The sequence below is a fragment of the Nostoc sp. DSM 114161 genome (genome assembly GCF_052692665.1).
On the sequence record NZ_CP195141.1, the window covers coordinates 8,373,195 to 8,488,537 of the forward strand.

100 protein-coding genes, 1 tRNA gene and 1 riboswitch (2 of these 102 cut by a window edge) are annotated in these 115,343 nt (G+C 41.8%); of the genes, 51 read left to right on the forward strand and 50 right to left on the reverse strand.

Going from position 1 to position 115,343, the window contains the following annotated elements; all coding sequences use genetic code 11:
* The 3 genes from NSTC745_RS35035 to NSTC745_RS35045 form a co-directional block, all read left to right on the forward strand.
* Positions 1-545: the 3' portion of an ABC transporter ATP-binding protein gene (locus tag NSTC745_RS35035; RefSeq protein ID WP_445638758.1), read on the forward strand. It extends 292 nt beyond the left edge of the window; 545 of the gene's 837 nt are visible here — the last part of the coding sequence; its start codon lies off the left edge, out of view; it ends in the stop codon at positions 543-545.
* A gap of 37 nt (positions 546-582) precedes the next feature.
* Positions 583-821, forward strand: a riboswitch (cyclic di-AMP (ydaO/yuaA leader).
* Positions 822-1,022: 201 nt separating this feature from the next.
* On the forward strand, positions 1,023-1,643 hold the full coding sequence (locus tag NSTC745_RS35040) for a universal stress protein (RefSeq protein WP_445638759.1): 621 nt from the start codon (positions 1,023-1,025) through the stop codon (positions 1,641-1,643).
* A gap of 112 nt (positions 1,644-1,755) precedes the next feature.
* Positions 1,756-3,093: an ArsB/NhaD family transporter gene (locus NSTC745_RS35045; RefSeq protein WP_445635138.1), complete on the forward strand. Its 1,338-nt coding sequence runs from the start codon at positions 1,756-1,758 to the stop codon at positions 3,091-3,093.
* A gap of 44 nt (positions 3,094-3,137) precedes the next feature.
* Here the strand turns inward: NSTC745_RS35045 and NSTC745_RS35050 are convergent, their stop codons facing one another.
* Together NSTC745_RS35050 and NSTC745_RS35055 are read right to left on the reverse strand one after the other, a co-directional pair.
* Positions 3,138-3,350: a chlorophyll a/b-binding protein gene (locus NSTC745_RS35050; protein WP_445635139.1), complete on the reverse strand. Its 213-nt coding sequence runs from the start codon at positions 3,348-3,350 to the stop codon at positions 3,138-3,140.
* A gap of 40 nt (positions 3,351-3,390) precedes the next feature.
* A complete protein-coding gene (locus NSTC745_RS35055) occupies positions 3,391-3,603 on the reverse strand; it encodes a chlorophyll a/b-binding protein (RefSeq protein ID WP_445635140.1) in 213 nt (70 codons plus the stop codon).
* A gap of 711 nt (positions 3,604-4,314) precedes the next feature.
* Here NSTC745_RS35055 and NSTC745_RS35060 point away from each other — a divergent pair.
* Together NSTC745_RS35060 and NSTC745_RS35065 are read left to right on the forward strand one after the other, a co-directional pair.
* Positions 4,315-7,419, forward strand: a complete 3,105-nt coding sequence (locus tag NSTC745_RS35060; RefSeq protein WP_445635141.1) for an MFS transporter — start codon at positions 4,315-4,317, stop codon at positions 7,417-7,419.
* 460 nt (positions 7,420-7,879) lie between these two features.
* A complete protein-coding gene (locus NSTC745_RS35065) occupies positions 7,880-8,170 on the forward strand; it encodes a hypothetical protein (protein WP_445635142.1) in 291 nt (96 codons plus the stop codon).
* A 208-nt stretch (positions 8,171-8,378) separates the two neighbouring features.
* Here the strand turns inward: NSTC745_RS35065 and NSTC745_RS35070 are convergent, their stop codons facing one another.
* Both NSTC745_RS35070 and NSTC745_RS35075 read right to left on the reverse strand, forming a co-directional pair.
* A complete protein-coding gene (locus tag NSTC745_RS35070; protein WP_445638760.1) occupies positions 8,379-9,212 on the reverse strand; it encodes a dienelactone hydrolase family protein in 834 nt (277 codons plus the stop codon).
* Between the two features lie 158 nt (positions 9,213-9,370).
* Positions 9,371-9,892: a DUF29 family protein gene (locus tag NSTC745_RS35075; protein ID WP_445635143.1), complete on the reverse strand. Its 522-nt coding sequence runs from the start codon at positions 9,890-9,892 to the stop codon at positions 9,371-9,373.
* A gap of 1,117 nt (positions 9,893-11,009) precedes the next feature.
* On the opposite strand from NSTC745_RS35075, the gene kdpA reads away from it, so the two are divergent.
* The 4 genes from kdpA (at position 11,010) to NSTC745_RS35095 (ending at position 17,282) form a co-directional block, all read left to right on the forward strand.
* The gene (kdpA, locus tag NSTC745_RS35080; RefSeq protein WP_445635144.1) at positions 11,010-12,695 is read left to right on the forward strand and encodes a potassium-transporting ATPase subunit KdpA; all 1,686 of its coding nucleotides are present in this window, start codon (positions 11,010-11,012) and stop codon (positions 12,693-12,695) included.
* Between the two features lie 127 nt (positions 12,696-12,822).
* Positions 12,823-14,928, forward strand: coding sequence for a potassium-transporting ATPase subunit KdpB (gene kdpB / locus NSTC745_RS35085; RefSeq protein ID WP_445635145.1), 2,106 nt, complete (start codon positions 12,823-12,825; stop codon positions 14,926-14,928).
* Positions 14,929-15,398: 470 nt separating this feature from the next.
* On the forward strand, positions 15,399-16,001 hold the full coding sequence (gene kdpC / locus NSTC745_RS35090; protein ID WP_445635146.1) for a K(+)-transporting ATPase subunit C: 603 nt from the start codon (positions 15,399-15,401) through the stop codon (positions 15,999-16,001).
* 132 nt (positions 16,002-16,133) lie between these two features.
* Entirely contained in the window at positions 16,134-17,282 is a 1,149-nt protein-coding gene (locus NSTC745_RS35095) for a universal stress protein (RefSeq protein WP_445635147.1), read from the forward strand.
* Between the two features lie 54 nt (positions 17,283-17,336).
* Here the strand turns inward: NSTC745_RS35095 and NSTC745_RS35100 are convergent, their stop codons facing one another.
* A complete protein-coding gene (locus tag NSTC745_RS35100; protein ID WP_445635148.1) occupies positions 17,337-18,485 on the reverse strand; it encodes a DegT/DnrJ/EryC1/StrS family aminotransferase in 1,149 nt (382 codons plus the stop codon).
* Positions 18,486-18,919: 434 nt separating this feature from the next.
* On the opposite strand from NSTC745_RS35100, the gene NSTC745_RS35105 reads away from it, so the two are divergent.
* A complete protein-coding gene (locus tag NSTC745_RS35105) occupies positions 18,920-19,696 on the forward strand; it encodes an ABC transporter permease (RefSeq protein ID WP_445635149.1) in 777 nt (258 codons plus the stop codon).
* 97 nt (positions 19,697-19,793) lie between these two features.
* Here NSTC745_RS35105 and NSTC745_RS35110 read toward each other — a convergent pair whose 3' ends face one another.
* Positions 19,794-20,081 carry a type II toxin-antitoxin system PemK/MazF family toxin gene (locus NSTC745_RS35110; RefSeq protein ID WP_445638761.1) on the reverse strand — a complete coding sequence of 96 codons (288 nt, stop codon included), beginning with the start codon at positions 20,079-20,081 and terminating at the stop codon, positions 19,794-19,796.
* Positions 20,082-20,326: 245 nt separating this feature from the next.
* On the reverse strand, positions 20,327-22,144 hold the full coding sequence (locus NSTC745_RS35115) for a hypothetical protein (protein ID WP_445635150.1): 1,818 nt from the start codon (positions 22,142-22,144) through the stop codon (positions 20,327-20,329).
* Between the two features lie 618 nt (positions 22,145-22,762).
* Between NSTC745_RS35115 and NSTC745_RS35120 the strand changes: the two genes are divergently transcribed.
* The 4 genes from NSTC745_RS35120 (at position 22,763) to NSTC745_RS35135 (ending at position 25,799) form a co-directional block, all read left to right on the forward strand.
* A complete protein-coding gene (locus tag NSTC745_RS35120) occupies positions 22,763-23,986 on the forward strand; it encodes an ATP-grasp domain-containing protein (protein WP_445635151.1) in 1,224 nt (407 codons plus the stop codon).
* A gap of 100 nt (positions 23,987-24,086) precedes the next feature.
* Entirely contained in the window at positions 24,087-24,968 is an 882-nt protein-coding gene (locus NSTC745_RS35125) for a succinate--CoA ligase subunit alpha (RefSeq protein WP_445635152.1), read from the forward strand.
* Between the two features lie 204 nt (positions 24,969-25,172).
* A complete protein-coding gene (locus NSTC745_RS35130; protein ID WP_445635153.1) occupies positions 25,173-25,547 on the forward strand; it encodes a hypothetical protein in 375 nt (124 codons plus the stop codon).
* Between the two features lie 27 nt (positions 25,548-25,574).
* A complete protein-coding gene (locus NSTC745_RS35135) occupies positions 25,575-25,799 on the forward strand; it encodes a hypothetical protein (RefSeq protein WP_445635154.1) in 225 nt (74 codons plus the stop codon).
* Positions 25,800-25,844: 45 nt separating this feature from the next.
* Here NSTC745_RS35135 and ada read toward each other — a convergent pair whose 3' ends face one another.
* The 3 genes from ada to NSTC745_RS35150 all read right to left on the reverse strand — a co-directional run bounded on the left by ada (position 25,845) and on the right by NSTC745_RS35150 (position 30,332).
* Positions 25,845-26,945 (reverse strand): bifunctional DNA-binding transcriptional regulator/O6-methylguanine-DNA methyltransferase Ada, encoded by a 1,101-nt coding sequence (gene ada / locus NSTC745_RS35140; protein ID WP_445635155.1) that lies wholly within the window; start codon positions 26,943-26,945, stop codon positions 25,845-25,847.
* A gap of 116 nt (positions 26,946-27,061) precedes the next feature.
* Positions 27,062-28,906: a tetratricopeptide repeat protein gene (locus NSTC745_RS35145; RefSeq protein ID WP_445635156.1), complete on the reverse strand. Its 1,845-nt coding sequence runs from the start codon at positions 28,904-28,906 to the stop codon at positions 27,062-27,064.
* A gap of 136 nt (positions 28,907-29,042) precedes the next feature.
* The gene (locus NSTC745_RS35150) at positions 29,043-30,332 is read right to left on the reverse strand and encodes an adenylate/guanylate cyclase domain-containing protein (protein WP_445635157.1); all 1,290 of its coding nucleotides are present in this window, start codon (positions 30,330-30,332) and stop codon (positions 29,043-29,045) included.
* A 145-nt stretch (positions 30,333-30,477) separates the two neighbouring features.
* Between NSTC745_RS35150 and NSTC745_RS35155 the strand changes: the two genes are divergently transcribed.
* From NSTC745_RS35155 to NSTC745_RS35170, 4 genes are read left to right on the forward strand one after another with little or no spacing between them, the layout of a single operon-like run.
* Positions 30,478-32,079 carry a DEAD/DEAH box helicase gene (locus NSTC745_RS35155; RefSeq protein WP_445638762.1) on the forward strand — a complete coding sequence of 534 codons (1,602 nt, stop codon included), beginning with the start codon at positions 30,478-30,480 and terminating at the stop codon, positions 32,077-32,079.
* Positions 32,009-33,223: a DUF790 family protein gene (locus tag NSTC745_RS35160; RefSeq protein ID WP_445635158.1), complete on the forward strand. Its 1,215-nt coding sequence runs from the start codon at positions 32,009-32,011 to the stop codon at positions 33,221-33,223. The genes NSTC745_RS35155 and NSTC745_RS35160 overlap by 71 nt, the downstream gene beginning before the upstream one ends.
* 15 nt (positions 33,224-33,238) lie before the next feature.
* Positions 33,239-33,475: a hypothetical protein gene (locus NSTC745_RS35165; RefSeq protein WP_445635159.1), complete on the forward strand. Its 237-nt coding sequence runs from the start codon at positions 33,239-33,241 to the stop codon at positions 33,473-33,475.
* A complete protein-coding gene (locus NSTC745_RS35170; protein WP_445635160.1) occupies positions 33,462-33,911 on the forward strand; it encodes a type II toxin-antitoxin system VapC family toxin in 450 nt (149 codons plus the stop codon). Before NSTC745_RS35165 ends, NSTC745_RS35170 begins: the two co-directional genes overlap by 14 nt.
* A 25-nt stretch (positions 33,912-33,936) precedes the next feature.
* On the opposite strand, the gene NSTC745_RS35175 is transcribed toward NSTC745_RS35170, so the two are convergent.
* The 4 genes from NSTC745_RS35175 to NSTC745_RS35190 all read right to left on the reverse strand — a co-directional run bounded on the left by NSTC745_RS35175 (position 33,937) and on the right by NSTC745_RS35190 (position 35,466).
* Entirely contained in the window at positions 33,937-34,632 is a 696-nt protein-coding gene (locus tag NSTC745_RS35175; RefSeq protein WP_445635161.1) for a PD-(D/E)XK nuclease family protein, read from the reverse strand.
* A gap of 59 nt (positions 34,633-34,691) precedes the next feature.
* Positions 34,692-34,964, reverse strand: a complete 273-nt coding sequence (locus NSTC745_RS35180; RefSeq protein WP_445635162.1) for a type II toxin-antitoxin system RelE family toxin — start codon at positions 34,962-34,964, stop codon at positions 34,692-34,694.
* Entirely contained in the window at positions 34,961-35,188 is a 228-nt protein-coding gene (locus tag NSTC745_RS35185; protein WP_445635163.1) for a hypothetical protein, read from the reverse strand. Before NSTC745_RS35185 ends, NSTC745_RS35180 begins: the two co-directional genes overlap by 4 nt.
* 104 nt (positions 35,189-35,292) lie before the next feature.
* Entirely contained in the window at positions 35,293-35,466 is a 174-nt protein-coding gene (locus NSTC745_RS35190; protein ID WP_445635164.1) for a hypothetical protein, read from the reverse strand.
* Between the two features lie 169 nt (positions 35,467-35,635).
* Between NSTC745_RS35190 and NSTC745_RS35195 the strand changes: the two genes are divergently transcribed.
* Positions 35,636-38,407: a tetratricopeptide repeat protein gene (locus tag NSTC745_RS35195; protein WP_445635165.1), complete on the forward strand. Its 2,772-nt coding sequence runs from the start codon at positions 35,636-35,638 to the stop codon at positions 38,405-38,407.
* Between the two features lie 389 nt (positions 38,408-38,796).
* Here the strand turns inward: NSTC745_RS35195 and NSTC745_RS35200 are convergent, their stop codons facing one another.
* From NSTC745_RS35200 to NSTC745_RS35210, 3 genes are all read right to left on the reverse strand, one after another.
* Positions 38,797-39,027: a hypothetical protein gene (locus NSTC745_RS35200; RefSeq protein ID WP_445635166.1), complete on the reverse strand. Its 231-nt coding sequence runs from the start codon at positions 39,025-39,027 to the stop codon at positions 38,797-38,799.
* A complete protein-coding gene (locus NSTC745_RS35205; protein WP_445635167.1) occupies positions 39,005-39,277 on the reverse strand; it encodes a type II toxin-antitoxin system HicB family antitoxin in 273 nt (90 codons plus the stop codon). The genes NSTC745_RS35200 and NSTC745_RS35205 overlap by 23 nt, the downstream gene beginning before the upstream one ends.
* Positions 39,278-39,463: 186 nt before the next feature.
* Positions 39,464-39,856 carry a hypothetical protein gene (locus tag NSTC745_RS35210; protein WP_445635168.1) on the reverse strand — a complete coding sequence of 131 codons (393 nt, stop codon included), beginning with the start codon at positions 39,854-39,856 and terminating at the stop codon, positions 39,464-39,466.
* On the opposite strand from NSTC745_RS35210, the gene NSTC745_RS35215 reads away from it, so the two are divergent.
* The gene (locus tag NSTC745_RS35215; RefSeq protein WP_445635169.1) at positions 39,837-40,091 is read left to right on the forward strand and encodes a hypothetical protein; all 255 of its coding nucleotides are present in this window, start codon (positions 39,837-39,839) and stop codon (positions 40,089-40,091) included. The two genes, NSTC745_RS35210 and NSTC745_RS35215, sit on opposite strands and share 20 nt — an antisense overlap.
* Positions 40,079-40,525 carry a type II toxin-antitoxin system VapC family toxin gene (locus NSTC745_RS35220; protein WP_445635170.1) on the forward strand — a complete coding sequence of 149 codons (447 nt, stop codon included), beginning with the start codon at positions 40,079-40,081 and terminating at the stop codon, positions 40,523-40,525. The genes NSTC745_RS35215 and NSTC745_RS35220 overlap by 13 nt, the downstream gene beginning before the upstream one ends.
* Positions 40,526-40,657: 132 nt before the next feature.
* Here NSTC745_RS35220 and fabG read toward each other — a convergent pair whose 3' ends face one another.
* From fabG to NSTC745_RS35235, 3 genes are all read right to left on the reverse strand, one after another.
* Positions 40,658-41,404 carry a 3-oxoacyl-[acyl-carrier-protein] reductase gene (fabG, locus tag NSTC745_RS35225; RefSeq protein WP_445635171.1) on the reverse strand — a complete coding sequence of 249 codons (747 nt, stop codon included), beginning with the start codon at positions 41,402-41,404 and terminating at the stop codon, positions 40,658-40,660.
* A gap of 136 nt (positions 41,405-41,540) precedes the next feature.
* Positions 41,541-41,708, reverse strand: a complete 168-nt coding sequence (locus NSTC745_RS35230; RefSeq protein WP_445638763.1) for a DUF5615 family PIN-like protein — start codon at positions 41,706-41,708, stop codon at positions 41,541-41,543.
* Positions 41,709-41,885: 177 nt separating this feature from the next.
* The gene (locus NSTC745_RS35235) at positions 41,886-42,110 is read right to left on the reverse strand and encodes a DUF433 domain-containing protein (protein ID WP_445638764.1); all 225 of its coding nucleotides are present in this window, start codon (positions 42,108-42,110) and stop codon (positions 41,886-41,888) included.
* Between the two features lie 491 nt (positions 42,111-42,601).
* Between NSTC745_RS35235 and trxA the strand changes: the two genes are divergently transcribed.
* The 3 genes from trxA to NSTC745_RS35250 are packed head-to-tail and all read left to right on the forward strand — an operon-like array spanning position 42,602 to position 43,945.
* Complete coding sequence (gene trxA, locus NSTC745_RS35240; protein WP_445635172.1) at positions 42,602-42,919, forward strand: thioredoxin; 318 nt, start codon at positions 42,602-42,604, stop codon at positions 42,917-42,919.
* A 17-nt stretch (positions 42,920-42,936) separates the two neighbouring features.
* Entirely contained in the window at positions 42,937-43,203 is a 267-nt protein-coding gene (locus NSTC745_RS35245) for a hypothetical protein (protein WP_445635173.1), read from the forward strand.
* Between the two features lie 19 nt (positions 43,204-43,222).
* Complete coding sequence (locus NSTC745_RS35250; protein WP_445635174.1) at positions 43,223-43,945, forward strand: class I SAM-dependent methyltransferase; 723 nt, start codon at positions 43,223-43,225, stop codon at positions 43,943-43,945.
* Between the two features lie 62 nt (positions 43,946-44,007).
* Here NSTC745_RS35250 and NSTC745_RS35255 read toward each other — a convergent pair whose 3' ends face one another.
* The 3 genes from NSTC745_RS35255 to NSTC745_RS35265 all read right to left on the reverse strand — a co-directional run bounded on the left by NSTC745_RS35255 (position 44,008) and on the right by NSTC745_RS35265 (position 46,419).
* Positions 44,008-44,436, reverse strand: a complete 429-nt coding sequence (locus NSTC745_RS35255) for a YidH family protein (protein WP_099066014.1) — start codon at positions 44,434-44,436, stop codon at positions 44,008-44,010.
* A gap of 575 nt (positions 44,437-45,011) precedes the next feature.
* Positions 45,012-45,668, reverse strand: coding sequence for a hypothetical protein (locus NSTC745_RS35260; RefSeq protein ID WP_445635175.1), 657 nt, complete (start codon positions 45,666-45,668; stop codon positions 45,012-45,014).
* Positions 45,669-45,714: 46 nt separating this feature from the next.
* Positions 45,715-46,419, reverse strand: a complete 705-nt coding sequence (locus tag NSTC745_RS35265; protein ID WP_445635176.1) for a cadmium resistance transporter — start codon at positions 46,417-46,419, stop codon at positions 45,715-45,717.
* Between the two features lie 313 nt (positions 46,420-46,732).
* On the opposite strand from NSTC745_RS35265, the gene NSTC745_RS35270 reads away from it, so the two are divergent.
* From NSTC745_RS35270 to NSTC745_RS35280, 3 genes are all read left to right on the forward strand, one after another.
* Entirely contained in the window at positions 46,733-47,740 is a 1,008-nt protein-coding gene (locus tag NSTC745_RS35270; protein ID WP_445635177.1) for a LysR substrate-binding domain-containing protein, read from the forward strand.
* 334 nt (positions 47,741-48,074) lie between these two features.
* On the forward strand, positions 48,075-49,385 hold the full coding sequence (locus NSTC745_RS35275; RefSeq protein ID WP_445635178.1) for an efflux RND transporter periplasmic adaptor subunit: 1,311 nt from the start codon (positions 48,075-48,077) through the stop codon (positions 49,383-49,385).
* Between the two features lie 352 nt (positions 49,386-49,737).
* Positions 49,738-50,472 carry a rubrerythrin family protein gene (locus NSTC745_RS35280; protein WP_445635179.1) on the forward strand — a complete coding sequence of 245 codons (735 nt, stop codon included), beginning with the start codon at positions 49,738-49,740 and terminating at the stop codon, positions 50,470-50,472.
* Positions 50,473-50,864: 392 nt separating this feature from the next.
* On the opposite strand, the gene NSTC745_RS35285 is transcribed toward NSTC745_RS35280, so the two are convergent.
* Positions 50,865-53,141, reverse strand: a complete 2,277-nt coding sequence (locus NSTC745_RS35285) for a DUF7948 domain-containing protein (RefSeq protein WP_445635180.1) — start codon at positions 53,139-53,141, stop codon at positions 50,865-50,867.
* A gap of 555 nt (positions 53,142-53,696) precedes the next feature.
* A complete protein-coding gene (locus tag NSTC745_RS35290) occupies positions 53,697-54,272 on the reverse strand; it encodes a TMEM175 family protein (RefSeq protein ID WP_445635181.1) in 576 nt (191 codons plus the stop codon).
* Between the two features lie 385 nt (positions 54,273-54,657).
* Here NSTC745_RS35290 and NSTC745_RS35295 point away from each other — a divergent pair, with 385 nt between their 5' ends.
* Positions 54,658-56,286 carry a CocE/NonD family hydrolase gene (locus NSTC745_RS35295; RefSeq protein ID WP_445638765.1) on the forward strand — a complete coding sequence of 543 codons (1,629 nt, stop codon included), beginning with the start codon at positions 54,658-54,660 and terminating at the stop codon, positions 56,284-56,286.
* Positions 56,287-56,326: 40 nt separating this feature from the next.
* Here NSTC745_RS35295 and NSTC745_RS35300 read toward each other — a convergent pair whose 3' ends face one another.
* Complete coding sequence (locus NSTC745_RS35300) at positions 56,327-57,220, reverse strand: ATP adenylyltransferase family protein (protein WP_445635182.1); 894 nt, start codon at positions 57,218-57,220, stop codon at positions 56,327-56,329.
* A 360-nt stretch (positions 57,221-57,580) separates the two neighbouring features.
* Between NSTC745_RS35300 and NSTC745_RS35305 the strand changes: the two genes are divergently transcribed.
* Positions 57,581-58,843, forward strand: coding sequence for an HhoA/HhoB/HtrA family serine endopeptidase (locus NSTC745_RS35305; protein WP_445635183.1), 1,263 nt, complete (start codon positions 57,581-57,583; stop codon positions 58,841-58,843).
* Between the two features lie 629 nt (positions 58,844-59,472).
* Entirely contained in the window at positions 59,473-59,727 is a 255-nt protein-coding gene (locus NSTC745_RS35310; RefSeq protein WP_445635184.1) for a hypothetical protein, read from the forward strand.
* Positions 59,728-59,837: 110 nt separating this feature from the next.
* Here NSTC745_RS35310 and aroF read toward each other — a convergent pair whose 3' ends face one another.
* From aroF to rpsO, 3 genes are all read right to left on the reverse strand, one after another.
* The gene (gene aroF / locus NSTC745_RS35315) at positions 59,838-60,896 is read right to left on the reverse strand and encodes a 3-deoxy-7-phosphoheptulonate synthase (protein WP_445635185.1); all 1,059 of its coding nucleotides are present in this window, start codon (positions 60,894-60,896) and stop codon (positions 59,838-59,840) included.
* A gap of 400 nt (positions 60,897-61,296) precedes the next feature.
* Positions 61,297-61,767: a PAM68 family protein gene (locus NSTC745_RS35320; protein ID WP_445635186.1), complete on the reverse strand. Its 471-nt coding sequence runs from the start codon at positions 61,765-61,767 to the stop codon at positions 61,297-61,299.
* Positions 61,768-61,779: 12 nt separating this feature from the next.
* Entirely contained in the window at positions 61,780-62,049 is a 270-nt protein-coding gene (gene rpsO, locus NSTC745_RS35325) for a 30S ribosomal protein S15 (protein ID WP_096537345.1), read from the reverse strand.
* A gap of 542 nt (positions 62,050-62,591) precedes the next feature.
* On the opposite strand from rpsO, the gene NSTC745_RS35330 reads away from it, so the two are divergent.
* From NSTC745_RS35330 to NSTC745_RS35350, 5 genes are all read left to right on the forward strand, one after another.
* Positions 62,592-64,010, forward strand: coding sequence for an AAA-like domain-containing protein (locus NSTC745_RS35330; RefSeq protein WP_445635187.1), 1,419 nt, complete (start codon positions 62,592-62,594; stop codon positions 64,008-64,010).
* 411 nt (positions 64,011-64,421) lie between these two features.
* Positions 64,422-68,069, forward strand: a complete 3,648-nt coding sequence (locus NSTC745_RS35335) for a WD40 domain-containing protein (protein ID WP_445635188.1) — start codon at positions 64,422-64,424, stop codon at positions 68,067-68,069.
* A gap of 169 nt (positions 68,070-68,238) precedes the next feature.
* The gene (locus NSTC745_RS35340) at positions 68,239-68,613 is read left to right on the forward strand and encodes a hypothetical protein (RefSeq protein WP_445635189.1); all 375 of its coding nucleotides are present in this window, start codon (positions 68,239-68,241) and stop codon (positions 68,611-68,613) included.
* 852 nt (positions 68,614-69,465) lie between these two features.
* On the forward strand, positions 69,466-71,577 hold the full coding sequence (gene argZ, locus NSTC745_RS35345) for a bifunctional arginine dihydrolase/ornithine cyclodeaminase (RefSeq protein WP_445635190.1): 2,112 nt from the start codon (positions 69,466-69,468) through the stop codon (positions 71,575-71,577).
* 114 nt (positions 71,578-71,691) lie between these two features.
* A complete protein-coding gene (locus NSTC745_RS35350; RefSeq protein WP_445635191.1) occupies positions 71,692-72,321 on the forward strand; it encodes a hypothetical protein in 630 nt (209 codons plus the stop codon).
* A gap of 99 nt (positions 72,322-72,420) precedes the next feature.
* On the opposite strand, the gene NSTC745_RS35355 is transcribed toward NSTC745_RS35350, so the two are convergent.
* Positions 72,421-72,876, reverse strand: coding sequence for a cupin domain-containing protein (locus NSTC745_RS35355; RefSeq protein ID WP_096537340.1), 456 nt, complete (start codon positions 72,874-72,876; stop codon positions 72,421-72,423).
* A 237-nt stretch (positions 72,877-73,113) separates the two neighbouring features.
* The gene (locus tag NSTC745_RS35360) at positions 73,114-73,887 is read right to left on the reverse strand and encodes a cysteine hydrolase family protein (RefSeq protein ID WP_445635192.1); all 774 of its coding nucleotides are present in this window, start codon (positions 73,885-73,887) and stop codon (positions 73,114-73,116) included.
* A gap of 81 nt (positions 73,888-73,968) precedes the next feature.
* On the opposite strand from NSTC745_RS35360, the gene NSTC745_RS35365 reads away from it, so the two are divergent.
* Positions 73,969-75,369, forward strand: a complete 1,401-nt coding sequence (locus NSTC745_RS35365; RefSeq protein ID WP_445635193.1) for an amidohydrolase — start codon at positions 73,969-73,971, stop codon at positions 75,367-75,369.
* A gap of 202 nt (positions 75,370-75,571) precedes the next feature.
* Entirely contained in the window at positions 75,572-76,567 is a 996-nt protein-coding gene (gene ygfZ, locus NSTC745_RS35370) for a CAF17-like 4Fe-4S cluster assembly/insertion protein YgfZ (RefSeq protein WP_445635194.1), read from the forward strand.
* A gap of 104 nt (positions 76,568-76,671) precedes the next feature.
* Here ygfZ and NSTC745_RS35375 read toward each other — a convergent pair whose 3' ends face one another.
* The 3 genes from NSTC745_RS35375 to NSTC745_RS35385 all read right to left on the reverse strand — a co-directional run bounded on the left by NSTC745_RS35375 (position 76,672) and on the right by NSTC745_RS35385 (position 79,241).
* On the reverse strand, positions 76,672-77,625 hold the full coding sequence (locus NSTC745_RS35375) for a DUF5331 domain-containing protein (protein WP_445635195.1): 954 nt from the start codon (positions 77,623-77,625) through the stop codon (positions 76,672-76,674).
* Between the two features lie 199 nt (positions 77,626-77,824).
* Positions 77,825-78,151 carry a (2Fe-2S) ferredoxin domain-containing protein gene (locus NSTC745_RS35380; protein ID WP_445638766.1) on the reverse strand — a complete coding sequence of 109 codons (327 nt, stop codon included), beginning with the start codon at positions 78,149-78,151 and terminating at the stop codon, positions 77,825-77,827.
* A 115-nt stretch (positions 78,152-78,266) separates the two neighbouring features.
* Positions 78,267-79,241 carry a cysteine synthase A gene (locus tag NSTC745_RS35385; protein ID WP_445635196.1) on the reverse strand — a complete coding sequence of 325 codons (975 nt, stop codon included), beginning with the start codon at positions 79,239-79,241 and terminating at the stop codon, positions 78,267-78,269.
* Between the two features lie 167 nt (positions 79,242-79,408).
* Between NSTC745_RS35385 and NSTC745_RS35390 the strand changes: the two genes are divergently transcribed.
* Positions 79,409-80,248 (forward strand): hypothetical protein, encoded by an 840-nt coding sequence (locus NSTC745_RS35390; protein WP_445635197.1) that lies wholly within the window; start codon positions 79,409-79,411, stop codon positions 80,246-80,248.
* 21 nt (positions 80,249-80,269) lie between these two features.
* Complete coding sequence (locus NSTC745_RS35395; protein ID WP_445635198.1) at positions 80,270-80,452, forward strand: hypothetical protein; 183 nt, start codon at positions 80,270-80,272, stop codon at positions 80,450-80,452.
* A gap of 101 nt (positions 80,453-80,553) precedes the next feature.
* Here the strand turns inward: NSTC745_RS35395 and NSTC745_RS35400 are convergent, their stop codons facing one another.
* Positions 80,554-80,724 carry a hypothetical protein gene (locus NSTC745_RS35400; RefSeq protein ID WP_445635199.1) on the reverse strand — a complete coding sequence of 57 codons (171 nt, stop codon included), beginning with the start codon at positions 80,722-80,724 and terminating at the stop codon, positions 80,554-80,556.
* A 606-nt stretch (positions 80,725-81,330) separates the two neighbouring features.
* Here NSTC745_RS35400 and NSTC745_RS35405 point away from each other — a divergent pair.
* From NSTC745_RS35405 to NSTC745_RS35425, 5 genes are all read left to right on the forward strand, one after another.
* Positions 81,331-81,729: a hypothetical protein gene (locus tag NSTC745_RS35405; RefSeq protein WP_445635200.1), complete on the forward strand. Its 399-nt coding sequence runs from the start codon at positions 81,331-81,333 to the stop codon at positions 81,727-81,729.
* Positions 81,730-82,034: 305 nt separating this feature from the next.
* Positions 82,035-82,361, forward strand: a complete 327-nt coding sequence (locus NSTC745_RS35410) for a DUF3040 domain-containing protein (RefSeq protein ID WP_445635201.1) — start codon at positions 82,035-82,037, stop codon at positions 82,359-82,361.
* A 16-nt stretch (positions 82,362-82,377) separates the two neighbouring features.
* A complete protein-coding gene (locus NSTC745_RS35415; RefSeq protein ID WP_445635202.1) occupies positions 82,378-84,459 on the forward strand; it encodes a dynamin family protein in 2,082 nt (693 codons plus the stop codon).
* Between the two features lie 255 nt (positions 84,460-84,714).
* Positions 84,715-87,018 (forward strand): dynamin family protein, encoded by a 2,304-nt coding sequence (locus NSTC745_RS35420; RefSeq protein WP_445635203.1) that lies wholly within the window; start codon positions 84,715-84,717, stop codon positions 87,016-87,018.
* A 259-nt stretch (positions 87,019-87,277) separates the two neighbouring features.
* Positions 87,278-87,952, forward strand: a complete 675-nt coding sequence (locus NSTC745_RS35425; RefSeq protein WP_445635204.1) for a DUF305 domain-containing protein — start codon at positions 87,278-87,280, stop codon at positions 87,950-87,952.
* A 95-nt stretch (positions 87,953-88,047) separates the two neighbouring features.
* On the opposite strand, the gene NSTC745_RS35430 is transcribed toward NSTC745_RS35425, so the two are convergent.
* Positions 88,048-91,047 carry a UPF0182 family protein gene (locus NSTC745_RS35430; RefSeq protein WP_445635205.1) on the reverse strand — a complete coding sequence of 1,000 codons (3,000 nt, stop codon included), beginning with the start codon at positions 91,045-91,047 and terminating at the stop codon, positions 88,048-88,050.
* A gap of 181 nt (positions 91,048-91,228) precedes the next feature.
* Here NSTC745_RS35430 and NSTC745_RS35435 point away from each other — a divergent pair, with 181 nt between their 5' ends.
* Positions 91,229-91,561, forward strand: a complete 333-nt coding sequence (locus tag NSTC745_RS35435) for a hypothetical protein (RefSeq protein WP_445635206.1) — start codon at positions 91,229-91,231, stop codon at positions 91,559-91,561.
* Positions 91,562-91,718: 157 nt separating this feature from the next.
* On the opposite strand, the gene NSTC745_RS35440 is transcribed toward NSTC745_RS35435, so the two are convergent.
* Both NSTC745_RS35440 and NSTC745_RS35445 read right to left on the reverse strand, forming a co-directional pair.
* Positions 91,719-92,351: a pentapeptide repeat-containing protein gene (locus tag NSTC745_RS35440; RefSeq protein WP_445635207.1), complete on the reverse strand. Its 633-nt coding sequence runs from the start codon at positions 92,349-92,351 to the stop codon at positions 91,719-91,721.
* Between the two features lie 274 nt (positions 92,352-92,625).
* The gene (locus NSTC745_RS35445; RefSeq protein WP_445635208.1) at positions 92,626-93,300 is read right to left on the reverse strand and encodes a cadmium resistance transporter; all 675 of its coding nucleotides are present in this window, start codon (positions 93,298-93,300) and stop codon (positions 92,626-92,628) included.
* Between the two features lie 726 nt (positions 93,301-94,026).
* Between NSTC745_RS35445 and NSTC745_RS35450 the strand changes: the two genes are divergently transcribed.
* Positions 94,027-94,467, forward strand: coding sequence for a Crp/Fnr family transcriptional regulator (locus NSTC745_RS35450; protein WP_096537316.1), 441 nt, complete (start codon positions 94,027-94,029; stop codon positions 94,465-94,467).
* Positions 94,468-95,103: 636 nt separating this feature from the next.
* On the opposite strand, the gene NSTC745_RS35455 is transcribed toward NSTC745_RS35450, so the two are convergent.
* From NSTC745_RS35455 to fbp, 5 genes are all read right to left on the reverse strand, one after another.
* Positions 95,104-96,579: a cobyrinate a,c-diamide synthase gene (locus NSTC745_RS35455; protein ID WP_445635209.1), complete on the reverse strand. Its 1,476-nt coding sequence runs from the start codon at positions 96,577-96,579 to the stop codon at positions 95,104-95,106.
* An 83-nt stretch (positions 96,580-96,662) separates the two neighbouring features.
* Positions 96,663-98,027 (reverse strand): glucose-6-phosphate dehydrogenase assembly protein OpcA, encoded by a 1,365-nt coding sequence (gene opcA, locus NSTC745_RS35460; RefSeq protein ID WP_445635210.1) that lies wholly within the window; start codon positions 98,025-98,027, stop codon positions 96,663-96,665.
* Positions 98,028-98,193: 166 nt separating this feature from the next.
* On the reverse strand, positions 98,194-99,723 hold the full coding sequence (gene zwf, locus NSTC745_RS35465; RefSeq protein WP_445635211.1) for a glucose-6-phosphate dehydrogenase: 1,530 nt from the start codon (positions 99,721-99,723) through the stop codon (positions 98,194-98,196).
* Positions 99,724-99,848: 125 nt separating this feature from the next.
* A complete protein-coding gene (gene tal / locus NSTC745_RS35470) occupies positions 99,849-100,994 on the reverse strand; it encodes a transaldolase (protein WP_445635212.1) in 1,146 nt (381 codons plus the stop codon).
* A gap of 290 nt (positions 100,995-101,284) precedes the next feature.
* Complete coding sequence (gene fbp, locus NSTC745_RS35475) at positions 101,285-102,334, reverse strand: class 1 fructose-bisphosphatase (protein ID WP_445635213.1); 1,050 nt, start codon at positions 102,332-102,334, stop codon at positions 101,285-101,287.
* Positions 102,335-102,605: 271 nt separating this feature from the next.
* On the opposite strand from fbp, the gene NSTC745_RS35480 reads away from it, so the two are divergent.
* Positions 102,606-102,677: transfer RNA gene (locus NSTC745_RS35480), tRNA-Val, on the forward strand.
* Between the two features lie 209 nt (positions 102,678-102,886).
* Here NSTC745_RS35480 and NSTC745_RS35485 read toward each other — a convergent pair.
* Entirely contained in the window at positions 102,887-103,777 is an 891-nt protein-coding gene (locus NSTC745_RS35485) for a sugar phosphate nucleotidyltransferase (RefSeq protein ID WP_445638767.1), read from the reverse strand.
* Between the two features lie 89 nt (positions 103,778-103,866).
* On the reverse strand, positions 103,867-105,036 hold the full coding sequence (gene hemW / locus NSTC745_RS35490) for a radical SAM family heme chaperone HemW (RefSeq protein WP_445635214.1): 1,170 nt from the start codon (positions 105,034-105,036) through the stop codon (positions 103,867-103,869).
* A gap of 251 nt (positions 105,037-105,287) precedes the next feature.
* Here hemW and NSTC745_RS35495 point away from each other — a divergent pair, with 251 nt between their 5' ends.
* Positions 105,288-106,364, forward strand: a complete 1,077-nt coding sequence (locus NSTC745_RS35495) for a PIN/TRAM domain-containing protein (RefSeq protein WP_096537325.1) — start codon at positions 105,288-105,290, stop codon at positions 106,362-106,364.
* A 317-nt stretch (positions 106,365-106,681) separates the two neighbouring features.
* A complete protein-coding gene (locus tag NSTC745_RS35500; protein ID WP_445635215.1) occupies positions 106,682-107,164 on the forward strand; it encodes a hypothetical protein in 483 nt (160 codons plus the stop codon).
* Between the two features lie 68 nt (positions 107,165-107,232).
* On the opposite strand, the gene NSTC745_RS35505 is transcribed toward NSTC745_RS35500, so the two are convergent.
* Positions 107,233-109,521, reverse strand: a complete 2,289-nt coding sequence (locus NSTC745_RS35505; RefSeq protein WP_445635216.1) for a hypothetical protein — start codon at positions 109,519-109,521, stop codon at positions 107,233-107,235.
* Positions 109,522-109,709: 188 nt separating this feature from the next.
* Here NSTC745_RS35505 and NSTC745_RS35510 point away from each other — a divergent pair, with 188 nt between their 5' ends.
* Positions 109,710-109,874: a hypothetical protein gene (locus tag NSTC745_RS35510; protein ID WP_445635217.1), complete on the forward strand. Its 165-nt coding sequence runs from the start codon at positions 109,710-109,712 to the stop codon at positions 109,872-109,874.
* A gap of 453 nt (positions 109,875-110,327) precedes the next feature.
* Here the strand turns inward: NSTC745_RS35510 and NSTC745_RS35515 are convergent, their stop codons facing one another.
* Positions 110,328-110,789, reverse strand: coding sequence for a GNAT family N-acetyltransferase (locus tag NSTC745_RS35515; protein ID WP_445635218.1), 462 nt, complete (start codon positions 110,787-110,789; stop codon positions 110,328-110,330).
* Positions 110,779-111,165 carry an SMU1112c/YaeR family gloxylase I-like metalloprotein gene (gene gloA2 / locus NSTC745_RS35520; RefSeq protein ID WP_445635219.1) on the reverse strand — a complete coding sequence of 129 codons (387 nt, stop codon included), beginning with the start codon at positions 111,163-111,165 and terminating at the stop codon, positions 110,779-110,781. The genes NSTC745_RS35515 and gloA2 overlap by 11 nt, the downstream gene beginning before the upstream one ends.
* 182 nt (positions 111,166-111,347) lie before the next feature.
* Between gloA2 and NSTC745_RS35525 the strand changes: the two genes are divergently transcribed.
* A complete protein-coding gene (locus tag NSTC745_RS35525; protein WP_445635220.1) occupies positions 111,348-111,578 on the forward strand; it encodes a hypothetical protein in 231 nt (76 codons plus the stop codon).
* Positions 111,579-111,580: 2 nt separating this feature from the next.
* On the opposite strand, the gene NSTC745_RS35530 is transcribed toward NSTC745_RS35525, so the two are convergent.
* Positions 111,581-114,829: a PAS domain-containing protein gene (locus NSTC745_RS35530; protein ID WP_445635221.1), complete on the reverse strand. Its 3,249-nt coding sequence runs from the start codon at positions 114,827-114,829 to the stop codon at positions 111,581-111,583.
* Between the two features lie 224 nt (positions 114,830-115,053).
* Positions 115,054-115,343 carry the 3' end of a NupC/NupG family nucleoside CNT transporter gene (locus NSTC745_RS35535; RefSeq protein WP_445635222.1) on the reverse strand. It continues 919 nt past the right edge of the window, so only the last 290 of its 1,209 coding nucleotides appear in the window; the start codon falls outside the window, past its right edge; it ends in the stop codon at positions 115,054-115,056.

Here is a 115,343-nt window from a genome sequence, read left to right on the forward strand (position 1 = left end):
TGGTGTTTCAAAATTACGCATTGTTACCTTGGTTAACAGTGCGAGAAAATATCCGTTTAGCTGTGGATGAAGTGTTAAAAAATGCTAATAGATCTGAAAAAATTAGCATTGTAAACGAACACTTGTCAATGGTAAACTTAACGGCGGCGGCTGATAAGTATCCTGACGAACTTTCTGGAGGTATGAAACAACGCGTAGGTATTGCTAGAGCTTTAGCAATTCGTCCTAAAATGTTATTAATGGATGAACCTTTTGGGGCGCTAGATGCCCTCACTCGTGGTAAATTGCAGCGGCAAGTATTGGATATTTGGGAAAGTCATCGGCAAGCAGTGATGATGATTACCCACGATGTAGACGAAGCAATTTATATGTCCGATCGCATCGTATTAATGACCAACGGCCCAGCAGCTAATATCGGTGAGATATTAGAAGTTCCTTTTGAACATCCACGCGATCGCGCTGCCATGCGTAACTCAAAAGAATACTTTGAACTGCGTAACCATGCCCTCAATTTCCTAGATCGATATTTCACGCAACACGAGTAAAGTAGATTATCATTCTTTTAGCGGGTAGCCTAATTCAAATTCACGAAAGCTAGATTTGAAGCGGAGGAACCATATTATGGGGCTAATCTCATACAAACTGAGGAGTTAAGAGTCAAGAGTTAATAATTATTAATATTAACTAAGTACTCAACGAGAAGTTTGAGCGGCGGTTTCCCCCGTTGGCATCAAAACTTCGGTGACTCAACACTCTTACGAGAGAGACACCTTCCAGTCTTAGCCCGTCAGCTAACTCCGTAGGCAATGGAAGGAACCCCCAACACTTTGGCTGTAATACAGTTGTTATTGGGGTTTCCTCTACCGATTGTAAATTTTAGTCATTAGTCATTAGTCATTAGTCCTTGGTGATTTGCAAAGGACAAAGGACAAAGAACAAATGACAAAATCTAAAATTGGTCGCCCTGCTTCTCATTGCTAGTTTATTTAATTTGGAGAAGTAAAGCTGTGAAAATTAAGCCAATGTTAGCACGTCTGCAAAGTGCCATAGGTCGAGATGACTTAATTGAACAAATGGTATTGTTGCCAGAACCAAAAAATCTATTGTCTCAACAATCTTCGGCAGCAAATTCCGTTAACTTAATTGTTGCCTATGATGCTTCTCCGAACAGTCATACGGCATTGGATCTTGCCTTTTGGATTGCCCATCAAACACGTCTAGCTACCAATACAGAAGTTACAGTCCAAGCTGTTTATGTGTTAGAAGACAATGAAAGTAGCCACTATCCAAACATTTTGAATTTTCCCATACAGCAGCCTTCATTAGAATGTCAGATTAGTGAAATATCAAAATCCCCCACACTTGTCTTAACTCAACCAAAATTGCAGACAGCCATAACTCCCTTGCAAGAAGCGGATAGAATTCTTTGGCAAGCACGAAGTTTGGCTGAAGAATGGCAAGGTTGTTTCAAATCTCATTTGCGGTTTGGTTCCATTTCTACAGAACTTAAAAAAGTTGTGGAATTAGAAGCAGCCGATATCTTGTTTGTTGGTTGTAACTCTGTCAACCATCCTATGATTGAAGCACTAGGTTCTGATTTTCCCTGTGCGGTTTTAGGCATTCCTAGCTGTATTGATGAATAATCGCTATTCAGAATTTCAATAAGTATATCAAATTGTAATCTTAGATAAGTCACCTATAATTAGGTGGCTTTTTTCGCTAATACTCAATCAATTAAACTGTGGGAGTTCAGCTGTGGAAAACTGGCAAGCCATCCTCAGTGTGGTTACATTTATCGGCGTCATCATTTTAGTGATGACAGAATGGGTACACCTCACCATTGCTGCATTATTAGGAGCATTGTTATTAGTTTTTAGCAACGTTATGACTTTAGAACAAGCTGTTAGTTACATCGGCAATAGTCATGGAACACTTGGTTTATTCTTTGGAGTGATGGTGTTAGTACGGGCTTTTGAGCCTACCAAAATATTTGAATATTTAGCTACTCAAATAGTCCTTCTTGCCAAAGGACAAGGCAAGCGTCTATTACTCGGTATAGTGGCTATTGTCACACCCATTTGTGCTGTTTTACCGAATGCCACAACAGTCATGTTGTTAGCACCTTTAATTCCACCAATGGCAAAAGAAATTGGAATAAATTTCGTACCCTTATTAATTTTAATGGTATTTGTAGCTAATAGTGCCGGACTGCTGACTTTAGTTGGCGACCCCGCTACATTTATTGTTGGGGATGCAGTGAATATTACTTTTACTGATTACTTATTAAAGTTAAGTTTAGGAGGAGTAATTGCTGTTGTCACAGTAATTGCAATCCTACCATTTTTATTTCGTAAAATTTGGAATACCCGACTAGATAATCTCGAAGAATTGCCACATCCCCAAATTAATCATCCACGAGCTTTAAGTGTGGGTGCAATTATTGTCTTTTTTGTGCTGCTATTTTTTGTGATTGGAGAATCTCTCCCAGTTCCCATCTCTCCCGCTGCCGTGGCTTTGTTAGGAGCAGCTTTAGCTTTGCTATTATCTCATCATAGCAAAATTGATTCGGTTAATAATATTTTGCGCGATATAGATTGGAGTACATTAATATTTTTTATGAGTATTTTTGTGCTAATAGGAGGGCTGGAAAAAACAGGTGTAATTGATGGTTTATCAGGAGTATTAGCCGCTATTTTAGGGAAAAATATTATTCTAGGTTCGCTAGTTCTGTTATTTTTTGTAGGCATATTATCTAGCGTAGTGCCCAATATCCCTTTAGTGGTGGGGATGGTGCCCTTACTCAAACAGTATATTGTCACTGTTGGTTTAGCACCCGCAGAAGTTCTAGCGCAGGATTTTCAAGGACAGTTTCCCCCAGAAGTTTTACCACTGTTTTATGCAATGATGTTTGGTGCAACTTTAGGAGGTAATGGCACATTAGTGGGAGCATCATCTAATATCGTGGCTGCCGGCATCTCTGAGCAGCATGGACAGCGAATATCGTTTAAAACTTTTTTGCACTACGGTATTCCAGTGATGCTACTACAGTTAGTAACTTCGGCTTTTTATGTGTTATTTCGCTTTTTGCTGTAAAACAAGTAGAGACGTTGCATTGCAACGTCTCTACTAATCATTTGTTAATATCTGATGATGTGCAATACGTCGCGCACAAAACTATAGCCGGCTAAATCCCAAAGTAAATAGAAAACAAAGCCAATCATCGCTAGGCGACCATTCCAAATTTCTGCTTGGGGAGTCCAGCCAAACAAAAAGGCATTGCGGTCTACGCCGTTGTATTCTGGTGCGACTGCTGGTAAATCAGTAGATGGACGAGTTTCTTTATTAACCATTTTTCCCTCCAATGTTTAGTATTTTTTAGGCATTTAACGTTTAGTAGCCAATTATCCGCAGTATGTCGCGCAGGACGCTAAAACCAGCTAAATCCCAAAGTAAATAGGCAAGAAAACCAATCATTGCAAAACGACCATTCCAGATTTCAGCTTGGGGAGTCCAGCCAAATAGAAATTCATTGCGATCGCGGCCGTTGTAAGCTTGAGCTACTGGTGGTAAATCAGTAGACGGACGAGTTTCAGGAGTTTGCATTGCTTTTTCCTCTTAAATTCAACTGCTTTTTAAGTCTTTTATGTGCATTTTAGGTTGCACATCCATTAGTGAGCCAGCGCGGTTTTGGTCTTGGAGGTTTCCCCACGAGCAACTGGCAAACCCGAAGGCTCATTTGTTATTTGCAACAAAGAAACCACAACTGACAATTCCGTTTATCCAGTTCCAATTATTGGCGAATTTTTACAATAGTTAGTTGCCATTTGTTTGCCCTCAATTATTCATTTGTTAACTTTAATGTAGCTATTGATATTTAAATTGCTTTCTGTCTGTGGGCACAAACTACAAGCACTTCTCATGACCGATGCTCGCTCGTGTATTTTTCTAAACAAATCAACCTTGAGAGAGTGATAAAAATAGGTATTTCACCAAATGCTTGGGATTTGTCAGAAAACTACAATTTTATTCAAAATAAATGCGATAAAAACAATTGAAAATTTAGAAAATAACGCTATATATATTAGTAGCAAGTATCAATTTGATTAATATTTACGCCAAGAGATAATAAAATTTATATCTTTCGCTGGATAGTGTTTTCAATCTTTGGAGAGATGCTTTAAACACCTAAATTCCACGATTCTGATCTTAAGAGTTAGGTATTGCCATAGGTAGACTAGATAAATACTAAGAGTTACTTCTCACGAAATTCTTAATCCGCCCAAAAAAAATTAAACACTAAGACAAGGAAATACAATGTTTGAAAGTACGGAAATCATGCTGGGACTCTACAAGCCACTATTGTGGTTAGCACAGGTTCCAGTAGATCCCTCAGTTATCACGCCTTCGGGGCCCCGCTTTTTTGTGGCTTTAATCTCAGGCGTGATTTTAGCTTTTGCTTTTCAATTAGTGCTTACTAATCTCTCTGTTGCAGCCGGTATTTCCTACCTGGGGCGTCCATCCGACTCAGATTCAGATGGTGGTGAAGTCGGAAGTTTGGGCGGCACTATTCGCAAAGTCGGCACAGCAGTAGGACTTTGGACATTAGTTACTGTAACCATCGCTTTATTAATTGCCACTTTCCTGGCTGTGAAGTTGAGCCTTGTGATTTTAGACCCAAGGTTAGGAGCAATTCTCGGTCTGGTGATTTGGGGTGCTTACTTTTTGCTGCTGGTTTGGGTAAGTTCCACCACCGTGGGTTCGTTAATTGGCTCGGTTGTGAATACGGCAACCTCAGGTTTTCAGGCGATTATGGGGACAGCTACCGCCGCATTGGGAGCAAAAGCTGTTAATAACCAAGTTGTAGCCACAGCTGAAGCCGCTGCTGCTGCTGTGCGTCGGGAACTAGGAAGCGCCATCGACCCAGTAAGTATTCGAGAAAATATTGAAGATTACTTAGATAAGCTGCGTCCGCCAGAGTTAGATTTATCGAAGATTCGCAGCGATTTTGAAAATTTACTCAACGACCCGCAAATAAAAGCGATCGCTGGTAGTCCAGACATCCGCAACATCGATCGCCAAAAGTTTATCGATTTAGTCAGCAGTCGTACCGACCTTTCCAAAAAAGATGCTAGCCGCATCGCTGATACTTTGTATAAAGTTTGGCAACAAGTAGTTAGCCAGCAAGCACCCAACCAAGACCGTTTGGGTGAATTGATTGATTATCTCAAATCACTGCCACCCGGACAAACCAAGACAGATGAACTCAATAGCAAGCTGGATCGGTTAGTGGCAGAAATGCGCGGTTCCAAGGAAGCCGACCAAAAAGCTGCACCCGGCCCAATTCAAAGCACACTCCAACAAGGACTATCTGCTTTAACCGGCATAGTGTTAGGACGCACTGATTTATCCGATTTGGATGTGGAAAAAATCCTGCGTAGTCTGACCACTGCCAAAGACAAAGTTACCCAACAAGCAGATAAGCTAGGTTTGCCCACACCAACACCATCCCAACCCTATAGTCCAATTCGGGCTGATGTGGAAAACTACCTGTCCAACACCTATGCTTGGCAACTCAGCCAAGAAAGAATTGCTCAAGAATTTGCCGATGTCATTTATGACCCAGCTGGCGATCCTGGGACAATCCGCAGAGAACTAGAACGGCTATCCCGCAACGATTTCGTCAATATTTTGCAACAGCGGGGATTGCTTACCCAAACCCAAATTCAGCGCATTGCAGACCGATTAGAAATTGTTCGCAAAGAAGTACTGATCCGAGTCACAGGTGAAGAAGAAAGAGAAATCGTACAAGACTTGCAACGCCGAGTTGAAAGTTATCTGCTGGTTACTGCCAAAACAGAGTTAACACCCGAAGGTATTGAGCGCGATTTCAAACCGTTATTGCAAGACCCAGAAGCAGATTATGAAACTCTGGTGTTGCGACTGGCGCACATTCAACGTGACGAAATGCGACAGATATTGCTGGAACGTAGTGATGTGCAGCTGTATGAAGTCGATAGCATTTTGGACGAATTGGAAAAACAACGCGATCGCGCTTTAATTGAATCCAAGAGTCTGGCCGAACAAGCACAATATCAAGCAGAAACTCTGTGGTTGAATGTCGAATCATATCTGCGTAACACTGGCAAAGCAGAACTCAATCCTGATGCCATCCGCGCCGACCTCAAAACCGTACTCGAAGATCCCCAAGCTGGAATTTCTGCCATTCGGGCGCGATTGTCTCGCTTTGACCGCGATACTTTAGTACAGCTATTGAGTCAGCGGGAAGATTTGACCGAAGAGCAAGTTAATCAAATCATTAACGCCGTGGAAGAGTCGTGGCATAGTATCCGCCACGCACCCCAAGCTTTAGCACACAGAGCAAAAGAACAATACGAATCAGTTACCAGCACCATTGCAGATTACCTGCGGAATACTGGCAAACAAGAATTAAATCCAGAAGGTATTCAAAGGGATTTGAATAGATTGTTTGAAAATCCCCAAGATGGAGCCATAGCACTACGCCGCCGATTGTCCCAAGTAGACAGGGATACATTGGTGAAATTGCTCAGTCAACGTGAAGACCTGAGCGAACAGCAAGTCAATGAAATCATTGATTCCGTACAAAATTCGATTCGCAACATTGTACGTGCGCCTCGTCGTTTAGCTACCAGAACACAGCAAAGAGTAGATACATTCAAAGCTTATCTGGAAGAATATCTCCGGCAAACTGGCAAAGAAGAACTCAACCCAGAAGGTATCAAACGCGACTTGCAACTACTGTTGCACGATCCGCGAGTGGGTGTAGAAAGTTTGAGCGATCGCCTATCTCATTTTGACCGTTCTACCATCATCGCCCTGCTGAAAATTCGTGAAGATATCAGCGATGAAGAAGCAGCGCGGATTGCCGATAACATTGTTTCCGTCAGAGATCAATTTGTCGAACAAGTACGGAGCATCCAACGAGGCATTCAAGATGCAATTGACGGAGTATTTGCCCGCATCCGCAACTACCTTAATTCCCTAGATCGCCCAGAATTGAATTATGATAGTATCAAGCGCGATGTCCGTATCTTTTTTGAAGATCCCCAAGCTGGGTTTGATGCACTGCGCGATCGCCTGTCCTCCTTTGACCGCGATACCCTAGTAGCAATCCTGAGTTCTCGTGAGGACATTTCCCAGGAAGACGCCAACCGGATCGTTGATCAAATCGAACGGGCACGCAACACAGTATTGCAACGTGCAGAACGCATACAGCGCGAAGCCCAACGCCGCCTCGAAGAAGTCAAACATCAAGCACAGCGGCAGGCAGAAGAAACCCGCAAAGCCGCAGCTACAGCAGCTTGGTGGTTGTTTGCCACAGCAGTCGTATCCGCCATTTTCTCAGCACTCGGAGGAGCGATCGCTGTAGTTCTTCTCTAAGTTTACAAGTTGTCTCCGCTAAATTTTCAACCTCCCGGTAAGGGAGGTTTTTCTATTTGTATGATATTGGGAGAGGCAATACCGTTTCACTTTAAGGTTGATACATTTAGGCAAGCAGGGAAGCTTCAGGTGCTCTTGAGCAGAGGGGAAAGAATTTGTATCAGGATTTTAGTGAAATGGTACAAGAGGGAATAGGCAAGAGGCCTGCCTCCTGCCCTCTAAATGATAAGTCTTCACCCGAACACGATATGATTTGAGCGTTTTACGGTTTATGTCCTAAGTTATGCTTCAACTGCTGTATTCTTTGTTTTTGCAACTGCAATCTCAGCAATTAGATAGGTGTTTGAGATTTATTAAATGTTTTAATTTGATTAAAGAATTAGCAACAAAATCTCGGTCTAGTACCAACAGACCATCCGGTAAAAGTTAGTAATCTTTCGCGAAGTAGCAATTGAAAATAATGCAAAATACAGGAAATAAAGAAAATACATTAGTTGATAAAATTTTCCGCGACAGCAATGGCAACATTGTTATAGCTCAGCCGCCAAACCCACCACTTATTCTTTGGGCGGCAGCTAGTTTACTATCTCTGGTTTTGACAACTGGCAAAATCAATACAGTCTTAGATGTAGTGGCAAATGGCGCGTTGTTTACTTGGGCGTGGCTGGAATTATTTGATGGCGTTAATTATTTTCGCAGAGGGCTAGGTCTTGCAGTATTTATTGTAATTATCGCGTCAAAAATTCTGTAGTAAGAGCAGGGAACAGGCAACAAACAAAGAAAGTTATCTAAAACCCTTGTAGAGACGTAGCATTGCTACGTCTCTACATTATTTTTTACTCCTATGTCTATTTATAATTACCGCATCTGTGCAAAAATCCCAAATCTTTCCCCTACTTCCTGCGCCCTGCTAAGACCTGCCCTCTAAATGATAAGTCTTTAACAGGGCATCACATAACTTATTGCACGCCATGTTCCTTAAACCACGCTAACAGTCGCTGCCAACCGTCCTTAGCTTCTGTTTCGCGGTAGGAAGGACGATAATCAGCAAAAAAGGCGTGGGGTGCATCGGGGTAGACAATGATTTCAGATTTGCTGCTGCTTGACTTGAGGCGCTCCCGCATTTGCTCTACTGTATCTAGAGGAATACCAGTATCCTGACCGCCGTAAAGTCCCAGAACGGGTACTGCCAGTTTTGAGGCAATATCAACGGGATACTTGGGTTGAAGTTGATTAGCATCACCGACGAGTCGCCCGTACCATGCTACACCTGCTTTCACTTTGGGATTATGCGCTGCGTATAGCCAGGTGATGCGGCCGCCCCAACAAAAGCCTGTAATGGCTAATTTATTAGCATTACCCTTAGCTGATTTCACTGCCCAGTCTAATGTTGCATCAAGGTCGGATAACACTTGGGCATCTGGTACTTTGGCAATAATTGGGCGAATTTCATCGATACTGCTTAATTTTGAGACATCGCCTTGACGGACAAACAATTCCGGAGCGATCGCCAAATACCCTAACTTAGCAAAGCGGCGAGTGATATCCTGAATATGCTCGTGTACGCCAAAGATTTCTGAGAGTACCAGAACAATTGGGAAATTATCACCAGTGGTGGGTAATGCTCTATAGGCAGGAATTTCACCATCTTTAACAGGAATTTTCACCGCACCAGCTACCAAACCCTTGGTATCAGTGGTGATGACTCCGGCAGAAATCGGTTGCACTGCCAAAGCAAAACCCGTCGCCAAGGTGGCTGTGGCGATAAATTTGCGGCGAGTTATTTCTTTCATCATCTCTACCTTGAATTGGCGAAAACTTCTTTGTTTGTTATCCGTACAGTACTATAAAATAAATGTTACATTTTCGCAATCAGCATACCGGAATATTGACTATATTTGTTACTTCAGTATTTTTCCTAGCTTCCACTTTAAAATAAAGAGCGATCGCCTTATTGTTCTCGATTTATCCAATTGCTTCCCCCAGCTAACTGGCTCAAATAATCATCCATAATTACTGGTAATTCCTTTGGCGAATAAGTATATGTTAAAGCCAAGAAACTCACTGCTGTAGATATAATCTGGTTTTTATCTAGCATCGCTGATAATTGAGAGCGAGTCAATTTACCATTCATCGCTTCTTCACTTGCATCTGCGATCGCATCTTCCATAACTTCCTCTTCTATCAAATTTTCCCATTCATTTAAATTGATATAATAAGATGTTTTATTTTCTTTGAGATTTACTTCTCTAATTTCGCGGATTGTATTCCGAATAGAAGCTGCCCAAGAATTTGTTAATCTCTGCTCTAATTGATTCTTCATTAAATGAATCAGTAGAATTCTGACAAACGATTTGATTTGCCGCAGAACTGCCTTTTTACTCATTCCCTCTAATTCATCTACAATTGCCAAGGCATCTGCGTAGCGTCCTTCTAAAATACAAGTTCTGAGGTCTATTAATTCTTGTGTCATTTTGATTAACCTCAAAAATTCATCATGGTAATTTCAATATAACAATGGCTTATAGCAATTTGATTTGCAGAACCGATCTGGTAGGAGCAAACAATGGGCAATAAATAATAAGGAATATCTGCAATAACTCAAGCAAGCGATATCTTCTCTGGGAGACGTTACGCGAACGATGAGCTACGCCTACGCACTTGCAAATAACTGGCTTGTGGTGGCTAACATCAGAATATTAAGGCAAATGCTTATGCTATCGCCTGCAATACTTAAATAAAACTTATGAAATGTAGTATGACAAATACGTAAAAAAGTAATTATAGTAATTTAAATTAAGTAGAAGGACTAAATTAAACCTAACTTGAGGTTGCCGGATTTCGACTTCGCAGAAGTTGAGCGTAGTCGAAACTCAACCCTCATTTTCTCAAGGTTCGAGCATTGAGCGCAGCGATGCCCTGAGCTTGCCGAAGGGTCGAAATGCGTCTTCTAAATAATTGTGTCCGCTTACTTACTATTAAACCAAAGAAGCACAGCCTTGTGTTGCTGTTTCCTCCCTCTAGAGTGTGATTATTATTTTTGATAAGAGGTTAATCTATTTTCTAGAAACCCCTTATATTTTTGAAAGTAGCAAATATTAAAAATCTATTGTATAAACTAATGATACTTACTAGCAGGGCAGATAAATAAGAGTAAAATTTAAATATTCTTAACATAAACTTTAACAGGTATTTGGAAAATAGTAATTGCTTAACGAGTTAAGACAGTCCTTAATCCAGTACTTATTACTGAGAATTATTTGGGTGATATCTATCCAGTAATCCTATTTAATTTTTGCGAAGGTAACTTGCAACTTGAAAAGACTTCTTGACTCTTGGCTCTTACCTGCTTATACCGTTTCACTTTGATGATTATACAAATACGTTGGTAGGGGCACGGCAATGTTCCCTACGCGAAATCTATATGTATCAGGCTTTTAGTGAAATTGTATTAGACAAATAACTTCAAAAATCAAAGGGTACTGCTATAAAATATCGCCAAGTTACAGGCGATGGGAGACATCAACCGTTAATCTGTTATTTTTAGGGATTAGCTTCCAGCACTTAAATTTATATAGAGCATAAAATACATGGGACAAGGATTTTTACAAATCGGCTTAACGCTGTGTATCGTTGTAGCAATTACTCCAGTCTTTGGAAGATACATGGCGCGTGTTTTCTTGGGAGAAAAAACACTGCTTGATTTCTTAATGAACCCGATAGAGCGAAGTATGTACGTACTAGCGGGCGTTCGTAGAAAAGATGATATGACAGCTTGGCAATATATCCGGGCTGTAATATGCACTAATCTGATTATGGGGATTTCAGTGTATTTACTGTTATATTTTCAAAAATTCTTACCCTGGAATCCTAATGGTTTTGGCAGGCCTAATTGGGATGTGTTGCTGCACACAACTATTTCCTTTTTAACAAATACCGACCAGCAACACTATGCTGGTGAGACAACCTTAAGTTATTTTAGTCAGGTATCAGCTTTAGGCTTTTTGATGTTCACCTCCGCAGCCACCGGCTTAGCGGTGGGAATTGCTTTTATTCGGGGGTTGACGGGTAGAAGACTAGGTAACTTTTACGTAGATCTCACCCGTGCCATTACACGAATATTACTACCAATATCAATTGTTGGCGCGATCGCTTTGGTTTTAGTAGGTGTACCGCAAACATTAGCTAAGACTATCGATGTGACAACCTTAGAAGGTGGAACCCAGTACATTGCCAGAGGACCGGTAGCATCCTTTGAAGCGATCAAAATGTTGGGCGAAAATGGCGGCGGCTTTTTTGGCGCTAATTCTGCCCATCCCTTTGAAAATCCCAATGGCGCTTCTAATTTAATCGAAGCGATCGCCATGATTGCCATACCAGCAGCCTTGATTTACACTTATGGCGTGTTTGCCAACAACATCAAACAAGCGTGGCTGCTTTTCTGGATGGTGTTTGGGGTTTTTGTAGTTCTGGTTGGGGTCACAGCCGTGGGAGAACTACAAGGTAATCCCCTGGTAAACAGAACCGTTGGATTAGAACAGCCTTCTTTAGAGGGTAAAGAAGTCCGATTTGGTTGGGCACAAACGGCATTGTGGGCAGTTATGACCACCGCTACCATGTGTGGTGCTGTGAACGGGATGCACGATTCTCTAATGCCACAGGGAATATTTTCGACTCTCTTCAACTTATTTATCCAAATTATCTGGGGCGGTCAAGGAACTGGAACAGCTTACTTATTGATTTACTTAATTCTCACCGTTTTTCTAACTGGGTTAATGGTGGGACGCACCCCAGAATTTTTAGGACGCAAAATTGAAAAACGAGAAATCGTCCTTGCCAGCGTAGTGCTGTTAATTCACCCAATTGTAGTTTTAATTCCCAGCGCCATCGCCTTAGCTTATCCCATTTCCCTATCTGGAATTAGCAATCCTGGCTATCACGGCATTTCCCAAGTAGTTTATGAATTTGCCTCAGCTGGGGCAAATAATGGTTCTGGCTTGGAAGGATTGAAAGATAATAGCCTCTGGTGGAACTTAAGTACTTTATTTAGCTTGATAGTAGGACGCTACATTCCCATGTTTGCCATCCTCCTCTTAGCTGACGGCATGTCTCGCAAACAAGAAGTCCCCGAAACTCCCGGCACCCTGAGAACTGATTCTTTAGTATTTATTGGGATCGCTGGTGGAGTAACCCTGATTTTGGGAGTCTTGACTTTCTTTCCAGTTCTAGCTTTAGGCCCCATAGCCGAAGGTTTGCAGCTAGCCTCTGGCAGCTAGATAAATTATGAGTGATGAGTGATGAGTGATGAATTATGAGTTGTCAATTAATAACTCCTAACTTTTAACTTCTAACTCCTCACTCCTAACTCCTAACTCCTAACTTTTAACTCTCATTCCTAATTTTATGAATAAAGCGGCAACTACCTCCAAAGCTAGACGCCCCAGTTCTCGTCCTGGCGATCGCCGCCAAGCACGTAAAAAAGCTAGAATAAATACTAAGTGGTTGTACTTAAGGGCCGTTCGAGATGCTTTTATCAAGCTCAACCCTAAGTATGCAATCAAAAATCCGGTGATGTTTTTGGTTTGGGTGGGGACGATCGTTACTATATTGGTAACCATCGATCCCAACTTATTTGGCCCAACCAACCAAAAGAACCCGCAAGTGTTTAACGGCTTGTTATCAGGGGTTTTATTCTTTACAGTTTGGTTTGCTAATTTTGCAGAAGCCGTAGCTGAAGGGCGAGGAAAAGCGCAAGCTGATGCCTTGCGGTCTACAAAATCAGAGACCATTGCTAAAAAACTCGCTGCCGATGGCACAGTGAGTGAAGTTTCATCCACCAGCCTCAAACAAGGCGATAATATCTACGTAGTCGCTGGCGATATTATACCTGCCGATGGTGAGGTAATCATGGGTGTGGCCTCTGTGGACGAATCGGCAATTACTGGGGAATCTGCACCTGTATTAAAAGAATCCGGTTCTGATGTTGCCAGTTCCGTCACCGGTGGGACGCGAATTATTTCCGATGAATTAATTATCCGCATCACATCTGACCCAGGTAAAGGTTTTATCGACCGGATGATTGCCTTGGTGGAAGGGGCAGAACGCAGCAAAACACCAAATGAAATTGCCTTAACGGTGTTGTTAGCAGTTCTCAGCCTCATATTTTTGTTTGTTGTGGCGACTTTGCCCGCACTTGCCTACTATGTCAATAGTCCAGTTAGCGTGCCAATTTTGATTGCCCTATTAGTAGCATTGATACCCACCACCATCGGAGGATTACTGAGTACCATCGGCATTGCTGGTATGGATCGAGTCGCCCAATTTAACGTCATTGCCACCTCAGGACGAGCCGTAGAAGCCTCTGGAGACGTCAACACTCTTGTTCTCGATAAGACCGGTACAATTACCCTTGGCAACCGCTTGGCAGAAGAATTTATTCCGATCAACGATCATACAATGGCGGAAATTGCCAGCGTTGCCTGGGCAGCTAGCGTATTTGATGATACCCCAGAAGGTAAATCCATTGTGCGGCTGGCAGAAAGGTTAGGCGCAAGATTTGATTTTGATGCCAGTCAAGCTGAAGGTGTGGATTTTTCTGCCAAAACCCGCATGAGTGGAACCAACTTACCCGGCGGACACGAAGCCAGGAAGGGAGCGGTGGGAGCCATTAAAGGATTTGTTCGTTCCCGCAACGGACGCGATACTCCAGAATTAGATGCAGCCTACGAACGAGTTTCATTGTTAGGAGGTACGCCCCTAGCAGTTAGCCTAGATAACGAAATCTACGGAGTTATTTATCTTAAAGATATTGTAAAACCTGGTATCCGCGATCGCTTTCTTGCACTGCGACGTATGGGAGTGCGTACCGTGATGCTAACAGGGGATAACAGAATTACAGCTTCCGTCATTGCCAAAGAAGCTGGGGTGGATGACTTCATCGCCGAAGCCACACCAGAAGACAAAATCAGCGTCATTCAACAAGAACAAGCAGCAGGCAAACTAGTCGCCATGACAGGGGACGGAACTAACGATGCTCCTGCATTAGCTCAAGCTAACGTCGGGGTGGCGATGAATACAGGAACCCAAGCGGCAAAAGAAGCCGCCAATATGGTAGATCTGGACTCCGATCCCACAAAATTAATCGACATTGTAAGTATTGGCAAACAATTGCTGATTACTCGCGGCGCATTGACTACATTTTCCATCGCCAATGATATTGCTAAATACTTTGCGATTATTCCAGTAATCTTTGTCGCTGCTAACTTGCAAAGTCTGAATATTATGAATTTGACCAGCCCTAATTCTGCTGTATTATCAGCACTGATTTATAATGCTTTGATTATTCCGGCTTTGATTCCCTTAGCATTGAAGGGCGTGCGATTTAGACCCCTAACAGCTAATCAGTTATTACAACGTAATATATTGATTTATGGTTTAGGTGGAGTAATTGCGCCGTTTATCGCTATTAAGTTGATAGATATGCTGATTACAGCTGTAGGCTTAGCTTAACAACAGCAAAAGTAGAGATGGCGCAAAATTAGCGCCTCTTACCTTGGTAGGATAATTGATATTTTTGCCAGTTTTATTTTTACTTTTAGCTGTTGAGAGGGTAAACAAAAGGAATACGAATAAATATAGTATAGTTACTCAAAACTGAGAAATAACCTTGAGATTGGCAGTTCAATGACTCATACAAAAGCACTGCTTGGGCGATATCCTTTGTTTGGGAAGACACTTCCAAACAAAGAAATATTAGACTGTTCGCAGTCAACAGTTAACGCTCGTCATCAATCAGCAACTTCAAGCAGTTGTTTTTATTTCTGGGAGTTCCCTAACATCTACCACTCGCTATTTTTAGCTTGCTGTGGTTGAATGTGGTAGTTCTCCAATGATTCATGCTGTTGACAGCATCCTGTTTGGCAAAAAAATTAAAAATTAAAAATTAAAAATTAATTTTAGGAGCAAGTAGAAAATTTATTATGGCTATTATTCGAGAAACAATCAGAGCAATTTTCATAACTCTAATGCTTTGGTTGTTAACTGCGATCGTTTATCCTCTTCTAATCCTTGTAGTGGGTCAAGTTTTCTTACCCTACCAGGCTAACGGGAGCATCGTGCTGAATTTAAATAATCAACCAATTGGCTCAGCTTTAATTGGTCAAACTTTCACATCTGAAGGATATTTCCATTCTCGTCCTAGTACTGTTAGATATAGCCAAGGTAGAAAAGCAAGGCCAACTGGCATATCTGGAGCTAGCAATCTTGCTCCTAGCAATCCAGAGCTACTCAATCGGATTGTAGAGCAGTCAAATCAATTACGAGACGAAAATCTTGAAGCGATCGCTGATATTATCTACACCTCTGGTTCGGGTTTAGATCCCCATATTTCCTTCAAAGCAGCACGCCAGCAATTAGAGCGAGTAGCTCGCGCCCGTGGAGTCGAACAAGACGAAATTTTGCGTCTAATTAATAAATATACTGATGGCAGATTTTTATGGATTTTTGGCGAACCTGGCGTCAACGTCCTCCGATTAAATTATGCTCTCGACCTACAAGATATTAATCGTCAGCAAAATCAGTAAATCGGCCAAACAGGGCATGGGGCAAGCAGGGAGTGTGGGAGGTGTGGGAGGATGGGGAAGAAATCTTTCCCCCCACACTTCTCTATCCCCTCATCTCCCCATCCCCCCATCCCCCCATCCCCTAAAACTCACATGCCAGATAACACTGAGTCTCCTGGAAAGGTGCCTTTAAATTCTGCAAGTTACTCGCTTTATCCGCCACGGCGCGGTAAGCATAAAATCTTTATTGGTATGGCTCCTGGGGTAGGTAAAACCTACAGGATGTTGGAAGAGGGACACGCACTCAAACAAGAAGGAATTGATGTCGTTGTGGGACTTTTGGAAACCCACGGACGTAAGGAAACAGCAGAAAAGGCACAAGGGCTGGAGATTGTGCCGCGCAAGCAATATCCTCGCGGTGGGTTGACTCTAACGGATATGGATACAGATGCTATTTTAAAGCGATCGCCCCAATTAGTTTTAATCGATGAACTTGCCCATACCAATGTCCCTGGTTCCCCACGAGAAAAGCGCTACGAAGATGTAGAAGTAGTCTTGGCGGCAGGTATCGATGTCTACTCAACGATGAATGTCCAACATCTAGAAAGTCTCAATGACTTAGTAGCCAGAATTACCGGAGTGGTGGTGCGCGAACGCGTTCCCGACAGGATTCTAGATGAAGCAGATGAAGTATTAGTAGTGGATGTTACGCCGGAAACGCTACAAGAAAGATTATTAGAAGGCAAGATTTACGCACCGCAAAAAATCCAACAGTCCCTCGATAACTTTTTCCAACGTCGTAACCTAATTGCTTTACGCGAGTTGGCTTTGCGAGAAGTCGCAGACAACGTAGAAGAAAACGCGATCGCCATTACCCCAAACGGACAATTTTGTAACATTCACGAACGAGTTTTGGTATGTATATCTACTTACCCTAACTCTGTGCAACTGTTACGGCGTGGTGCAAGAATCGCTAACTACATGAATGCACCGCTGTATACTTTGTTTGTTGCCGATCCAGAACGTTTCCTTACTAAAGAGGAAAGTTTACACATTGATACTTGTGAAAAAATGTGTAAAGAATTTGAAGGGACTTTTATTCGAGTAACTAGTAATAACGTAGCTAATGCGATCGCCGAAACCGCAGAAAAATATCGAATCACCCAAATTGTAATTGGAGAAAGTCAGCGATCGCGCTGGCAAATACTCCTGAAAGGTTCTTTAACGCAAAAATTGGTGCGCTTGCTCAAAAACATTGATTTACACATCATTGCTAGCGAAAAAATGGTTTCGCCTAAATAGCCTTTTTAGGATGTTAAGTGTTGACTGTTAACTGTTAACAGTCAACACTTTAGCTTAATTCAATAAATCTTTTAGCGCATAAATCACCTGGTCTTGCTGTTGTTGTGTCAGTTCTGGAAACATAGGCAAAGATATGACTTCATGGCAGGCTTGCTCTGCTACTGGGAAATCTCCAATTTGATAGCCGAGATTTTGATAAACTGGCTGCAAGTGTAAAGGATAGGGGTAATAAACCATTGAACTAACGCCTTGGTCTTGCAATTGAGTACGCACCCAATCTCGATATTTGGCGCTGGCACCGTTTCGTCCTTGGCCTGAGATGCGAATTGTGTATTGGTTCCATACGCCAATACCCCCTGGTAATTCTTGAGGCGGGACGATGGCGGGAATTTGACTCAGAAATTGATAGTAATAATTGGCAATTTCTCGCCGCCTTTCATTCCAAATATCCAAATAACGCAGCTTAATTTGCAAAATAGCCGCTTGTAGAGCATCCAAGCGGCTATTTACACCTATTTCCTCGTGCAGATATCGAATTTTACTTCCATGATCTCGTAGGACTCGCAGTTTTGCGGCGATCGCTGGATCGTTAGTCGTTATCGCTCCGCCATCACCGCAACCACCAAGATTCTTGGTAGGATAAAAACTAAAGCAACCAATATGTCCAATGCTTCCGACTTTTTGCTCGCCCCACATTGCGCCTGTAGATTGAGCGCAATCTTCAATTACTGACAAGTTGTGAGAAAGAGCGATCGCCATCAATGATGTCATATCCACTGGTTGCCCAAATAGGTGAACCGGGATAATCGCTTTGGTTTTTGGTGTAATCGCCGCTGCTATTTGCTCTACATCTAAGTTAAACGTAGTCGCATCAATATCAACAAAAACAGGTTTTGCACCCACGGCGCTAATCACTTCAGCAGTAGCGATAAAAGTGAAAGGTGTTGCGATCACCTCATCGCCTGCACCAATTCCCAAGGCTCGTAGAGCTAAATAGAGCGCATCAGTACCAGAATTACAAGCTACACATTGGCTAACACCATGATAGGCGGCAAACTGTTGCTCGAAGCCTTCGACTAAGGGCCCACCTATATAACGACCAGAAGCCAGAACTTCTAAGACGGCTGCACTTACTTCTGCTTCGATGCCGGTGTATTGTTGCTTGATGTCAAAAGCAGGGACGGGATTTACGCTTTGGATCATGAGTTTTTATTTTATCGGAAGATACAAAGGATGCGCTTCGAGAGTCAGTTTTTGCTGATTGAATTGTTAATCAAAAAGCTGTTAAAAGACTATCGCCCAAATTAGGCATCTATTAGGGTTTTCGCTTAAATTGTGGTGTAGTCAACTACTGCACTTTGAATTTACAGATAGTAGTGTTAAGCTGTTGAGCTTTTAAATTGCACAGTTACTCATGCTTTTGACTGCTTACAGTTAACTGTCAACAGTCAACGCGAAAAGATGTGCTGCGTTAAATGCCCTCGGCAGCTGACTAAGTGTTTGCCATGTTAAAGTTGTACCATTTTGAATTTTGAATTGATGAAAGTGATATATATCAACCAAGAGCCAACACATCGAATCAAAGTTCCACGTGTGGGTGCTGCTTTGAAAAGAAAATACCAGGAGAAAGAAAACCCATGCAGGAGCCGATTGAACTGGATTTCGTGGATTTAGGCATTGCCTTAGGATTAATAGCGATCGCCATTGGTGTATCTACGTGGGAAAAATTAGGGCTTGAGTTAAACTTAGCCCTTGCTACTGGAAGAACCATCTTACAACTACTTGTATTGGGATACATTTTAGATTTCATCTTTGCTTTGGACAATGGTTGGGCAGTTTTGGCAATATTAGCAATTATGCTGACGATTACGGCGATTGTCGCACGAAATCGCATCAGCCAAAAGATACCTTATGTATTGCCTTTAGTATGGGGTGCAATTTTCATCAGTACTGCTCTGACAGTGCTTTACAGTAACTTCTTAATTCTTCAACCAAACAGATGGTATGAACCACAGTACGTAATTCCCTTAGCAGGAATAGTCATAGGTAATGCTATGAACGCAGCAGCGATCGCTGGCGAACGACTTGTCAGCACCATTAATTCCAGCCATTTAGAAATAGAAACCCACTTGAGCTTAGGCGCAACTCCAGAGCAAGCAGTCACACAGTACCGCAAAAACGCCATCAGAGCAGCACTGATCCCAACTCTCAATCAAATGGTACTTATAGGTATGGTGGCAATACCAGGAATTACCACCGGACAGTTACTAGCTGGTGTCAAACCCTTGGATGCTGTATCCTACGAAATTTTAATTACCTTCATGGTTGCTTTTGCTAACTTAATGACAACAGTATTATTAACTAGAGGATTGTGTCGTCAGTTTTTTAATTCCGCAGCGCAATTAATCGGGTGAAGCAGTAAGCGATAGGAGGAAACAGGCAATAAGCAAAGAAAGTCTCTTAGCCTCCAGGCTTTACGAGCGCGCTGTGTCCTCAAATATGCTTCAACTGCTATACATCCAAAAGTATTTCATCATCTTGCCCTGGTAAATCGAGGGCAATTAATAGCGATCTGTTGAGTTGGGCGATCGCTTCTTGAGAAAGTATTCCCCGTAAACGTAATAAGCGTGATTTTGAAAGTACGCGAATCCGATCTGTGATAGCGCTCGAATCAGAGGTCAACCCACCGTCAGGCGGCTGGATCGGTACTTGTGTGGGATAGATACGCTTGTTAGATCGATAGGTTGTACAGGGAACTGCTAGTTTCGTCCACAGAGAAAACCTCGCTTCATCCTGCATCTGCGACTTAAGATTTACTTTGTAAGAGTTATTGCAAATATTCATATACCAATAGACAAGACTGTTAGGACATCAACAAATGATAAAACTTAGATAAAAAAACTTTTCACCCAGTCGCCAGTCCCCAGTCCCTTGCTTAATTATTGCTTCTGCAACAGATTTGTCCATTGAGAATGTGCAACAAATACAACAGCAGATTCGGAAATATCTGTAGATTTACTCTAAATTTTTAACTCCTAACTTTTTTACCCTCCCAGTGTCCGCGTATAAATCACCTGATCTTGAGAATCATAAAGATAAAGGGATAAGTTGGCATTGTCACTAATTACAGCCAAAGCTTCCTGTAAGATTTGCAAGTGATTGGTAAGCTCGACAGCAGTATTTGAATTCTCAGAATCAGGATTCGCCGAAGTATTTTGCCTTAATTGGTCATACTCACGGGTTAAGCGGACAATAATTCCTGCATTGTCCATACTAAAGGTGCAAATCCGAATTCCATTAACACAGGTTTTTTCTAAGTCAATGCGGGTTTGTTGCAAATCGCTGACAACTTGTAGTTTTTCTTGTGCTTGTTTGAGGGCTGTTGAGTAGGGTTCGATTAAGGACTGAGCCTGAGTGTAATACAAGCTATCTTGGGAAACTTTTTTAGCAGTTTCCAAAGCCTGCTCCCAGTATGTCGCAGCTGCTTGCCATTGATTTTGTTGTTGATAGACTTTGGCTTGGTTGGCGGTGCTAACAGCTTGTTGGTAAGTTCTGGCAGCTAATTGTTCTTTAGTAGCGCGATCGCGTGCTGTTACTAACTTAGGTTTATACTCTAACAACAAGTTTTGGGCTTCTTCATATGCAGGACTAGTCTGGGGAATTACCCTCAAAGCATTAATCACTACCTGCCAGTTAGACTGGACTTTTTGCCAATCCTTCAAGGATTTAGCAGTAGCTTGGCGGCTTTCGGCTGTATTAGCTACATCTTTTGCTGCTGCTAGTTTTTTGAGCCATTTTTCTTCAGTTTGTATCTGCTGATTGACAGCGTGCAAACTAATGCGATAACTGAATAATTTTGCTTGTATCAGTGGATAAAGTTCGCTATTGGGAGTTATGGCCTCTAGTGGTGCGATCGCCTGTCGCCATAAATGTTGTCTAGCTTGTATTTCTTCTAAACTACGTGCGGGAGCTTTAATTTTTTCTGCCGCCAAAGATGCAGTCTGCAAAGCCTTAATTACCTGGCTGATTTTTTCTGACCGCCCAGACAAACTGGCTTTGAGTTCTTCTGACATCTGGTAACGGGGCGACCAACTAGGAATTACACTCAAGGCTGTGCTAGCCGTCGTCAGTCGCTGCTGCACTGCGATTAATTCTTTTTCCGACTTGGCCCGACGTATCAATTTGGGAGATTCTATTTTTAATTGCTCGGCAACTTGTATTTCTTTACACTCAGACATCACACAAGGGCGAGTCAGTAAATAACCACCAACGCCTAAAACCACAATTCCCACCAAGGCTACACCAATGAAAATGGGTTTGACTTGCCGTGTTGGCTTAGAAACCGGCATCGGCGCATCTGCAAATGGGTCAAATACTTCCTCATCTTCAGTTTCATCCAATGATGGAAGATAAGTCAGAGCCGATGAGGACGTGGGGAAAGAACTCTCCATATCCCCGTGCCTTTGTGTCTCCGTGTCCGTGCGTCCGTGCGTCCCCACCTCCTCTTCCCTGATTCCCCCAGATGCCCAGATCCCCAGATCGCCGTCATTCGATTCCGTCCTGTGCTTGAGAGCGAGAAAACGTTTGGCATAAGGAAGTTGTTCGCCAAAAACTCTCAGGAAACATTGGACTCGCTGCTCTCTGTAGGGTGCTAAAGACTGAAGTGCGTCTTCAATGACTGCAAAGATGACCTGAGCATCAACTGTTACACCTGATGGGTGTTGGCTTAAAATCATTAGCTCGTCTTTATTGACGGCACACTTAACTTGAAAGACTCCAGCCAATGGGACTTCTACAAGCAATTGTTCCTGCAAAGTTTTGGCTAAAAGCTGTAAATCTTCTTGCTGTACTGCTACTTTCATAGAGCTTTCGTACTGAAATTTTATATTGTTTTGATTATCTTCAAGGAGATCAAATGAACTGTTTGGGTTTTTTGAATAAAGACGCACAGTTTAACCAACCACAGGCTGAAAATCTAATCGAACAACTTTCTAACACAAATTCCAACTTTTAACCAAAATTTCAAATACTAGTAATTGTTCGTATGGCTACATTTTCAAGTTGGTAGATACCAAGTTAGATAATCTATCCCCAGGTATATATTTTCGATAAAAAATGGGAATAATAATATTTTTGTGTATTTTCACTGCATGATTTTGTGGCAATTAAATTCACAACAGCTTCTCTCTGACAAGATTATAGTTGCAGAGTAATTGTGACAAAATTATCCGCAGGTTAAGGAAATGTTGCGATGTTAGAGGTTTTTGACAGGATGCTAGTTATCTTCTATGCTGGGAAGTCTACTGAGGAGATTAATGAAGTCTTGTGGCTAGAATAATTAATTTGCCTCATTTGCTGAATTCGATAAAATTGATACGTGAAAATAAGTTTTTATAGCTGCCAATATGTAATAAAGCTGCTGCTAAATATTTAGACAGCAATAATCAAAAGCTTGGAAAGTGTCAAGACAAGGTGTATCAATGGATTTATTAGAGTACCAAGTTAAAGAATGGTTTGGGAAGATCGGCATTCCTGTATTGCCTTCGCAACGAATTGACCATCCTACAGATTTGAAACGTTTAAAAATTGGCTTTCCAATTGTACTGAAATCTCAAGTACATGGGGCAGAACGGGCAAAAGCAGGTGGAGTTAGGTTTGCCGAAACAACAATCGATGCGATCGCTGCTGCCCAAAATATCTTTACTTTACCGATATGGGGCGAGTTGCCGGAGGTTGTGCTGGCAGAATCCCAATACGACGCCAACCAAGAATTTTATCTGGCAGTGGTTTTAGACACCGCTGTTTGCCGACCCGTACTTTTAGGTTGCAAAGAAGCAAACATCGATTGGGAATCCGCTGGCGAAAAAATGCACTATGTCGTCGTCGAACAAGAATTCTCGCCATTTTATGCCAGACGACTGGCTTTGAAAATGGGTTTGCAAGGAACGCTAATGCAATCGGTAAGCAGCGTTCTCCAGAAGATGTACCAGTTATTTGTGCAAAAAGACCTGGATTTAGTCGAAATTAATCCCTTAGCTGTCAATCCTGATGGCGAAGTTATGGCTCTTAATGGTAAAGTCAGGGTCAATGAACGATCCATCAAGCGTCATCCAGATCTTGTGGAAATGGCAGCAAAAATCATCAGCCGTCATCCCAGTACTGAAATTAACGGTATTTTGGGCGACTGGGATGGCGTGCAAATGCACGGAAAAATCGGTATTTTAGGTAATGGTACTGGTTCAGTAATGGCAACTTTGGATTTAGTTGCTAATGCTGGCGGTAACCCAGGTGTTTGTTTGAATCTACGCCATGCTTTTCTTACAGATACTACGCCAACTACATTTAGCGATCGCCTAGAAACAGGTTTGAAAATTTTGGCTGCTGATACAAGCATCGAAGTTATACTAATTAACTTCCTGGGTAGCATTCCTCAGCCTGAGGAACTAGCTGGAATTATCGCCAAATTTGTACAGCAAGACAAAAACGAACTCAAATTAAATATAGTACGCTCTAACGGTAGTAAAATTGGGCGAGATAATCTTCCCACCTTAGTTGTCCGCCTTGCTGGTTCTGAGTTGAATGCGGCTAAAAGTTATTTAGCAACACTGAAAACTCACAGCAGCGCTCTTGTTGTGGTAGAAAATTTAGATGAAGCAGTGGAAGTTGCAGTTCGTCTTGCCAAACCAACTACTAAGAAGAAATAGTCATTTGAATTTTGAATACTTCGACTGCGCTCAGTACAAGTTTTGAATTTTGAATTCCCCGAAGGGGTTAACTGGCTTGCCAAGCTTACGGTAATTTATTATGAACTTAACGCCAGAAAGTAAAGTCTTAATTCAAGGCTTTTGTGAATTTATATCAGGCACTCATGTTGCTCAAATGAAAGCCTATGGGACGAATTTGATAGCTGGTGTCAATCCTGGATGCGGCGGACAGGAACTGCACGAACTACCAGTATTTGACTTAGTGGAAGAGGTAGTAGAAAAATTTGGCGCAATTGACACGACAATTATCTGTGTAAGTCCTTATGATGTTTTGGATGCGGCATTGGAAGCGATCGCATCTCAGATTCGCCAAATTATTATTATTACGGCTGGAGTGCCACCTTTGGATATGGTGCAATTACTCCGCAAAGCCGAAGCCTGCGAAACTTTGGTTGTCGGGCCAAATAGTCCGGGGATCGTTGTGCCAGGAAAAATTCTCTTAGGAACTCAACCAAGCGAATTTTATACACCGGGGCCAGTGGGAATTGTCAGTCGTAGTAGTACCCTTACCTACGAAGTCGCCTACGAATTAACAAAAGCTGGTTTGGGACAGTCCATTAGTGTCAGCATTGGTAGTGATGCGATCGTTGGTTCATCGTTTTTGCAATGGTTACAAATTCTCGACGAAGATGAAACTACAGAAGCGATCGTTTTGGTCGGTCAACCCGGTGGTGGTAGCGAAGAAGCAGCAGCGCGGTACATTGCTGAAGCCATTGATAAACCAGTAATTGCCTACATTGCGGGAAGACAAGCACCACCAGGAAAAAGTTGGCGTCAAACCGGGACTTTAGCAACAGTTATCGGACGCGACCCCAATTTTGGTACAGCCCAAAGTAAATTAGCTGCTTTCAAAGAAGTAGATGTTCCTGTAGCTGAACGCCCTTCTCAAATTCCAGAATTGGTGAAAAAAGGGATTAAGTAATTAGACCAGATGTGAATTAGATTTCCTACCATGAGGCGAAAATGCGTGCAATACTACTTGCTTTGTGCATTTTGAACTCAGAATTTTTTTTGGGGAAAAGGTTCAAGGGGAAGGGTTAAAAGTTTTTTCTTTCCCTTTTCCCTTTCCCCTTTTCCCCTTAACCAACAACTATTGAGTCGGCGTGTATATTTCAGGAATATATTTATGGTTCAGGTTATTCAGACCAAAGATGTCAGTTTCAATCAACTGATTGAGCAATTTAATTTGCAACGTGCTGATGATGAAAACTTCTTTCGTGAGTGGCAGGATAATTTGCCAGAACTCAATGAGTTAGAAAAAGAAAATCTCGAAGAAATCAAAGCCGAGTATCAGCATCTATCTCGATATCCCATTTTAGAACCTGTAGTCAAAATGGTGATACTTTCTCCACTATTGCGTCTGGCTGGTTTTTATCAACCACCTTTTTACATTGCTTCTGAGGAAGAAGTGGAAATTTCTTCTGAAGATGAAGGCACAATTATCCGAGGACGCATTGATATATTGGTGTTTAATCCACTATTCTGGGTGCTTGTGATTTAGGCCAGGCGATCGCAGTATTCTTTAGAGGTGGGAATTCCCCAAGCATTAGCTTATATGTTTGCTAATCCTAAAACTGATAAACCAGTATTTGGTTTTGTCACTAACGATCGAGAATTTCAATTTATTAAATTGAGCAAACAAAGTATACCTAAATATGCATTATCCTACACACTATCACTGAATCGTGGAGATGATTTACATACTGTCGTGAAAGTGTTAAAACAACTAGCTTATTTAATTCGTAATTCGTAATGCGAGCATCCTAATGGATGCCTAAGTCTTCAACCAAATCTGATATTACTGTCCTGGCTGCTGCGTTGCTATCCGTGTCTCCCGTTCGAGAAGAGTGCGTTTGCGTTCGACGCCCCAGCGATAGCCCGACAATGTGCCATCATGACGCACAACACGATGGCAAGGAATCACCACTGCTAAGGGGTTTGCACCGCAGGCTTGGGCAACTGCGCGAACCGATTTCGGCAAACCGATGTACTTGGCAATGTCAGTATAACTAGCTGTCGAACCGAGGGGAATCTTCTGTAACGCTTGCCACACGCGCTGCTGGAAGGCAGTGCCGCGGATATCAACAGGCAAGTCCAGCCCCAATGCTGGCGCTTCGACAAAGCCCACTACTTTCGAGACGAACTGCTCGAACTCGGCGTCCCCGCCGATGAAATTGGCCTGTGGAAATCGGTCTTGCAAGTCGCGTATTAGTGCGTCTGGTTCGTCACCCAGAAAAATGGCGCAAATCCCGCGATCGCTTTTGGCAACGAGGATCGATCCCAAAGAACATTCTCCGACAGCGAAGTGTATGTCTGTATCAGCGCCACCAGCGCGATAGTTTGAAGGTGTCATACCCAATACCCGATCTGATGTTTCGTAGAACCGTCCGTTGGAGTTGTATCCGGCGTTGTAAATTGCCTCCGTTACCGTACCGCTTTTGTTGAGGGTATTTCGCAAGCGGTTCTGGCGATGAGCCGCAGCGTATTCTTTCGGTGTCAATCCAGTAATCATTTTGAAGACACGGTGGAAATGATACGTACTCAATCCCACATGCTTTGATAGTTGTTCCAGACTCGGCACTTGCACAGATTTCTCAATGAGTCGGCAAGCGATCGCAATTTTCGCGATATGCTGTTCGTTCGCCGAAGCCCGATTGGGCTTGCACCGCTTACACGGGCGAAATCCAGCTTTCTCGGCATCTTCCCAGGTCGCATGGAAGCGCACATTTTCCGGTCGCGCCAGACGCGCGGCACACGATGGACGGCAGTATACGCCGGTAGTCTTAACCGAGTAGTAGAATTTGCCATCCGCCTCAGGATTGCGGGCGACAACAGCTGCCCAACGGGCATCGTTTTCCGTTGTGGCTGCCAGCTGTGCATTTTTGGCTGAGATGTTCATATGCGTTCGTTTTAACGATTCGCGTTGAGAATACTAATTTAACAGCGGTTATTATTCCCAGCACTCCGCTTCTTGCTTTCAAATTCGTGTGGGTTTGAAAAGACTATATACTTTCATTACATATCTTGCTGATATTCTTCTAATAGTTGCGGGATGTAATCATAGCCATCTACACCAATAAGTGCAATGATTTTAGGACGATGTTGCTGTAAGAGTTTTTGGAAAGCTTCTGCCCCTATTTGTCCTTGTAAAATTGCTAGTAAACCTGCTGGTTGACGCCATTCACGAGAAGCAATTTGGTTCAAAAGATACATTCCTAAACTGCCTGTGTAAATGGTTTTTTCAGTATTTTGTAAATGATAATAAGCTTCAGCTAAATAAGCTAAATTGCGTCCTTGTAGATAAAAATCACCGGAAAATTGCGCTATTTTAAAAGCATCTTCGAGATATTTAATTGCGGTTTGATGTTGTCCAATTACTAAATAAGCAATTCCTAAGCTGCTGACACATAAGGCTTTACTGGGAATATCGCCTAATTTTTCTGACAACTTTAAACCTTGTTCCAAATAGTTAATTGCGGATTCATAGGTTTCTGGTTCTATGTTTTCCAGTTGTTGAGCCTGCATGACTTCGCTGTAGCCTAAATTAACCAATGCGTTTGCTTCTCCTGTACGATCGCCTGCTTGCCGACTCAATATTAATCCTCGTTGGCTGTAGTTAATTGCTTCAGCATAATTTTGCTGTTGTACGTAGGTACGGCTGAGGTGGTTGAGATTGGCAATTTCACAAGGGCGATCGCCTGCATTCCTAGCTATCTCCAACGCCTGCTGATGAAAATTAAGGGAGCGATCGTATTGTCCTAAAGCACGCTGAGAATAACCTAAAAGTGTCAAAATCCGAGCTTTTTCTTGGGTTCCCTCCACAGTTCGCAACGGCTCATCCAAATAGTCCAGAGTATTTCGCAGATAACTGCCAGAAAACGAGGCAAAAATCCCGCCGTAAAGGGGAAAATATGAGCGTTGGGCAAAGGTTCGCAAAATCTGGAGCATAATTTGAGAACAAGCATCGCTATATCCTGCACCAATGCTCTGAAAACCAATTGCTAACTGACTCCAAATGACTGCGAAGGTCAAAAAAGTCGAAATGGACAACTTTGGCCCTGCCTTAACGTCGTAAGCTTGTTGGTCAAACCAGTTAATTAAGCCCCGTTGCAAATATTGTAAAACCAACGCCATTTCCACCCAATCTTTGAGGGTGATACCCCGTTGCTGTTCGGCAAATTCAATTGCAGATTCTTCCATCGCTAGGGTGCGAAACAGTCTTTGGGGTAACTCGCTATTAACTTGCTTAGCCCAACTCGCCCAAGGGCCGCGTTCGCCTGGTACGCCGCCAAATCCCAGAGATTCTCTTTGCTCGTACATCCAACTGAGCAAATTTTCTTGTAGGCGTTGCCAAGAAGCTAAACCACGGGTAATACCTTCAGAAAATTGTTGTAAATCAGTATCTACCTGGGCAAATTGCTGTAATGATTTTGCTAACTGCTGCAATTGTGGCAAATTTAGCGGATACTTCTGATTTGGGTCAGTAACACGGACAAATGCTGCCAGACGCTCATTAGGAGAAGCAGTAGTAATTTGGGTAACTGCAAAAGCGATCGCTTCTGTAGCTTTGTTTTGCTCTTGCCAGCGTTGCCATTGAGTTTGAATGGTTTTAATGGCTCTCAAACTGCGAGTAGCTTTAGCTTTTTTAAGTTCGTCTTTTTCGCTATCAACTTGGCTTTGGAGAACATTCAGGCGATCGCTCAAAACTAGCTCAAACACCTCCCCTGTACCGGAAGTTATGTTTTTAAGCAGCATTTGATACACTTGTTCCACAGAGCTAATTTTGCCCTTGAGGGTGGTTTCGATAATTTCATCGATTAAGGCAAGATAGCGATCGCGCAATGGCAGAGAGTCTGACACTTTGGCTACTAGAGTACGTCAATTCTCATTCTAGTCCTGGGAGTGGGGAGTGGTGAGTGTGGAGAGCCGAAGAGCAAAGAGTCAGAGGGCAGGGGACGCAAAGAAAAACTAACAACAAATGACCAATGACCAATGACTAATGACTAATTAATAAATAAGTCATCATTTCACCTTTACCTTTAACCTTAATTAAACCTCGTTCTTCTAATAGATATTTATCTTTTAGAAGTTGATAACTTGCTTCGCAAACTTGGATACTACCTGGGATACCATGTGATTCCATGCGGCTGGCTGTATTAACTGTATCTCCCCAAAGGTCGTAGGCAAACTTTTTCAGACCAATCACTCCTGCTACTACTGGCCCTGTGCTGATGCCAATGCGAATGCGAAAAGATTGGTTATTTTCTTCATTAAACTGAGCTACAGCATCTTGCATATCTAACGCCATATTAGCTATGGCGATCGCATGATTATTAGACTGATTTGGCAACCCAGCAACGGCCATATATGCATCGCCAATGGTCTTAATTTTTTCCACTCCATGACGCTCTGCCAATTCATCGAATAAACAAAATATTCTATTTAATAAATCAACTAATTCCGCCGGAGATGTACGAGATGAAAGTTCTGTAAAACCAACAATATCAGCAAATAACACCGTCACTTCCATAAAACTATCAGCAATAGTTGTTGGCTGTTGTTTTAATTGTTCGGCAATCATTTCTGGCAAAATATTCAGTAGCAGACGTTCTGATTTTTGCTGGGCTACCTCCATCGCTTTACGGGCGTCAAATTCATTTTTTTGTAAACGTTCGTATAAATAAACAGAAAAAACACAAATTATGCAAGTCCAAAATAAATATATCCCGTGTTCGACATAATAAGCTAAGGGATTTTCTAGAGTAGGTTTGTATAATAAATATAAAACTAAATAGCAGAAAATTGTTCCAATTTGTGATATTAAATGCATCCACCATTGTACAGGCACAAGTGTGGCTTGCGTTAAAAACATTAAATTCCAGAGATTGTTTGTTGGTTCAAGATGATTAAATAGCAACGCTATATCAATTTGAACAACACAAGTTACAGACCAGCATAAGCTCAAAAAAATTAAATCTGGATGGCGTTGTCCTATGGATGTTTTACATAAAATAGAACATATCAAAATAAATATTTCTACTATAAAACCAATCTTAAAAGCGTATATTTTGCCTTCTGATTGTGAATTTACCCAAAGGAAAAAAGCGATTAAAGTCAAACCAGCAATCAGCATAATCTGAGCCTGCAATTGTAGTCGCTTGAGCAGGAAGCGCTGTCGCTGTTGTTTGTAGGATTTGTCAAAGCTATGGCTTATTTGCCAATGGGGCATCCCTTGACTCATAAGCGCATCTAGTTGAGTTTTGTCAGAGTTATTTCGATGAATCATGCTCTTTTTACGTTATTAGTAATCAAAGGAGTGGGGAGTTAAGAGTTAGGAGTAGAGACGCGATTAATCGCGTCTGTACAAGAGTTAGGAGTTTTATGTGCCCAATGCCCCATGCCCAACGCCCAATGCTCAATGCCCAAGAATTATGGCTCGTACCCCAACATTAACTTTCGATCGCGGCACATTAATTTTGCATCCACCACCACGCGGCAAAGCTTGGATGGACTACGCTACATGGGACGATCGAGTTGAAAAATTCCGCATTCCGGCGATTAGATACCGATCGCTCGTGGAAGCACTACAAGCGGAAGATGTGAACTTTATCGATGAAGCAAAGGAGTTTTATCCTCTAGATTTGGTTTCTAGTTTGGAAATGGAACCATACCCTCACCAGAGTGAAGCTTTAGCAGCTTGGAAACTAGCGGGTAGGCAGGGGGTGGTTGTGCTTCCTACGGCGGCGGGAAAGACTTATTTAGCACAAATGGCTATGCAGTCAACCCCCCGCACGACGCTGATTGTAGTCCCGACTTTGGATTTAATGCATCAGTGGTACGCACATTTAGTTGCGGCTTTCCCGGATGCTGAGGTGGGATTGCTGGGGGGTGGTTCGCGGGATAAAACACCTATTTTGGTGGCAACTTATGATAGTGCGGCAATTCACGCCGAAGCGATTGGAAATCAATATGCGTTGATTGTTTTCGATGAATGCCATCACTTACCAACAGATTTTAATCGGGTGATTGCTGAATATGCGATCGCACCCTATCGCTTGGGACTTTCCGCAACACCAGAACGTACTGATGGCAAACACGCTGATTTAAATATTCTTATTGGTCAACAAGTCTATCGCAAACGCGCTGAAGATTTGGCGGGGAAGGCGTTAGCAGAACATGAAATTGTGCAAATTAAGGTCAAGTTATCGCAGCAAGAACGGGAAAGATACAATCAATTAATTCAAACTCGCAACGACTTTTTAAAGCAATCTCGCATTTCTTTGGGGAGTCTTCAAGGTTGGCAAATGTTCGTGCAAATGAGTGCTAGATCCCAAGCTGGGCGGAGGGCGATGTTAGCGCACCGCGAAGCCAAAGATATTGCTTTGGGTACTGATGGAAAGTTGCGAATTTTAGCTAATTTATTAGCAGAACATTATCCGGCAAGAGTTTTAATTTTTACTGCCGATAATAGTACGGTTTATCGCATTTCTCAGGAGTTATTAATTCCAGCAATTACTCATCAAACTCCGGTGAAAGAACGCCATGAAATATTAACAAAATTTCGTGAGGGTACATATAATACTTTGGTGGCTTCTCATGTGTTAAATGAAGGAGTTGATGTACCTGCGGCTTCTGTGGCAATTATTTTATCGGGAACTGGTTCGGCGAGGGAGTATATTCAGCGTTTGGGGAGGGTTTTAAGAAAGGGAAATATTGAGAATAAGCAGGCAATTTTGTATGAGGTGGTGGCTGAGGATACGAGTGAAGAGGGGACTTCGGCGAGGCGACGCGGAGAGAGGACAAGGGGACAAGGAGACAAGGAGACAAGGGAACAAGGGGAGAAGAAGGGGAATTTGCAGGTTGTGTATGGGAGTGGGAAGGGAAAGAGTTTGAAGGCGGCGGAACAGTTAGAAATTAATTATTCAATTCAAAATCCAAAATCTAAAATTCAGAATTCAGCAGATGTTACCGACAGAGTTATTGATGCATCGCCAAAACGGGGAGGAGATTATTCCGAAGAGACTGAAGATTGATAATAAAACTTCGGAGTTGGCGATTGAGTTGATTAATTATTTTCAATCAGCGGTGGGAAAAACTCAGGGTGTGCTTGAGCGACAACTGACTGATTTTGAAGGAGATTCGACAGATTATCGAGTCAAGCGGGGATTAGCTTATATTCTCAAAAGTAGTTTTTGTACTTTTGAGGTGGTTAGTCCTTTAGAACCACAAATGTTAAGAGAAAGGGTGTTTTCTCTGGCTGCAAAGTCTGTTTCTAGTCGGGAATCTACACAAGTTACTTTGGGTAAAGTTGCTGATGAGTTAACTCAAGAACTGGAACGGGAAGTTTTACCGGAACAGGTTCGCAATGGATTATATGCTGATTTATCTGAGAATAAAATTTTGACTGTTTTTGATGCACCAACAGCACCAGATTTATTAAATCGATATAACTTATCTCAGGTGCAGGGAGTTTTTTATAAAGCGAGTCAGTTGGTGTTAAATGCTCATCGCAATGTACCGGGAGAATATAAGCTGTTGTTTCGCTATTTAAAGTTGTTTCAATTGATGGCTTATATTGAAGGTGATGCCGACCACGGATTTACAATTACTATTGACGGGCCGACAAGTTTATTTAATCCTAGTACGCGATATGGGTTGGCGATCGCTAAACTCATCCCCGCTTTACTTCATGTTACAAAATGGAGTCTTTCTTCGATTCTCCAAACTCGTGATGCCTATACAAATACTTGGAAAACTGGACGTTTTACTCTGAATTCAGAATGTGGTTTGGTATCTCATTATCCACCAGGAAAGCCCTACGATAGTATGCTAGAAGCATCCTTCGCTGATAAATGGGATGCTTTGAAAAGTGGCTGGGCTTTAGAGAGAGAAGTTGATTTAATACCAATTCCTGGTAGTGTCATGATTCCTGATTTTCGCCTAGTGCATCCTGATGGACGTAGTTTTTTATTAGAAATAGTTGGTTATTGGCGTCCAGAATACTTACAAAAGAAATTTTCTCAGGTGCGACGTGCTGGACGAGATGATTTGATTTTGGCAATTTCCGAGCGACTTAATTTAGAAAAGGCGGGAGTAAAATTAAATGATGTCCCCGCCAGAATCGTTTGGTTTAAAGATAAATTATTGCCAAAAGCAGTGTTAGCTGTGATGGATTGAAGAAGGAGAAATAGTATGAAAAGTATAGAAACAATTGCTACAGTTACTAAAGATGGTAAGATTACAGCGCAGCTACCATTCGATATTCCAGAGGGTGACCATCAGGTGGTAATAGTAATTGATGAAAAGCCTTTGGCTGAAGAAGAACAGCACAAACAAAAGAAAGCGCCTCTCAAATTTTCCGCCTATCCTGTAGGATTAGTCTCGGAAAGTTTAACCTTCCGCAGAGAAGACCTTTATGCAAACGACTAATAACTCTGTTTTCATCGATACAAATATTTTAGTTTATGCAAATTTAGCCTTGTCACCATTTCATGTACAAGCTACAGAACGACTTCAAGCATTTGCAGAACAAGGTATTGATTTATGGATTAGTCGCCAAACTTTGAGAGAATATTTAGCAGCAATGACAAGACGAGGCGACTTAACTGGAAACATTCCTATTGCATCTTTAGTGGCAGATGTACGGTATTTTGCTAGTTATTTTCGCTTGGTTGAAGATAATTTACTCGTGACAGAAAGGTTACTAACACTTATGGAGGAAATTCCTATTGGTGGTAGGCAAGTTCATGATGCAAATATTGTCGCTACGATGTTAGTTTATGGCATTCCTCAGTTACTTACTCACAACACAGGCGATTTTGGTAGGTTTTCGGGGTTAATTACTGTGTTGCCATTACAAAATTAAACTGCTTGGTATTTTGCAATCTCACTCACGAACTCCAAATACTTCTGCGTTCCCAATATTGGGCGACTCTTTTTTCCCACTGTTCCCAATAATTTTGAATCGTTGCTGGTTCAAACCAAAATACCTCGGCTGGCATCTCTGGAATTGCGACTACCAACAAAGCATGATTTAGCTGAATGCCATAATCTCGATAATAGTTGTTAATTGCTCCAATGTATGCTGTAAGTTGCAGTGGATGTTCGTATAAATGCTCGATTGAACCTTTAGGTTTATCTGCTGTTTTCCACTCGCAAATACAGGGAATGCCTTGATAACTGGCAATACAATCTACTTTGCCAGAATAGCTCAAATCGTAATGAAAAACCGAGCCTTCCACAAGTCTTATTGTGTCGATTTCTTCTAAAACTGGCTTAATACTTTCCCAATAAGGGCGGCTGGCTTCGGGACAAACAGGATTTTGTCCAAGGAGGTAGCGCTCAATTTGTTTGTGTGTTTGAGTTCCGCGACGGCTGGCGTTTGTAGAGATGCGGGTGGCTTCTTCTGTTCCAACACGCGCTTTCCAATTTAATAATCTGTCTCTATCTTCTTGGGGTTTGGTGACATTAAGTATTGTGGTGACGCTAGGGAAGCGGTTTCCCTTGGCATCTACATAATATTGTTTGCCATTTTCTCTTAGGGATTTGCTATTAATTCGAGGTAGGAGTTGGGTATTAAATTGCATTTGTAATTGGTAATGGGCTACGCCCCGCTACGCTAAGCTAATTCGTAATTAAGATGGTTTTATTTCGGGAAATAACGATAAATATCTTTCCGGTGTAGCACTCGCTGAAATATGACTGTTTCTCCATCAAAAATAAATCCTATACGATAATCACCGACACGGATGCGATAAGCATTTTCATAACCCTGAAGTTTTTTGAGGTTAGTAATTTCTTCAAAGGTTAATAGTTGTGGTATTTCTTCAAAAGCAAGGGTTCTAATAGTCTCATAGTAAGGTGTACTTTTCAGAGCCTTCATATCTTTGATAAAGCTGGGTATATATTGGGTAATCACTCTTGTTCTAGTTGTGCTAATGCTTCATCTATATTTAGAGGTATTTCATGTTCTACTGCCTTCATTGCTAAAATAAGTCCTTCATCTTCAATAGCTTCTAACAACCGTAGATAATCATCAAAACCTATGACTACTTTGCGGATATTACCTTCCATATCAGTAATCAGTTCTTGAGCAAAAGGGTATTTATCAGTTTGCATTTGGCTTGTGATTTTAGTAGTCATACTATGACTTTAGCGTTATTAGCTGCCCAGATCCTCGATTTATTCAAGAAGTCGGGGATCTAAATCCAGCTTAAGTAAGTGACATTGCACTCTACATATTACTTTTACTTCAAATCATCCCCTTGCGTCTCCTCTGGTTCCAGCAATTCCCAAATGAGAAAAGTAATTTCAATGAAAATACCCGAACCTGGGATTAAACAGTCTGCAATTAAGGGAATTACAAATAGTAAAACTGTCACCAGCTTTTTAATATTGATAGATTTCGTTGCCTTTTGCATTTGTTTCACCTCGAACACTGAAGCAACGGTAGATTTGGGGTAGTCAGTGAAAGCAAATACAGTTGTTTGTTGGCTGTAATGGGTGAATACCCGGAGATTTGAGTTTGGGGATGCTAGATTAAGTTTGGGGATTCCCGAAACTTTGTCTAAATTTGAGCAAAAGTAACCGATGGCGCGTGTTAGCTATGGTGATGATGTTAAAGCGCGGGTAAGGCAGCTATTAGAAAGGTTGTTGGCTTATGCCAATGATGAGATAGAAAACCCTGAGCGTTTTAAAATTGACTTTAGCTGGCAAACACCAAAACAACTAGTTGTGAGGACACAGCTAAGAATTTTGGCGGAACTTGGTGGTTTAGAGAAAGAACAAGTTCGAGAAGCGCTGAAAGCACTTGCTGAGTTTTTGCGTGTTTTGGAAGATTTGCGCGAACATAAACGAGGTTCGGAAGATTGGCATTTTAAGCTGACGCTTTGGTGCGATAAACGGGACAAAGACGGGAACTTAAAGAAATTTGATGAAGAATGGCAACGTCTTAGGCAAGCAAAACCAGGTGTGCAGCGTGCTGAAGCAAGAAAAGCTAAACCCAAGCCGACGTTTTACGAAAATATTCCCTTGAGTGGCGTGGTGGAGTTTGTTGGACGTGAAAAAGACCTCCAAAATCTCCACCAGCTTTTGCAGGAAAACGAACAAGTGGCCATAGCTGCTGTTGCGGGGATGGGTGGAGTTGGTAAAACTGAACTTGCCCTACAATATGCCAGGAATCACCGCGAAACTTACAAGGGTGGAATTTGCTGGTTGCTGGCAAAAGTTGGTGATGTGGGCATTCAAGTTGTGCGGTTTGCCAGAAGTGTGCTTGATTTAAACATACCAGAAGGTTTGGATGTCTTTGCCCAAGTGCAATACTGCTGGCGGCATTGGCGTGAGGGCGATGTGCTGCTAGTGTTAGACGATGTTGGGGAATATCAGCAGGTTAAGCCTTATTTACCCTCGTCATCTTCCCGGTTTAAAGTGTTGATTACCACGCGCCAATCCTTGGGAGCATCTATTAAGCAATTATCCCTGGATGTATTGCAACCACAAGCGGCACTGGAGTTATTAAAGTCATTTTTGAAAGAAACACCACAGCGAATTGAGCAAGAATTAGCTGTTGCAAATCAGTTGTGTGAGTGGTTGGGATATTTGCCTTTGGGTTTGGAATTAATGGGGCGATATCTCAAACGCAAACCAGACGTTTCTTTAACAGAAATGTTGCGACGGTTGGAGAAAAAGCGACTTGAGCAACCCGCCTTGGATAAACCAGAAGGCGACATGACTGCACAACGGGGTGTGTTAGCAGCCTTTGAGTTGAGTTGGCAAGAATTAAATGATGATGATAAGCAGTTGGGGTGTTTATTGAGTTTATTTGCACCCGCGCCTATAGCTTGGGATTTGGTGGAACAGTGTTTACCAGAGGAAGATGAGGAAGAGTTAGAGGAAATTCGGGATGAGAAGTTATTGAATTTGCATTTACTCCAGCGTAAAGACGAGGGAGTTTACCAATTGCATCCACTGTTGCGGGAGTTTTTCCAATATCAGCTTACAGGTTTAGAACTGGCGGAGGAATTAAAGCAAAGTTTTTGCAAAGTAATGGTAGCAGTTGCTAAAGATATTCCTGACTTGCCCACCCTTCAGCAAATCAATGATGTTACCCCCGCTATTCCTCATATAGCTGAAGTAGCGAATCATCTCATTCAATACCTCAGCGATGATGATTTATTTTGGCCTTTTATCGGCAACGCTAGATTTTATGATGGTCAAGGTTTATATAACCAAGCTTTACCCTGGTATGAAAAATGTATAGAAGTCACTAAAAAGCGCTTGGGAGAAGAACATCCAGATGTCGCCACTAGCCTCAACAACCTTGCAGAACTCTACCGTTCCCAAGGTAGATACAGCGAAGCCGAACCTCTTTACATCCAAGCTTTGACACTTAGGCGCAAGCTGCTGGGAGAAGAACATCTAGATGTTGCAGAAATCCTCAACAACCTAGCGGTACTCTACCGTTTGCAAGGCAGATACAGCGAAGCCGAACCCCTTTACCAACAAGCTTTGGCACTCAGGCGTCAGCGACTTGGAGAAGAACATCCAGATGTCGCCACTAGCCTCAATAACCTAGCGGTACTCTATAGTTTCCAAAGCAGATACAGCGAAGCCGAACTCCTTTACATCCAAACTTTGGCACTCAGGCGTAAGCTGCTAGGAAATGAACATCCAGATGTCGCACAAAGCCTCCACAACCTAGCGGGACTCTACAACTTACAAAGCAGATACAGCGAAGCCGAACCCTTTGCTATCCAAGCTTTGGCACTTTACCGCAAGCTGCTAGGATATGAACATCCATTTGTTGCACAAAGCCTCAACAACCTAGCGTTAATCTACAGCTTCCAAAGCAAATACAGCGAAGCCAAACCCCTTTTGATCGAAGCTTTGGCACTCACGCGCAAGCTGCTGGGAGATGAACATCCAGATGTCGCACAAACCCTCAACAACCTCGCATTACTCTACAACTACCAAGGCAGATACAGCGAAGCCGAACCCCTTTACATCCAAGCTTTGGCACTTAGGCGCAAGCTGCTGGGAAATGAACATCCAGATGTCGCCACTAACCTCAATAACCTAGCGTATCTCTACCGTGACCAAAACAGATACAGCGAAGCAGAAACCCTTTTCATCGAAGCTTTGGCACTCAGGCGCAAGCTGCTGGGAGATGAACATCCAGATGTCGCACACAGCCTCAAGAACCTAGCGGCACTCTACTGTAATCAAGACAGATACAGCGAAGCCGAAGTGTTGTATATGCAAGCTTTAGATATTTTTGAGCAACGGTTAGGCGCAAATCATCCCAATACTGTTAGTTGTCGTCAAAGTTTAGAAGATTTGCGCGATCGCCTCTCTTCACAATAGCAAAATTCATGTTCCCAACCTCATCAATCAAGCTTTAATCTCCAAGTTTCGCGTTCCAAACAAGAATCTTCCTGTTTTAAGTGAGAATGTTCTTGTTCTGAGTTGGAATGATGGTGTTCTGAGGGCGTAGGCGTAGCCCGCCCTTATACCATTTCACAAAAAATTTGATGCAAATGTAGGTTGGGTTGAGGAACGAAACCCAACACTTCAAAGCCTTGTATATGTTGGGTTTCACTGCGTACCCCTACGGGGAAGCAAGCTAGAACCCAACCTACGCATCTATCTCATTATTTTCGGGAATTGGTATTAGACATCGCTCGACTTAAATTGTAGAATGATGAGCATAGAAGCTCCATCGGCGAGTCAAGAAACATCATTGCTACGGAAATTCAAAGGCTATTCCATTCTTCCAGGGTAATTTCCCTCTGGACAATCACCTCAACTTCCTGAATCATCATCCGCAATTGGGGTACAGAATACTCATCATTAGAAGGAATAGTTAAGCGATGTTGCCCATACACCATAAACTGATGTCTTGCACCAGAAAAAGCCCCTTCAAAGCCAAGTTGTCGTAATTTCTTGACAAATTCCCTACGCTTACACGGTATCCATCGGCTCAAGGGTCGGCTCCTTGTTGAGGTCAATATTATCAATTACCGGTAGAGAATGTCCCAGCTTTAACCCAAGCAAAATCCAGTCTTCCAGGGTTGAGCGTAATTCATCCTCACACTCGCGCAAAGTCGATGCAAAGGCTATTACTCCTTTGCAAACAGGAATTCTACCTGTAAATGTACCATCTTCTAACTTGTCATAAATTGCGTAAGCGATCGCTCGGTCAACATAGTCGCTCAGAATAAACTTTATCGCCATGAAATCTCGCGTTGTGCTACCAGTTTAATCTTACGTTGAATATCTTACGTTGAATAATGGTGTTTCGCCGATGCAGTATCTACGCCTTAGAAAAAAAGTGTAAATTTACAAGCGATCACCTCTCCTCACAATAGCAAAAAACACAGCAAGAGATAGCAATTTATAAGTTCGCCTCAACTCATAAAATTATAAAAGTGAAAAAGGCGATCGCTCAAACTCAACTTTGACCTTCTGAGGCTCGACTTTGACCTTCTGAGGCTCGACTTTGACCTTCTGAGGTTCAACTTTGATCTTCTGAGGCTCGACGTTGACCTTCTGAGGCTCAACTTTGACCTTCTGAGGTTCAACTTTGACCTTCTGAGGCTCAACTTTGACCTTTAAGACAGTCACTACACAGTTTTTAGAGCGATCGCTTTGCCTAAATTGTAGAATGATGAGCGATCGCCTTTGATAGTTGAGAGATGATTGCGATCGCCATCGCTTTTTGAGCCACAATTGATAGAACGATAGGGAGTCCGCAGAACAAACAATAGCTAAAAAGAAACCAGGAGAAGGCTTGATGCAATCAGCATTACGCATAGAAACTAAAGTGTTACCAGGCAACAAAATTGAAATCATTTTGCCTGACGATACACTCTCAACCTCTGTAGGACAAACTATTGAGGTAATTGTCCTGATACCACAAAAAACGACAATAGAGGGACAATCGATTATCCACCTGCTTGAAGAAATCCACAAACAGCGTCCTGTTGGCAGAAGTGTAGAAGAAATCAATCGAGACCTCCAAGCAGAACGAGATGCATGGGACAACTAATTCTGCCAAATGCTGCTCGTGTATACGTTGATACGGTAACAGTTATTTACGCTGTCGAACAGACCCCAACTTATGGAGTGTTGTTGAATCCCTTATGGAATAGTCTTCAGGCGGGAACTCTTGAAGTCTTTAGCAGCGAACTAACTCTGATGGAAACCTTAGTTGTGCCACTGAGAAACTCGGATACATTTCTGGTTGATGCCTATGAACGATTACTCCGATCGCCTCAAATGCAGTTGATTCCTATAAATCAGATCGTCTTGCGTGAAGCAGCAAGGCTACGCGCAAGTACGCCTTCATTGAGAACACCTGATGCCATTCATATTGCGACTGCTACAACATCTGGCTGTACTCAGTTTCTCACCAACGATCGCCAACTGAGGAGAGCCACAAACTTGCCCGTTGTGATTCTAGATGAGGTGCTGACATCATGAGCGATCGCTTTTATCTTCCAAACTCGACATTTCGAGTTACAAATACGTTGGCACGGGCGTACAGTTGTACGCCCCTACAAGCGATTTATTAGTTGCAAAGTACTGTGTAGACGCGATGAATCGCGTCTGTGTTCACGCCATTACCATCCCACCATCAACATTAAAAACTTGTCCGGTGATGTAAGCGGCGGCGGGGTCGGCGGCGAGGAACCGCACCATGCCAGCGACTTCTTCTGGTTGACCAAAGCGACTGAGGGGGATGAATTTGAGAATATCTTCGGTGTTATTAAGGTCGCTAGTCATGTCGGTGGCGATAAAACCAGGGGCGACAGCGTTAACGGTGATGCCACGAGATGCAAGTTCTTTGGCAACGGTTTTGGTAAAACCAATTACACCTGCTTTGGCGGCGCTGTAGTTTGCCTGACCTGGGTTGCCCATTTGTCCAGCAACTGAGGTAATGCTGATAATCCGCCCCGATCGCTGTTTCAACATGATTTTACTGACGGCACGCGTAGATAAGAACACACCAGTTAAATTCAGGTCGATGACTGCTTGCCAATCTTCTGGCTTTAAGCGCAACAGCAGTGTATCGCGGGTGATACCTGCGTTGTTGACTAAGATATCCACACGCTTAAACTTTTCCATGACGGCGTTAACTAGGGCGTCTACTTGCTCGACTTTGGAAACGTCTGCTTGGAGAGCGATCGCCTGACCTCCGGCTGTGGTAATTTCTGTAACAACTGCTTCGGCTGCTGCACTGGAACTGGCATAATTAACAACTACGATCGCTCCTTGTGTGGCTAATTCGATGGCGATCGCTCGTCCAATTCCCCGCGAAGCACCTGTGATAATTGCGACTTTATCTTTTAATAGTGTCATTTAATGTTCCTCAATCTTCAGAATACCGCGCTAATTATCTTATGGTGATTTAGGGAACATCTGAAATATTGTTTGGATAAAATCTAACTATTGCGCGGTGACAATCTTGGTAGGATGAGGCAATTTAGATAACTAATTAACTAGATATAACTCGATTAACACGAATTAACTGTCCTTTGAAGCTTTCAACTTGAGTAATAACTTGGTGTATACGATTAGCAAAGTTTTCCCAGTTGCGATCGTCTCTACAAATAATAATACCTGAATGCTCTGGGTGATTATAATGTAGTTTTAGGAAATCTATACGATTTAGAGTTCAAATAACACGTTATTCCTGGCTAGCAAATTCTAACACTTGCAAATCAGGTATCTTAGTATTCGCCTTTCCTGCTTCTTGTACTGTTAAAAGATCGTGTCATAATGAGCGCATAATTTATACCACAGCACGTGGAAAATGTTCATCTGCATAGAGATGTGCCATTTATTCTGCTTCCTCATTTTCTTTAATATCCCGTGCAATTTCCTCACTAAATGCCTCTGCATAAGCCCAAGCATTTGCTAGATCTGTTGCTGATAAACTCGGATAGTTACTCAGTATATCTGCTTCACTATATCCTAAATTACGAGCATTAACTAATCCCCAAATAGGAATACGAGTGTTAGCAATACAGGCTTTCCCACTACAGATTTCTGGTGTTTTTTCGATGCCTTACCAATGATTAGCAAGGCTTTGGGAAAGAATGTTAATAATTTTAGCTTTTTGTGCTGGTGTTAACTTTAGCAATTCTGCTTCTAACTCTTTGAATATCATAGTTGTAGTAATAATTAACTATCTATTTTATTTGCTAATGAATGGATAACATTGAGAATATATTGTTGGTTTAATTATAACTGTCTAAGTCAGAGCCTTTTAGACATCGCCAAATTCGATAAACTACCATGTCTGTAGACATAAGCCTCGTGAAACTCTGTATAATCATTTGGTTACATCAAAATAGGTAGAAATAAATCTCTAACTGCTATACACAAAATAATACGATATCTCTATTTTATTAGGATTATTTAAGATTTTCGCTAGCGAACTAGTCTATATTGCACTAATGTAATTTTTTCCTGAGAAAAACTCATAAACATATACCGATTTTATATTCTAAGAATTACCATTGAAACAAACAATTGAAAAGCGGTGTGTATCACATGGCAACTAAAAAACAATTTAACAGCTTTGACGAGATGCTGTCTGATTCTGATGTGCCCGTATTGGTAGATTTTTACGCTGAGTGGTGCGGCCCGTGTCAGATGATGGTGCCAATTTTAGAACAAGTGAATGCCCAACTAAAGGATCGTCTGCGGATTGTCAAAATCGACACAGAAAAATATACAGAATTAGCTACCCAGTATCAAATTTACGCCCTACCAACCCTAGTACTATTTAAGAAGGGTGAGGCTGTGGAGCGAATTGAAGGTGTAAGACAAGCAGCAGATTTGGTCAAACATCTACAAACAATAATTTAACTAGTATTGAGAATTTGGTGTTAGTTTCAAAGGCGCGAAACTTCGCGTCTTTTTTACTAAGTAGAGGGCAGGAGGCAGGAGGCAGGTGGTCACTGAATCTCGACTTCTCTACGAGAGGCTACAATAGTCGCAAACTCAGCCAGTTCATCAACCAGTGTTTGCAGCATCGTACTTATTACAGTATTAGTTTTGGGGATGTTGGCTATAGCTACGAAGTCGGACAAACTCCCGCAGGTGATTGGATTGGTGTGGGAACCCAAAGCGAATTTGAATACAATCCTTAAAAAGACTAGCAAAAATATCATGTCTAAAAAGCCCGATTCGCAGTTACAAAATCTCTTCGCCACCCACAAATCAACTAACTGGCAAGAAAGATTAACACAAATAGCTGTCCGCTTCAACCGAGAATATCAGGGTCAATCCGTTGAACTGCCAGCTGAAGTCCAAGCAATGCCAATCTTTCGGGAGTGGGCTAGTGGCAATTTTTCCGGGAGAATTGCTTCTCCTTTTTGGGAAGTTGCCAAACCTCAAAAGAACCAGCACTGTTTAGATATCGGCTGCGGTGTCAGCTTGTTAATTTATCCTTGGCGAGATTGGCAAGCATTTTTTTATGGGCAAGAAATCAGTAATGTGGCGCGAGACATTCTCAATTCTCGCGGGCCGCAGTTGAATTCTAAGCTATTCAAAGGTGTTGAGTTGGGAGCAGCTCACGATCTAAACTATTCACCAGGCCAATTTGATTTGGCGATCGCCACAGGATTTAGCTGCTATTTTCCACTTGAATACTGGAAGGCTGTCCTGACAGAAGTCAAACGAGTTTTAAAACCAGGCGGACATTTTGTATTTGACATCCTCAACCCAGAACAGCCTTTAGCAGAAGATTGGGCAGTTCTAGAAACTTATCTCGGTGCTGAGGTATTTTTAGAACCTCTAGCTGAGTGGGAAAAAACAATTAAAGCTGCTGGTGCTAAAGTAACAACCCAGAAATCAGGCGAATTATTCGAGTTGTATAAAGTACGTTTTTAAAAGAAGAATTCAGAATTCAGTATCTCAATGACAAATGACAAATGACAAATGACAAATGATAATCATTCAGCAATAACTGGACTCGTTGGATCTAAAGAAGTTGTAAACACAAAATAGATGACTCCAGCGCCGAGAATCATCACAGCTAAACTGAAAAGCAACACCCAGCGGTCTGTTGGTTCATAAGTATCTTCTTCAATGTCACGACGGACTGCAAAATAGTGCCCCGTTGAGAGCCAAACTGTAATCAAACCTACTAGCGAGAAGACTAAACCTAACTTCCAGCCATTTCCAGGACGGGGTACTAAAGGTATTTGAAAAGCACGGAGACGCACGATGACCACACCAAAACCCAAAAGAGCAATCCCTGTCCGCATCCAAGCCAGGTATGTACGCTCATTTGCCAAGTGGTCTCGTATACGAGATGGATTTAGTCTTCCTGGTTTCTTTTGCTCTTTAACTTCTTCTGTGGGTTTCGATTTTAGCTGCATTAATAATACCTTTATTCCGAAAGAAGTACCTCTCCAAAAAACGCGAAAGTAGTAGCAAATTTCCTTCCAGATTATTTGCATCCAACGCGCTAATTGTGCTAGTGAAATATATTTATTGTGATTGTACATTTTTTTGGTAAGTTTATTTTAACTGAAATTTGTTATTCTTCTCAAGTAGCGTCCAGTTAGGAGCGATGTCCGTCTTGAAAAGTGACGCTTCTCTGTTACAAAGTGACGCTCCTGCGTCGCTAACGCTGCGCTAACAGATGCCTCTGTCTTGCCGCAAAGCGTCTAGGTCAGAAACCTCCGCTCTGACTTTGTGCTACGTCGTAACAGATGCCTCTGTCTTGCCGCAAAGCCTCCACGACGAACTACGCCTACGCAACATCAAAATCAAGACTTTCGTTAACCCTAAGCAGTAATTACCTAAATAAAACAGCCAACACCAGAGAGATTTTTGACCAGTCCTTGTCCTGTTTCGTCTCTGATTTTGGCTGTGAACCTGTTAAATTTGAAAACATTTTCTTGAGAAACAGATTTCAGTAATTAGCGTTCATTGATAACTGTTTACTCATTTATGACTTTTCAATAGGCGCATTGGGAACTCGTGTATCTATTAAAGCTTGTGATACATTCGGAATAAACCAATTGACTTCATTAGCTTTAACAATTTCAGCATTAGGAATGTTGATTTCAATTGCAGCATTCTCTGGATTGGCTTTAATCGTTAACTTGCTGCCATCAGGTATTTTGATAGCTACTGGTTCTGTAAATTCTTGAGTTTCTCCGTTTGGAGTTAAGGCTGCAAGTTGAGCATCATTTGGCAAATAAAATCCATCACAATCCCAATTATTTTGAGTTGACTGGCCATCAGCTAGAAAATACAGGCCATTTTCGTATGCAGCATCATCATCTTCTTCCTCATTTGCTGCTTTGCCGTAGACTGCAATAGTATTACCTGTTTGGTTCTCGCATTGACCCCAGTTAATTCCTGTCTCTAAAGCATATTTTTGGAATTCTAACTCATCGATTTTCTTTTGAATTTCTTCTGGTGTCACACCTGCGATTTGAGTTTTGGCTTTTTTTGCCTGAGTGAGTTGCTTAATTGCTTTGGTAACCTCGACATAATCAGGGTTTTTGCTAAATTTTGGTCGATCGGCAAAAGAAGGTTGAGCAAAGGCGAGATTAACAAAAATCATCAAGACGATTAGCAGAGATTTCCAGATTTTCATGATTCAATTCCTGTTGATTTTTTAATACATTTTGAGAACAATTAAACTATTCTGACTCCTGAATTCTGATTGCTGAATTCTGAGTTTTGCTTAAAATGAAAGAAAATAAATAACTAGAAACTACAGATAACAGAGTCCAAGTAACATTTTCTGAGACGATAAATACACCCAATCCAACCAAGATACAAGGTACAAAAGTATTGCCATTATCAGTTAAAAATTGAGCGATCGCAGGTAAGTAAGTGAACTTATAAGCGGCGTAACACCAAACACCTACTAGAGAAAAGAATACGCTGACAATCACCAGCAGACTTTCTAGTTCAGAATTGGCAAACAGAGGTACGTAAACACTGATATTGTCGCTACCGTTAGCAAAGGCGATCGCAGCTACATTGCATGTTTGCGGAGACAGAAAACTGGCAATTACGGAGGGATAAGAACGCTCAGTTTCTTCTGACGCTTCCTCTGGTGAATCTTCTTCGCGTTTTAGTAAACTACTCATACCAATAATAATTGGCATGAAACCCAGTAATCTAATCCATGACTGCGGTATAATTAGCCCACCGAAAAAACCTGGAAGACTAGCAGCGATCAATGCCGCAAAACCGAGATATTGACCAGCAACAATGTGACGACTGCGGAAACTTTTATTTATTTGTGAAAAAAGTAACGTCAAAATCACAATATCGTCAATATTCGTGGCACTGAAGGCTGTAATTCCTGTGGTAATTGCAGTGACTAAACCGCTCATTTGTTGAAGTCCTTATTTTGATGCTTGCTAATTGGGCATGTAGCATTGGGGAGGCAGTGCGTTGGACGGGTTTCCCGGCTTGTATCCCTTCGGGGAAGCAAGCTACGCGCAGCGTCTCCGACAGGAGAAGCAACTGCCGTCATGGGGCGTTAGTCTGTTTACAAATGACAAATGACCAATTACCAATGACTACGTAGTAAGCTTTGATTTATACTTTAGGCAAACTAAACGATAGAATCAAATGCTTTTTTTTGTCAAAATGATAAATGAAAGTGATGAAAACTTGGGCACTAACTTTTAGGACGTACCATCAATGGCAGGAATGACGCTTGAACAGCTAAAAATATTTCTGGCTGTGGCGCAGCACTTACACTTTACTAGGGCAGCAGAAGAACTTTATATTACACAACCTGCCGTCAGTGCAGCGATCCAAAACTTAGAGCAAGAATACGGAGTCAAGTTATTCCATCGAATTGGTCGTCATATTGAGATTGCTGAGGCTGGTAAGTTACTGCAAGTGGAGGCGCAAAAAATTCTCGATCAAGTCTCCTTAACTGAAAGGGGATTGCGGGAATTGAATAATCTGCAACGGGGTGAATTGAAATTAGGCTCAAGTCTGACAATCGGTAATTATTGGCTACCAAGCAAGATTAGTGAGTTTAAGAGCCGATATCCTGGTATCCAAATTGACTGTACCCTTGCCAACGCTGAAACCATTTGTGTAGGAACAGCAATGGGACAGTTTGATTTGGGTTTAGTGGAAGGAGACGTGAAGCCAGCACTTCAAACCACTCTAGAGTACGAAATTGTGGGGAGCGATCGCTTGCAAATTGTGGTAGGTGAAAAACATCCTTGGTTTGAGCATGGAGAAATTGAGTTAAGCCAGCTGACTCAAACTCCTTGGGTAATGCGAGTACCGGAATCTGGAACCCAGCAAAGATTTGAGGAAGCGTTGCTAAATTGGGGAATCAACCTCAATGAACTGAATGTAATTTTAGTGTTCACTAGTGGTGAGATGGCAAAAGCAGCCATTGAAAACGGCGTAGGTGCGACTGGAATTTCTGAGTTGATGGTAAAAAAAGAAATTCAGCTTGGAACTCTACGGTCAATTAAAGTTATTGATAACAGAGAACAAGAGAGTGCGATGCTTACGGCGGGCTACGCCTACGTCGAAATAGTTCGACCTTTTTTCAAACTCAAACACCGTCAGCGTTTCCAAACAGCTCTTTCCAAAGCCTTTGAACAAATGTTGTTATCTTCTATGTTAAATAATTCACATCAACAACCAACAACTAATAAAAAAGGAAAAATTAAAAGTTAATAGTCATTTGTCATTAGTCTTTGGTCATTTGTCATTGGTCATTGGAGGCAGAAGGCAGAAGTTGTTTAATTTTGAATTTTGAATTTTGAATTTTGAATTGATTTGTCTCCCTCATCTCCCCCAATCGCTTATAGCCAATGCCCCATATCAACAAACAATTTATCAAAACATATCATTCACCTTTAGATAGATTTAGATGCAATTATCAAAACAGTATATTTTAAATGGGTAAATATATAATTTGCCCCAATAGCTTATGCCAAATCAGGAATTTCAATAGATAAAATCTTGATTGAGTTATAATTCATCGCGTTCATTAAATTCCTTATCAGCCATGACATCCCCAGAGCCTCAAACTGATTTTGGAGAAAATTCTTCGCAAACCTCATTTAAGCCACCTCCACAAAAACGGCGGTGGCTTTGGTTATTTTTACCTGCGCTACTATTGGTAGGAGGCGGAGTAACTCTCGTTTGGCGTTTGCTGACTCCGCAAAATTCAGTACCTTCAACTGCTAATGTTCAACCTCAAGGGGTAAGAGTCAAAATATCTACAGTACAAAGTGGCATCATTGAGGAAAGTTCAGATTTTATTGCTAGCCTAGAGTCCCAGCGCTCGATTAACCTCAGACCAGCGATTCAGGGTCAAGTTAGCCAAATATTGGTCAAACCTGGAGATTCTGTGGCGCAAGGGGCAGCGATCGTCCAAGTAGACTCTAGACCGCAACAACTAGCAGCCAATGGAATTAATGCTCCCTCTGAAGCATTTTTAGGACAACTACAAAACGCCCGCGCTACACTCAAATCTCTGGAAGCCGAACGTGCGTCTTACGTTGCTAATGTGCAACTCAGCCAGCAGGAATACGAGAAATATTTCAACTTAGCTCAACAAGGAGCAGTATCTCGACAGGCTAGCAATCTGTACGCTAATAGGCTCGCTGCCGCCAAGACTAGTCTAAATGCAATTGATTCTAGGATCGAAGTCCAACGATCCAATATCTCACAAGCTGAAAAATCTTTACAACAAACCAATGTAAATATAAAACAGCAACCCCAGTATCAGAAAATTACTGCTCCCTTTGCTGGTACAGTTGGCAACATTTCGGTAAAACCAGGTGATTTAGTTAATACTTCTACACCGTTAGTTACTGTAATGCAAAATCAACCTTTAGAAGTTAAAGTCTCTGTGCCTCCACAGCGAAAAGCTCTATTGCGTGAAGGAATGCCGATGGAGATTATGAATACACAGGGTCAGAAGTTAGGTAGAACTAGAGTATTTTTCATTGCACCGAATGGCAGTAATGAAACACAAGGGATACTAATTAAAGCCCTCTTTAATAACCCTAAAGGTCAGGTACGTGCAAATCAATTAGTTAGGGCCAGAGTTATTTGGAATGAGCGCCCTGGAATTTTAATTCCAACAACAGCAGTGACTCGTGTAGGTGGAGAAACTTTTGTTTATGTAGTTGAAACTCAAAAATCTCCCCAAGGCGCGTCTGTGCAAGTAGCTCGGCAAAAGCGAGTGAAGCTAGGTCAAATTAAGGGTAATAATTATCAAGTGATTGAAGGATTACAGCCAGAAGATAAAATTATTATCTCAGGATTGCTGAATCTTACTGATGGTGTGGCGATCGCTCCAGAGTTTTAGCATCAGAGAATGGGAAGACAAGGGTTTTCTGTTTCTTGACAATTACCCTTGTCTCCTCGTTCTCTTCGCTGACGCCATAGAATACGCTGATTAGCGATTTTTAAAGCTTTAAACAACTTGAATTTAGGAGCCAGAATTCTAATTTAGAATTCTTTGTTGCTCATTTGTAGGCTGTAAAACTTTTCGGTCTTATAATTATCCAGGTAGGATAGCACACTTATGCTAACCTTCTCAATTTGGGCTGAAAAAATTTGTATAAATCATTTCTAATTTATACGAATAACAGCTTATTCATTTGGTTGTAGATTTTGTGTTTTCGTAGCAAACATTACTTTGCAGGCATCCCAAAATTATGGATTTATCCAACTTTACTACTCTTCAAAACTTAGAAGCTGCCTTCGGTGGTGAGTCGATGGCGAATCGTAAGTATTTGTTTTTTGCTGAGGTGGCGCGTAAACTTGGATTTACAGACTTAGCAAAGCTTTTTAAAGAAACAGCAGACCAAGAAACCGAACATGCTTTTGCACATTTTGAACTGCTGCATCCAGAACTTGTCGTAGAAGATCCTACGGGTTTAACTGACGAACAAAAGCGGGAAATAGTGTCTCGTTGCTTATCATTAGCAATCGAAGGCGAGACTTATGAATATACTACAATGTATCCAGAATTTGCCGCAGATGCTCAACGCGATGCCTACGGCGGGCAGAGCCAACGCGATAATCCTGCTGCTGAAGAATTTCTCAAACAAGCTAAAGAATCCGCCGATCATGCCAACACATTTCGGGAAGCTGCACACCGTTTTGGCTTGTTAAAATTCATCGAAAACTATCACGCCGATCGCTACGCCGAAGCTTTAGAAGTATTAAATGGCGGACAAGCAGTAAATAGAGTTGTAGATGAAAATCCTCAAACTCGTAAATGGATTTGTAGACAATGCAGTATGATTTACGATCCTGTAGCTGGCGATCCTGATTCGGGAATTGCACCTGGTACACCTTTTGAAGAAATTCCCGACGATTGGGAATGTCCTATTTGTGGTGCTAGCAAAAAAACTTTTAAACCTCTTGAGGAAAAAGTTCCAGCTTAATCCGACAATAAATTACAGGTAAAAATTCAGCACTTAAGAGTATGTTTGAAAAGTCGTGTTGTCGGTAGCAAAACGTTCTAGATCTCCCTAAATCGATGCTACTTGCTCAAGTGGCGTGGAAACCCCTAAGATCGCAGTGGCTCCTCTTAAAAAGGGGGACTTTAAGAGGTCTTTGCCCCCCTTTTTAAGGGGGGTTAGGAGGATCGATAAACTGCTTAAAATCACAACCAACCACTTTTCAAACAACCTCTAAGAGCCAGAAGTCGAATGGAATTTCTTACTTGCTTAATAGATCTAGCGATCGCTTTTGGGCAGTCACTCCACAGTTGAGTAATTCGATTGATTGACCGTAGTTTATGTAATCGTATTTAATCGACTCACAAATCATTAGCTTAAGGAGAAATTTTGGTTACAAAGGCATCCAAATCACCTCCCAAAGTGCTATCAAAGGCATTTTTGGTTGGAAAATCGCTTGAGGAAGTTTGACCTGTTACATAGACATCACCAAACCAATTTATTGCAATTCCATAGCCTTCATCACTGTTGTTACCCCCCAGATAGGAAGAGTAAATTAGACTTTGGCCTGTGGCATTCACCTTGGTCACAAAAGCATCAAGGTTGCTACCTAAAGTGCTATCAAAAGCATTCTTGGTTGGGAAATCTTGCGAACCAGTAGACCCAATTACATAAGCATTGCCATACTTATCCACTACAAGCGAGTAACCAAGCTCATAATCGTTGCCCCCCAAGTAAGTAGAGTAAACGAGCGAGCTTTTACCAGATACATGTGGGTTCAACTTTGTTACAAAAGCATCAACAAAGCCACCCAAAGTGCTATCGAAGGCCTTTTTGGTTGGAAAATCGCTGGAGTAGGTTTGACCTGTCACATAGACATTACCAAAACAATCTACTGCAATCCCGCTACCCAAATCGTTGCCACTACCCCCCAAGTATGTAGAGTAAAGGATAGAATTTCCTTTGGCATTTACCTTAGTTAAAAAAGCTTCTAGATTGCCATCTAAGGTAATATCAAAAGCATTTTTAATTGGGAAGTCAGTCGAAGAGGTATATCCCGTGATATAAGCATTACCGTTCGAGTCAACTGCAATCCCAAAGCCAACATCACTGTTGTTGCCTCCAAGGAAGGAAGAGTAGACGAGTGACGCATTGCCGAATGCATCTGGGTTTAACTTTGTCACAAAAGCTTCTTGACCGCCTTCTAAGGTAATATCAAAGGCATTTTTGATTGGGAATTCAGTCGAACCGGTAAATCCTGTAACATAAGCATTGCCAAGCTTATCTACCGCGATCGCACGAATGTCAGTATCAGACCCCAGGTAAGTAGAATAAAGCAGTCGATCTCCTTTGGCGTTCAACTTCGTCACAAAACCATCACTACTGCCACTAAAAGTGCTATCAAAGGCGTTTTTGGTTGGAAAATCGCTTGATGTGGTAACACCTGCAACATAAGCATTACCGCCCAAGTCAACTGCAATTTCAAGAAAGCTATTTTCAGAATTGCTGCCTCCCAGGTAGGTAGAGTAGACGAGTGAAGCGATGCCAGACTTAGCTAGATTTAACTTCGTGACAAAAATATCACTATTGCCACTCAAAGTGTTATCAAAAGCGTTGTTAGTTGGAAAATCGGTGGAGTAAGTTTGCCCTGCCACATAGACATTACCAGCCCTATCTAACCCCACTGCATAACCACCGAAATCAGTGCCGCTACCACCCAGGTAAGTGGAATAAGTTACTACAGGGTCGATAGTCAAAGGCTGCTTGCGATCGTAAGCCGCTATTTTAAACCCTACTTCTTGCTTTCCTAGTAGGACATAGCCCCCAGCTATGGGTTGTTTGTTTCCATTTATTTGCTGATAAATTATTGGTCGGTGCTGGCGAATCACACCCTTTGGCGTGTGCAATAGCAAGTTGCCTTGTTGGTCAATTTCTAACTTAGAAGCACCTGCTACTCGTAAGCGGATGTTTTCTGAATTTCCGCCAGGGGCAACTATAAAGTCATATTCCAACTGGCTTTGATTACCGTAATATAATAAGTCAATTCCAGGATAGACTGCTTGGTATTGCACTTTGGCATAGTTAGCAATATCTCTATGCCATTTGTGAGATTCTTTACCAAGAAAATAGTTGCTATTGCTTGGCAACTGCTCTATCCCTTTGACTTTTGCAGTGGAATTAGAATTGACTAGCTGTAAGCGCAGAAAACTAGTTTGACTTGTTGGAGTTTGTTGCGATCCGATCGCTGGCTGACGTTTTTGTGTTGATGCTGTCTGAGTTTGATGCAGACTTAACACTGCTTCGGCAGGAGTCAAAAACACACTGTAGCCATTACCACGCGCCAAAAAGTTAACTTGCTTGTCTACCTGTCCTTGATTCACTTCAAAACGCAGAGGGAGACTGGTATAAGTCGAGAGTATTCTCGCTTGCTCAGCAGCATTTAATTGATTTTGAGCCGATACTTTTAGCGTTGAAGCATTGGAATTTAAAGAGACAGTAGAAACTGGAGCTACCAAGCCAAAAACTAAAGCTACAGAGCCTAAGATAGTTGTTTTGAGTAATGCCTTTAGCTGTTTTGAACGAACAAATGCGCCTCGATCTAGTCTGGTATGTTGTTGAGCAAGTCGCGTCAATCGCTGCTTAACTGGTATCATCAGATTTAATAGAAATCGCTGTCATTATTTATACGATAAAACGAGTATAAGCAATCATATTTGCACAGTATTAATACTAAAAACTTAATACTTGGAAAAGTGCAATTACTTAAATTCATTTGCTAAGAGCATTAAAGAGAATATTCTTTTGGGATATAAAATATTTGGAGAATATTCTTTTGGGATATAAAATGTTTGCAAGTCAAAACAGCTTATCAAACCTTAGTTCGGGTTAACGACTAAATTTCGATCGCTTGAACGAGAAAATAAGGCTTACAGGTTTTCAAAATCAATGACAGAATCAGCGTTTGAGCTTATCCCGAACTCAGGTTTATTACGTTCTAACCTATTAGTTCGCCAAGCGAACGCAAGCGGGGTAAAGGGGAAGGGGGAAAGGGTTTAAATCCCTTACCCTTTTCCCTTTCCCCCTTTCCCCAGCCCTCACAAGCGCATTTTTGGGTTGGCAGACTACTATGTGACTAAGGCTATAAAAACGCAAATGGCATAGAAATTGGTATAAATCCTAAGTCTATGCAATCGCATTGCAGGGCGATGTTAAGAAGTTAAAGTTTTTTCAATACGGCGGTCGGGGATAAGCCACATAACTGCAACCAGAATATATAATGCACAAGCAAGCCACGAATTTACAAACGCAAGTGCAATTGCTACAGCATAAATAACGACGGATACTTTTCCTTTAAAATCTTTACCAACTGCGATCGCCAGAGTGGAATCATTGCCATGATGAGAAATTAAAGTACGGGTGAGGATAAAGTAGGCGATCGCATTTAACATTAAAACCGTACCATAAAGGGCAGCTGGTATACTGGCAAATTGATTCTCGCCCATCCAGCCAGTGACAAAGGGGATTAGCGACAACCAAAACAGCAAATGCAAATTCGCCCAAAGGATACGTCCATTAACATGACGAATTGACTGTAGCAAGTGATGATGATTGTTCCAATAGATGCCAATATAAATAAAACTCAGCACATAGCTAAGAAATATTGGTATCAGCGGACGCAGCGCGGCTAAATCAGTTCCATGAGGCACTTTGATTTCCAGTACCATAATGGTAATAATGATGGCAATCACTCCATCACTGAATGCTTCTAACCTCCCCTTCCCCATTTACGCATCCCTTTTCTAATTCTTTGAGAGTGACCAATGATTCTTTGATGGTACAGAACAAGCGGATTTATCTGTGCAATCAAAAATCCAAAATTGTTCGACTGAACGTAGCCGAAATCTAAAATCCCAACTTGTCTAATTCTGTAGTTTACCTTGCTAAGTACTCGCCGTTGATGAAGATTGTCTGCGCGTTGACACTCCACCCCTCTATAAGGGCGGGGATTCGATTCTACATTCACAGACCTGCCGTTAGGCAGCAGCGCTGCGCTAAGCGACGGCAGTCGCTCATGGGGGAGACCCCCAAGACCGCGCTGCCTCTACTTTGCGGTTCGTTATCATAATTTTTGTTCGCCACCTATCTGGGATGGCTGTACTTATTAAATTCATGCTAAAAATTCTCCCGAAACAAAGTGTCTCCATGCACACCCGCGACGGTGTTCGCTTGGATGCAGATATCTATCGCCCAGATGCTGATGGTGAATTTCCGGTATTATTAATGCGACAGCCCTATGGTAGAGCGATCGCATCGACTGTTGTCTATGCCCATCCTAGTTGGTATGCTGCCCGCGGCTATATTGTCGTAATTCAAGATGTCCGGGGACGCGGTACTTCAGAAGGCGAATTTCAATTATTTACCCACGAAATCGCAGATGGCGAAGATACAGTAAATTGGGCAGCAAATTTACCTGGTAGTAATGGCAAAGTTGGCATGTATGGCTTTTCCTATCAAGGGATGACTCAGCTATATGCCGCAGTTAATCAACCCAATGCCTTGCTAACAATTTGCCCTGCCATGATTGGCTATGATTTATATACCGATTGGGCTTATGAAGGAGGTGCATTTTGTTTACAAACTAACCTCGCTTGGGCAATTCAATTAGCTACAGAAACCGCCCGTTTGCGGGGAGATAAAACAGCGTATCAAGCCTTGTTTGCTGCTTCTCGTAATTTACCTTTAACTAATCCAGAAATTCTCCAAAAACTTGCCCCTGATTCCTTTTATCACGAGTGGCTGGCACATTCTCAATCAGATGAATATTGGGAAAAACTTTCACCCAAACACAACTTACAAGCTGTTGATTTGCCCATGTTCCACATCGGAGGATGGTTTGATACTTATCTACGCGGCACTCTACATTTATATAAAGATATGGCAGCCCGTAGCACTAAACCCCAACATTTGTTAGTCGGGGCTTGGGCGCATTTACCTTGGGGTCGTAAAGTTGGGGAAATTGACTTTGGCGCCAAAGCCCCCAGTCCTGTAGATAAAATGCAAATTCGCTGGTTTGACCAATTTCTCAAAGGTGAAAATACAGGTTTATTGCACGAGTCCCCCGTTTGCCTATTCGAGATGGGAACCAATATTTGGCGCACTTTCAGTAGTCTACCTACACCAACCCACAAATCCTACTTTTTGTCAACCACAGGACTAGCCAGCATCCGCGAAGATTCCGGAATCCTCATCCCCAATCCTCAATCCCCAGTCCCCAATACCTTCGATGTATTAGTCCACGACCCTTGGCGTCCAGTTCCAGCCTTGGGCGGTCATGCTGGAATTCCTGCGGGTATATTTGAGCGATCGCATCTTGATTGCCGTTCCGATGTCTTAACTTACACCAGCGAACCATTAAAAGAAGATTTACATTTAGCAGGGGATGTGGTGGTAGAAATCTACTGTACTGCCGACCAACCAAGTTATGATTTGTCTGCCGTGCTATCAGAAGTACATTCAGATGGAAAAGTATACAATTTAACTCAAAGTTACGTACACGTTCGAGATATTAACGTCTCTACAAAAATTCAGCTACAAGCGACTTGTGCGCGAATTCCCAAAGGAAGCGCCCTAAGACTGAGTTTAAGTGCAGCGTGTTTTCCAGCCTACGCAATGAATTCTGGAAATGGTGCAGTTACCACTAGCGAAAGTTTACCAAATGCCCAGATTATTACGTTAACCGTGAATTGTGGAGGCGAGTTTAATTCTCATCTTTTATTACCTGTAGTTCCAGGAAGTTAAATATCTTGGCAAATGACCAATGACTAATGACTAATGACAATTAAGATATGGCAACACTTTTCAAGATAGTAATCGGCCCTTGGTCTTTGAGAAGTTGCATTTCTTCGGCATTCTTTACTAGCAAAGCGCCGGCAAATCCTAAAGAATTGACGGAGATGGTATGGAAATGCTCTTGCGATCGCGGTACAATCAGCATCCATTCTCGTGTCATCAGCAAGTTGTAAGCACCCAATTGCGTTGCATCCAAACCAACGTCATCTAACAAGGTACGATAAATTTCTGCTGTTGCTTTACCTGCTGTAAACGGAGACTCCACCCACTGGGGATTTAAAGGTGCGAAGGCATGTAAAAAAGGAAGTTTTGGTATTGCGATGGAGTTGTGAAATTCTGTCTCCCTTAACAGAGGTTCAATAGGTATCTGCGATCCTGAAGGTGCCAGTGGTAGCGGGACTAACTGCAAATGTTTATGTCGCTGACTAGCACCTGCGATTTTGCCACTATTGTAGAATCCTAAACCATCAAAATCAGCTAGACATACCCACATCGCTGTAAAATCTTCCAACGTTAGTAAACTTTCCTGTTCCTCGAAGGCACGGGTGATTATTAGCAAATGATAATCAACAACATTGAATTTATTTAAAATACATACATGAGTATCAGAAATATCCGCCACAAATAAATCTTCTTCATAAGGTAAGAAAGGATTAAATTCTTTACCGGAAGTAGCTGATTGTTTTTCCTGTTTTTCCTTCGCTGCTTTTTTGCGATTCAAGTTAGACAAAATCCGCACTAAAAAACGCACGCCATCCTGTTCCACAAACTCAAATTCTGTTGGTATCGACAGCAGCGCCCCACATTGCAAAGCATATTCAGTCCGCTCTTTGACACTTTTCCATAAAGTACCAGGCTGAAGTAATATTTTTTGTTGTCCCATTTTTCTTCCTTTAAGTATGGTCAGATTTTATATAAGAATTCAGAATTTAGAATTCAGAATCCAGAATTAAGAAGACTTTGATACTAACTTTTTGTAATTACAAAAAAATCAATAAATTATATAATATACTGTCGATCGCTTAAGTATTCAAAACCTAAAATTTCAAATTCGCGTGGCGAATTCTGAATATACCCATGACTCAAGTCATGAGTTTCAATGCTGCACAGTTGCCATTGTGGCTGCGGAGATACTTACTAGTAAAAAACTAAACCTTTCACAATAATGTAATACCTCTGCAACAAAACTGTCATAAATAATATCTACATTATTAATACATATTCGATATGCTTCCAAACAGCAATGCAAAACCAATCTCGTGATGGAGAACACCCATCAAATAGCATTTTATCCCACACTGCTGACGCCAAATACCACAATCCAGCACCCTGGAAAAAGGCTGCGGCCTCTCTATCACTGGTGCTACTGGGATCGGGTATGACATTAGCAGGTGGCTATCTGGCTGGACATCCCCAGCAGGTGTCTGAGACTGCATCTAATTTGGCAGTCGGTCGAGTCAATGCTGCACCTCCATTACCAGCCAGCACAGATCCGAATTTTGTGACACAGGTGGTGCAAAAAGTGGGCCCGGCAGTAGTACGAATAAACTCTTCCCGAACGGTAAAAACTCAGTTACCAGATGAATTTAACGATCCGTTTTTTCAACGCTTCTTTGGTTCGCAACTACCACAATCACAAGAAAGGGTAGAACGGGGTACTGGTTCAGGTTTTATCATCAGTGCTGATGGTCGTATTCTTACGAACGCCCACGTGGTAGATGGGGCGGATACTGTGACAGTGACACTCAAGGACGGGCGCACCTTACAAGGTAAAGTGCTAGGAAAAGATGAGTTAACAGATGTGGCTGTGGTCAAGATTCAAGCGGATAATCTACCAACAGTAGCTTTGGGTAACTCAGAGCAACTGCAACCGGGAGAATGGGCGATCGCGATCGGTAATCCCCTCGGCCTGGATAATACAGTAACAACCGGAATCATCAGCGCCACTGGACGCAGTAGCAATCTCATCGGCGCTCCCGATAAGCGAGTAGAGTATATTCAAACCGACGCCGCAATTAATCCCGGTAACTCTGGCGGGCCTCTGCTAAACTACCGCGGTGAAGTAATTGGTATGAATACAGCCATCATCCAAGGGGCCCAAGGATTAGGCTTTGCCATTCCCATCAATACAGCACAACGTATTTCCAGTCAATTAATAGCTACAGGTAAAGTTCAACATCCTTATTTAGGAATTCAGATGGTAGGCTTAACGCCTCAGTTAAAACAAAGTATTAACTCCGATCCTAATAGTGGTTTGAATGTTGATGAAGATAAAGGTGTATTAGTTGTAAAAGTAATGCCGAATTCCCCAGCCGCTAAAGCTGGAATACGCGCTGGTGATGTCATCCAAAAGCTAGGCGGTCAATCAGTTACAGATGCTAGCAGCGTCCAAAAGGCCGTAGAAAATAGCCAAGTCGGGGGAGATTTACGCCTAGAGTTACGCCGCAATGGGCAGAATCTTAACCTAGCTGTGCAGCCTGGTGCCTTCCCTAGTGAAGTACAATAACAGTTTTTGAGTCAAGGTGAAATTTTAGGATGGGTGTTGCACCCATCCTTTTTTTTCAGGCGATGAAGTTGGGTAATAAGTAGGGGGCAGGGGGAGCAGGGGGGCAGGGGGCAGGAGGAAAAAGCTAATTTACAATTATCTGAATTCTGAATTATGAATTTTTACAACTAAAGAATCATTTTTAAGTTTTTTATTTATGACATTAGTCATGCTTTAACTAATTACCTTTTTCACTGGCGTGTCTTTCTCTTCAATTTTAGTATTTACTTGTCCAAGAGATTAACAAAACAGAATTCAGGAGTCAGGATACAGAAATTTCTTGCTTGTATTCTGGTGTGGATTGGCGATAAATAAATAGGTCTAAATCCCCGCTAAATTCTAAATTTGGTTTAAATTTGGTGGACTAAAATTATCGCCAAGTATAGGCTTAGGCTTCCTCACCACAAACAGCAGTTACTTTAAATGGGTAAACTTTACCAACCGAATTTCTCAACTTTGCAAGAGAGTGGCGGTTGCGAATTCCTCATTAATTAATTCTGAATTCTGCATTCTGAATGCTAAATTTTTCTTCAATATTTGACGAAAAGTTAATCTCTTTTATCTTTAGATCGTAGAAGGAAAGTTCGCCAATGAGTATTAAAAGAATGCTTGCTAGTGCAGCGCTGATTGTACCAATTGTTGTTACCTCTATTCCTTCCCAAGCTGATGCTCAAATCAGAAGAGAATTTAGACGACCAGTTCCAGTTAGAGTAATCAGAAGACCAGCGCGAGTTAGGGTTTATACCCCTGTTCAAGCAAGAAGGAGAATTTTTGTTCCCGGACGTTGGGTGCAAACAAATCGCGGCCGCCGATGGATACCTGCTCGTTATATATATAGAAGATAAAAGGAGACTAGGCACTGGGGATTAGGGATTAGAGGCTGGGGACTGGGGCATTGGGTATTAGGAGCATTGACTCAGGAGTTATTCTCCTTGTTCCCAGTCCCCAATCCCTCTTAAACCAGAGCTACAGCTGGTTGCTGCCAGCGTCCTACTGCCTTACCAATTACCGCTAATTCTTGCATCAATTTATCAAAACGGTCTGGTGTCAGAGATTGGGGGCCATCAGATAAAGCTTTGGCGGGGTTGGGGTGAACCTCAATCATAAGAGAATCGGTACCAGCTGCGATCGCTGCCATCGCCATTGAAGGTACAAACTCAGACCAGCCTACGCCGTGGCTTGGGTCAATCATGATTGGTAGGTGAGTTAATTTTCGCAACACTGGCACAACTGATAAATCCAGTGTATTTCGTGTATATTGACGGTCAAAAGTACGTATTCCTCTTTCACACAAAATCACATTGGAATTGCCAGCTGCCAAAATATACTCGGCTGCCATTAACCAATCTTCAATCGTAGCCGCCATTCCTCGCTTCAAGAGGACTGGTTTTGGCTGCGCTCCCACTTTTTTGAGCAAGGAGAAATTCTGCATGTTCCTTGCCCCTACCTGAATCACATCGGCAATTTCAGCAATTCTATCCAGGTCAACGGCATCCATGACTTCTGTAATAATACCTAGTCCGCTGACTTCCCGCGCCTTTGCTAATAATTCCAAAGCACTCTCGCCGTGTCCTTGGAAGGCGTAAGGTGAAGTTCGGGGTTTGTATGCGCCTCCCCGCAAAAACTTTGCTCCTGCAGCTTTGACACGCCGCGCCGTCTCTACAATCATTTCTTCGTTTTCTACGGAGCAGGGGCCGGCTACGACTATTAAAGGGTGGTGTTCCCCAAATACCACCGTTTCCTTCGGCAGATTAACTACCACTTCCGAAGCTTCCCCGTGGCGAAACTGGCGGCTAGCTCGTTTGTAAGGCTGCTCTACCCGTAATACCTGCTCAATCCACTGGCTCAGTTCTTGAATTTGTAACGGATCTAAGCTTGCAGTTTCACCTACTAAACCAATAACTACTTTGTGTTTACCAACAATTTTTTCTGGAGTTAACCCCCAACTAGTTAGTTCTTCCTCAATGCGGTTTATTTCCGCCTCTGGGGAACCACTTTTCATTACTATAATCATGTCAATGTTCCTGATTTACTGAGTAAATTCTTCTGTAAATGGACGTAATTTTATTGTTACGTATTTACCTAATTAGGAATAGTTCAAACTAAATGTATTTACAAAATAAATGAATAGAATATAAAAATCAGAATTCAGAATTATATTAAAGTTTCCCTGGTAGATAAATGAAGTAAGTTTAAAAGATAGGCTATAACTTTGTTCTGTGGGAAAAGCTTTTGCTAGCTTGCTTAAGAGCAGGGGTACGATTTAGGGGTTTAAATTAGTATTTGTGTCCATAACTAAGGTTGCTCTGCTGGCGATGTCTAGAACGGACTACGCCTACGCAATTTTTTTGTAAGGGAGTGGCAGCCTCCAATCCCCCACTTCTTATTTTGAATTCTGAATTCTGAATTCTTCTTCAAGAGTTTTTTTGCCGAGTTTCCCGCCAAACTGCCACCATTCGTCCCCAATTAGTGCCGAATTCACCCAAACCCAGGAGACTTCCGACTCTTTCTTCGTCCCAAGAGGCAGAGAGAACGCCATAAGTTATGCCTAAAACCCCCAAACCAAATAATCCCATGTTGACTAATAACACGGCAATGGGAGCTAGTTTGATGTGGGCGTAGATAGCAAGCAGATAGCTCGCAATCAAGGTGCTAATGCCCAAAGTTGTTGGCACACCACAAAACACAGCTACCCGTCGAACCATCCGCTGGCTGACTACTTTCGGAATCGCCATTTCTTCTTTGGTGTAAGGCGGCTTCCTATCAGGTTGGTTGCTGGTTTTTTGTGGCGTTGCTGCTGGTTGAGCTTGAGCTTTTACGGGTTTTTGGCGCTTTTTGTTTGGTTCAAAAGGCAAGCGATTGCGTTCCGATTCTTCAGCAGACATAAGCGATCGCCTCTAACCCCGAATACCGAGACGAGCAATCAAAGCTAGATACTTTTCGCGATTTTCCTTCTGGATATAAGCTAGAAGACGCTTGCGTTGACCGATTAGCTTCAATAGTCCCCGCCGGGAAGAATGGTCTTTTTTATTTGCCTGGAGATGTTCGCTGAGGCGGTTGATCCGCTCAGTTAGCATGGCAACTTGGACATCGGCCGAACCAGTGTCGGTTTCGTGAACTTGGTAGTTGGAAATTATTTCTTGTTTCCGCAGTTGCGTCAGAGCCATGATCCAATTTCTAGTTTTTCAATAAATGTATGCAGCAGTCTCCCATAATATCACAGCCATTAAGGGATGTAGAGTCATCTAGCTTGAAAATAGCGTTAACTGTTGACTGATGATTGGGAAAGAAATATTTTCATGCTTTGGTTGTGGGATTTTTTGGCGATCGAGTGTTTTGTTAGAGCTTGTACTGTTCCTAGCCAAGAAATTTAGCAGCCTCATTTTAGTGGTAGTAAATTAATTGGTGCTTTAAGATACTTTGCGGTTGGAGCAACATTTAATTACAAATGTATCTTAAGTAACAGTTTAAATGAGGCGATGCCTGGTTGATTAGGAAAGTATAAATAAATTAAAGTTACCATTTCAGATTTGAGCTTTTTGGTGCTAGTTTCCAGGCATAAAGGTAGTTATGTTTATTTGTACCCACTTACTTGATAGCAAAAAAAAAGCTTAAAACATTTAAGTGACACTTAAATAAGCGATTGAAAAAATGGGAAAATTACGGGATAGTTAAAAAAGTTAACAACAACGGGTTAATAGCTAGCGACATGAAACCACAAAAAAGCACGCGAAGTCGGGGTGTTGTGCTGAGTTCTGTCGGTTTGAAGCGTTTACAGGCAGAGATTTTGGCTGTGGAAGTAGCAGAAAATTATGGTCAGCGTTTGACTTTAGATAAGTTAGGCGAACGTATGAACATTTCCACGAAAACACTGAGCAGATTGTTATCCTTGGATACGGGTGTAGACCAAAAGACTTTAAAACTTTGTTTTAGTGCTTTTAATCTAGAATTAAGCTCACAAGATTACACAATCCTCAATGAAACAGATAAGATTCAACCTTCGCAATTGCTTTCATTGAATTTACATAAACAAAAAACAGATTCGTATCAAAGTTTACTTTTGGATTCTTTTGTTAACGAACAAGCTGACCAATTTGAAAGTTTGTTGCCGTACCCAGACGGGCCCGTACCTTTGGATTCACCCCTGTATATAGAACGTCCGCCTCTTGAAGAATTAGTTTATCGGGAAATAATTCAACCAGGTTGTACGATTCGGATTAAAGCACCCAGACAGATGGGTAAGAGTTCTTTGCTGCTGCGGCTGTTAGCCTTTGCACAAAAGCAAGGGTATCGAACAGCGAATTTGAATTGCTACCAAATTGATTCTGAGTCTTTAACTGACTTAAACAAGTTGTTGCGTAGTTTTTGCTGGGATGTTGCCAGACAATTAGGCATAGATCCGAAGTTGAATGAAATGTGGGATGAAGAAATTGGCTGTAAGTTGAGTTCCAGCTTTTATTTGCAAAACTATTTACTCAAGCAAATTGCAACTCCAGTGGTTTTAGTTTTAAATGAAGTTGACCGCTTCTTTGAATATCCTCACATTGCTCAAGAATTTTTTGCATTATTGCGTTCTTGGTGTGAGGAAGCACAACAAAATCCCAATTGGCAGAAGTTAAAATTAGTAGTGGTTTATTCTACAGAAGAGTATGCCACCTTAGATATTAATCGCTCTCCATTTAACATTGGATTGCCTATCCGTCTGGGAGAGTTTAATCAACAACAGATAGAAGATTTAGCGAGACGGCACGGTTTAAAGTGGAATTCTAGCAAAGAATCCAGCCAACTAATGTCATTTGTAGGCGGTCATCCAGCACTAATTCGGATTTCACTCTATTTTCTTCGCTCGCAAGAACTGACTCTTCAAGAACTGATGAAAGAAGCGATCGCTAATGGTGGCATTTACCGCTATCATTTATGGCGGCTGTGGTTGCAACTACAAGAAAAACCCACTTTAGCAAAGACTTATGGTGAGCTAGTAAAATCGCAGCGAAGCATTTATGTCAATCCGATTGAGGCTTATAAACTTGACAGTTTAGGCTTGATTCGTTTTGATGGCGATCGCATTTTACCAAGTTGCGAACTCTATCGCGCTTATTTTGGTAAACAACTATCAACAATTGTTTAAAGCCGAAATTGCTTGAAACTCTTCATAACTTACCCAGTTGCTCTGAATTCGGCTTTTATGCAATTAATTTTGACCAATTACTTGTTAAATCGTCCATTTTTTTTAACAAAATGCAAGGACAGTTAAGACAGTTAATCGTAAATTAAAATAAAAAATGGACAGTTAAGACATTTAAGACAGTTAAGCCAAAAATCAGCAGATTAGATACTTAGGAAAGTGATACACTCCAATTTGAAGAAAAGCTGTAAACTATAAAATGTTTACTTATAAGAAAGTATCTATAGCTATCCAAAATCATTGACGATAAGCAAGATACCCGATTTATAACAGAAATCGGGTATCTTGAATTTGCAACAATAGCAAATTAAATGGAATGGCTAGTCAATCTTATTTTTGTACTCGCACTTTGATATGAGATACCAAGTAGGAGGCAGTCTTCGTAGCGACGATCCCACATATGTCATCCGTCAGGCAGACGAAAAACTTTATACCAGCTTAAAAGCTGGAGATTTCTGTTACGTCTTAAACTGTCGGCAGATGGGCAAATCGTCTTTACTACAGCGCACAAGTTATCGCCTCAAAGAAGAAGGTTATAGCTGTGTTTACTTGGATATGACCCGCTTGGGTAGTGAAGATACTACACCGGAACAATGGTACAAAGGTGTGACAATCAGCTTGTTCTACAGCTTCAATTTGGGAGAACGAGTGAATTTTAAAGAATGGTGGAACGCACAATCAGGTATTTCCTCAGTGCAAAAATTACACCACTTTGTAGAAGAATTATTGCTACCAAATGTTCAAATAAAATCTCATAATAATGGAAAAGGCAGAGGGATTATTATCTTTATTGATGAAATTGATAGTTTATTGAGTTTAAATTTTCCCGTCAACGATTTTTTTGCGTGGATTCGTCATTGTTACAATCAACAGGCATCTAATCAGGATTTTCAACGCTTAGGATTTGCACTATTTGGAGTAGCCAGTCCATCGGATTTAATAGCAGACAAACGCCGAACACCTTTTAATATTGGGACAGCCATCGAGTTACAAGGCTTTAAATTACATGAAGCTACACCATTACTCAAAGGGTTAGAAGAAATCATCAGCCAACCACAAGTAATACTGCGAGAGATTATCCATTGGACAGGAGGACAGCCGTTTTTAACCCAAAAACTCTGCCAAATAGTTGCTCAGACTGCCTTGAACGCATCTGACGGAACAATCTCATTACTTCCAGGAACTGAAGAATTTTGGGTAGAACAATTAGTGCGATCGCAGATTATCGAACATTGGGAAACAAAAGACGAACCAGAACACCTGCGGACAATTCGCGATCGCTTACTTTTCTACGAACATCGAGCCGGAAGATTACTTGGGCTTTACCAAAGAGTGCTGGAAGCAGAAGAAGCAGAGGAGCAGGGGAGCAGAGGTGCAGGGGAGGAGGGGAGCAGGGGAGCAGGGGAGCAGGGGACAAGGGGGAGAATAACTGATGCCCAATGTCGAATCCCTGCTGATGATAGTCTAGAACAAACGGAACTGTTGTTGTCTGGTTTAGTTGAGAAACGCAACGGCTATCTCAAAATTAAAAATCCCATTTATCGCAATGTTTTCAATGCTCAATGGGTATTCAGGCACTTAGACAACCTTCGTCCTTACTCGCAAACATTCAACGCTTGGGTAGCATCAGGTTATAAAGATGAATCGCGTCTGTTGCGAGGAAAAGCTCTTAAAGATACTCAAAATTGGTTTCATGGCAAAAGTCTTAGCGATTTAGATTACCAATTTTTAGCTACTAGTCAAGAATACGAGCGCAAAGCAGTACAAACAGCATTGGAGGCAGCACGAGCTAAAGAAGTAGAAGCAAGGCTAGCACAAGAGAGAAAAACTGCAAAATTGCAAAGATTTCTTCTAATTACAGTAGCTATTGGGTTACTTGTCTCCAGCGCGTTGGGTATAGGAAGTTTCGTTTTGTATCGCCAAACTCTCAAAAGCGCATATCAAGCAAAAAGTAGTGAAATACGAGCGCTTGTATCTTCTTCTGAAGGATTGTTTGCTTCAAATCGTAGGTTAGATGCGCTCATAGAGGCAATCAAAGCCAAGCGTAGACTAGAAAAACTAGGTAAATCAAATGCCAAGATTGAGCGTCAGGTGAATGATGTATTACAGCAAGCAGTTTATGGAGCAGATGAGTACAACCATTTTTCCGGTCATACAGCAGCTGTTTTGGCAGTAGATGTCAGTCCTGACAGTTCTTTAATTGCCTCAGGCAGCATAGATCGAACAATCAAGCTTTGGCGACGGGACGGTACAGAAGTTGCAACTCTCAAAGGCCATAAAGGAGCAGTCAGAGCGATCGCTTTTAGCCCTGACGGGCAAATGCTGGCCTCGGCTGGTGAAGACGGCAGCATTAAACTTTGGAAGCCAGATGGGACTTTCATCAAAAGTTTCAAAGCTCACACGGTTTCTATCTGGGGATTAGCGTTTAGTCCCGATGGTCAATTCCTGGCTTCTGGTGGTTGGGACAAAACTGTGAAAATTTGGCAGCCAGACGGCACTTTGGTGAAGACGTTTCAAGGTTACAAAATGGGGTTTTTCGGAGTCACCTTCAGTCCTGATGGTCAAATCCTGGCTGCCGGTAGTGGAGATACGACAATAAAACTTTGGAAACGAAATTCTCAAGGCTGGGAAAACGCCAAACCTCTACAAACTCTTTTAGGTCACAATGCTTGGGTTCTGAAAGTAGCTTTTACCGCTGATGGACAGACGATTGTTTCAGGCAGTGAAGACAAAACTATCAAACTTTGGCAGCGAGACAGCAAAAATGACAGCTACCGCGAATCTAAAACTCTTAAAGGTCACACTGCGGGGATTTGGGGAGTCGCCTTGAGTGCTGATGGTCAAACTATTGCCTCCGCCAGTCTTGATAAAACAATTAAACTTTGGAACATTGACGGTACAGAACTGAGGACACTCAGAGGACACAGTGCCTCAGTTTGGGGAGTTAGTTTTAGTCCTGATAACAGTTTTATTGCTTCGGCGGGCGCAGAAAACCTTGTGAGGCTCTGGCAGAAAGAAAATCCATTCCAGAAAAGTATGATTGGCCATGAAGCCGGGATTTGGTCAATAGCGATCGCCTCCGACAGTTCCACCATCGCCACAGCTAGCCACGAAAACACTGCTAAACTTTGGAGTCGCCAAGGCAAATTGCTCAAAACTTTTACTCAATCTGGCGGCGCAATCTTCGAGGTTTCATTCAGTGATGATGGCAAATTAATTGCGCTTCGCTCCTATGATGATGCAGTACAACTCCACAAGCCAGACGGTAGTTTAGTCGCTACCTACAAAGATCCTCTGGCTAAAGTCTTAGCAGGAGTATTGAGTCCCGACGGTCAAACCATCGCAATGGCAAATGTGGAAAAGGCTGTTGAGATTTGGAGGCGCCATCGGCCCGCACCGCAGAGAATCAAGGCACATGAAGCTGAAGTCTGGGAAGTTGCATTTAGTCCAGATGGTCGCTTGATTGCCTCAGCTAGTGGCGATGGTACTGCTAAGCTGTGGACGCTGGAAGGCAAGTTGTTGAAAACTCTAAAAGGACACACAGCAGCAGTCTGGAGAGTTGCCTTTAGCCAAGACAGTAAAATGGTGGCTACTGGAAGTGGTGATAATACCGTTAAGTTGTGGACTGTTGATGGCAAGTTGCTGCAAACACTCAAAGGTCACACAGCCGCAATTTGGGGAGTTGCCTTTAGTCCTGACAACAAAATAGTTGCTTCTGGCAGTGTAGATACTACCGTCAAACTCTGGAAACTTGATGGTACAGAACTGACTACCCTCAGAGGACATACCGCAGCCATTAGGAAAATTGCCATCAGCCGCGATGGGACAATGCTTGCTTCGGGAGGCGATGACAACACACTGATTTTGTGGAATTTGCAGGAAATTCTCAAGCTAGATGCACCGACTTATGCTTGTGCTTTGGTGCGGGATTATTTGAAAACGAATATAGCAGTAGACGAGAGCGATCGCTTTCTTTGCGAACCACCACTCACTTCTAAGTAAAATTTATCAGATTGTTGTTTTTCGATTCAATTTCCAAATAGATTTCTTGCTTAAGTGTCTTAACTGTCTTAACTGTCTTAACTGTCCGCTTAACTGTCCTTGTGTTTTTGCTGTAATGCTGAGATTATAAAAACGATTCAATAACATCCGTATATTCGCACCCAGCACTATGACAGACATCAAGGTTGATACCCAGAAAAATACCTTTTTGTTGGAACCAGAAGTCTTCAAAAAATTGGAAAAAACAGCGGCATCCAGCGAGTTAGAGCCTGGTCTTTATGTAATTAGAATTAAAAGTGGTTCATTTAATTATTGGGGAGATTCTAACAAGCCAAGCGAACCATTTGTACTTCTGTGGATTTATGGCAAATTTATTAACCTGAAGACCAATATTGAAGTCCCTGCTACTTGGACAACTTTAAATGGCTATGACGATACTTTGACCATACAAGTGGTTGAGAAAACAACAGTTTCGGCTTTGTTCTTTGATACTAATGTCAAAGATAATGCTGGAGAACTAGTTGTTTCTATTTTGCCTGCTTAGGGTTTAAGTTTTCTCACTCGATGCGAACTTAGCTTAAGGCGATCGCCTTATATTCATTGCAATACATTAATCAGCTTTCAAGGCGCACAGCTAGATGTGCGCTTTTCGCTTTTTCCACAAAAATATCAGTATCAGTTATTACGCTTTGATATTACATAGTTACTCGTCAGGAGTCCATAGTCTAGTTCAATCTAGATTCTGGACTCTTGACTTTTAAGTAACTAAAATATTACGATTATCTGCCGCGTGAAATGCACAACAGCTTTACACGTCCCTAGAATAGAGCGATCGCCAACCTTAGTGTAGCGATCGCTTCCTTTGGCATAAATTTTATTAGTTAGTGACCCAACACTAATAGACAAGAGTACAAAAAGCACTTTTGCACTCTTGTGGTCAAAGCCAAAAGGGACTCATGTTAAAGGGAAAATACCAAACATGCACCCCCTTTACCATTCCCCTTTTCCCGACTTCTGCAAGAAGTCTAATATATAAAGATTTATGTCAGCAAAAAGTACACAAAATCCAAGAGGTGCCTAACAATAGATTTCAATTTGGTGAGGTACGCAGCTTAAGCTTGGTAGCCAGACTTGAAGCTTGTCTTACTTAAGAATGCAGCAATTCTGCTGTATCGCTACCTAATGGAGTTAGAATAACACGAAATCACACCGTCGGTTCCATGCCATTTTGCCACCTTGTCTTCTTCTTAACCTTCAGTTTGTATTTTCCAGTAATAGAATTAAGAACGAAGCCCTTGTAAAGCCTTCAACTATCAAAAGGTAGAAGCTCTAGTAGCATATTTGACAAAATTACAAAAACAGAAATCTCTGTCCAAAATAGGCTTGTAAAATTTTTATGACTTCCCGGATTCGCTTTTTGATGTGTCCTCCCGATCACTACGATGTAGATTATGTGATTAATCCCTGGATGGAAGGGAACATTCACAAATCATCGCGCGATCGCGCCGTAGAACAGTGGCAGGGACTATACCACATCCTGAAACAACACGCCATTGTAGACCTAGTACCACCAGAGATAGGTTGGCCAGATCTAGTTTTTACAGCCAACGCTGGTTTGGTACTGGGAGAAAACGTCGTACTCAGTCGTTTTTTACACAAAGAACGTCAAGGAGAAGAACCTTTCTTCAAACAATGGTTTGAGGCAAATGGTTACACAGTATACGAACTTCCCAAAGATTTACCATTTGAAGGCGCAGGAGACGCACTGCTAGATCGGGAAGGACGCTGGTTATGGGCGGGATACGGTTTCCGTTCAGAATTAGATTCCCACCCTTACCTCGCCAAATGGCTGGATATTGAAGTACTCTCCCTGCGATTGATAGACGAACGTTTCTATCACTTAGATACTTGCTTTTGTCCGCTAGCAAATGGTTATTTACTTTACTATCCAGGTGCTTTTGATTCCTACTCCAATCGCTTAATCGAAATGCGGGTGGCACCAGAAAAGCGAATTGCCATTGCGGAAGCTGATGCAGTCAACTTTGCTTGCAATGCGGTAAACGTAGACAGCATCGTCATCATGAACAAGGCGAGTGACGCTTTGAAATCCCGCCTTGCAGATGTCGGTTTCCAAGTGCTGGAAACACCACTTAGCGAATTTCTCAAAGCTGGTGGTGCGGCTAAATGCCTAACCTTACGGGTGACAGAACCAGTAAGAGAAGAACTTCATGCCAACGTCTCGGTGGAAAGCCGCGTCATTCGCATGGAAGGACACTTATTAGATGCTGGTTTGATTAACCGCGCTTTGGATTTGATTGTAGACGCTGGCGGAAGTTTCCAAGTTTTGAATTTCAACTTGGGAGAACAGCGCCAAAGTACTTCAGCTGCCGAGGTGAAGGTATCAGCACCATCCCATGAAGTGATGGAAGAAATCATTTCGCGGTTGATTGATTTGGGTGCTGTAAACTTACCCCAAGATGAGCGAGACGCTAAACTAGAGCCTGTAATCCAAAATGGCGTAGCACCTGACGATTTCTACGTCAGTACAATTTATCCCACGGAAGTACGAATTAGCGGCCACTGGGTGAAGGTAGAAAATCAAAGGATGGATGGTGCGATCGCCATTACTCAAACACCCAGTGGCTTCAGAGCAAGGTGTAAAATACTACGCGACTTAGAAATTGGCGAACAAGTAATCACAGACGTGTTAGGTATCCGCACCATCCGCAAAACCGAATCGCGGGAACAACGCAGTACCCAAGAATTTACCTTTATGTCGTCGGGAGTTTCCAGCGAACGCCGCGTGGAATTAGTCGTCGAACAAGTGGCTTGGGAGTTGCGTAAAATACGCGATGCTGGTGGTAAAGTAGTTGTCACCGCCGGCCCTGTGGTGATTCACACCGGTGGCGGCGAACACCTAGCGCAATTAATTCGCCAAGGATACGTACAAGCACTACTTGGTGGCAATGCGATCGCAGTCCACGACATCGAACAAAATATCATGGGCACTTCGTTAGGTGTGGACATGAAGCGGGGTGTGGCTGTACGCGGCGGACACCGCCATCACTTGAAGGTAATTAACAGCATCCGCCGTTACGGTAGTATTGCCAAAGCTGTGGAAGCGGGGGTAATTAAGAGTGGCGTGATGTATGAGTGCGTCCAAAACGACGTACCTTTTGTGCTTGCTGGATCGATTCGGGATGACGGGCCTTTACCTGATACCCAAATGGATTTGCTCAAAGCCCAAGAACAATATGCCGAAAACTTAGAAGGTGCAGAGATGATTTTGATGCTGTCATCAATGCTACATTCCATCGGCGTCGGCAATATGACTCCGGCGGGAGTGAAAATGGTATGTGTGGATATTAATCCAGCTGTAGTGACAAAACTGAGCGATCGCGGTTCTATAGAATCAGTAGGTGTAGTCACAGATGTGGGATTATTCCTCAGCCTTTTGATTCAGCAGTTGGATAAATTAACAAGTCCCTATATTAGTAAGGTAGGTTAAAAAAACACAGAACTTTGATACACAGCCATCAAAACTTTTGGTGCGATGTTTAATAGTAGGGTAGGCATTTTGACCCTACTATTTTTTATGTTTAATTAAGTTGACTATAAAGTAATGAAAATTCATACACTTGGAAAAATATTTATTTTTATTTTTTTAGGTTTTATATCCATACTTATACTTCTTTTGGTTAACTTGCGATCGCCAGATGATAAACGGCTTGACTTTTGTAATAGTCTTAAACCGCTGAACCAAATCGAAGTTAAAGATTACGACAATAATGGAATTAAGTCGCGTCAAGGGACATTTACTACAAAAGTTTCTTTTGGCGATCGCCAAGAACTAAAAGTAGTCATTTTTCCCAAAGCCCTTTCTCCTAAAATTTGGTCAACAGTATCCCAATCATCGATTCAATATATTGGTAACGGTGGCGATAATAATTGGCGAGAATGGTTGAGTCCTGATTATTTTTATGTACTTGCGGTTCCTCCACAAACAACAGCCTTAGCTTTTGGCAGACTTTGTAATCGCAACGGAGATGTTGAGGTTGAACCTATCAAAAAATTGCAAAAAATTTCTCCCACAAAAATAATCATCAATGACAAAATTTATCTCTCTGTTTCATCTTCCCTGCCAACTATTAAACCTGATACTGTCATAGTCAATACTGGCAGTAATCGTCTGGATACATTAGGTACTCAAACAGAAGTATATTTCACCAAAAAAAACCTCAAATTTGAGTAAAAGGGACTGGGGAGATGGCAACGCCTTGGGGAAAGGTAAAAGGGAAAAGGGAAAAGGTAAAAGGAAGGATCTTTCTTTTCCCCTTTGCCCAATTCTGCTTCAACAAGGCATTAAAGCATCTAATCTCCCTAATACTGCCAGATCTTCTGCATCTAACTCTACTGGTATTCCACTGCGGATTAATTCTGAAAAGTCTTCATTCGGCACCATTACAGTTAAAGTATACAAGCGAGTGGAACCTGTATTTTTAATCAAATGCGTACCAGTGGGAGGAACTAATAAACTATCTCCGGCTTTAATGTTAGCAATTTTGCCGTCACACATGGCGATCGCTTCGCCTTTGAGGACAAAAAACATTTCTACTGCCCACTGATGGCGATTTGGCGGTGTTTGTCCGCCGACATCAAAGATTTCTACGCAGCAAGTCAAGGAAGTATTTGCATTAGTGGAATCGAAAATAATCGCTAAACGATTAGAGTCGTTAGGACTGATGCGATATACTTGGTAATCTTTGGGAGATTTGATAATAGGAATTACACAACGAGTAGCGTGCATTTATTTATCCCCTCGAAGTTGTTGATGGTGATGACAAAAGATACAAGTGTTGAATATTTAGTTGTTAGAGTTAATCCTATTTGGGTGTAAATGGAGATTTGGGAAATAATCTCACGCAGAGGCGCAAAGGCGCGGAGAGATAGGAGAGACTTTCACCAAGAATTTCGGATTGCTGTAGTTGTATGTCTAATTCACAAAATTACTAATCTCTAAATAAAAACGCGATGAATCGCGTCTCTATTCACCACTCAATGCTGTTAAAATCGCTTGGGAATCTGTGACAAAACCGAAGCATTGTTTGACGTTATACAAAGTCGCCAACCAACAATATTCAGGTGATGTTGTGGCGGTGCAGTCTTTAACTAGTATACAGTCATATCCTAAGAAGTTGGCATCGCATAATGTAGTCAGCACGCATTGGTCAGCGTTGACACCAGCAAAAAATAGTGTCGTTTTTCCTAGATTCTTCAAGATACTATCCAAAGCTGTATCCCAGAAGCCACTCATTCGGTATTTATCTACGCAAATATCTTCTCTTAGCGGTTGTAGTTCGTCCACCACCGCCGCGGCCCAACTACCTGCCATGAGTACTTTAGCACCATTTTTAGGTAGGGGAGCGCCTAAGCCCACGCCTTCGCCTGTGGGGTTGTAGACGTGAAGCGAAGCTGCACTAATGTTGAGTAAATCGGGACGATTCCCCCAATTCACCCAAATTATTGGCACACCAACAGTACGCAGTTCTGGGAGTAAGTTCTTTAAAGGTTCAATGGGCTTGCGGGCTGGAGTGACATCCACGCCGATATGCGCTAACCAGCCGTCAGGGTGACAGAAGTCGTTTTGCATATCAATGACGAGGATAGCCGTTTTTGCGAGGTCAAGACGCAGGGTTTTTGTTTCTGTTGCTAAGATAACGGGTTGTGGGGTCTTTTGCGGACGGGTGATATCTGCAATAGTATCATTCACTGTCCACGCATTTGGTGGAACCCCTAATGTCCGTAATGGTAAATTCATAAAATTGCAATAGCCAATACCATTTTCTATTTTGTAACTTGAAACTCAACCCAGAATCCAATTACTTAATCAAGGTTAAATATGTTAAGTTTCACCATCCAAAATGTTTTGATTGCTACTGCTGATGATTACGCGACTGTAGATGTACGGGTTATAGATGGTAAAACCGCTACCATTGCCCCAAATCTAGAGGTAATCGGTACAGCTATAGATGGTAAACATAAGTTACTGCTTCCTGGCTTTTTTAACGCCCACACCCACTCTTCGGAAATGTGGCAACGGGGAATCATGTCAGTTTTGCCTTTAGAATTATGGTTGGCGGAACTGTATGATTTTGCTCCTCTAGATACCGAACAAGTATATCTCAGTGCTTTGGGAACGGCAGTGGAAACTTTACTTTCCGGGGGGACAAGTGTAGTAGACCATTTAGTATTAATTCCAGGACAAGAGTTAGAAACTATTGCTGTTGCAATTGGCGCTTACAAAGAAGTGGGAATTCGGGCTTTTATTGCCCCTTTAATTCAAGATGAATCTCTCACCGCAGGCATACCATCTGGGGAGTCAACACAAAATCACGAACCTTATTTTCGTTCAACTGCGGCAACATTGGAAATCATCGAAGAGGCGGTGAGAAAATTTCATCGCCCAGATGAAGGTGTGAGTATTTTAGTTGCGCCAACGGGGATACAATTGTGTACTGATGCTTTGTTTGCAGGGTGTATTGAATTAAGCGATCGCTACAATCTTAGTCGTCATTCCCATTTACTGGAAACCAGGGCACAGGAAAAACTCGCCCAAGAAAAATACGGTTGTACAGCCGTAGAACATTTGAAAAGAATTGGCTATTTAAGCAATAGAACTTCTCTTGCCCATTGCGTTTGGTTAAATGATACTGATATCGCTATTCTTGCCGAAACTCAATCTACAGTTGTCCATAATCCCTTAAGCAATTTACGTTTAGGCAGCGGCATCGCCCCGATTTTAAAATATCGCCAAGCTGGAGTAAATGTCACTTTTGGTTGCGATGGCGCCTCTAGTAATGACTCCCAAGATTTGTTGGAAGCAATTAAAATTGGTTCGATTTTACATAATGTTACAGACTTAGATTATCAGCACTGGATTACACCACGAAAATCAATAGAAATGGCATCCTTAGGAGGTGCAAAAGGATTGAATGTTGCAGATCGATTAGGTTCTTTAACCGTCGGAAAACAAGCCGACTTGGTACTTTATGACCTCACGAATTTATCATTACTTCCGCGTACAGACCCCATCGGCTTATTAGTTTTAGGGCGTCCTAGTAATGTTGTTCATAGTGCTTGGGTCAATGGCAAGCAAATTATTAATGATGGTAAATTTACAACAATTAATGTTAATGAACTGCGTCAAGAATTATTTAACCGCAGTCAATGGCAGACAAAACGTAAATCGGAAACTGTAGCACAAATTGAAGCACATTATCGCAATGTGATGGAATTATGACATAAAAATAAATACGCAACTGCGACAAAAAAATTGTGCTTTGATGTTTAATATTCAGTAAGAAAATGGCAAAGATATAGGACTCATATTTGATTTTTGAAATATGAGTTTTATAGAACAATCCTGAAGTGCATTGAAGCTGCAAACCCTTATTTGCTAAGATTTCCAATGCGACAACATTCAAACAGGGCAACTCGTCATCATGCCAACATCTACAATTGACAATCAAGATGCAGCTGCTATCCAAGCTGCAAGAGAAGGGGTTGCAATATGCGATCGCTCTGGCTGGGGACGTATCAAAGTGTCTGGCGATGACCGCCTCCGCTTTTTACATAACCAAAGTACTAATGATTTCCTCGCACTCAAGCCAGGACAAGGTTGCGATACGGTTTTCGTCACTTCTACAGCCAGAACAATTGATTTAGTAACCGCCTACGTCAGAGAAGATGCGGTGATTTTGCTCGTTTCGCCTAACCGCCGCCAGTTTCTCATGGAATGGCTGGACAAATATATTTTCTTCGCTGACAAGGTGGAATTATCTGATATCACAGAATTTACCAACACCCTCAGCCTGATCGGCCCAGGAAGTGACGCTGTAATCGAAAAGTTGGGTATTGGCGAACTCATCGGTCAGCCTTACGGTAGTCACCAAGTATACACCATTGGTAATGCTCAGGGAGTGCGAGTTGCTGTAGGCAGTGGATTAGCTATTCCCGGCTACACTTTGACTTTTCCCTACACTGACAAAGCGACAGTGTGGGAAAAACTGTTAGAAGCTGGAGTAGTAGAGATGAGCGATCGCGCTTGGGATATGTTACGAATCTTACAAGGACGCCCCACTCCAGACGCAGAACTCACCGATGATTACAATCCCCTGGAAGTTGGTTTATGGCAGACGATTTCTTTTGACAAAGGTTGCTATATTGGGCAAGAAACTATTGCTCGATTAAACACGTATAAAGGTGTAAAGCAGCACTTATTTGGTGTTAAACTCAGTAGTGCTGCGGAAATTGGCAGTGCGATCGCCATTGGAGATGAAAAGGTCGGTAAACTTACTAGTTATACAGAAACTCCTGATGGTTATTTTGGATTAGCTTACATCCGCACCAAAGCTGGTGGCGCGGGATTGAAAGTTAAAGTCGGAGAAACTGAAGGTGAAATAGTAGAAATCCCATTTGTTTCTCACGAATACCCATAAAAGAAGAATTCAGTCTGATGTGAATTATCCAAATCAACGAAATATCAAGAATTATCCGTCCTGTAGAGACGTTGCAATGCAACGTCTCTATTTTTAGCGAAGATTCAGATTTCAATTCCTACTGAATTCTGACTCCTGAGTTCTGAATTCTTATTGATAAAAATATCTTCTGGGCGATCGCATCTAGTACCTTGGCAAAATTCATCTACCCAAGAAGCTACACTACGGGCGTTGGTGCTTCGTAATACATTCAGTTTGGTTTTAACTTCTTGTGACAATGTATTGACATGCTGAGTATTTTTGGGGGCTTCGGTAGTAATTGCTAGCGATCGCACTTGTTTACCATTACTAGAAGTCTCCCTAGTAATTGCTAGCGAACGTACTGGTTTGCTGTGGCTAGAAACTTGAGTACCCAATGCCGCAGATGGCATAGTTTTGGCTTTGCTGTTGACTTGAGAGGCTATGGTCAGTGTTGCTGTTGCAGAAAAGCGATCGAGAGGTGATTTTACTGGCTTATCTTCCCTAAGTAAACCGGAGTCTGGCTTAGCTGAATGCAGCGTCTTTATGGAAGTATTAGGAGGAATCTTAGTAATAACTGCAACTAATGTCCCAGATTTGTCTGTAAGATCTAGTTCAGTGCTATCTATAAATGATGTTACAGGTTGCTGTAAGCGTGGTAAATCAGACTGTAGCGTCTTGTTGGTAGTATTTAAAACTAATGGAACAGCTTTGTTTTCGTGAGAAAGTTTATCTTGTAACGGCTCACTTTCAACTTTGGTTGCTGATTTTATGAGACGTAACTCTTGATCGGGATTAAAGTTGAGACCCAAAGCCGCGACTATTTTATCCGGATTATTACTTAATTGCATTATAAAATCAAGTATCTCATCAAACTGCGGTTCCAAAACAGACAGCGTTGCCAAAATAAAACCGGACGAAGGACGCCGCAGGTCATCGTAAGTAGCCCAAACTCGCATTTTGACTAGCCAAGAGCTATTTTGCTCGTAGTAACTCAACCATTTCTGTTTTAAGGATTGACGCAGTTGCTGGATATTCATCGAATGCCTCACTTAGGTCAAACAATTTTGGATTGGGAATTTTAGACTTCGACTAGGCTCAGTCGAACGATTTTCGATTGACCCTACCTGTTGGCTGGTAGGGCTGGAGGCGTAAAAGAGGCTTGATGGCTTGCCAATATTGGGCTATCAGCAATCTAAAATCTAAAATTGGCAGTTAACAAGAGTGCAGACTTTATTTTTAGGAATGAAATCGATGATAGAGCATCTGTTTGACTCTTTGGCCACCTAATAAATGCTGTTCTACCAGTAGAGATACTTCATCGGGCTGAACGCCGCTGTACCAGACAATATCGGGTAATACCAGCACCATCGGCCCATTGCCACATTGTCCCAAACAGCTGCTACTTGTTACCGTTACCCCAGGAATTGGTAAAGCTGTCAAAGCCGCTAAGACTTTCGCAGCGCCTTGCTTTTTACAAGTGCGATTTTGACAAACCCGCACACATCTAGGAGAAGAGGGTTGGTCTATTGCACAGAAATCTGATGATTGAGTGATGTTTGTCATTTGTCCTTGGTCATTGGTCATTTGTCCTTGGTCATTGGTCATTTGTTGTTTGTCGTTTCTCAAAAGCCAGAAGCTAATAACTAATGACTAATGACTAATGACTAATGACTAATGACTAATCTACTGAAAGTCCTTTTGAGGCTAGCCATTCAGAGTTGAATATCCGCGATTGATACCGGGAACCGCTATCACACAATATGGTGACAATGGTATGTCCCGGCCCTAATTGCTTGGCTAAGGCAACAGCAGCCGCAACATTAATACCCGTTGAACCGCCCATTAATAAGCCATCTTTTCTGAGTAGTTGGTAAACTACTCTCAAAGCTTCTTGGTCATCAATTTGGATGGCGTCATCGGCAGGTGCGCCTTCCATATTGGCTGTAACGCGACCATTACCGATGCCCTCGGTGATGGAGTTTCCTTCTATTTTGATTTCGCCGGTTTTGACATAGCTATAAAGCGCACTACCCAGGGGGTCAGCAACAACGCATTGAATGGCAGGATTTTGTTCTTTTAAGTACATCGCTACACCAGCAAAAGTACCACCAGTACCAGTTGCAGCTGTCCATGCATCTATTTTACCATCTGTCTGTTTCCAAATTTCTGGGGCTGTGGTTTCGTAGTGGGCGCGGCGGTTGGCTAAATTATCAAACTGATTTGCCCAAATGGCGTTTTCTAATTCCGCGGCTACTCTACCAGATAGCTTGACGTAGTTGTTGGGGTCTTTGTAGGGTACAGCCGGGACGGGACGGACTTCTGCTCCCAAGGCTGTCAGTGCGTCTATCTTTTCTTGTGATTGGGTATCGGGGATGATAATTAGGCATTTGTAGCCTTTGGCGTTGCAAATATGCGCTAGTCCAATGCCGGTATTACCAGCGGTTCCTTCGACAACCGTACCACCGGGTTTGAGTAAACCTTTCTCTTCTGCGTCTTGGATGATGTAAAGTGCGGCGCGGTCTTTGACGGAACCGCCAGGATTGAGAAATTCTGCTTTACCAAGGATTTCGCACCCTGTTTCTTCACTAAAGCTGTTTAAGCGAATCAGAGGTGTGTTGCCAACAGCGCCGACGAAGCCATCTTTAATGTCCATTTGACTCTACCTATGTTTTGTTCTGTTTCTTCTATAAAAATTTTGGCTTATAGCGGTGGCATGATTGACACATTACCAGAAATAACCATAAAAGTTGCAAACCAGTGCGTAAAATCCCATACTCAAGATGTATCCAGTATTAATCTCAATGTTTGCTCCAAAGCTAAATGTACAACTATAATCAGTCTTCTTTTTCCTCTCAAGCTTCTACTACTGGTTCGTTGTCAATCCAGCACGGAAATTTCTTCAACTATGTATTGCCAAGTGGTTGGCGAGTGGTTGAGGATGGCCAATTTGCCGTTGTCCTGTTTTCCCCAGACAATACTGCTTTGACGATTATGGTAGGGAATTCTGGACTGCCAGTAAACTACAACCCTTGGCAGTTTGTTTACGAGAAGCTGTTGGCAATGCAGCCCTACCAATTGCTCTTGGGTCAGCCTCGCCAAGCTCAACCGATCGCTGGATGTTCGGTTGCTTATGAGTTTGATTGCACGTACATATACAATGGTATACCCTGTCAAGGAATAGCCAAGTGCAGCGTAGCATATAGTTATAACCTGTGTACGATGGTGATGAATTGTGCAGCATCCCACCAATCGCAGTGGGCTAATTATGCTTCATGGTTGCCACAGGTAGCATGTCAAGTTGCGGCAACAAATGGAGCAGCCTTCGGAATGCAAGGAATTATGGCGCAAAATATAGATATTTCGATCGCCGAAGGGCAGAGGCAGAGGGAATACCGCGAATGGTCTGCGCGTACATGGGACGAGGTGAACCGCCAACGAGGTGAGTCTATAGACCGTCAAAACTTCCAGTTTCGCGAGAACTTGGGCAATGTAACAACTTGGACAAACCCTTACGGTTATCCAATCGTCGAGCTACCAACAGACTACAACTACTATTGGATAAATCGTCAAGGACAAATATATGGTACAAATAACCCCAGTGAAAATCCGAATGTCGGCTCAACTCAAGATTGGATAAAGATGAATCGGTATCTACCCTAAGCCTTATTAAGGAGTTTAGCTTTGCTGTTGATATACGATCGCTTTTTTGTGAGGTTGTTGTTACTCTGCAAGCGTCTCTACATCGCAGCAATCAAAAGAGCGATGCCTGCGGCGGGCTATCTACGCATTTCCATTCTGTTTACAATATCTGTTTTATTAGGGGCGATCGCATTTCCTGGATTGTGGAAATATCGGGCGCGATAGATTTACGAGACGCTTACGAGATGCGATGAATAGCGTCTTTACAAGAGATTGCTGTTTCCACATTTCGCTTATGTTTTGGCTGGAGGAAGTATTTTTCTTTCCTACTCTCCATCTTTCACTTTCTCTTGTTGATGCCAAGCTTGATAAAAATCTGGGTAGGGCATACTTTGGGCGCACTTCCAGATAACTTCGTAGCAATTATCAAATCGCTCAAAGTCATTTTTGTAAGCTTCAGGTGATAAATAATCCTTTAACCTACGGTGTACACACAAGTTGAACTACCCCCCTTAATCCCCCCTTGTCAAGAGGGGAAACAAGAAATCCAGTTCCCTCCCCTTGACAAGGGGGAGCCACTGCGTTGGGCGGCTCTGCCGACTTGTTCGCGCAGCGTCTCCGACAGGAGAAGCAAGTGGCGTTAGGGTTAGGGTGGGGTAAAACCTTGGTTAATCAGCTATTTCAGACTTGTATGTACACCGTAGTTTTAGCAAGGGGTGGGCTTCTTCGGGTTGAATAAGTAATCAAGTGGACAAGTTCATTCGTTCACAACACAAGTTCGTTGGTTCACAACACAAGTCCATTGGTTCACAACACAAGTTCATTGGTTCACAACACAAGTTCATTGGTTCACAACACAAGTCCATTGGTTCACAACACAAGTTCATTGGTTCACAACACAAGTTCATTGGTTCACAACGCAAGTCCGTTGGTTCACAACATAAGTCTGTTCTCAACTATTTATTCTCTATAAGCGTATAATTACTGGTTTTTTAAAAAAATAATGCAAAAAAAAGTATATTATTTTTGTAAGTTTTACTGAACCGCTACATTGTCCCATTGAGACACTCTAGAAAGATAAGTTTAGTAAAAAGTGTACATTGATGTACCGCAAAAAAAGAAGCTCTAACGTGCTAGAAAAAGCCGAACAGAGAGTAATCGGATTTAAATCGGTTGATTCTAACCTTGATTTTGGTGATTCCATCAGTTTAAAGTATCTAACCGAATTAAATGGGCAACTCCGCAACAAGATTGACCAGTATAATATGATGCTAACTGACATTGACACAACAAAGGAAGAAATAGAAACCCTTGAAAAAATCATTTGCGAAACGTCAGAACGCTTGGTTAATGGAGTTGCATCGAGGTATGGCAAAAACAGTCGAGAATACGAGATGATAGGCGGAGTACGCAAAAGCGATCGCATTCGTAAAGCCACCATTACACGGATAAAATCGAGCGCAGACTCAAAATCGGCTTCTACACAGACTACGACACCTTAGTATTTAGACCCTTCGCTTTGGTTCTGGAAAGCAGGTGCATTTTGTGGAATTTAACTCCAGCTAAAATTGAGTCAGCAATGAAAATTAAAATGTAAATTTACTGATATTTTTAAATATTCTTTAAATTTATTATAGATTTTAATTAATGAGTAAATGCTGATATCTTTTTTCTGTCTGAGAGATTTCAGAAAATAAATTATCCAATTTACTTATTCTGTCTCCCTCTTCCCGTACTTCCTGCCCCATGCCTACACAGCAATGGGATATTTTTTTAGTTGCAAATCCCTGAGAGGGAGTGGATACTGATGACATCTGAAAGCGATCGCCATAAAGAACTTGAACAACGAGAACGTATATTACGAGAACGAGAAGTTGAATTGCGACTTCGAGAAATGGAAGCTAAAATTCATACTGCTGATGCACCTTTCCATCAAACTGTTAAGCATCAGGCAGAAAATTCTCCCAAACCTTGGATGAAAAAACTAATTTTAGGTGGAAAGTTGTTTGCCCTTGGCGTAGTAGCGTTAGTTGCAGTGAGAATAGCCTCAGTGCTAGCTGGGTTTATTATTGTTGCTGCACTGGGGTGGATGTCTTCCAAATTATTTTTTGAATCCAAAAAAACCAATTCTTAATTCAGGTGTAACTATTATGAGCGATCGAGTAGCAACTGACAATTTTATCAAAGATTTAGAGCGCGTTGCTCAAGTGCGATCGGAAATTTCTGTGTGTTTGAGTAAACTTGTTGAAATTATTAATCAAGCTGAATTAGCTGGGGATTCGTCATCAGGAAAACTCAGTTTAGAGCGAGATATTGAAGATATTACAGTAGCTAGTAAAAATCTCCGCCAAGGTGTATTTCGCCTGTTGGTGTTGGGCGATATGAAACGGGGAAAAAGTACGTTTCTTAATGCTTTAATTGGAGAAAACTTATTACCGAGCGACGTTAATCCTTGTACCGCAGTATTAACAGTTTTACGCTATGGCCCAGAAAAGAGAGTTACTATTCATTTTAATGATGGTAAAAGTCCACAAGATTTGGATTTTCAAAGTTTTAAACATAAATATACCATCGATCCGGCTGAAGCTAAAAAATTAGAACAGGAGAAAAAGCAAGCCTTTCCTGATGTTGATTATGCAGTAGTGGAATATCCTTTAACGTTACTAGAAAAGGGAATTGAAATTGTTGATAGCCCAGGTTTAAATGATACAGAAGCGCGAAATGAATTATCTTTGAATTATGTGAACAATTGCCATGCAATTTTGTTCGTGATGAGAGCTTCTCAACCTTGTACCTTGGGCGAACGTCGCTATTTAGAAAATTACATTAAAGGTAGAGGACTGACGGTTTTCTTCTTAATTAACGCTTGGGATCAACTGCGAGAATCATTGATAGATCCCGATGATGAAGAGGAGTTAAAAGCAGCTGAAGACAGGTTGCGGCAAGTATTTAAAGCGAATTTAGCAGAGTATTGCTACGTAGATGGCCAGAATATTTATGACGAACGTGTATTTGAGCTTTCGTCAATTCAAGCACTCAGACGACGGCTGAAGAATCCCCAAGCTGATTTAGACGGGACTGGCTTTCCTAAGTTTATGGGGGCACTGAATACTTTTCTTACCAGAGAAAGAGCGATCGCCGAACTTCGTCAAATCAGAACTTTATCTAGGCAAGCTGTCAATCACATCCTCGAAGCCGTTGCTAGAAGAGTACCATTACTCGACCAAGATGTAAATGAATTGAAAAAACGTATCGATTCAGTAGAACCAGAGTTTAACAAACTCACGACAATTCGCGATCAATTCCAAAAAGAAATTCTCAACACCAGAGATACTCAAGCAAGAACAATTTCTGAATCCTTCCGCAGCTACGTTTTAAACTTAGGTAATACCTTTGAAAACGATTTTTTGCGTTATCAACCAGAATTAAACTTGTTTGATTTTCTGAGTAGCGGAAAACGTGAAGCTTTTAACACCGCACTGCAAAAAGCCTTTGAACAATATATTACTGACAAATCTGCTGCTTGGACATTAACTGCTGAAAAAGATATCAATGCCGCTTTTAAAGAACTTTCTCGCAGTGCTGCACAATATGGCGCATCTTATAGTCAAGTAACAGACAAGATCGCCGAAAAAATCACCGGACAAAATATCAAAGTAAATGCCACTATAGCTAGTGAAGATGATAACTCCCCCGCTTGGGCAAAATGGGCAATGGGATTGTTATCCCTGTCTAAGGGAAATCTTGCTGGTGTCGCACTAGCCGGAAGTGGATTTGATTGGAAAAATATCTTGTTAAACTACTTCACTGTAATTGGTATTGGTGGGATAATTACGGCGGTAACTGGTGTTTTTCTTGGGCCTATTGGATTTGCACTGCTAGGTTTGGGAGTAGGCTTTTTACAAGCAGATCAAGCGCGTAAAGAGTTAGTAAAAACGGCTAAAAAAGAGTTAGTTAAACACCTACCTCAAATAGCGCACGAGCAATCTCAAGTTGTATACGATGCGGTGAAAGAGTGTTTTGATGCTTACGAACGAGAAGTGAGCAAGAGGATTAACGATGATATTGTTTCTCGTAAATCTGAATTAGATAATTTAGTTAAGCAAAAAGAAACCCGCGAGATTAATCGTGAAAGTGAGTTTAAGAGGTTAAAAACCTTACAAGAAGATGTAATAGCGCAGTTACAAAAAATTGAGGCTGCTTATAGCAATTTGTTAGCTTACTATAGCTAAAGTATAGGAATACTCACATTTGTGAAAACCTCAATTTCTTTTCTCTGCGCTCTCTGCGTTCTCTGTGGTTCGTTGAAAAAAAATTCATAACTCAACAAGTAAAGAATAGAACCACAGATAAACCCGATTAGTTTATCTGTGGTTACTAATATGCTAAATTCACGCAGAGACGCGGAGGCGCAGAGAGGAAGAGAGGAGTTTTTGTAATAGAGTATTTAATTTAAAATATATTTTGAAATCTGGAATGAAGTAGCTATGCAACAACAGTATGGAAAATTAGTAGATTCTCTCAAATCTGCATCTGCATTATTAAATTTAGAACGGAAATCGCAATTCAATCAAGATGTAACTTCTATTTGTAATTATTTAATTAATCCTAGTTTTCGGATTGCGGTATTTGGCCCTTTTAATCATGGTAAATCTACTCTTTTAAATGCCATGTTGGGGAATCGCACGTTACCAATTGATTTAATTCCGACTACAGGTGCAGCAATTACTGTTAAGTATGGTTCTGATGTGCGGACTCGCATTATGTTGGTAGATGGTACAGAAATCTACCGCAGTGGAACGGAAATTTTACAACAATTTGCTATTCTTGATGGTAATAGGCAGATGCGAAAAGATGTAGCATCTGTAGAAGTTTTTTGTCCGCATCCCTTTTTAGAAACGGGTGTAGAATTTCTCGATTTACCGGGAACTAACGATCGCGAAGAACAAGATAGTTTAGTACGAGAACAACTTTTAAGTGCAGATTTGGTTGTTCAATTATTAGATGCACGCAAGTTAATGACTTTGGGCGAACGAGAGAATTTGCGAGATTGGCTATTAGATCGTGGGATTAAGACAGTTATTTTTGTTGCCAATTTTATTAATTTACTCGAACCTGAAGAACAAAAACAAGTCCAAAATCGCTTGGTATTCGTTGCGGAAAGTTTTCGAGCTGACTTACCTCCAGGTTTTAGTAATTTATATCGTGTTGATGCTTTACCCGCCTTACGAGCTAGATTAAAAGGCGATGTCGCAGAAGCTAATAGTAGCGGTTTGGTGGCTTTTGAAACAGCTTTACAGAATATTGTGGGCATTTTACAACAAAATCGTGGTAGTGTACGTTTGCCAAGAGTAGAAGCGATCGCTACTCAAATTCAACAATCATTAAAAGCCAAAATTGACCCCATTTATAATGAAGTAAAATCAATTGTTGACAAACACAATGCCAAAATCGAAATCAAAGACAAAGCTGCTAACTTAATTAAACAAGGCTTCGCTACTAGTATTTCTGAATTAGGCGATTGGTTAAGTTTGCCAAAACTACTGGCAAAATATCAAGCTGACGCCGCAGTTGCACTGGCAGAAAATAACTTTAAATCTTGGCAAACAAATACTCTGAAAAAAGACCTAAATCAATTGCAACTAGCGACGGTGAAATGGCTTTACCAAGCTTACGAATTTTTCCAAGCACAAAGACCAGAAGATTTATTAATTCCCTTTCCTAGCGAACCCCAAATCGTATTACCTCCCAAGCCGAATAATCACAGTGATTTGAGTGAAACTGGTTCCATCGCAGTTGGCGGTGGTATTGGTTGGTTGTTAGGCGGGCCTGTCGGTGCTGCTGTGGTTGGGAGTATTTCTTATTTATTAAATAAGAATATTCAAGAACAAGAAGGAAAATCAGCCAATGAATCTTATCATCAGGAAGTTGCCAAAGTTTGTATATCTGCAACAGAAGATTATTTGTCTAGTTTTAGTAGTCAAGGATTATCAATTTTGGCTGCATACGACCGGAAAGCCGAAAAAGTAATTTACTTGGAAGTCAGTCAAGAGCCGTTAGAAATTGCGAATAAGCGCCAAGATTTACAGCGGTTCCAAAATATTTTTAATGAACTACTGCAAGAGTTAGAAAAAGCAAAAATTACTGTCAATTATCAACCTTATCAAGAAATACCGAAATCCAAAACTATAAATACTCGATATTTGCCACAGCCAGAAAAATTTAAAATTTATCCCGAAGCACAGAAAAATACTGCTAAAAATACCCAGAAAAAAGTAGAATCTCCTCGTCAGCAAGTTTCTACAGCACCGAAGACTTCTGCTTCTCCACGTTCGGAAGAAGTAGCACAGGAAAAGACTGCTAAAAATACCCAGAAAAAAGTAGAATCTCCTCGTCAGCAAGTTTCTCCACCACTGGAAAATTCTACTTCTCCACGTCCAGAAGAAATAGACGCGAAATTCCATAATTGGGAACTCGATCAGGAAATAGCACGCATGAAAGCAGAAATGCGATCGCCTGGTTCTCAAACTAACAAACAGCAAAATACAACTCAAAATAATAAAGCACCAAATTCCCCCAAAACTCAGATGCAAAAAGATAAAATTAATCGTGCCTACAGCATTTTAGGATTACAACCCAATGCTCCTTTAAGTGAGATTAAGCAAGCTTATCGAACTTTAGTAAAAAAATGGCATCCAGATTTATTTGTGGGGAAACCGCAACAACAAAAACAAGCCGAAGAAAAAATGCATTTAGTGAATGAAGCTTATACAGTTTTGACTGAGAGTTAAAAATAAGAATTCAGAATTCAGAATTCAGGAGTCAGGAGTCAGAATTTAGAATTTAGAATGCAATCAGCAACACATTGTTGGGTTAAGACGCGATTCATCGCGTCTCTACAAATGGTCTATTTGTCGGATTATATTGGTATTAGATAAAATTTATTCTGATTACAGAATTCTTTCTTATCAAGAGATTTCATCCTAATTTCATTTCTGGTTGCGAAATTAGGAAGTAAATATAGAATTAGGAAACTGTTAGATAAAACTTATGCAACTGCTATCTTTGAGGAAGGGTTTTTTAGCGTTAAGCTTTGTGGCGATCGCTTCAGCGAGTGGATTACTCACAGCCTGTTCCAATGCTGCTTCCCAGAACTCAACGCAAACCCCAAACCCAACTCCTACCAATGCTAGCGACAATCACATGAATCACAGCATGGGAATGGATTTAGGCCCAGCCGATGCTGACTTTGATTTACGGTTTATTGATGCGATGATACCGCACCATCAAGGGGCTTTGGAAATGGCCAAAGAAGCACAGCAAAAATCCAAACGCCCTGAAATCAAAAAACTAGCTGACAATATTATCAAATCGCAAAATCAAGAAATTACCCAGATGAAGCAGTGGCGAAAAGCTTGGTATCCCAGCGCGGGAAATAAACCAATGGCTTATCACAGTCAAATGGGCCACATGATGGAGATGTCACCTGAGCAAATGGAAGCGATGATGATGAGTCAGGACTTAGGTGCGGCTGATGCTAAATTCGATCTGCGCTTTATTAATGCGATGATTCCTCACCATGAAGGGGCTGTAAAAATGGCACAAGACGCTTTAACAAAGTCTAAACGCCCCGAAATCAAGCAATTAGCTCAAGAAATTATCAAAGCACAAGATACTGAAATTAAACAAATGCAGCAATGGCGGAAAAGTTGGTACAAGCAGTAACCTCGTGAGGGAGATGGGGAGATGGGGAGATGGGGAGATGGGGAGATGGGGAGACAAGGGGAATTACTTGTCAGTCCCCATTCCCCAGTTCCTCTTCACTGGGGGCTTCCTTCTTCCACTGGACGGATAATAGGAGCAGCCGGCGTGACTTCTGGTTGAAAGATTCCTTGTAATGCTTGTTCTAATGTTTGTGCCATGACAATTCGGTTTTCGTAAGCTACAACTACTCGTACCAAAGTTGGCAAGCTATTTTGTGTGGCTTCTAGATAAATTGGCTCGACGTACAACAGCGATTGCTCAATGGGAATTACTAATAAATTTCCTTGAATGGCTCTCGAACCTTGGCGATTCCACAGGGAAATTTGCTGCGAAATTACTGGGTCTTGGTTAATTCGCGCCTCAATTTGCTCTGGGCCGTAGATTAGTCTTTCTTTAGGAAAGATATACAACAATAACTTACCGTAATTCACGCTATCCGATCGCGCTGCCAACCAAGCAATTAAATTAGTCCGCTGTTTGGGAGTGTAGGGCACAAACAAAATAAATTCTTCAAAAGTTACATTAGGTAGACCAGTAATCAAATAGTACGGTTCTACCGGACGGGGTTCGCTACCATAAATTTCGTTAGGAATCTGCCACTGGTCTTCGCGGTTGTAAAATACCTGGGGATCGGTCATGTGGTAGGCCATCAACCGCTCAGATTGAATTTTGAACAAGTCCTCAGGATAGCGGATATGATTGCGGAGAGTAATGGGCATGGCGCTGAGCGGTTTGAAGGTGTTGGGAAATATCCTCGACCAACTGGCCACAATCGGATCGCTTCCATCGGCAATATAAAAGTTAACGATGCCGTGGTAGGCATCAACTACTACCTTTACAGAGTTACGGATATAATTAATACCCTCATTCGCCGTGTCTGAGTAAGGATAGCGATCGCTTGTTGTATAGGCATCCACAATCCAGTAAAGGTAACTTTTACCATTTGGGTAGTCTGGATTGGTATTGTTACGATTTGCATCAGCACTGACTAAATAAGGGTCGCTGTCAAATTGCAAAAAAGGTGCGATCGCCTGAATTCTTTGCCTGATATTCCGCCGCAATAACACTTTGGTATCTGGCAAAAAGTCCCGTGTCAAGACCATCTGCCAATCTTTCAAATACATGGCAAATAGCCAGCGACGCCATACCGAACCAATTTTAACGCCACCCTGTCCATCGTAGGAGGTATAAACATTGTCGCTACCACTGGGATAGTCTAATTCTCTAACTCTTGTGCCAGTCATTACATAGTTATTAGTAATTTCCCCATAATAAATTCGGGGTTCTCCAATAGGAATACTTTCACGAATGCCTTGACTGGAAGTTGTCAGGGCGCTACTATCGCCACTAATATCTTTGACAAAATATTCTGGTAGTCCACCCGCTCCCACTGTATTCACTGGGCTAACAGTAAACCCAAAACCGTGGGTATAAATTAGATGGCGGTTAACCCAGGTTTGAGCCTGCTGTGGTACGGCTGTGTAGTCTAATTCTCGTGCAGCAATTAATACCTGACGGCGTTCTGCCGCTTTAATTACTTGCTGTTTTGGAGTTGGTTCGGGGGCAGATGGTCGGTCTGAATTTACCTCTGTTTTCAAAGTATAGCGATCGATATCTGCGTCGGGGAACCGATAGTATGGGCGAATTTGTTGTAGCTGACGGTTGGTTTCTAACAATGGTCGCTCATCCCAAAGGCGGATATTGCGAATTGTCAGTTTATTTTTTTGAATATCAGCTTCAGTTAATGTTCCTTGGGGGTTGAAAGTTTTAGCATCGATCGCCTCTAAATCAAATGCTTGGCGAGTTAAGGCAATGGTACGCTGAATGTAGGGTTGCTCTCTTTGCAATTCATTAGGTTCTACGATTAAATATTGCACTACATTAGGCAGAACAACGTCAGCTGTTGGAACTAGTACCAAATAAATGCCCAATCCGTAAAGCACCAAGCGGCGATACTGAGATTTCGGTTTCCAGAACAAAGTTCGCCAAAGTAAGTAAAAGGCGATGCCAACAGCCACGACACATAAAACCGTGTAAGCTGGCAACTGGGTTGTAACATCGGTGTAGCTGGCACCATAACTGACTCCACGGCTCGAATACACCAGTTCATAGCGGCTCAACCAGTAACTCAAAGCTACCAAGAGCATCAACAAGCCACCCATACCGGATAAATGACGCTGCTGCTGTTGGGTAAAACCAGGGAAAATTCCCTGACTTAAACTGTCAGCCGACAGAAGATAAGTCAAGGCGACGGCGACAAAGCCATACAAAAATAATCCCATCAGCCAGAGTTCCAACAGTTGCCAAAACGGTAAGGAAAATATGTAGAAGCTGATATCGCGACCAAATAAAGGCTCAGTGCTGTTGAAAGGAGTAGGATGGAAATATAGCAGTACTTTTGCCCAGTTTTGGAATAGTATTAAGCCAAAAATTGCACTAAAGACAATTGCGATCGCTGTGAGTAAAAAACCAGGAAAAATTAAAATAGCGATCGCTCCCCCCACAATTAAGCCAAGATGCCAAATTTGAGAAACAATCTGGTTTGAGAGTTGCCAGATTTTCTCCGGCCGAAATGAGGCGGGAATCGGTAAACTAGCGTTATCCACTGGAGAATGCCAGTAATAAATAGCAATTTGACCGTAGTGAGCTACCATTAACCCTGTCAACAAGCTCAGTATTAAAACTAACGGTAGCAGCCAGCGTAATTTTAATGGTTTTAAGCCTTGGGTTTGGGGTGTCGAAATGCGATCGCGTCTTGCATAATCAACACTGAGAAAGTTTTGGAATTCCCTTTCTACTTCAACTTCCTGAATCTTCAAAGACCGGGGATACTTCAACCGTTGTGCGAAAGCAAGGTTTACCAGCAGATAGGCTGCACTGGCACTAGCTACCACTACCCACAAAATACCACGAGTCAATAACCTGACTAGAAATGCTTGCAGGTAGCCGACTTCTTGAAACCAAAAAATTTCTGCTCCCACGCGGGAGGCTAAATCCAGGAGTAGCCATAACCCCAGGAATATGATAAATACTCTAAAGCTCCATTTCCAGAACATTTTATATTGGGAATTGGGATTTCAGGATTGGGCATAGGGCATTGGTGATGATATCACGTGCGGCAAATTACTTGTTATCGAAGCGTAATCTCTTCCCCAGCCCCTCCCTTAATAAGATGTTCTTTTATTATGAGCAATTCAGCAGATATGATATGAGTCTTTAATACTCGTCCACGAGTCTTTGATACTCGCTCACGAGTCTTTGATACTCGTGAATGAGTCTTTGATACTCGCTCACGAGTCTTTGATACTCGCCCACGAGTCTTTGATACTCGTCCACGAGTCTTTGATACTCGTGAATGAGTCTTTGATACTCGCCCACGAGTCTTTGATACTCGTCCACGAGTCTTTGATACTCGCTCACGAGTCTTTGATACTCGTCCACGAGTCTTTGATACTCGCCCACGAGTCTTTGATACTCGTCCAGGAGTCTTTGATACTCATTCACGAGTCTTTGATAGAGCCTTTAATATTCGTGAATGAGCCTTTGATACTCGCCAATGGCTATTTATAACAATTTTCTATAATCTCACAACAGATCGATGTCCGCGGTCGAATTCACATAGTATTACGTGGATGAGCCAAAGCAATAATCCCCTCAGTTTTTACTGAGGGGATTTGCGATTATTTAGACTTGTTTAATGGTAGTGGCAGCTAGAATTTATTTTGCACTACTGAGCAATAAATCCTTCGGGTCTGATGGCGTCTTCTAAATCAACTCCCATCAGATTTGCTCCTTGGATGTTTGCATTTGTGAGGTTTGTCTTTTCCAAGTCTGCGCCTTGCAAGTTTGCCGCTTGTAAATTCGCTCCCAAGAAGCTAGCCTTTTCTAAGTCTGCATCAAATAGGTTGGCTCCTGCTAAGTTTGCTCCTGCAATGTTCGCCTTGCCTAAATCTGCTCCTTGCAAGTTGGCTCCTTGTAAGTTTGTTTGCTGTAAGTTGGCTCTTTCAAAATCTGCTTTTTGTAAGTTCGCACCTTGCAAATTTGCTGCTTGCAGGTTTGCATCTTTGAGAACTGCACCAGCCAAATTACATGCTACACATTCTTTGGTTGCTAGTAAACGTTGAACGTTGGCTGCTACAGATTCTACTGGTACTGCAACTGGGGGTATTACTGGAGTTGGTTCCAATACTGGTGATGCAGCTGGAGATATTACTGGAGTTGATTCTAAAGCTGGTTCTGATGGTGCTGTTGTTTGGGCTTTAGCACTGGGTTGATCGAGTAGTGAAAATGTTGCTACAACTACTACAAATAGGGCAGTTACGAGCCACTGAGTTAATTTTTTAGAATTTGGTTTATTCATCGTTTGCTTCCTGGATAATTTGCGGTGTCAGATTTGCTTTTGTAAGAGCCATCAATAATGTGCTTTAGTTTCACTTTAGATAAGTTGATTGATAAGAGCAAATATTTTTTTGATTCAAAAAGATAAATTCAAGTGATTAAAAAACGTTTGGTTTGGGAAGCGTGGATGGGGGGACGCGGAGAATTTTTAATGCAAAGTTGATTTGACAGACTACTAGATTTAGAAACCGATCCCAACCCAAAATGCTATGACTAATGTGGCGATCGCTTCATAACTAACTGCCAAGCATTGCCAAACTAGGTAAGAGTCGATAGCTTTCGCTTTTAATCAAAATAGACAATCCCAGCCAAATTAAGACAAACGGACAGATTTTTCGACCATACCGAGCTAAAACAGGCGTCATGAGAGGATTACGGGTCAGCTTGTAAGACAACAAGCACCACGCGCCAACAGTCAAATAACAAACACACAAAATTACGCTCAAACTTGGAAGATTGCTACTAGCGAACAACGGTACATATATCCCAATGTTGTTTCCACCATTGGCAATGGTAACTGCTGAAACACGGTAGGTTTGCGGATCGCGGATAATTGCCAATAATGATTTTTTCTGGCGTCCAGATTTGCTAGGAGAGGGCAAGTTTATTGACACATCTTGCACTGTCTCTCCGTCGTCTTCTCGACTCATGAAATTACTGATACCAATAGCGATGGGAAGGAAACCTAGTAAACCAATCCAGGAACTAGGAATAATCAAACCACCGAAGAAACCAGGGAGGCTAGCAAGCACTAATACAGTGAATCCCACAAATTCGCCGATAACAATATGCTTGGGACGAAAAGTGCGATTGACTTTTCCAAAGAAAGCCGTCAAATATAAATTGTCGTCAAAGGTAGTTGCAAAAGCTACAGATATCCCAATAAGTACCGTACTGATTAGCCAACTCATCGTCATCACTCACAATAATTCAATGCTGTTTGTCCTAAAATCCTGACTCTGCTTTTCGGTGTGATGGCAGCGTAGGATATTTTTTGGCTGTCCTTCCTAGCGACAACTAATAGAAGTTCGCCAGTCAGCAGCCAATTGCCCAATTTTTAGAAGCGATGCCTACAGTGGTAAACTACGCCTCCAATCAAATTGGTGATTTTTTTCTCAGCAAGGTACCTTGGGAGTTCATGCAGTCAATATTATGACCTTTGACCGGATAAGAGCAAATACTCTTGTTTTTTAAAATGATAAATTAAAGTGATTAAAAGAGAATTCAGGAGTCAGAAGTCAGAAGTCAGAATTCAGAATTCAGAATCAGAAGAAGCTTTGCAACTTTAGTCGTGGAAGTCTCAAAGGAAATTCTGCTTGCAAATGCGTTGATAGGGGAATACAGCTGTACGCCCTTATGTCAATTATTGGATTGCAAAGATTTTTGTCAATGGTATTAGTAATGTTTAATTTTTTTTAACAATAAATAATTCAAGAGTCAGAAGTCACAAATAAAAAACTCCAACCACTTGCTTTGTGGAGTCTCCCGTAGCTTTCAATGAATAACTGCTCAAGCACCACACCAAATTTTCAATTTGGTGGACTACAATTAGTGGCGGGTCTAAATCTCCCGTTTCCTTGCTCTAATTCCTGAATTCTGAATTCTGAATTCTGAATTCTTATTTTCAACTTGTAATTATGCTAACTAGTGTTGACCGTCTATTATTTGTCCGGCGAGTCCCAATTTTTAAGGAATTGCGGGACGATTTTATTGTGCGGCTGACTTCAGTGATGAATGAACTATCATTTCCAGCTAATTACACGATTTTTAGGCAAGGAGAAGAAGGGCGATCGCTCTACATTGTTGTGTCAGGCCGTGTTAGAGTCCATATTGGCAACAAACAGCTGGCAGAGGTAGAACAGGGAAAATACTTCGGTGAGATGGCAGTATTTGATACTCAACCCCGTTCCGCCAGCGCCACGACTCTAGAACCTTGCGAATTTCTAGAGCTGACGCAAGAGCAATTATATGATGCCATTGAAGAAACTCCAGATATTGCGGTGAATATTATTCGTGAGTTATCGCGGCTGATTCGCAGATTAAATGACGATATGAATGTGACTTCTTTACCAAGTTAATCGTTTATTCAAGTTTATCAACGAAATTCCTTGCTCATCACTAAATCAGTATAGATTAGTAGAAATTGCAATGCAGTTTGATGCAAAAGCAGGTAGTAGAGTTAATGGAAATGTAATACTAATTTGGAAAAAGAATGTGACACTTGAGTAGGGGCACAACAATGTTGTGCCCTTACGAATATAGCCGTTCCTAACCAAATGAGGTACAGAAATTTGTAAGGACGCAAAGCTTTGCGCCCCTACCTTGTACTTCACTATAGCAATCCTAAATGAGTCGTGAAAAATATGGATCGGGAAACGAACCGCCAAGAACGCCAAGGACGCAAAGGTAAGAAAAAAGAAAGAGATATATAATTTTCACAAATGATTTAGGACTGCTATAGAACCACAAATGCTATAACTTATTTCAATTAATATAACCTGAGTTCGATAAATCTCTCCCCAACCCCTCTCCGAGGCGGAGAGGCGCAGAAATATTTTTAGTTTCCAACGAAAAAATTAGGGTTTTAAAGCCTCTCTCTCTCTGGGGGAGAGGTTTGGAGAGGGGTTTTTAGAGCCGTCGAACTCACGTTAATATAATTTAAATAATTGAATATTTCTGATTTATTTAAACTTGATTTTTTATTTTTAAATGTGTTAATCCTGCACTTTTGGAAATGTAAATTTAAGACATTCTTTAAGAAACTGCTGCGGAATTTCTACACTTTCTCCCCAATGCAAATGAATATAAGAAGCATGAACATTTGGCAAACTCCATCCTTCATATCCCATATTTTCATCACAATCATAACGATAAGTTTCAAACAGGGGCTGACTGGGAGTTGAGCTTAAGCGGGAACGATGAAACTCATGTCCGTAAACAGTTTGGCCTGCCTTCACTAACAGATTATCTTGCAAAGCTACAGCACGACGATATCCTAAAGTTAAACGTCCACCCATCATGGCAGATGTTGGTAAAACTCCCGCCATCGACCAAGATTTACCTTCAAAATCGATAATTTGCTCGCACAAATACATCAATCCCCCACACTCAGCAATCGTCGGCATTCCTTGAAAAATTGCTGTTTTCACCGCATCACGGGCGCTGATATTTTCTGCTAGTTGCTGGGCAAAAACTTCTGGAAAACCACCGCCAAAATACATTCCGTGGATATCTTTTGGTAGTTCAGTATCTACTAGAGGACTCCAGTAAACTATTTCTGCACCCAGTTGTTGCAGCAAATCGAGGTTGTCTTGGTAATAGAAATTAAAAGCCCGATCGCGGGCAATGGCAATCCGGACTGGGGAGTAGGGAGTAGGGACTGGGGGAGACGTAGGAAGAGGTTTTGATTTTAACAACGGTAACAAACGTTGCCAATCGAAGCAGGTATCTCCTAAATCGGCGAGGCGATTGATGACAGCATCGAGTTCGGGAAGTTCGGCTGTGGGTACTAAACCCAAATGGCGATCGGGAATTGTGATATTATCTTGACGCCGCAGCACGCCGAGAATCGGTAGTTGTAGGGATTCTAGGGAGTTTTTGAGGAGAGACAAATGGCGATCGCTACCCACTCGATTAAGCACCACACCAGCCATTTTAATCCGGGGATCGAAAGATTGGTAGCCGTGGGCGATCGCTGCTACAGAACCAGACAAACGGCTACAATCGATCGCCAATACCACAGGTAAATCTAACAGCTGGGCGATGTGTGCCGTACTAGCAAAGTCAGTAATTTGTCCTTTGTCATTTGTCCTTTGTCCTGTCTTACAAAGTTCCGATGGCTGAAAGTCGGCGCTCAGACTTTGCGCTTTGTTTTTTACAGATGACAAATGACTAATGACCAATGACGAAATACCATCAAATAAACCCATCACCCCTTCCACTAGGGCATATTCGCTGAGTTGGCTATGACGGGCAAAACATTGCTGGACGTAGGCTTCAGAAGTTAGTACTGGGTCTAGATTTCGACAAGGACGATTAGTTACATGTTGGTGAAACATGGGATCGATGTAATCCGGGCCCACCTTGAAAGATTGTACAGAGCGATCGCGACGACATAAAGATGCTAAAAGGGTGAGCGTGACTGTTGTCTTGCCCACCCCACTACGTTCTCCAGCAATGATTAGAGACATGAAAAAGTTAGGAGTTAAGAGTGAGAAGTTATGAATTATAACTCCTAACTGTTGTACAGACGCGATTAATCGCGTCTGTACTTTTAACTCCCCGTCTTAAAAGTTTTCGCTATCACTCCTAGACTTTCTTCAAAAAGTGACTCGCGACCCCAGCGTTGTACCTGCTGACTCAGCAATGCTTCCGCTTTTTGTTCTGAGAGCGAACTCACTTGTTGAAACAGACCTGCGGCTTGGGCACCGCCGTGTGTTTCCATCCGCATACAACCACCAGTTTCTGAGCAAATTACTGTACCGCAGTCTGCCTGGAGATTTGTGGAACTCAAGCGGATAGCAGTCAAGTCACCAATAATTTCACCCACATCAGCAACTGGAACTCCAGCTAACTCGGCTTCTACTTGTCGCTGGTCTTTGGCAAGGAAACCAATACGAGTGATGTCGTAATCTCCGCTTTCCTTTTGATAGGAAACTGGCAGCCATTCTAGGCGACTTGCCAGCCAACCCAAAAACAGCAATGCTTGTGCTGGGTTGCCTTTTTCGTAATCAATTGTGACTCTATCGATTTCTTTGAGAGCAGCACGACGGTGGGGTGCGTCGTAGGCTTCAGCTGTCAATTCCTGCCATGCTGAAAGGCGACGCCAGTTCAAGTCAGCTAGAGGAACGCCAGTTTCCACCAATTCTTCGAGGTGGAGTAAGTCGCTTTCTGGCTCGTTAAAGCGGCAAGAATCCACAATCACGTTATTGCAAACTGCTGCCAGCCGCTTGAATAAAGTGTTGTTCGGGTCTGGTGTTGCCTTCCACCAAAGAAATTTAGGCAAGCCACCAATTAACAATGCTGGAATCATCCCGCCTACACGTTCCAAGGCAGCAGCGGTGCCACTAAGGGTGATGTATTCGCAGCAAATCAGCGTACTTGAAGATTGCTTTTGAATGGGACAATAAGCAGAAACTTGAGCCTTAACGCCTTCATCCTCTCCAGTAATGGGGAACAGGGCAATAATCCGGCAGGGGTTACGGAGAGCGATTTCATCGGCTATCCTGGGGCTTGGCGCATTTAAGTTATAGGAAGAACCATTATCCCCGTTAGCCCCATTTCCCTGACGTTTGGTGAATTCTTCTCTCAAGAGAGCCAAGGTTTCAGGTGTTGCAGTGCCGGTTTCTGGCAGTGAATATTTTATCTGTACTTGTCGCAGGGCGGCTTCCATTTGAGGCCCTAAAATTCCATCAAGCGGGCCGTTATAAAAACCTAAAGTAGCTAAAAGATACTGGGTTTCTTCTGGTTCGTAAACCACTAAAGTAAATGTCGTGGCGCGAGTAGCAGCAGGAAGCCCACCATCTTCGCCGGTGATGCCGTAACTTTGCCAGATTTGATTAAGTTCCGCTTCTATTTCTGTGAGTGAAATATCCTTCGGAGCTTGGAGTGAAAAAATAGTAGAAGCTTGGGGAGCCATAGGAAATTTTGGATGAAAGGATTTTGGATTCTGGATTTGTCATTAGTCATTTGTTATTTGTCCTTTGTCCTTTGTCATTTGTTATTTGTCCTTTATTTTTTGACCAATGACCAATGACCAATGACTAATGACTAATGACCAATGACCAATGACTAGTGACTAATATTTACAGTCTGCGCCAGCGGCGGCCATCCTGGTTAATTAATAATTCTGCTTCTGTTGGTTCCCAAGTACCGGCTTCGTACTGGGGAATGGAGGTTGGGTCTGTGGGTGCATCCCAAACTGAAAGGGCTGGAGTTACTACTTGCCAAGCTGCTTCTACTTCGTCAGCGCGGGTGAATAATGTTTGATCGCCCATCATACAATCAAGGAAAAGGCGATCGTAGGCATCGGAAGTTGCTTGGATGCCAAAGGAGCCATAACTAAAGTCCATGTCCACCGAGCGGGTGCGGAATTCTGCCCCAGGCATTTTCACATCAAAGCGCAGGGAAATTCCTTCGTTCGGCTGAATCCGCATTGCCAAAATATTGGCGTTTCTTTGTTGCGCGGCGGATTGAAACATCCGAGAAGGAACGTCGCGGAAGTGGATGGAAATCTCACTGACTTTTTTCGGCATCCGCTTACCAGTCCGCAGGTAGAAGGGTACACCCTGCCAGCGCCAGTTATCAACTAAAAACTTCATGGCGACATAGGTGGGTGTTGTGGATTGGGTATTCACACCTGGTTCTTCACGATACCCTGGTACTGGTTGACCTTTCATCCAACCAGCGCTATATTGCCCGCGCACTGCGGAACGCGAGAGATTGTGCACATCAGCTAAACGGGTAGCTTGGAGTGCCTTGACTTTTTCGGTACGGATACTGTCGGCATCCATTGAGTTGGGTGCTTCCATTGCTGTCAGGCAATAAAGTTGCATTAAATGGTTTTGCAACATATCCCGGAGTGCGCCAGCGCTTTCATAATAACCAGCGCGGTCTTCCACGCCCACGGTTTCTGCCACGGTAATTTGCACGTGGTCAACAAATTGCCGATTCCACAAGGGTTCAAAAATCGCATTGGCAAAGCGAAATACCAGCAAATTCTGGACTGTTTCTTTACCCAAGTAGTGGTCGATACGATAGACTTGGTTTTCTTTACAAAATTTTTGTACTACTTGGTTGAGACTTTGGGCGGAAGCCAAGTCACGACCAAAGGGTTTTTCAATTACCAAACGATGTTTGTAGGGATCTTCTAGCATCCCGGCAGTTCCTAGCTGCCTAATTGCTTCGGGGAAGAATGCCGGGGCTACGGAGAGGTAAAACATCCGATTGCCTCGCGTGCCCCGCTTTTCGTCTAGTTCGGTTAATAAAGTTTTCAGTTTTTGATAACTTTCGGGCTTGTCGATATCGCCAGGACAGTAGAACAGACCTTGAGAGAAGTCTTGCCAGAGTTCCCCCAAATCGACATCGGCATGTGCCTCTTCCATCCCTTTTTGCATCTGTTCGCGGAAGTATTCGTGGCTCCACTCTCGACGTGCCACGCCGACGATGGTAGTTTCAGGTGGAATGCGCCGTTCTCGCCGCAATTTGAAAAGTGCTGGTACTAGTTTGCGCCAGGTGAGGTCACCGGAAGCGCCAAAGATAACTATAATTTGGGGTTCGGGCATCCCTTGTTGTTGCAAGCCAACGCGCAAGGGATTTTCTAGCAGACTGACCATAGGAATTCGGGATTTTAGATTAGGTACTAGGATTGGGGAAAGGGAAAGGGGGAAAGGGGAAGGGGGAAAGGGGAAGAACTATACCTTTACCCTTTACCCTTTAACCTTTTCCCCTCTTCTGTTCCCTACACTGGCGACAATACCTTGATTTTTTCTTCTAAAGAGTTCATCAAGGACTGGAAGGGTTGGATGAACTTGTCAATACCTTCAGCTAGGAGTTCATCCATTACGGTATCGAGATCGATGTTGATGTCGGGGTCTTTGAGGTTTTCGATCAGGTTGTAAGCTTCTTGTATTCCTGTTTCTATGCGATCGCCTACGTTACAATGATCGGCACAAGCTTTGATAGTGGCTGGCGGTAGGGTGTTCACGGTATCTTTGCCAATCAACTCATCGACATACATCACGTCGCTGTAGCTGGGGTTTTTGGTGCTGGTACTAGCCCACAGTAACCGCTGTACTTTGGCTCCTTTTGCTGCTAAGGCTTGCCAACGATCGCTTTCGATGATTTTCTTGTATTCTTGGTAGGCAATCTTAGCGTTGGCGATCGCTACTTTTCCTTTCACTGCTCTCAGCTTGGCTTCCACGGCAATATCATCAACACCTTTTTTCAACTTAGCATCTATTTTGGCGTCGATGTTGTTATCGATCCGACTGAGGAAGAAGCTGGCAACTGAAGCTATTTTGCTGATGTCTTTACCTTCATTTGCCCGTTTTTCTAAACCGCGAATATACGCCCAAGCTGTATTGACGTAGTTTTCTACAGAAAACAGCAATGTGATGTTAACATTAATGCCTTCGGCGATCGCCTGTTCTACTGCTGGCAAACCAGCTTCGGTACCGGGAATTTTAACCATCAAATTTTCCCGGCCAATTTCTTGGAAATAGCGTCTAGCTTCGGCTATTGTTGCTTGGGTATCGTGGGCAATGGTGGGCGGTACTTCGATACTCACATAACCATCGAGTTTATTCGAGGCTTCATAAACAGGGCGTAAAATATCACACGCACTACGAATATCTGCAAAAATCAGCGATTCGTAAATTTTGTCTATGGGTAAGCCAGCGCGGACTCCGGCTTCTATATCAGCATCATAAATGACATTACCAGCGATCGCTTTTTCAAAAATCGCTGGGTTAGAAGTTATTCCAGCAATTCCTTGATTTTCAACTAAGTCTCGGAGTTCGCCTGATTGAATAATGTCACGGGTCAAATTATCCATCCAGATACTTTGACCGTATTGCTTAATTTCTAGTAGATGATTGGTTGCCATAACCTAGTTTATTTCACTCCTGTATGATGTTTCCTAGTGAAGTTGGCATCCATCAATTTCTCAAACAGCTATCAGTTAACATCTGTTGGTTATTAGGTGTTAAATACTCTTGATTGTTGATGGTGACTCTTGAATTGTGACGTTGCCAATCACTTATCGCATCGGCCAGCTGAGATAATCCTTACTTTATTTTCAATAACTGCTCCCTATGCATTTCCAATCCTAAATCACCATGATTAACCTTTAATTAATGAAATCTAAATCGATTCTTGACGCTTTTTCATCCTCATTTAATGACCGTTTTGAATGAAAGACTCTACTTTGGCCACATCTTCTTTACTACCAATAATTAAAGGTGTGCGCTGATGCAATTTTTTCGGTACTACGTCTAAGATATCAACTAGCCCTGTAGTGGCACGGCCGCCTGCTTGCTCGATCAAAAAGGCTAAAGGTGCGGTTTCATAGAGCAAACGCAATTTCCCTTCTGGTTTTTGAATGGTGCCTGGGTAAAGAAATACCCCGCCTTGAACTAAAATTCTATGGATATCGCTCACCATTGCCCCGCTATATCGAGCGGTATAGCCTTCTGTGCGGTGAACGTACCGGATATATTCTCGAATCGATTCTTCCCACTGCCAAAAGTTACCCTCATTCACGCTGTACACAGCACCGTGGTTAGGAATGCGGATATTCTCTTCTGTGAGAATAAATTCGCCTAAGCTGGGGTCGAGGACAAAGGAATGCACGCCCTTACCTATACTATAGACTAGCATTGTGCTTGGCCCATATAGGATGTATCCGGCAGCAATTTGCTTGCGTCCGTTGGCCAGGAGGTCGCTTGCTTGCTGGTCGCTGTCAGTTCCTTCTTGTTGGCGAATGGCGAAAATCGAACCCAAGCTGAGATTTATATCAGTGTTGGATGAACCGTCAATTGGGTCATACAGCAGAGTATAGCGCCCAATGGGGCAATTTTCTGGGATGTAGTAGGGTTTTTCCATTTCTTCAGAAGCTAGGCGACAAACTAAGCCGCTTTGCTTAAATACTGAGATAAAGACATCGTTGGCATACACATCCATTTTTTTGACGGACTCACCTTGCACATTCACTTCTCCAGTGAATCCGAGAACGCCTTCCATTAAACCAGCCCGACTCATACGACGAGCAATTAATTTGCCAGCCAGGGCGATACGATTCATCAGCGCACTTAAATCTTGTGCATCTGCCGAAAAACTTTGAAGTTGCTGTAAGACGTGACGGGATAAAGTTGTACAATCACGATCTAGAGCTAAGTCTGTAGCGTCGTTGACGGACAAGCCTAAAGATTCTGGCGCTTGAGTCATTTTTGTGTTCTCCGTAGCCACTAGCTGTTAGTTGGGTTATTTGTCGCAACTTTATGGTCGCTGTTTCTATCTTAGGAAGGTAATTTGAGAACTGAGATGCGACTTTAGATAAACTAAAGAAATGAATCTTTGATGACTATAGTGCCTAGAGCAATAACCGATATTGAGGTGTTGGAGAGGGAGCGATCGCTCTGTGAATTTGATAAATTATTCTCTTGATACTATAAAATCCGCAAATTTTTGTAACAACTATGATATAATCCAAAATCTTGGGCGATTAGCACAGGGGTAGCGCACATCCTTCACACGGATGGGGTCACTGGTTCAAATCCAGTATCGCCCACTTATGTTCTCAACTCTTACTCTCTGTGACTCTGCGCCCACCGTTCGCGCAGCGTCTCCCTTAGGAGAAGTTTTGATGCCTGCGGCGGGCTACGCCAACGGCGGAAGCCGCCGCTCAAACTTCTCTCTGCCTGAGCTAAATTCATATTTTCAATCAGCAACGCCAATTAACCGGATATTATGTAACCACTTTTCAAACAGCCTCTGAGTTTAGAAAGCAGTTGGAAAATCAATCATTGTTTGGCGATAAGCATCTGGCAAACCTACATCAAAACACTTACCTTTCACAACATATCCTGCCATTCCTTCTTCCTGGCGCAATCTTTCTAAACAGGATGTTAGCTGAAATTCACCTCGTTCTCGGAAATTTTGATGAATGTGTTCTGCTAAAAAATCAAAAATTCTCGGCGTCAAGACATATAAGCCAAACATACATAGAAATTCATTTTCTGGCATACCTTCGACATGCAAATGCCTTTGTGCATATTCAATTGTAGGTTTTTCAGACAGTTGCGTAATCTTGAGAATCGAGTTTAGCTCTTGCCAAATTCCTGTGACGCAGCCTGCTTTATAAAGCATTTCTGCCGACATTGTAGTTAAACTAACAACACTTTGATTAACTCGTTGGTAAATATCTAAAACTTGACTAGCACAAGATTTTTCTGAATCAGATGTATAAATATGGTCGCCCAACATTAACAGAAACGGCTCATTTTGTATCCAATCCTTAGCACAAAATACCGCATGACCGTAGCCTAATTGCTCCTCTTGAAATAAGAGAGTAACTTTGCTTCCCAAATCTTGTAAGTATAAGCCGTATTCTTGATTTTGCGGTGAAAGTTTGGCAAAAAGTTCTTTTTTTGACGGTTTTTTTAATAAATTTTCAAATATTTCTTTATCGTCTGGCTGCACTACTATTCCTACTTCGGTAATTCCAGCACTAATCGCTTCTTCAATGATTGCCAAAATCACAGGTTTTGCCCTACCATCTCCATCGATAATCGGGAAAAGTTCTTTTTTAACAACTTTCGTCGCCGGAAACAAACGAGTACCAAAACCAGCTACTGGGATTACAGCTTTTTTAACTTGATGTTTTTGCATAAAGGGAGTGAGGAGTGGGGGAGGTGGGGAGGTGGGGAGAATAAATCCTGATTTTTTAGTCAACAGTTATTATTCTTCTATGTGTTTTGTTAGCCCAATTTTTCAAATAACTCTGCTAAAACTACATTAGAAAACAAAAAGCCTTGGGGATCGGTCAAACGCAATCTTTCTCCGACAATTTCCACCCAGCCTCTCTCAAAATACGATCGCAGGTATCTACAAATTTCTTCTACCTTCTGTTGCCCAAATGCTGCCAAATTTACACCCTCCGCTAAACGCAACCCCAACATTAATGTTTCTAACAATACTTCTTTTGGGGGGGTCACTTCACAATCGATCGCAGCACCACTTTGCACCCATTGGTAATATTCTTTAGTCTTACGCGGACGAGTGAAGCGTTTTCCCTCAATATAACTCGCTGCACCCATGCCAAAACCATAATAGGGGCGGTTTTCCCAATACACTCGATTATGGCGACACTGATGACCGGGCTGAGCATAATTAGAAATTTCGTAATGTTCGTAACCTGCATCAGTCAAAACCTGCTGGGCTATTTCGTACATTTTGACTGTAGTTTCATCCGTCGGTAAAGGACTGTCGCCCGGTTTGTAGTAACGACCAAAGGCTGTACCTGGTTCGATGGTAAGATCGTAGATAGATATGTGAGTGGGTGAAGCTGCCACGGCTTTGTTTAAAGAATCCTGCCATCGATCCAAAGACTGATGCGGCAATCCCGAAATTAAGTCTAAGCTAAATTCGGGAATCTCGACTTGGTGGATTAAATCTATAGCTGCAAAAATATCATCGACCGAGTGCGATCGCCCTGCAAGTTGCAATAATTCTTGACTAAAGGCTTGTACGCCCAAACTAACGCGGTTGACGCCTGCACTACGATAACCTGCTAAATGTTCTAAATCAAAGGTCGCTGGGTCTATTTCCATTGAAATTTCTACCCCAGAAGCGATACCAAAACGCTGTTCTAGTTGTGTGAGTATGCGTTGTAACTGCTTTATTGATAGCAGCGAGGGAGTACCGCCACCGAAGAAAATTGTCTTTAGGGGTTGACCGAATGCTGGCGTGATGCCAATTTCTTCACATAGCACGTCTACATATTGGGAGATAGTACCAGATGTTTCGCCCCGCAAGCGATCGCCCACAACAGACACCGCGAAATCACAATAAAAACACCGCCGTCTGCAAAAGGGAATATGCACGTAAGCAGAACTGACAATTCCAGAAACATCGAATTTTTGACTCATTTTAAGAAAGAATATAAGTTAATCCAATTGCCAATTAGAGATCGCGAAAATAATTAGTTTTTTTACAAGTTTTTATCGTTTTACAACGAAACAATGAAAAATATGAAGATAAAAGCCTTTGGTTATAATAATTGCAGATATTGTTTACCTAAACCCTTAGTGTAAGTCAATATTGATTAGTCTATATTACCGATGAAATAAAAAATACTTTACTTTATCGGCTAACACAGTTGTAGGAAAACAAGATAACCATGCTTGACGCCATTATTATTTTTTCATTCATTCTGGCAGCATCGGGAATAGGGTTCTACAGTATCGAACTACTACCCAATGGCACCTTAGACAAGGTGACAAATGTTGAAGCTTTACGTTTAATCATTGCTGTTTTTGCCGCCATTATTGGTGGTGCGATCGGCTTGAGTTTCCAGACTACATATCGTCGCTTAGAGGCACAAGTCAAAGAAATGCCTCTAGAAGTCATTTTAACTCGTGCCATTGGTTTAGTGATTGGGCTATTGCTAGCGAACCTCATGCTAGCGCCGTTATTTTTGTTACCGATACCCGCAGATTTCGGATTTATCAAGCCGCTGGTGGCAGTTGTCGGCAGTATTATCCTATCTGTCACTGGCATGAATTTGGCAGATACCCACGGACGCGGTTTATTGCGGTTCATTAATCCCAACACCGTAGAATCCTTGGTTGTGGAAGGGACGCTAAAACCTGCCAATACCAAAGTTTTAGACACTAGCTGCATTATCGATGGCCGCATTGAAGCGCTACTAGAAACAGGGTTTTTGGAAGGACAAATTCTCGTACCGCAGTTTGTTTTGCAAGAACTCCAGCAAGTAGCCGATGCTAGCAAAGATCAAAAACGAGTGCGGGGAAGGCGAGGACTAGAAATTCTCAACCGCATTAAAGAAACTTACCCCGATCGCATCCTCATCAACCCGGTTGACTACGAAGATATTCCCACAGTTGATGCTAAATTAGTCCGTTTTGCCCAAGAAATCAGCGGTACATTGCTAACTAATGACTACAACTTATCTAAAGTTGCCAGCGTTCAGAAAGTACCTGTTTTAAATGTCAATGATTTGGTGAACGCCGTCCGTCCCAGTTATTTACCTGGCGATAACTTAGACTTGAAGATTCTCAAAGAAGGCAAAGAACCCAGCCAAGGTATTGGCTACCTCGATGACGGCACAATGGTAGTCGTTGAAGAAGGCAGCAGTTATGTGGGTGGCGAACTGCGGGTAGTAGTTACCAGTGCTTTGCAAACTACAGCAGGACGCATGATCTTTGCCAAACCCCAAGCTTCAGCATTAGCGTAAGGTAAATGTTTAGTGCAATTAAAACTAAATTGTGCGTAACCAGCGATCGGTGCAGCCAACCTGCACCGATTATTTATTAATTAGGTTCGCTTACCTAATGTCGTTACTTAGGCATTCAACCCACAGCCACAGAAAGTTCAAATTCTTATAAATTTTTATGTCTTTTAAATTTTAATGATTGTATTGAAATCTAATAATATTATCGCACATAATTATTAAAGATTGAGAGCGATTTATTTTCAAAATCCAGTTTTTATAAGTTGCATAAACTACATCCAGCAAAAACATCAAGTCCTAAAAACAAAGGATTTTCTCAGATGAATTTACTTTCCCAATATGCTGGTATTATTTTGAGAGCTAGTCTCTGCCTTACGAGTTTTATTAGCTTTGCAACTTTTAAATTCACTCCAGCATTAGCACAAAACGTAGTAACAATACCAAACATACCAAATCTACCTACGTTCACAGTACAACAAGGTGGATTTTCCGGGGTAATCACATATATTACTCCTAGTGGTTATATCACCTCTATTGCTGCTCAAAAAGTTTCTCCAGAAGGAACATATTTAGCAGGAGTTGATGGCAACGGTACGTACATAGTTACAGGATCTATATATATAGATCCAATTACTCATGTGTCAATTCCAACCATAGCTCTCTTGGCAGGCCCAACACTACCAATTCCATCAAATGAGGAATATGGTATTGTGTCAGCTGTAGCTGATAAACTAAGGTACGGTAACCTTACACTGGATGAATATACAGCAATTCTCAGAGCTGCTACTCCCGGTCTACTTTAATGTTTTAACTTAATCCTATTAATGATAGGAATCTTCAAAACTTAGTCAAATAAAGTAGCTGGGTAGTTTTAAAATCGCCAACCTCCTTCAAAACGAACTTCAAAGTTATTTCCACTCATACCAAAGCGAGATTCCCAAAAAATACCACTAGAAGAACCATGTTTGATTAATAACCCGTAGGATAAATCATTACTACGGCTCTTTATACCTCGATTAATATCTCTAAAATTTTGCACATAAACACCAAAAGACCAATTTTGATTTATCCTTTGTATTCCTTCTAGTATGTAAAAAAAATTATCGCTTAATTCAAGAAAAGTATTGAACTCTAAACCTGTAGGTAGTAACAACTTACTTTGTAAAAATCCTGCTAGTCTTAAATCGCCTTTATTGTCAATCAATATCAGCGCTGGAGCCAAAGAATAATTTAAATTCTTATCTTGATGAGAAAAAAAGTAGCTCAGATTTAAATAAGCAGGATTTTGAGAATTTGCTGCACTATTCCAAGAAAAGCGTAAAGCCGGAATATGGCTAGTAATTGCTTTAATTTTTCCATCAGCATCAAATTTTGTATGAGTATTTATATAACTTAATCCGCCGTTAGCATAAATACCCAATGTTGGCTCCGAAAGTCCCAAATTATTATTTGGAACGTTAAATGCAGAGTCTCCATTCAAGTTAAACCAAACGCCCGAATTCAGGCTATAATTCCAATCACCTGAAGAACCCGCCCATAAAAATTCTAGTGTTGGTAAAGATAGATATCCATTAAAACCTTGCAATTGAGTAATTATTTGGCCAACTTGACTTAATTCAATATTGTCAAAAGCCAAACCAAAGGAACGAATATTCATTGGCACCGATGTCATATCCGCTGAACTCCAGTTTTGCACAAACTTGTTGCCATCAGAATTAGTTAAGGTGACTTGTGCGGCTGATGAGCGATTCTTGGGACGAATAGATGTTTGTTCTAAAGGAACAGGTACACCAATAAATGTCAAAGGAGCGAAACTATTGTTAGAAAGGTCTGCTTTAGAAATGAAAGTTTGACTATTTTGTCTCCAAGTACGATTTCCATCTAAAAACTGAACTGTTCGCTGATGATTTCCGGTGCGGATTTGGAAAATACTAGAATTATTGAGTGTAATTTTGCTAGGGAAGGTGAATGTTCCAGAAACCTGTTCTAAGCTACTAGTGCGATTACCCAATAAGAGTATTCTGTTGAGTGATTGGTTAAGTTTTCTGATTTGCTCTGGTGTTGCTTTTGTATTTAAATCAGCAAAATTATCTTGTTGGAAAAATCGCTTTTTAGCTTCTTGCAAACTTTGTTCTAGCTGCGAAGGATGAATTAACTCAAAAATTCCTCCCATGAGCATTCCTAGTGTTGTATTAGCAGTTTGTAAATCATCTATTTTTAGTTCATTGGGCGACAAAGATAGAGAAATACCAGGATTGCTAAAAACATTAGTATAAGTTGCCTGAATTTTTACAGGATCGTATTGTAATAGAGTGCGATTATGCGGGCGACTAAAGTAAAGTCTCTGCCAGTGATAGTTGTCTTGTTTATTACTGACTCCAATATTAATTTGTTTTTCACCTAAAGGAACCCAATATAAAGAATTTAGATAATAAAGATCCCGCTGTCTTTGGCTAAGAAAAGGATTTATCAAGAAATTTAGCAATTCCCAGTTATCAAACTTACCTTCCTGACCAATTTTGATACCTGGTAGAGATGTTATTTGAGGTTGAAATCTAGTTTTCTCATCTGTTAAAGGATTACCCCAGTAAAACCCTATTTTTTCTAAAGCTTCTTGGGAAATTATTGTGCCTGGAGTGAGATTTCCAGCTTCTAATAATGGTTGTAAATTACTAGTTGGAAAAGATTGTAAAATTAAGGGCGTATTGTCTGCATCTAAAAACTTAAATAAAGAACCGCCACCTTGAGGATTATAAGTTGAAGCAGTGCCAAGGGTTGAAATTAGAGGAATGCTTGGAATTAAAGAATTGTTATCTCCATTATTGATAATAACTTTAGGCGTAGGAGAACCTGGTGGATTAATAACTTCAGCCCCAATAGATTGAATAGAGAATTGATTATTGTCAAGTTCTCCTGTTAGTTCTTTAAAGGATTGAGGAATAGACGAAACTGCTTGCATTCCCCAAAGCTTCTGAGTTAACATAATCGATTGTCTGCTTTCAATTTTTGTTGATTGTCCTTGGTATAAAATTCCACTTTGCCATCCTTGAGTTTCGATGACAATGCGATTACCAGGGAGTAACCAATACAATTGATCCTCACCAGGAAAATGGGCAAAGGTAAAACGATTAACTATTGGTTCATCTCTAGCAGAGTTCACAATAAAATCAGTATAATTTTCGCCTTTAAGAGGATTAAATTTTGAAGGTGGAAAAGTCAAGTTATCCGTAGGGTTAATTATCCAAGGATACTTATTGGCGCTATTAGTTAAGGAATTAAATATCAGTAATTCTAAAGTTTTTTTTTAAAAGTGGATTGCTGTTTTGCTCATTCGGAGTAATTGGCCCTATGGTGTTATTTTGCTCAGGGGTTGATTCTGGTGCTTGGAACGGATTGATGAGTTCTGGTAAATTTGGATTAGGAGTAGGTAAAACGTTAGCTGGAACTTGGGTAAATACTTGTGTAATAACTGTATTTTTTAATCTGTTTTTAGCAGATTTTTCAGCATCATAAGCAAGTGTTATTTTTTTGCTCGATACAGAAAAATTAAAATATTTTTTTAATTTTATATCATAATTATTTTTTGCCTCTACTCTATTAACTATTAGATTATTTATTAATAATATTATAGTTAATATAACTAAATTAATATATTTTTTGCCTGGAACTGAAGTTTTAGGTCTGTTTATACTTGAAAATAATAAAAAAAAGTCAGCATATAGCGAACTTATTAACGAATAAATAGTAATTTTTATTATGGAAAATTAATTTATAAATTACAACATCATTGCATGAATTTTTCAGACATAATTGCTGAAGTTATGTCCTAAAAATTAGCTCAATTCAAATTAAATACATTTTCAATTTATCTAATTTTTTTATATATATTTTAAATCCTCAAGCATTGAGTATTTCTCGTAGGCTTACATCACTTAATTATAAAGTAACTATTTTATTGATGCTGATTTACAAATATTTTTCCATGACATAGTTTTTAAACCAAACTCCCCGTCGTTCTACTTTTTGTTCTTTAACTACAATAAATCTTTTATGCTCAAAAAATGGCTTTGCAGTAATACTCGCTTCTGTATATAGTCGTTTAATTCCTTGCGATTTTGCAGTATTTTCTAGATGAGTTAAGAGTTTTGAACCAATACCTTTTCTTTGGTATTTGCTATGACAATAAAAACAATCAATGTGGCCATCGGCTTCTAATTCTCCAAAGCCAACTATCTCGCCATTATCTTCAACAATATAGGGTAGCTTGACTTGTAATCTTTTGTGCCAAACTTCATAGTCGATATCTTTCGGTGCCCAAGCATCGACTTGTTCTTGAGTGTAGTCGGCAATATTAATTTCGTGAATTGTATCGTAAAATAATTTGGCGATCGCTTGAGTATCAGATAATCTATATTCTCTAATTTTCATAAATCTCTAACGGTAAATTATCTGGGTCTTTAAAAAAAGTAAATTTTTTACCTGTAAGTTCGTCAATTCTAATATTTTCTGTGACGACACCTTGAGATTTTAAGTAATTCACAGTTTGCTCGATATCATCAACTTTAAAAGCCAAATGCCTTAAACCACAAGCTTCTGGGCTACTAAATCTTTGCGGCGGATTGGGGAAAGAGAATAACTCTATTTGAGCATTTTCTCCAACTTGTAAATCTAATTTATAAGAATTTCTCTCGGCACGAAAGGTTTCTGCAATAATCGCAAAACCTAAAGTTTCGACATAAAATTTTTTTGAGCGATCGTAGTCGGAACAAATTATTGCTACATGATGAATACCACTGGTTTTCATGTGTATTTTTCCAGCTATTAATTATTTTGCTGTAGCAATTTTACCAAAAGTTTGTTAAGCATTCATGTTGCTATATCGTTGAGGGGATTTAGATATAAGCCTTCTGATAGTGTATTTTTGATAACCGACGAGTTTAGGCTGAGGGTGGATTTGATTTATGTTTCAATATCGGAGTCATAGCTATGCCAAGCGGTCATGCAAGTCATAAAGGTAGTTCTGACAAACCCAACGTTAACGCATCAGGTCAGATTAATGCTGCTGCTGCTAGCCAATCAGCTGACCCTGAAGATGCTTTGCTAGAAGGTATTACTACAAATACCACCAGAACCCAAGAATTTGTCGATTATCCTCCTGCAACAGAGCGCCCAAGTCAAGAGCCAGAGACTGGGAATGCAGAAAAAGATAATGTCTAATATTACGATTTTTGCTTGAGCAAATCTACAATTGAGGTCAAGAGTTCGAGTGGTTGTACTGGTTTGGCGACGTGTTTGTCAAAACCAATTGCTAAAACTCGCTCTCGATCGCTTTCTCCAACATAAGCCGTTAGAGCAATGGCCGGAATTTCTCCACCTTTGTGTTGTGGCATTGCCCCGATCTGCTTCATCAAACCATAGCCATCAATTTCCGGCATTGCTAAATCGCTGATTAATAAATCGGGTACATTCTGGGCGATGGCAGCTAAGGCTTCAGTTGCAGATGCAACGGCAGTTATCGCCGCCCCATTCTGTTGCAGCAAGAAGGATACAAACTCTCTAGTATCCGCATCATCATCAACAATTAATATCCGTACTCCATTCAATGCCGAAAAGTTAAATTTTTCGGTTGCTTCCCCTGGTTTCCCTGCTTCCCTTGCTGCTCTACTCTCTTTCATCAAAGGTAGTCTGACAGTAAAAATGGCTCCCTGTCCGATTCCTGGACTATCAGCCATCGCACTTCCGCCATGCAACTCCACTAAATGGCGAACTATTGCTAATCCCAGCCCCAGACCCCCAAATTTCCTGGTTGTGCTGCTGTCAGCTTGGCGAAAATATTCAAACACGTGGGGTAAAAATTCAGGTGAAATACCTTGACCTGTATCTTTGACTTGAATTACTGCCCAGTGGGAAGTCAAATCTTGAGTTAATGAAAGGCTAACTTCCACTGTTCCACCAGCAGGAGTAAATTTGACAGCGTTGGAGAGCAAATTTCCCACAACTTGCTGCAAGCGATAAAAATCACCTGAGACTTTACCGACGTTTGTGTCAAACTGGGTTTTTATTTGGATGGATTTGGTTTCTGCAATTAACCGGACTGTTTCCAATGCAGCCTCAATTACAGCTACTGGGTTGACAGGGGCAAAAGTCAAATTTAGCTTACCGCGAATAATTCGGGAGACATCGAGTAATTCATCAATTAATTGAATTTGCAATTGAGTATTTCTTTCGATGGTTTCTAAAGCGCGATTGGTAGTATTTTCGTCAAATTTGCGGCTTCTGAGGAGAGATGACCATCCCAGAATTGGGTTGAGGGGCGATCGCAATTCGTGGGAGAGAACGGCCAAAAACTCATCTTTATTGCGGTTTGCTTGTTTGAGTTCTTCTGCTTGTTGTCTGAGTGCTTTTTCTAATTGCTTTCTGGGGGTGAGGTCAAGAATAAAACAAATCCAAGACATCGGCGATCGCGTCACCAAAGCACCGCCAATTAATATGGGAATGCGGGAACCATCCTTGCGAATATATTCTTTTTCGTAAGCACTACATACGCCAACTGCTAAAAGTTGCTCCATACTCTGGCGATCGAGAGCGTGATATTCAGGTGGGGTGATGTCTTGTCTGCGTACCTTACAAGCTAATAATTCCTCTCGCGTATAACCTATCATTTCTAGAAACGCTTCGTTCGCTTCAGTAATGTAGTCAGGAGTAGCGAAGATAATGCCAATAATGTTGGAATCAACTAACCGCCTTAATTGAGTTTCGCGCTGACGTAAATCATTTTCTGCTTGTTTGCGCTGGGTAATATCTTGGGCAATACCCATCAACTTTATCGGTTTGCCATCATTGTCACAAAAAACACTACCTTTGGCGTCAATCCAATGGATGCTGCCATCAGGCCAGACGCTGCGGTATTCAATGTCACAATCAAGTTTTTTTTCGATAGAAGCGGCGATCGCTTCCTTAATGAGTTGGCGGTCTTCTGGATGTACGTAGTTGAGGAAAACCTGAAAATTAATTTCAGCTTCCGGGGATAGTCCAAACAGTTGCTTACATTTCTCCGTCCAAGTTAACTCGTTGGTGATGAGATTCCAAAACCACATACCAAGTTCGGCTGCGGTAGTTGCCAATCGAATCCGTTCTTCACTGTCTCTTAGCTTTGTTTCGGCTTGTTGGCGATCGTCCAGTGCAGCTTGCTGTTCGGTAATATCGGTACTAGCACCAACTATCCTAACTACCTGACCATTTGCATCCCGAATTGCAAACCCCTTGTCTTGCACCCACAAATAGCGGCCATCCTTGTGACGCACCCGGTACTTAACGCTATAACGGTTGCTAGTTGCCATACTAGCGATGAACTCGTCAATGACCATTTGTCGGTCGTCTGGGTGGATGCATTCTTGCCACCACTCAAGGGTAGGTTTAGCTTCTTGTTGCGTGTAGCCAAAAACCTGAGTTATACCCTGAGTTCTTTCCACAGTATTATTAAGCATCTCGCAGTCGTAAATCACAGAATTAACCGCTGCTGCTGCTAGCTCAAACCTTTCGTTACTTCGGCGTAGAGAAATTTCTGTGCGCCGTCGGTCTGTAATATCGAAAGCGATTCCCAAAATATGATGCGTTAAGCCCTCAGGAGTTCTGCTATACACAGTCTCATAGCTACAAAACCAGCGCCACTCACCATTGGCGTGCCGAATTTGGTATTCAAAAGTGAAGACTTCCCCATTATGGGCAGAATTAAATTTTTCTACATGGCTAGGGAGTCGGGCTAAATCTTCGGGGTGTAGAAGTTGGACAAACAAGTCACTTCCCATCGCTTGGATTTGTTCTGGGGTGTAGCCCCAAAATTCAGTAATTTCGTAATTAACGTAACAATTTCGCTGCTCGATCGCGTTATAAATATACAGTATGCCTGGAAGAGTGCCGGCAATTTGTTGAAACAGACGTTGACTATCCCAGCGCGATCGAAAATTGGATACGTCAATTTTTTTAGTATCTTCAATACAGCTAAAGTTATCCTCAACTTCAAGATACTTAGATCCAGTAATATCTAAAAAAGTTATGGCGATCGCGTAGGCAGTAGTTCCTGCAACTTGAAATAGCGGTTGTGAAGATAATAATAGCCAGACTAGCTGACCATTAGGCTTATAGAACCCACACACTACATTCAAACAAGGTTTACCCGTCTTCAAGGCAACCATCACCGGGTGAATCTCACACAGCAAAGGCAAGCCATTTTCATCAATAAATTGCCATTTTGGTTCGAGCAAATTTTGTCCTACAAACTGCTCGGTAGTCACTCCCAGAATGCTTTCAACAGCCGCATTGCAAGCCTGAATCCTGCCATCAGGTAACAGAAGAATCATTCCCTGTTCTTGATTGGCTGCTAACGAATAATTTGACTCTTTATTAACTTGCCTATACAGCAGCTTATCACTAGCCAGCTGGTTTTGAGACTTTTCCGCGTCTGGCATTCTATTAAAGTTAAAGGTATTTAAAGTGAATAAATATAAGATTCAGTATTTGATGATTACATAAATTTTAAGGCAAATCCTTCTATCTAAAAGCGGAATATGGCCGAAATTGGGCATTGGGCAAGCCGGGAGTGTGGGAGGTGTGGGAGGATGAGGAAGAAATCTTTCCCCCCTCTCTTCCCACACTCCCCACACTTCCTTGTCTCCCCTGCCCTCCACCCCCTTCAAATCAACATCCCAGCAATACAAGCAGTAATAAAGCTCCCTAACAATCCGCCAATCATTGCCCTGACACCCATACGAGCTAAATCATGCTGGCGATTGGGTGCTATACCAGTAATACCGCCGATGGTAATGCCAATTGAACCAATATTTGCAAAGTTACATAATGCGTAAGTTGCAATTATGACTGCACGCTGGGAAATTTTACCGCTCTCAATCAATGCCTTCAAATCTAAAAAAGCAATAAACTCATTCAGAATTGTCTTTGTACCTAATAAAGCCCCAACTTGCT

Excerpts from the sequence above, each read along its gene's own strand:
- NSTC745_RS35205 (WP_445635167.1), bottom strand. The coding sequence starts at position 39,277 with ATGGCGATAAAGTTTATTCTGAGCGACTATGTTGACCGAGCGATCGCT.
- NSTC745_RS35255 (WP_099066014.1), bottom strand. The coding sequence starts at position 44,436 with ATGCAGCTAAAATCGAAACCCACAGAAGAAGTTAAAGAGCAAAAGAAA.
- kdpA (WP_445635144.1), top strand. The coding sequence starts at position 11,010 with ATGGGACAAGGATTTTTACAAATCGGCTTAACGCTGTGTATCGTTGTA.
- kdpC (WP_445635146.1), top strand. The coding sequence starts at position 15,399 with ATGGCTATTATTCGAGAAACAATCAGAGCAATTTTCATAACTCTAATG.
- NSTC745_RS35280 (WP_445635179.1), top strand. The coding sequence starts at position 49,738 with ATGGATTTATCCAACTTTACTACTCTTCAAAACTTAGAAGCTGCCTTC.
- NSTC745_RS35195 (WP_445635165.1), top strand. The coding sequence starts at position 35,636 with ATGGCGCGTGTTAGCTATGGTGATGATGTTAAAGCGCGGGTAAGGCAG.
- NSTC745_RS35285 (WP_445635180.1), bottom strand. The coding sequence starts at position 53,141 with ATGATACCAGTTAAGCAGCGATTGACGCGACTTGCTCAACAACATACC.
- rpsO (WP_096537345.1), bottom strand. The coding sequence starts at position 62,049 with ATGGCTCTGACGCAACTGCGGAAACAAGAAATAATTTCCAACTACCAA.
- NSTC745_RS35185 (WP_445635163.1), bottom strand. The coding sequence starts at position 35,188 with ATGACTACTAAAATCACAAGCCAAATGCAAACTGATAAATACCCTTTT.
- NSTC745_RS35125 (WP_445635152.1), top strand. The coding sequence starts at position 24,087 with ATGAACTTAACGCCAGAAAGTAAAGTCTTAATTCAAGGCTTTTGTGAA.
- NSTC745_RS35305 (WP_445635183.1), top strand. The coding sequence starts at position 57,581 with ATGCAAAACCAATCTCGTGATGGAGAACACCCATCAAATAGCATTTTA.
- NSTC745_RS35220 (WP_445635170.1), top strand. The coding sequence starts at position 40,079 with ATGGGACAACTAATTCTGCCAAATGCTGCTCGTGTATACGTTGATACG.
- NSTC745_RS35115 (WP_445635150.1), bottom strand. The coding sequence starts at position 22,144 with ATGAAAGTAGCAGTACAGCAAGAAGATTTACAGCTTTTAGCCAAAACT.
- fabG (WP_445635171.1), bottom strand. The coding sequence starts at position 41,404 with ATGACACTATTAAAAGATAAAGTCGCAATTATCACAGGTGCTTCGCGG.
- NSTC745_RS35430 (WP_445635205.1), bottom strand. The coding sequence starts at position 91,047 with ATGTTCTGGAAATGGAGCTTTAGAGTATTTATCATATTCCTGGGGTTA.
- NSTC745_RS35330 (WP_445635187.1), top strand. The coding sequence starts at position 62,592 with ATGAAACCACAAAAAAGCACGCGAAGTCGGGGTGTTGTGCTGAGTTCT.
- NSTC745_RS35175 (WP_445635161.1), bottom strand. The coding sequence starts at position 34,632 with ATGCAATTTAATACCCAACTCCTACCTCGAATTAATAGCAAATCCCTA.
- kdpB (WP_445635145.1), top strand. The coding sequence starts at position 12,823 with ATGAATAAAGCGGCAACTACCTCCAAAGCTAGACGCCCCAGTTCTCGT.
- trxA (WP_445635172.1), top strand. The coding sequence starts at position 42,602 with ATGGCAACTAAAAAACAATTTAACAGCTTTGACGAGATGCTGTCTGAT.
- NSTC745_RS35355 (WP_096537340.1), bottom strand. The coding sequence starts at position 72,876 with ATGCACGCTACTCGTTGTGTAATTCCTATTATCAAATCTCCCAAAGAT.
- NSTC745_RS35050 (WP_445635139.1), bottom strand. The coding sequence starts at position 3,350 with ATGGTTAATAAAGAAACTCGTCCATCTACTGATTTACCAGCAGTCGCA.
- NSTC745_RS35120 (WP_445635151.1), top strand. The coding sequence starts at position 22,763 with ATGGATTTATTAGAGTACCAAGTTAAAGAATGGTTTGGGAAGATCGGC.
- NSTC745_RS35450 (WP_096537316.1), top strand. The coding sequence starts at position 94,027 with ATGCTAACTAGTGTTGACCGTCTATTATTTGTCCGGCGAGTCCCAATT.
- NSTC745_RS35070 (WP_445638760.1), bottom strand. The coding sequence starts at position 9,212 with ATGAAAGAAATAACTCGCCGCAAATTTATCGCCACAGCCACCTTGGCG.
- NSTC745_RS35385 (WP_445635196.1), bottom strand. The coding sequence starts at position 79,241 with ATGGACATTAAAGATGGCTTCGTCGGCGCTGTTGGCAACACACCTCTG.
- NSTC745_RS35040 (WP_445638759.1), top strand. The coding sequence starts at position 1,023 with ATGTTAGCACGTCTGCAAAGTGCCATAGGTCGAGATGACTTAATTGAA.
- NSTC745_RS35290 (WP_445635181.1), bottom strand. The coding sequence starts at position 54,272 with ATGGGGAAGGGGAGGTTAGAAGCATTCAGTGATGGAGTGATTGCCATC.
- NSTC745_RS35295 (WP_445638765.1), top strand. The coding sequence starts at position 54,658 with ATGCTAAAAATTCTCCCGAAACAAAGTGTCTCCATGCACACCCGCGAC.
- ada (WP_445635155.1), bottom strand. The coding sequence starts at position 26,945 with ATGAACATCTCAGCCAAAAATGCACAGCTGGCAGCCACAACGGAAAAC.
- NSTC745_RS35375 (WP_445635195.1), bottom strand. The coding sequence starts at position 77,625 with ATGAATATCCAGCAACTGCGTCAATCCTTAAAACAGAAATGGTTGAGT.
- NSTC745_RS35335 (WP_445635188.1), top strand. The coding sequence starts at position 64,422 with ATGAGATACCAAGTAGGAGGCAGTCTTCGTAGCGACGATCCCACATAT.
- opcA (WP_445635210.1), bottom strand. The coding sequence starts at position 98,027 with ATGGCTCCCCAAGCTTCTACTATTTTTTCACTCCAAGCTCCGAAGGAT.
- NSTC745_RS35300 (WP_445635182.1), bottom strand. The coding sequence starts at position 57,220 with ATGGGACAACAAAAAATATTACTTCAGCCTGGTACTTTATGGAAAAGT.
- NSTC745_RS35160 (WP_445635158.1), top strand. The coding sequence starts at position 32,009 with ATGTTACCGACAGAGTTATTGATGCATCGCCAAAACGGGGAGGAGATT.
- NSTC745_RS35510 (WP_445635217.1), top strand. The coding sequence starts at position 109,710 with ATGGTGTTATTTTGCTCAGGGGTTGATTCTGGTGCTTGGAACGGATTG.
- NSTC745_RS35260 (WP_445635175.1), bottom strand. The coding sequence starts at position 45,668 with ATGAAAATCTGGAAATCTCTGCTAATCGTCTTGATGATTTTTGTTAAT.
- NSTC745_RS35350 (WP_445635191.1), top strand. The coding sequence starts at position 71,692 with ATGAAAATTCATACACTTGGAAAAATATTTATTTTTATTTTTTTAGGT.
- NSTC745_RS35530 (WP_445635221.1), bottom strand. The coding sequence starts at position 114,829 with ATGCCAGACGCGGAAAAGTCTCAAAACCAGCTGGCTAGTGATAAGCTG.
- NSTC745_RS35155 (WP_445638762.1), top strand. The coding sequence starts at position 30,478 with ATGGCTCGTACCCCAACATTAACTTTCGATCGCGGCACATTAATTTTG.
- NSTC745_RS35405 (WP_445635200.1), top strand. The coding sequence starts at position 81,331 with ATGTACCGCAAAAAAAGAAGCTCTAACGTGCTAGAAAAAGCCGAACAG.
- gloA2 (WP_445635219.1), bottom strand. The coding sequence starts at position 111,165 with ATGAAAACCAGTGGTATTCATCATGTAGCAATAATTTGTTCCGACTAC.
- NSTC745_RS35420 (WP_445635203.1), top strand. The coding sequence starts at position 84,715 with ATGCAACAACAGTATGGAAAATTAGTAGATTCTCTCAAATCTGCATCT.
- zwf (WP_445635211.1), bottom strand. The coding sequence starts at position 99,723 with ATGGTCAGTCTGCTAGAAAATCCCTTGCGCGTTGGCTTGCAACAACAA.
- NSTC745_RS35380 (WP_445638766.1), bottom strand. The coding sequence starts at position 78,151 with ATGACAAACATCACTCAATCATCAGATTTCTGTGCAATAGACCAACCC.
- ygfZ (WP_445635194.1), top strand. The coding sequence starts at position 75,572 with ATGCCAACATCTACAATTGACAATCAAGATGCAGCTGCTATCCAAGCT.
- NSTC745_RS35110 (WP_445638761.1), bottom strand. The coding sequence starts at position 20,081 with ATGCAGGATGAAGCGAGGTTTTCTCTGTGGACGAAACTAGCAGTTCCC.
- tal (WP_445635212.1), bottom strand. The coding sequence starts at position 100,994 with ATGGCAACCAATCATCTACTAGAAATTAAGCAATACGGTCAAAGTATC.
- hemW (WP_445635214.1), bottom strand. The coding sequence starts at position 105,036 with ATGAGTCAAAAATTCGATGTTTCTGGAATTGTCAGTTCTGCTTACGTG.
- NSTC745_RS35410 (WP_445635201.1), top strand. The coding sequence starts at position 82,035 with ATGACATCTGAAAGCGATCGCCATAAAGAACTTGAACAACGAGAACGT.
- NSTC745_RS35515 (WP_445635218.1), bottom strand. The coding sequence starts at position 110,789 with ATGAAAATTAGAGAATATAGATTATCTGATACTCAAGCGATCGCCAAA.
- NSTC745_RS35425 (WP_445635204.1), top strand. The coding sequence starts at position 87,278 with ATGCAACTGCTATCTTTGAGGAAGGGTTTTTTAGCGTTAAGCTTTGTG.
- NSTC745_RS35320 (WP_445635186.1), bottom strand. The coding sequence starts at position 61,767 with ATGTCTGCTGAAGAATCGGAACGCAATCGCTTGCCTTTTGAACCAAAC.
- NSTC745_RS35415 (WP_445635202.1), top strand. The coding sequence starts at position 82,378 with ATGAGCGATCGAGTAGCAACTGACAATTTTATCAAAGATTTAGAGCGC.
- NSTC745_RS35165 (WP_445635159.1), top strand. The coding sequence starts at position 33,239 with ATGAAAAGTATAGAAACAATTGCTACAGTTACTAAAGATGGTAAGATT.
- NSTC745_RS35100 (WP_445635148.1), bottom strand. The coding sequence starts at position 18,485 with ATGATCCAAAGCGTAAATCCCGTCCCTGCTTTTGACATCAAGCAACAA.
- NSTC745_RS35095 (WP_445635147.1), top strand. The coding sequence starts at position 16,134 with ATGCCAGATAACACTGAGTCTCCTGGAAAGGTGCCTTTAAATTCTGCA.
- NSTC745_RS35455 (WP_445635209.1), bottom strand. The coding sequence starts at position 96,579 with ATGTCTCTAATCATTGCTGGAGAACGTAGTGGGGTGGGCAAGACAACA.
- NSTC745_RS35495 (WP_096537325.1), top strand. The coding sequence starts at position 105,288 with ATGCTTGACGCCATTATTATTTTTTCATTCATTCTGGCAGCATCGGGA.
- NSTC745_RS35340 (WP_445635189.1), top strand. The coding sequence starts at position 68,239 with ATGACAGACATCAAGGTTGATACCCAGAAAAATACCTTTTTGTTGGAA.
- NSTC745_RS35170 (WP_445635160.1), top strand. The coding sequence starts at position 33,462 with ATGCAAACGACTAATAACTCTGTTTTCATCGATACAAATATTTTAGTT.
- NSTC745_RS35310 (WP_445635184.1), top strand. The coding sequence starts at position 59,473 with ATGAGTATTAAAAGAATGCTTGCTAGTGCAGCGCTGATTGTACCAATT.
- NSTC745_RS35275 (WP_445635178.1), top strand. The coding sequence starts at position 48,075 with ATGACATCCCCAGAGCCTCAAACTGATTTTGGAGAAAATTCTTCGCAA.
- fbp (WP_445635213.1), bottom strand. The coding sequence starts at position 102,334 with ATGACTCAAGCGCCAGAATCTTTAGGCTTGTCCGTCAACGACGCTACA.
- NSTC745_RS35250 (WP_445635174.1), top strand. The coding sequence starts at position 43,223 with ATGTCTAAAAAGCCCGATTCGCAGTTACAAAATCTCTTCGCCACCCAC.
- NSTC745_RS35065 (WP_445635142.1), top strand. The coding sequence starts at position 7,880 with ATGCAAAATACAGGAAATAAAGAAAATACATTAGTTGATAAAATTTTC.
- argZ (WP_445635190.1), top strand. The coding sequence starts at position 69,466 with ATGACTTCCCGGATTCGCTTTTTGATGTGTCCTCCCGATCACTACGAT.
- NSTC745_RS35390 (WP_445635197.1), top strand. The coding sequence starts at position 79,409 with ATGTACAACTATAATCAGTCTTCTTTTTCCTCTCAAGCTTCTACTACT.
- NSTC745_RS35055 (WP_445635140.1), bottom strand. The coding sequence starts at position 3,603 with ATGCAAACTCCTGAAACTCGTCCGTCTACTGATTTACCACCAGTAGCT.
- NSTC745_RS35485 (WP_445638767.1), bottom strand. The coding sequence starts at position 103,777 with ATGCAAAAACATCAAGTTAAAAAAGCTGTAATCCCAGTAGCTGGTTTT.
- NSTC745_RS35190 (WP_445635164.1), bottom strand. The coding sequence starts at position 35,466 with ATGCAAAAGGCAACGAAATCTATCAATATTAAAAAGCTGGTGACAGTT.
- NSTC745_RS35445 (WP_445635208.1), bottom strand. The coding sequence starts at position 93,300 with ATGAGTTGGCTAATCAGTACGGTACTTATTGGGATATCTGTAGCTTTT.
- NSTC745_RS35130 (WP_445635153.1), top strand. The coding sequence starts at position 25,173 with ATGGTTCAGGTTATTCAGACCAAAGATGTCAGTTTCAATCAACTGATT.
- NSTC745_RS35525 (WP_445635220.1), top strand. The coding sequence starts at position 111,348 with ATGCCAAGCGGTCATGCAAGTCATAAAGGTAGTTCTGACAAACCCAAC.
- NSTC745_RS35360 (WP_445635192.1), bottom strand. The coding sequence starts at position 73,887 with ATGAATTTACCATTACGGACATTAGGGGTTCCACCAAATGCGTGGACA.
- NSTC745_RS35440 (WP_445635207.1), bottom strand. The coding sequence starts at position 92,351 with ATGAATAAACCAAATTCTAAAAAATTAACTCAGTGGCTCGTAACTGCC.
- NSTC745_RS35060 (WP_445635141.1), top strand. The coding sequence starts at position 4,315 with ATGTTTGAAAGTACGGAAATCATGCTGGGACTCTACAAGCCACTATTG.
- NSTC745_RS35215 (WP_445635169.1), top strand. The coding sequence starts at position 39,837 with ATGCAATCAGCATTACGCATAGAAACTAAAGTGTTACCAGGCAACAAA.
- NSTC745_RS35150 (WP_445635157.1), bottom strand. The coding sequence starts at position 30,332 with ATGATTCATCGAAATAACTCTGACAAAACTCAACTAGATGCGCTTATG.
- NSTC745_RS35270 (WP_445635177.1), top strand. The coding sequence starts at position 46,733 with ATGGCAGGAATGACGCTTGAACAGCTAAAAATATTTCTGGCTGTGGCG.
- NSTC745_RS35210 (WP_445635168.1), bottom strand. The coding sequence starts at position 39,856 with ATGCGTAATGCTGATTGCATCAAGCCTTCTCCTGGTTTCTTTTTAGCT.
- aroF (WP_445635185.1), bottom strand. The coding sequence starts at position 60,896 with ATGATTATAGTAATGAAAAGTGGTTCCCCAGAGGCGGAAATAAACCGC.
- NSTC745_RS35365 (WP_445635193.1), top strand. The coding sequence starts at position 73,969 with ATGTTAAGTTTCACCATCCAAAATGTTTTGATTGCTACTGCTGATGAT.
- NSTC745_RS35500 (WP_445635215.1), top strand. The coding sequence starts at position 106,682 with ATGAATTTACTTTCCCAATATGCTGGTATTATTTTGAGAGCTAGTCTC.
- NSTC745_RS35075 (WP_445635143.1), bottom strand. The coding sequence starts at position 9,892 with ATGACACAAGAATTAATAGACCTCAGAACTTGTATTTTAGAAGGACGC.
- NSTC745_RS35105 (WP_445635149.1), top strand. The coding sequence starts at position 18,920 with ATGCAGGAGCCGATTGAACTGGATTTCGTGGATTTAGGCATTGCCTTA.
- NSTC745_RS35265 (WP_445635176.1), bottom strand. The coding sequence starts at position 46,419 with ATGAGCGGTTTAGTCACTGCAATTACCACAGGAATTACAGCCTTCAGT.